Source organism: Acinetobacter sp. YH12116 (assembly GCF_013418895.1).
Taxonomy (GTDB): Bacteria; Pseudomonadota; Gammaproteobacteria; order Pseudomonadales; family Moraxellaceae; genus Acinetobacter; species Acinetobacter indicus.
In genome coordinates this window covers 1-115,343 of sequence record NZ_VPBE01000002.1, presented here as the reverse complement: position 1 = coordinate 115,343, position 115,343 = coordinate 1, and the positions used below count along the sequence as shown (strand labels likewise).

112 protein-coding genes and 1 riboswitch are annotated in these 115,343 nt (G+C 46.0%); of the genes, 31 read left to right on the top strand and 81 right to left on the bottom strand.

The features are described from left to right. Nucleotides 1-13: 13 nt before the first annotated feature. The 13 genes from FTU54_RS01915 to rimO all read right to left on the bottom strand — a co-directional run bounded on the left by FTU54_RS01915 (nt 14) and on the right by rimO (nt 13,956). Nucleotides 14-1,264, bottom strand: a complete 1,251-nt coding sequence (locus FTU54_RS01915) for a D-amino acid dehydrogenase (protein ID WP_180045878.1) — start codon at nt 1,262-1,264, stop codon at nt 14-16. Between the two features lie 132 nt (nt 1,265-1,396). Further along, nucleotides 1,397-1,483, bottom strand: a riboswitch (glycine riboswitch). A gap of 141 nt (nt 1,484-1,624) precedes the next feature. Next, nucleotides 1,625-2,413 carry an acyl-ACP--UDP-N-acetylglucosamine O-acyltransferase gene (lpxA, locus tag FTU54_RS01910; protein WP_016658197.1) on the bottom strand — a complete coding sequence of 263 codons (789 nt, stop codon included), beginning with the start codon at nt 2,411-2,413 and terminating at the stop codon, nt 1,625-1,627. Next, nucleotides 2,410-2,895 carry a 3-hydroxyacyl-ACP dehydratase FabZ gene (gene fabZ, locus FTU54_RS01905; RefSeq protein WP_087662207.1) on the bottom strand — a complete coding sequence of 162 codons (486 nt, stop codon included), beginning with the start codon at nt 2,893-2,895 and terminating at the stop codon, nt 2,410-2,412. Before fabZ ends, lpxA begins: the two co-directional genes overlap by 4 nt. 5 nt (nt 2,896-2,900) lie before the next feature. Then, nucleotides 2,901-3,971 carry a UDP-3-O-(3-hydroxymyristoyl)glucosamine N-acyltransferase gene (lpxD, locus tag FTU54_RS01900; protein ID WP_180045880.1) on the bottom strand — a complete coding sequence of 357 codons (1,071 nt, stop codon included), beginning with the start codon at nt 3,969-3,971 and terminating at the stop codon, nt 2,901-2,903. Nucleotides 3,972-3,974: 3 nt separating this feature from the next. Next, nucleotides 3,975-4,472, bottom strand: coding sequence for an OmpH family outer membrane protein (locus tag FTU54_RS01895; protein ID WP_180045882.1), 498 nt, complete (start codon nt 4,470-4,472; stop codon nt 3,975-3,977). A 42-nt stretch (nt 4,473-4,514) separates the two neighbouring features. Continuing rightward, nucleotides 4,515-7,016, bottom strand: a complete 2,502-nt coding sequence (gene bamA / locus FTU54_RS01890) for an outer membrane protein assembly factor BamA (protein ID WP_180045884.1) — start codon at nt 7,014-7,016, stop codon at nt 4,515-4,517. A 42-nt stretch (nt 7,017-7,058) separates the two neighbouring features. Beyond that, nucleotides 7,059-8,414 carry an RIP metalloprotease RseP gene (gene rseP / locus FTU54_RS01885; RefSeq protein ID WP_075168194.1) on the bottom strand — a complete coding sequence of 452 codons (1,356 nt, stop codon included), beginning with the start codon at nt 8,412-8,414 and terminating at the stop codon, nt 7,059-7,061. Nucleotides 8,415-8,417: 3 nt separating this feature from the next. Then, the gene (gene ispC / locus FTU54_RS01880; RefSeq protein WP_005177604.1) at nt 8,418-9,614 is read right to left on the bottom strand and encodes a 1-deoxy-D-xylulose-5-phosphate reductoisomerase; all 1,197 of its coding nucleotides are present in this window, start codon (nt 9,612-9,614) and stop codon (nt 8,418-8,420) included. Next, complete coding sequence (locus FTU54_RS01875; RefSeq protein WP_016658203.1) at nt 9,615-10,439, bottom strand: phosphatidate cytidylyltransferase; 825 nt, start codon at nt 10,437-10,439, stop codon at nt 9,615-9,617. Between the two features lie 3 nt (nt 10,440-10,442). After that, complete coding sequence (uppS, locus tag FTU54_RS01870) at nt 10,443-11,195, bottom strand: polyprenyl diphosphate synthase (RefSeq protein WP_005177599.1); 753 nt, start codon at nt 11,193-11,195, stop codon at nt 10,443-10,445. 6 nt (nt 11,196-11,201) lie between these two features. Continuing rightward, nucleotides 11,202-11,756: a ribosome recycling factor gene (gene frr / locus FTU54_RS01865; protein ID WP_005177597.1), complete on the bottom strand. Its 555-nt coding sequence runs from the start codon at nt 11,754-11,756 to the stop codon at nt 11,202-11,204. A gap of 79 nt (nt 11,757-11,835) precedes the next feature. Further along, complete coding sequence (gene pyrH / locus FTU54_RS01860) at nt 11,836-12,564, bottom strand: UMP kinase (RefSeq protein WP_005177594.1); 729 nt, start codon at nt 12,562-12,564, stop codon at nt 11,836-11,838. Nucleotides 12,565-12,612: 48 nt separating this feature from the next. Continuing rightward, nucleotides 12,613-13,956, bottom strand: a complete 1,344-nt coding sequence (rimO, locus tag FTU54_RS01855; protein ID WP_005177586.1) for a 30S ribosomal protein S12 methylthiotransferase RimO — start codon at nt 13,954-13,956, stop codon at nt 12,613-12,615. 350 nt (nt 13,957-14,306) lie between these two features. Here rimO and glnL point away from each other — a divergent pair, with 350 nt between their 5' ends. Both glnL and glnG read left to right on the top strand, forming a co-directional pair. Further along, nucleotides 14,307-15,416: a nitrogen regulation protein NR(II) gene (glnL, locus tag FTU54_RS01850; RefSeq protein WP_016658204.1), complete on the top strand. Its 1,110-nt coding sequence runs from the start codon at nt 14,307-14,309 to the stop codon at nt 15,414-15,416. Next, nucleotides 15,403-16,878 carry a nitrogen regulation protein NR(I) gene (gene glnG / locus FTU54_RS01845; protein ID WP_005177581.1) on the top strand — a complete coding sequence of 492 codons (1,476 nt, stop codon included), beginning with the start codon at nt 15,403-15,405 and terminating at the stop codon, nt 16,876-16,878. The genes glnL and glnG overlap by 14 nt, the downstream gene beginning before the upstream one ends. Before the next feature lie 53 nt (nt 16,879-16,931). Here glnG and FTU54_RS01840 read toward each other — a convergent pair whose 3' ends face one another. Next, entirely contained in the window at nt 16,932-17,267 is a 336-nt protein-coding gene (locus FTU54_RS01840) for a hypothetical protein (protein ID WP_005177579.1), read from the bottom strand. A gap of 176 nt (nt 17,268-17,443) precedes the next feature. On the opposite strand from FTU54_RS01840, the gene FTU54_RS01835 reads away from it, so the two are divergent. Next, the gene (locus FTU54_RS01835; RefSeq protein WP_016658206.1) at nt 17,444-18,343 is read left to right on the top strand and encodes a LysR family transcriptional regulator; all 900 of its coding nucleotides are present in this window, start codon (nt 17,444-17,446) and stop codon (nt 18,341-18,343) included. A 173-nt stretch (nt 18,344-18,516) separates the two neighbouring features. Here the strand turns inward: FTU54_RS01835 and map are convergent, their stop codons facing one another. Continuing rightward, the gene (gene map, locus FTU54_RS01830) at nt 18,517-19,311 is read right to left on the bottom strand and encodes a type I methionyl aminopeptidase (protein ID WP_168399636.1); all 795 of its coding nucleotides are present in this window, start codon (nt 19,309-19,311) and stop codon (nt 18,517-18,519) included. A 343-nt stretch (nt 19,312-19,654) separates the two neighbouring features. Between map and brnQ the strand changes: the two genes are divergently transcribed. Both brnQ and FTU54_RS01820 read left to right on the top strand, forming a co-directional pair. Beyond that, complete coding sequence (brnQ, locus tag FTU54_RS01825) at nt 19,655-20,947, top strand: branched-chain amino acid transport system II carrier protein (RefSeq protein ID WP_168399635.1); 1,293 nt, start codon at nt 19,655-19,657, stop codon at nt 20,945-20,947. A 489-nt stretch (nt 20,948-21,436) separates the two neighbouring features. After that, complete coding sequence (locus tag FTU54_RS01820; protein WP_168381365.1) at nt 21,437-21,682, top strand: hypothetical protein; 246 nt, start codon at nt 21,437-21,439, stop codon at nt 21,680-21,682. Between the two features lie 85 nt (nt 21,683-21,767). On the opposite strand, the gene FTU54_RS01815 is transcribed toward FTU54_RS01820, so the two are convergent. Continuing rightward, nucleotides 21,768-22,229 carry a hypothetical protein gene (locus tag FTU54_RS01815; protein ID WP_005177567.1) on the bottom strand — a complete coding sequence of 154 codons (462 nt, stop codon included), beginning with the start codon at nt 22,227-22,229 and terminating at the stop codon, nt 21,768-21,770. A gap of 117 nt (nt 22,230-22,346) precedes the next feature. Here FTU54_RS01815 and FTU54_RS01810 point away from each other — a divergent pair, with 117 nt between their 5' ends. Beyond that, nucleotides 22,347-23,204: an alpha/beta fold hydrolase gene (locus tag FTU54_RS01810; protein WP_104488976.1), complete on the top strand. Its 858-nt coding sequence runs from the start codon at nt 22,347-22,349 to the stop codon at nt 23,202-23,204. Nucleotides 23,205-23,302: 98 nt separating this feature from the next. On the opposite strand, the gene FTU54_RS01805 is transcribed toward FTU54_RS01810, so the two are convergent. After that, a complete protein-coding gene (locus FTU54_RS01805; protein WP_104488977.1) occupies nt 23,303-24,823 on the bottom strand; it encodes a transporter associated domain-containing protein in 1,521 nt (506 codons plus the stop codon). Between the two features lie 992 nt (nt 24,824-25,815). Here FTU54_RS01805 and FTU54_RS01800 point away from each other — a divergent pair. Beyond that, nucleotides 25,816-26,280 (top strand): MarR family winged helix-turn-helix transcriptional regulator, encoded by a 465-nt coding sequence (locus tag FTU54_RS01800; protein WP_005177561.1) that lies wholly within the window; start codon nt 25,816-25,818, stop codon nt 26,278-26,280. Nucleotides 26,281-26,303: 23 nt separating this feature from the next. Here FTU54_RS01800 and FTU54_RS01795 read toward each other — a convergent pair whose 3' ends face one another. The 5 genes from FTU54_RS01795 to FTU54_RS01775 all read right to left on the bottom strand — a co-directional run bounded on the left by FTU54_RS01795 (nt 26,304) and on the right by FTU54_RS01775 (nt 33,408). Then, a complete protein-coding gene (locus tag FTU54_RS01795; RefSeq protein WP_005177558.1) occupies nt 26,304-26,972 on the bottom strand; it encodes an SOS response-associated peptidase in 669 nt (222 codons plus the stop codon). 68 nt (nt 26,973-27,040) lie between these two features. After that, complete coding sequence (locus tag FTU54_RS01790) at nt 27,041-28,483, bottom strand: aldehyde dehydrogenase family protein (RefSeq protein ID WP_104488980.1); 1,443 nt, start codon at nt 28,481-28,483, stop codon at nt 27,041-27,043. A gap of 135 nt (nt 28,484-28,618) precedes the next feature. Next, nucleotides 28,619-30,784, bottom strand: a complete 2,166-nt coding sequence (locus tag FTU54_RS01785; protein ID WP_160241353.1) for a malate synthase G — start codon at nt 30,782-30,784, stop codon at nt 28,619-28,621. A 378-nt stretch (nt 30,785-31,162) separates the two neighbouring features. Continuing rightward, complete coding sequence (gene zapE, locus FTU54_RS01780; protein ID WP_180074351.1) at nt 31,163-32,317, bottom strand: cell division protein ZapE; 1,155 nt, start codon at nt 32,315-32,317, stop codon at nt 31,163-31,165. A gap of 83 nt (nt 32,318-32,400) precedes the next feature. Beyond that, nucleotides 32,401-33,408, bottom strand: coding sequence for an AraC family transcriptional regulator (locus FTU54_RS01775; RefSeq protein ID WP_168389801.1), 1,008 nt, complete (start codon nt 33,406-33,408; stop codon nt 32,401-32,403). A 157-nt stretch (nt 33,409-33,565) separates the two neighbouring features. Between FTU54_RS01775 and FTU54_RS01770 the strand changes: the two genes are divergently transcribed. Together FTU54_RS01770 and FTU54_RS01765 are read left to right on the top strand one after the other, a co-directional pair. Then, entirely contained in the window at nt 33,566-35,095 is a 1,530-nt protein-coding gene (locus tag FTU54_RS01770; RefSeq protein WP_180074349.1) for an NAD(P)/FAD-dependent oxidoreductase, read from the top strand. Between the two features lie 41 nt (nt 35,096-35,136). After that, complete coding sequence (locus tag FTU54_RS01765; RefSeq protein WP_180074347.1) at nt 35,137-36,045, top strand: lysine exporter LysO family protein; 909 nt, start codon at nt 35,137-35,139, stop codon at nt 36,043-36,045. 69 nt (nt 36,046-36,114) lie between these two features. Here FTU54_RS01765 and pyrF read toward each other — a convergent pair whose 3' ends face one another. The 28 genes from pyrF to FTU54_RS01625 all read right to left on the bottom strand — a co-directional run bounded on the left by pyrF (nt 36,115) and on the right by FTU54_RS01625 (nt 58,254). Continuing rightward, nucleotides 36,115-36,795, bottom strand: a complete 681-nt coding sequence (gene pyrF / locus FTU54_RS01760) for an orotidine-5'-phosphate decarboxylase (RefSeq protein WP_104488985.1) — start codon at nt 36,793-36,795, stop codon at nt 36,115-36,117. A 245-nt stretch (nt 36,796-37,040) separates the two neighbouring features. Next, complete coding sequence (locus FTU54_RS01755; protein WP_005177535.1) at nt 37,041-37,406, bottom strand: lipopolysaccharide assembly protein LapA domain-containing protein; 366 nt, start codon at nt 37,404-37,406, stop codon at nt 37,041-37,043. Nucleotides 37,407-37,431: 25 nt separating this feature from the next. Continuing rightward, on the bottom strand, nt 37,432-37,737 hold the full coding sequence (locus FTU54_RS01750) for an integration host factor subunit beta (RefSeq protein WP_005177533.1): 306 nt from the start codon (nt 37,735-37,737) through the stop codon (nt 37,432-37,434). A gap of 160 nt (nt 37,738-37,897) precedes the next feature. Then, nucleotides 37,898-39,574: a 30S ribosomal protein S1 gene (rpsA, locus tag FTU54_RS01745; RefSeq protein WP_005177527.1), complete on the bottom strand. Its 1,677-nt coding sequence runs from the start codon at nt 39,572-39,574 to the stop codon at nt 37,898-37,900. Nucleotides 39,575-39,680: 106 nt separating this feature from the next. Then, nucleotides 39,681-40,364, bottom strand: a complete 684-nt coding sequence (gene cmk / locus FTU54_RS01740) for a (d)CMP kinase (protein WP_016658215.1) — start codon at nt 40,362-40,364, stop codon at nt 39,681-39,683. A 27-nt stretch (nt 40,365-40,391) separates the two neighbouring features. Then, complete coding sequence (locus tag FTU54_RS01735; protein WP_104473640.1) at nt 40,392-40,823, bottom strand: SRPBCC family protein; 432 nt, start codon at nt 40,821-40,823, stop codon at nt 40,392-40,394. A 57-nt stretch (nt 40,824-40,880) separates the two neighbouring features. Next, nucleotides 40,881-41,402, bottom strand: a complete 522-nt coding sequence (gene tadA / locus FTU54_RS01730; protein ID WP_180074345.1) for a tRNA adenosine(34) deaminase TadA — start codon at nt 41,400-41,402, stop codon at nt 40,881-40,883. A 3-nt stretch (nt 41,403-41,405) separates the two neighbouring features. Further along, nucleotides 41,406-42,530, bottom strand: coding sequence for an enoyl-CoA hydratase/isomerase family protein (locus tag FTU54_RS01725; protein ID WP_005177517.1), 1,125 nt, complete (start codon nt 42,528-42,530; stop codon nt 41,406-41,408). Continuing rightward, on the bottom strand, nt 42,527-43,240 hold the full coding sequence (ung, locus tag FTU54_RS01720; RefSeq protein ID WP_075174517.1) for a uracil-DNA glycosylase: 714 nt from the start codon (nt 43,238-43,240) through the stop codon (nt 42,527-42,529). The genes FTU54_RS01725 and ung overlap by 4 nt, the downstream gene beginning before the upstream one ends. Before the next feature lie 41 nt (nt 43,241-43,281). Further along, a complete protein-coding gene (locus FTU54_RS01715; RefSeq protein WP_005177512.1) occupies nt 43,282-43,878 on the bottom strand; it encodes a 6-carboxytetrahydropterin synthase in 597 nt (198 codons plus the stop codon). Between the two features lie 147 nt (nt 43,879-44,025). Further along, nucleotides 44,026-44,973: a type II secretion system minor pseudopilin GspK gene (gene gspK / locus FTU54_RS01710; RefSeq protein WP_152342359.1), complete on the bottom strand. Its 948-nt coding sequence runs from the start codon at nt 44,971-44,973 to the stop codon at nt 44,026-44,028. 45 nt (nt 44,974-45,018) lie between these two features. Further along, nucleotides 45,019-45,654 (bottom strand): type II secretion system minor pseudopilin GspJ, encoded by a 636-nt coding sequence (gspJ, locus tag FTU54_RS01705; RefSeq protein ID WP_152342358.1) that lies wholly within the window; start codon nt 45,652-45,654, stop codon nt 45,019-45,021. Beyond that, nucleotides 45,651-46,022 carry a type II secretion system minor pseudopilin GspI gene (gene gspI / locus FTU54_RS01700; RefSeq protein ID WP_228288776.1) on the bottom strand — a complete coding sequence of 124 codons (372 nt, stop codon included), beginning with the start codon at nt 46,020-46,022 and terminating at the stop codon, nt 45,651-45,653. Before gspI ends, gspJ begins: the two co-directional genes overlap by 4 nt. Nucleotides 46,023-46,137: 115 nt before the next feature. Then, nucleotides 46,138-46,710 carry a prepilin-type N-terminal cleavage/methylation domain-containing protein gene (locus FTU54_RS01695; RefSeq protein ID WP_168389795.1) on the bottom strand — a complete coding sequence of 191 codons (573 nt, stop codon included), beginning with the start codon at nt 46,708-46,710 and terminating at the stop codon, nt 46,138-46,140. 5 nt (nt 46,711-46,715) lie between these two features. After that, nucleotides 46,716-47,330 carry a TetR/AcrR family transcriptional regulator gene (locus FTU54_RS01690; RefSeq protein ID WP_075166784.1) on the bottom strand — a complete coding sequence of 205 codons (615 nt, stop codon included), beginning with the start codon at nt 47,328-47,330 and terminating at the stop codon, nt 46,716-46,718. Between the two features lie 60 nt (nt 47,331-47,390). Continuing rightward, nucleotides 47,391-48,164 carry a TatD family hydrolase gene (locus FTU54_RS01685; RefSeq protein ID WP_180074343.1) on the bottom strand — a complete coding sequence of 258 codons (774 nt, stop codon included), beginning with the start codon at nt 48,162-48,164 and terminating at the stop codon, nt 47,391-47,393. 29 nt (nt 48,165-48,193) lie between these two features. Further along, the gene (locus FTU54_RS01680) at nt 48,194-48,535 is read right to left on the bottom strand and encodes a PilZ domain-containing protein (protein ID WP_005177501.1); all 342 of its coding nucleotides are present in this window, start codon (nt 48,533-48,535) and stop codon (nt 48,194-48,196) included. A gap of 11 nt (nt 48,536-48,546) precedes the next feature. Further along, the gene (locus FTU54_RS01675; RefSeq protein WP_075166783.1) at nt 48,547-49,530 is read right to left on the bottom strand and encodes a DNA polymerase III subunit delta'; all 984 of its coding nucleotides are present in this window, start codon (nt 49,528-49,530) and stop codon (nt 48,547-48,549) included. Nucleotides 49,531-49,538: 8 nt separating this feature from the next. Continuing rightward, the gene (kdsB, locus tag FTU54_RS01670) at nt 49,539-50,303 is read right to left on the bottom strand and encodes a 3-deoxy-manno-octulosonate cytidylyltransferase (protein WP_168389794.1); all 765 of its coding nucleotides are present in this window, start codon (nt 50,301-50,303) and stop codon (nt 49,539-49,541) included. Continuing rightward, a complete protein-coding gene (lpxK, locus tag FTU54_RS01665; protein WP_168381359.1) occupies nt 50,300-51,316 on the bottom strand; it encodes a tetraacyldisaccharide 4'-kinase in 1,017 nt (338 codons plus the stop codon). Before lpxK ends, kdsB begins: the two co-directional genes overlap by 4 nt. Nucleotides 51,317-51,322: 6 nt before the next feature. Next, nucleotides 51,323-53,047, bottom strand: coding sequence for a lipid A export permease/ATP-binding protein MsbA (gene msbA / locus FTU54_RS01660; RefSeq protein ID WP_168399630.1), 1,725 nt, complete (start codon nt 53,045-53,047; stop codon nt 51,323-51,325). After that, complete coding sequence (locus tag FTU54_RS01655; protein ID WP_005177483.1) at nt 53,047-53,469, bottom strand: biopolymer transporter ExbD; 423 nt, start codon at nt 53,467-53,469, stop codon at nt 53,047-53,049. The genes msbA and FTU54_RS01655 overlap by 1 nt, the downstream gene beginning before the upstream one ends. A gap of 8 nt (nt 53,470-53,477) precedes the next feature. Then, nucleotides 53,478-54,110 (bottom strand): MotA/TolQ/ExbB proton channel family protein, encoded by a 633-nt coding sequence (locus FTU54_RS01650; RefSeq protein WP_005177480.1) that lies wholly within the window; start codon nt 54,108-54,110, stop codon nt 53,478-53,480. Nucleotides 54,111-54,141: 31 nt separating this feature from the next. Continuing rightward, nucleotides 54,142-55,029, bottom strand: coding sequence for a ParB/RepB/Spo0J family partition protein (locus FTU54_RS01645; protein ID WP_005177477.1), 888 nt, complete (start codon nt 55,027-55,029; stop codon nt 54,142-54,144). Continuing rightward, nucleotides 55,026-55,808, bottom strand: coding sequence for a ParA family protein (locus FTU54_RS01640; RefSeq protein ID WP_005177476.1), 783 nt, complete (start codon nt 55,806-55,808; stop codon nt 55,026-55,028). Before FTU54_RS01640 ends, FTU54_RS01645 begins: the two co-directional genes overlap by 4 nt. 24 nt (nt 55,809-55,832) lie before the next feature. Next, complete coding sequence (gene rsmG / locus FTU54_RS01635; protein WP_016658229.1) at nt 55,833-56,465, bottom strand: 16S rRNA (guanine(527)-N(7))-methyltransferase RsmG; 633 nt, start codon at nt 56,463-56,465, stop codon at nt 55,833-55,835. 86 nt (nt 56,466-56,551) lie between these two features. Then, nucleotides 56,552-57,241: an N-acetylmuramate alpha-1-phosphate uridylyltransferase MurU gene (murU, locus tag FTU54_RS01630; protein ID WP_180074341.1), complete on the bottom strand. Its 690-nt coding sequence runs from the start codon at nt 57,239-57,241 to the stop codon at nt 56,552-56,554. Further along, nucleotides 57,241-58,254, bottom strand: coding sequence for an aminoglycoside phosphotransferase family protein (locus tag FTU54_RS01625; protein WP_005177470.1), 1,014 nt, complete (start codon nt 58,252-58,254; stop codon nt 57,241-57,243). Before FTU54_RS01625 ends, murU begins: the two co-directional genes overlap by 1 nt. A gap of 120 nt (nt 58,255-58,374) precedes the next feature. Here FTU54_RS01625 and FTU54_RS01620 point away from each other — a divergent pair, with 120 nt between their 5' ends. Next, the gene (locus FTU54_RS01620) at nt 58,375-60,840 is read left to right on the top strand and encodes an LPS-assembly protein LptD (protein ID WP_104505484.1); all 2,466 of its coding nucleotides are present in this window, start codon (nt 58,375-58,377) and stop codon (nt 60,838-60,840) included. Then, a complete protein-coding gene (locus FTU54_RS01615) occupies nt 60,840-62,138 on the top strand; it encodes a peptidylprolyl isomerase (protein WP_168399629.1) in 1,299 nt (432 codons plus the stop codon). The genes FTU54_RS01620 and FTU54_RS01615 overlap by 1 nt, the downstream gene beginning before the upstream one ends. 132 nt (nt 62,139-62,270) lie before the next feature. Here the strand turns inward: FTU54_RS01615 and hfq are convergent, their stop codons facing one another. The 4 genes from hfq to tsaE form a co-directional block, all read right to left on the bottom strand. Further along, nucleotides 62,271-62,789, bottom strand: coding sequence for an RNA chaperone Hfq (hfq, locus tag FTU54_RS01610; protein ID WP_005177462.1), 519 nt, complete (start codon nt 62,787-62,789; stop codon nt 62,271-62,273). 92 nt (nt 62,790-62,881) lie between these two features. Then, nucleotides 62,882-63,826: a tRNA (adenosine(37)-N6)-dimethylallyltransferase MiaA gene (miaA, locus tag FTU54_RS01605; RefSeq protein WP_005177459.1), complete on the bottom strand. Its 945-nt coding sequence runs from the start codon at nt 63,824-63,826 to the stop codon at nt 62,882-62,884. Between the two features lie 6 nt (nt 63,827-63,832). Then, nucleotides 63,833-65,815 carry a DNA mismatch repair endonuclease MutL gene (gene mutL, locus FTU54_RS01600; protein ID WP_168393937.1) on the bottom strand — a complete coding sequence of 661 codons (1,983 nt, stop codon included), beginning with the start codon at nt 65,813-65,815 and terminating at the stop codon, nt 63,833-63,835. Further along, on the bottom strand, nt 65,805-66,284 hold the full coding sequence (gene tsaE, locus FTU54_RS01595) for a tRNA (adenosine(37)-N6)-threonylcarbamoyltransferase complex ATPase subunit type 1 TsaE (protein WP_168395294.1): 480 nt from the start codon (nt 66,282-66,284) through the stop codon (nt 65,805-65,807). Before tsaE ends, mutL begins: the two co-directional genes overlap by 11 nt. Before the next feature lie 128 nt (nt 66,285-66,412). On the opposite strand from tsaE, the gene FTU54_RS01590 reads away from it, so the two are divergent. The 3 genes from FTU54_RS01590 to FTU54_RS01580 all read left to right on the top strand — a co-directional run bounded on the left by FTU54_RS01590 (nt 66,413) and on the right by FTU54_RS01580 (nt 68,299). Next, nucleotides 66,413-67,315: an RluA family pseudouridine synthase gene (locus FTU54_RS01590; protein ID WP_168399628.1), complete on the top strand. Its 903-nt coding sequence runs from the start codon at nt 66,413-66,415 to the stop codon at nt 67,313-67,315. A gap of 112 nt (nt 67,316-67,427) precedes the next feature. Continuing rightward, the gene (locus FTU54_RS01585; protein WP_005177448.1) at nt 67,428-67,763 is read left to right on the top strand and encodes a type II toxin-antitoxin system RelB/DinJ family antitoxin; all 336 of its coding nucleotides are present in this window, start codon (nt 67,428-67,430) and stop codon (nt 67,761-67,763) included. A gap of 92 nt (nt 67,764-67,855) precedes the next feature. After that, nucleotides 67,856-68,299: a GNAT family N-acetyltransferase gene (locus tag FTU54_RS01580; RefSeq protein ID WP_005177446.1), complete on the top strand. Its 444-nt coding sequence runs from the start codon at nt 67,856-67,858 to the stop codon at nt 68,297-68,299. 21 nt (nt 68,300-68,320) lie between these two features. On the opposite strand, the gene FTU54_RS01575 is transcribed toward FTU54_RS01580, so the two are convergent. Then, on the bottom strand, nt 68,321-69,031 hold the full coding sequence (locus tag FTU54_RS01575) for a pseudouridine synthase (RefSeq protein ID WP_005177444.1): 711 nt from the start codon (nt 69,029-69,031) through the stop codon (nt 68,321-68,323). Nucleotides 69,032-69,182: 151 nt separating this feature from the next. Between FTU54_RS01575 and FTU54_RS01570 the strand changes: the two genes are divergently transcribed. Then, on the top strand, nt 69,183-69,635 hold the full coding sequence (locus FTU54_RS01570; protein WP_034597660.1) for a DUF441 domain-containing protein: 453 nt from the start codon (nt 69,183-69,185) through the stop codon (nt 69,633-69,635). 43 nt (nt 69,636-69,678) lie between these two features. Here the strand turns inward: FTU54_RS01570 and FTU54_RS01565 are convergent, their stop codons facing one another. The 4 genes from FTU54_RS01565 to FTU54_RS01550 all read right to left on the bottom strand — a co-directional run bounded on the left by FTU54_RS01565 (nt 69,679) and on the right by FTU54_RS01550 (nt 76,028). Next, the gene (locus FTU54_RS01565; protein ID WP_228153082.1) at nt 69,679-70,860 is read right to left on the bottom strand and encodes a CynX/NimT family MFS transporter; all 1,182 of its coding nucleotides are present in this window, start codon (nt 70,858-70,860) and stop codon (nt 69,679-69,681) included. 173 nt (nt 70,861-71,033) lie between these two features. Beyond that, nucleotides 71,034-71,954, bottom strand: coding sequence for a LysR family transcriptional regulator (locus tag FTU54_RS01560; protein WP_005177438.1), 921 nt, complete (start codon nt 71,952-71,954; stop codon nt 71,034-71,036). A 252-nt stretch (nt 71,955-72,206) separates the two neighbouring features. Then, nucleotides 72,207-73,922: an AAA family ATPase gene (locus FTU54_RS01555; protein ID WP_168399626.1), complete on the bottom strand. Its 1,716-nt coding sequence runs from the start codon at nt 73,920-73,922 to the stop codon at nt 72,207-72,209. Between the two features lie 87 nt (nt 73,923-74,009). Further along, nucleotides 74,010-76,028: a hypothetical protein gene (locus FTU54_RS01550; protein ID WP_180074339.1), complete on the bottom strand. Its 2,019-nt coding sequence runs from the start codon at nt 76,026-76,028 to the stop codon at nt 74,010-74,012. 454 nt (nt 76,029-76,482) lie between these two features. Between FTU54_RS01550 and FTU54_RS01545 the strand changes: the two genes are divergently transcribed. Beyond that, nucleotides 76,483-77,655, top strand: a complete 1,173-nt coding sequence (locus FTU54_RS01545; RefSeq protein ID WP_005177432.1) for an iron-containing alcohol dehydrogenase — start codon at nt 76,483-76,485, stop codon at nt 77,653-77,655. A 246-nt stretch (nt 77,656-77,901) separates the two neighbouring features. Continuing rightward, entirely contained in the window at nt 77,902-78,897 is a 996-nt protein-coding gene (locus tag FTU54_RS01540) for an alpha/beta hydrolase (RefSeq protein WP_168399624.1), read from the top strand. Between the two features lie 57 nt (nt 78,898-78,954). Here the strand turns inward: FTU54_RS01540 and FTU54_RS01535 are convergent, their stop codons facing one another. Next, nucleotides 78,955-80,136 (bottom strand): transcriptional regulator, encoded by a 1,182-nt coding sequence (locus FTU54_RS01535; protein WP_168399623.1) that lies wholly within the window; start codon nt 80,134-80,136, stop codon nt 78,955-78,957. A gap of 245 nt (nt 80,137-80,381) precedes the next feature. Here FTU54_RS01535 and FTU54_RS01530 point away from each other — a divergent pair, with 245 nt between their 5' ends. Continuing rightward, on the top strand, nt 80,382-81,893 hold the full coding sequence (locus FTU54_RS01530; protein WP_016658247.1) for an aldehyde dehydrogenase family protein: 1,512 nt from the start codon (nt 80,382-80,384) through the stop codon (nt 81,891-81,893). A 237-nt stretch (nt 81,894-82,130) separates the two neighbouring features. Beyond that, a complete protein-coding gene (locus FTU54_RS01525; RefSeq protein ID WP_168399622.1) occupies nt 82,131-82,841 on the top strand; it encodes a glutamine amidotransferase in 711 nt (236 codons plus the stop codon). A gap of 85 nt (nt 82,842-82,926) precedes the next feature. Here FTU54_RS01525 and FTU54_RS01520 read toward each other — a convergent pair whose 3' ends face one another. From FTU54_RS01520 to tkt, 3 genes are all read right to left on the bottom strand, one after another. Next, on the bottom strand, nt 82,927-83,511 hold the full coding sequence (locus FTU54_RS01520; RefSeq protein WP_005177424.1) for a YceI family protein: 585 nt from the start codon (nt 83,509-83,511) through the stop codon (nt 82,927-82,929). Between the two features lie 112 nt (nt 83,512-83,623). Beyond that, nucleotides 83,624-84,073: a GNAT family N-acetyltransferase gene (locus tag FTU54_RS01515; protein WP_168399621.1), complete on the bottom strand. Its 450-nt coding sequence runs from the start codon at nt 84,071-84,073 to the stop codon at nt 83,624-83,626. A gap of 88 nt (nt 84,074-84,161) precedes the next feature. Further along, entirely contained in the window at nt 84,162-86,150 is a 1,989-nt protein-coding gene (gene tkt, locus FTU54_RS01510) for a transketolase (protein ID WP_180074337.1), read from the bottom strand. 642 nt (nt 86,151-86,792) lie between these two features. Between tkt and metK the strand changes: the two genes are divergently transcribed. Further along, nucleotides 86,793-87,959, top strand: coding sequence for a methionine adenosyltransferase (metK, locus tag FTU54_RS01505; protein WP_005177421.1), 1,167 nt, complete (start codon nt 86,793-86,795; stop codon nt 87,957-87,959). A gap of 139 nt (nt 87,960-88,098) precedes the next feature. Next, the gene (locus FTU54_RS01500; protein ID WP_168397600.1) at nt 88,099-88,416 is read left to right on the top strand and encodes a monooxygenase; all 318 of its coding nucleotides are present in this window, start codon (nt 88,099-88,101) and stop codon (nt 88,414-88,416) included. 40 nt (nt 88,417-88,456) lie between these two features. On the opposite strand, the gene FTU54_RS01495 is transcribed toward FTU54_RS01500, so the two are convergent. Then, nucleotides 88,457-88,693, bottom strand: a complete 237-nt coding sequence (locus FTU54_RS01495; protein ID WP_370459256.1) for a hypothetical protein — start codon at nt 88,691-88,693, stop codon at nt 88,457-88,459. 319 nt (nt 88,694-89,012) lie between these two features. Between FTU54_RS01495 and FTU54_RS01490 the strand changes: the two genes are divergently transcribed. Continuing rightward, nucleotides 89,013-89,243, top strand: a complete 231-nt coding sequence (locus FTU54_RS01490) for a hypothetical protein (RefSeq protein ID WP_005177416.1) — start codon at nt 89,013-89,015, stop codon at nt 89,241-89,243. Here the strand turns inward: FTU54_RS01490 and FTU54_RS01485 are convergent. Continuing rightward, nucleotides 89,190-89,825: a LysE family transporter gene (locus FTU54_RS01485; protein ID WP_005177415.1), complete on the bottom strand. Its 636-nt coding sequence runs from the start codon at nt 89,823-89,825 to the stop codon at nt 89,190-89,192. The two genes, FTU54_RS01490 and FTU54_RS01485, sit on opposite strands and share 54 nt — an antisense overlap. A 117-nt stretch (nt 89,826-89,942) precedes the next feature. Next, on the bottom strand, nt 89,943-90,518 hold the full coding sequence (locus FTU54_RS01480) for an FxsA family protein (protein ID WP_016658253.1): 576 nt from the start codon (nt 90,516-90,518) through the stop codon (nt 89,943-89,945). Between the two features lie 481 nt (nt 90,519-90,999). Here FTU54_RS01480 and ruvC point away from each other — a divergent pair, with 481 nt between their 5' ends. Beyond that, the gene (gene ruvC, locus FTU54_RS01475; protein ID WP_045795787.1) at nt 91,000-91,545 is read left to right on the top strand and encodes a crossover junction endodeoxyribonuclease RuvC; all 546 of its coding nucleotides are present in this window, start codon (nt 91,000-91,002) and stop codon (nt 91,543-91,545) included. A gap of 52 nt (nt 91,546-91,597) precedes the next feature. On the opposite strand, the gene FTU54_RS01470 is transcribed toward ruvC, so the two are convergent. Both FTU54_RS01470 and FTU54_RS01465 read right to left on the bottom strand, forming a co-directional pair. Further along, nucleotides 91,598-91,873 (bottom strand): acylphosphatase, encoded by a 276-nt coding sequence (locus FTU54_RS01470; protein WP_005177399.1) that lies wholly within the window; start codon nt 91,871-91,873, stop codon nt 91,598-91,600. Nucleotides 91,874-91,876: 3 nt separating this feature from the next. Further along, entirely contained in the window at nt 91,877-93,334 is a 1,458-nt protein-coding gene (locus FTU54_RS01465; RefSeq protein WP_180074335.1) for an NAD(P)H-hydrate dehydratase, read from the bottom strand. Nucleotides 93,335-93,375: 41 nt separating this feature from the next. On the opposite strand from FTU54_RS01465, the gene queG reads away from it, so the two are divergent. The 3 genes from queG (at nt 93,376) to bioB (ending at nt 95,933) form a co-directional block, all read left to right on the top strand. Beyond that, nucleotides 93,376-94,452: a tRNA epoxyqueuosine(34) reductase QueG gene (gene queG / locus FTU54_RS01460; RefSeq protein ID WP_180074392.1), complete on the top strand. Its 1,077-nt coding sequence runs from the start codon at nt 93,376-93,378 to the stop codon at nt 94,450-94,452. Nucleotides 94,453-94,572: 120 nt separating this feature from the next. Further along, nucleotides 94,573-94,788, top strand: a complete 216-nt coding sequence (locus FTU54_RS01455) for a hypothetical protein (protein WP_005177388.1) — start codon at nt 94,573-94,575, stop codon at nt 94,786-94,788. A 143-nt stretch (nt 94,789-94,931) separates the two neighbouring features. Next, on the top strand, nt 94,932-95,933 hold the full coding sequence (gene bioB, locus FTU54_RS01450; protein ID WP_168399617.1) for a biotin synthase BioB: 1,002 nt from the start codon (nt 94,932-94,934) through the stop codon (nt 95,931-95,933). A gap of 42 nt (nt 95,934-95,975) precedes the next feature. Here the strand turns inward: bioB and FTU54_RS01445 are convergent, their stop codons facing one another. Then, entirely contained in the window at nt 95,976-96,185 is a 210-nt protein-coding gene (locus FTU54_RS01445) for a hypothetical protein (protein ID WP_075166751.1), read from the bottom strand. A 661-nt stretch (nt 96,186-96,846) separates the two neighbouring features. Between FTU54_RS01445 and FTU54_RS01440 the strand changes: the two genes are divergently transcribed. After that, nucleotides 96,847-98,481 (top strand): long-chain-fatty-acid--CoA ligase, encoded by a 1,635-nt coding sequence (locus tag FTU54_RS01440; RefSeq protein ID WP_180074333.1) that lies wholly within the window; start codon nt 96,847-96,849, stop codon nt 98,479-98,481. A gap of 107 nt (nt 98,482-98,588) precedes the next feature. Here the strand turns inward: FTU54_RS01440 and FTU54_RS01435 are convergent, their stop codons facing one another. The 12 genes from FTU54_RS01435 to paaA all read right to left on the bottom strand — a co-directional run bounded on the left by FTU54_RS01435 (nt 98,589) and on the right by paaA (nt 109,651). After that, a complete protein-coding gene (locus FTU54_RS01435) occupies nt 98,589-99,188 on the bottom strand; it encodes a hypothetical protein (RefSeq protein ID WP_005177381.1) in 600 nt (199 codons plus the stop codon). A gap of 70 nt (nt 99,189-99,258) precedes the next feature. Continuing rightward, nucleotides 99,259-100,206, bottom strand: coding sequence for a phenylacetic acid degradation operon negative regulatory protein PaaX (gene paaX / locus FTU54_RS01430; protein WP_168393930.1), 948 nt, complete (start codon nt 100,204-100,206; stop codon nt 99,259-99,261). Nucleotides 100,207-100,266: 60 nt separating this feature from the next. Next, nucleotides 100,267-101,559 (bottom strand): phenylacetate--CoA ligase PaaK, encoded by a 1,293-nt coding sequence (paaK, locus tag FTU54_RS01425; RefSeq protein ID WP_005177377.1) that lies wholly within the window; start codon nt 101,557-101,559, stop codon nt 100,267-100,269. A gap of 43 nt (nt 101,560-101,602) precedes the next feature. Continuing rightward, on the bottom strand, nt 101,603-102,829 hold the full coding sequence (gene pcaF, locus FTU54_RS01420) for a 3-oxoadipyl-CoA thiolase (RefSeq protein WP_160243299.1): 1,227 nt from the start codon (nt 102,827-102,829) through the stop codon (nt 101,603-101,605). A gap of 14 nt (nt 102,830-102,843) precedes the next feature. Next, the gene (locus FTU54_RS01415) at nt 102,844-104,397 is read right to left on the bottom strand and encodes a 3-hydroxyacyl-CoA dehydrogenase (protein ID WP_180074331.1); all 1,554 of its coding nucleotides are present in this window, start codon (nt 104,395-104,397) and stop codon (nt 102,844-102,846) included. Nucleotides 104,398-104,399: 2 nt separating this feature from the next. Next, complete coding sequence (paaG, locus tag FTU54_RS01410) at nt 104,400-105,191, bottom strand: 2-(1,2-epoxy-1,2-dihydrophenyl)acetyl-CoA isomerase PaaG (RefSeq protein WP_016658265.1); 792 nt, start codon at nt 105,189-105,191, stop codon at nt 104,400-104,402. Then, nucleotides 105,191-105,961 (bottom strand): enoyl-CoA hydratase-related protein, encoded by a 771-nt coding sequence (locus FTU54_RS01405; RefSeq protein WP_171431973.1) that lies wholly within the window; start codon nt 105,959-105,961, stop codon nt 105,191-105,193. The genes paaG and FTU54_RS01405 overlap by 1 nt, the downstream gene beginning before the upstream one ends. A 24-nt stretch (nt 105,962-105,985) precedes the next feature. Continuing rightward, on the bottom strand, nt 105,986-107,044 hold the full coding sequence (paaE, locus tag FTU54_RS01400) for a 1,2-phenylacetyl-CoA epoxidase subunit PaaE (RefSeq protein WP_075174494.1): 1,059 nt from the start codon (nt 107,042-107,044) through the stop codon (nt 105,986-105,988). A gap of 39 nt (nt 107,045-107,083) precedes the next feature. Then, nucleotides 107,084-107,584, bottom strand: coding sequence for a 1,2-phenylacetyl-CoA epoxidase subunit PaaD (gene paaD, locus FTU54_RS01395; protein WP_016658268.1), 501 nt, complete (start codon nt 107,582-107,584; stop codon nt 107,084-107,086). A gap of 28 nt (nt 107,585-107,612) precedes the next feature. Beyond that, entirely contained in the window at nt 107,613-108,368 is a 756-nt protein-coding gene (gene paaC / locus FTU54_RS01390) for a 1,2-phenylacetyl-CoA epoxidase subunit PaaC (RefSeq protein ID WP_005177355.1), read from the bottom strand. An 11-nt stretch (nt 108,369-108,379) separates the two neighbouring features. Beyond that, nucleotides 108,380-108,670, bottom strand: a complete 291-nt coding sequence (gene paaB / locus FTU54_RS01385; RefSeq protein ID WP_180074329.1) for a 1,2-phenylacetyl-CoA epoxidase subunit PaaB — start codon at nt 108,668-108,670, stop codon at nt 108,380-108,382. A gap of 36 nt (nt 108,671-108,706) precedes the next feature. Next, nucleotides 108,707-109,651, bottom strand: a complete 945-nt coding sequence (gene paaA, locus FTU54_RS01380) for a 1,2-phenylacetyl-CoA epoxidase subunit PaaA (RefSeq protein WP_104498663.1) — start codon at nt 109,649-109,651, stop codon at nt 108,707-108,709. Between the two features lie 261 nt (nt 109,652-109,912). Here paaA and paaZ point away from each other — a divergent pair, with 261 nt between their 5' ends. The 4 genes from paaZ to FTU54_RS01360 all read left to right on the top strand — a co-directional run. After that, complete coding sequence (paaZ, locus tag FTU54_RS01375) at nt 109,913-112,030, top strand: phenylacetic acid degradation bifunctional protein PaaZ (protein WP_180074328.1); 2,118 nt, start codon at nt 109,913-109,915, stop codon at nt 112,028-112,030. Nucleotides 112,031-112,230: 200 nt separating this feature from the next. Beyond that, nucleotides 112,231-113,655, top strand: coding sequence for an MFS transporter (locus FTU54_RS01370; protein ID WP_160241383.1), 1,425 nt, complete (start codon nt 112,231-112,233; stop codon nt 113,653-113,655). A 267-nt stretch (nt 113,656-113,922) separates the two neighbouring features. After that, nucleotides 113,923-114,417, top strand: coding sequence for a Dps family protein (locus FTU54_RS01365; protein WP_005177343.1), 495 nt, complete (start codon nt 113,923-113,925; stop codon nt 114,415-114,417). A gap of 328 nt (nt 114,418-114,745) precedes the next feature. Next, nucleotides 114,746-115,343: IS5 family transposase (locus tag FTU54_RS01360; protein ID WP_180074390.1), on the top strand; the 598-nt coding region annotated here is incomplete at its 3' end.

Sequence of the window (115,343 nt, the reverse complement as noted above, 5' to 3'; positions counted from 1 at the left end):
CTGAATGTTCTCATTACCCGGTCACCGGATAATGCTGCGCAATTTCCTGACTAATCATCAGTGCTGTCGCCGCAGATAAGGTCCAGCCCAGATGCCCATGGCCGGTATTATAAAATACCCGTGGATGCTGGCCCTGCCGAATCACCGGCATCATATTTGGCATCATCGGGCGTAAACCTGCCCACGGCACCACGCTTTCAGTTGAAATATCAAAATTCCGCTGTACCCAGCGCACCAGTGGCTGAATCCGGTCATGGCGAATATCGCGGTTATAGCCATTAAATTCGGCTGTTCCGGCAATCCGCAGCCGATCTGCGCCTAAACGAGAGGTCACAATTTTGGCACTTTCATCTAGCAGACTGACCCAAGGCGCCTGCTTCTGGCTCTGCTCATCCTGTAAATTGACGGTAATGGAATAGCCTTTGACCGGATAAATATTGACCCGATCACCTACCTGTCGCGCCAATTGATAACTACTCACACCGCCGCAAATCAGCACGGCATCGGCATGTAAGGTTTCTACCATCGGCTGATCTGCCAGAGGATCTTCAATGGCTGGCCGATAACTCAGCTGTACCTGCTGGGCGTTTAGCTCAATATCCTGAACATCCCGGCCAAAAATATAACGTACACCCTGCTGCATGGTGACTTGAGCCAGCCCCACCGTGAATTTATGAATATCGCCGGTGGCATCTCCCGGGCAATAAAAACCCGCATAATACTGTCCGGTTAAACTTGGTTCAATCTGGCGGATTTCATCCAGACTGACCTGATAACGCTCCAGCCCGCCCTGACAGAGCAAATCATTGACCCGAATTGCAAAGTCAAAATCCGCTTTATTATGATAAAAATGCAAAATTCCACGTTTTTCCAAATTGAAATCAATCTGTTCCTGTTCTGCAATTTCAAATAAACGTTTGCGTGCCAGAAGTGCCAGGCGCACTGTTTCCTGGGTATTGTGTTCATAATGGCGAATATTGCTTAAGAACTCGATCAGCCAGCCATACTTATGCAGATCAAATGCAGGATTTAATAAGAGCGGCGCCGACTTTTGCGACATCCATTTCAGGCCTTTCAGTACAGTGGCTTTCTGATTCCAGACTTCTGCATTACTGGCTGATAACTGGCCACCATTGGCATACGATGTTTCCATCGCCGGGTATAAATGCCGGTCAATCACCGTGACTTGATAGCCCAAACGCATCAGCTCATAGGCTGAAGTGACCCCGGTAATTCCTGCACCAATGACAACAACATGCGGCATAAAACGCTCCTTGGAACAGCTGTTCCAGACGTGATGCCCCATCTGTCAGGGTACCTGAGAGCTTCGATTGAACTGATGTTCAGCCCAACCATCCCCTTCGGTGAGCACTGCGCGTGCTTCTCTCCAGATTTTTGAATTATTACGGTCCTTTTGCCTGAGAGTTTCCGGGGTCGTTGCTCCTTCGGCGAGCACCAAGTGCCGCTCTCCCGCAATAATTTTTATTGTATAGCTTGAATATGAGCAAAATCCGGGCCAAGCACGAGTAGAAATTTGTATCTGATGTTCAAGAAACCTCAAAATCTGGATATAAAAAAACTGCCCCAATTGGAGCAGTTTTTTGAATCAGCTTCAAACAGCGTGTTAGCGTACAATCCCGCGTTTAGACTGTTCTAGTGAATCAATTAAACGCTGTGCTTCTGGCACTTCTGGCAGAATCTCTGCACGGATTTTCTGAATGGCTTCTTCAGTGGTTAATCCTGATTTGTAAATCAGTTTAAAGGCGTCCCGTAATCCTTGAATCACATTTTTCGACCAGCCTTTACGACGCATACCTTCAATATTCATAGCAAAAGCATGCGCAGGATTACCCGAAACCATCACATAGGCCGGTACATCTTTCAGAATTAAAGATGCGCCGCCAATCATGCTGTAAGAGTCAATTTTACAGAACTGATGAATACCCGAGTTTCCACCCACCACCACATAATCACCGACATGCACGTGCCCTGCGACACCAACATTATTAGCAAAAATATTGTGATCACCCACGATACAATCATGTGCAATATGTGTATTGACCATCAACAGGTTGTGGCTACCAATTTTAGTGATGCCTTTGTCCTGAACCGTCCCGCGATGCAAGCTGGAATGTTCACGAATCAGGTTATAGTCACCAATTTCCAGCCAAGTTTCTTCACCCTGATATTTCAGGTCCTGACAGACTTCGCCGACACTTGCGAACTGGAAAATCTCATTATGCTCACCAATACGGGTATAGCCACCCACCACCACGTGTGAATGCAGCTTTGTACCCGCACCAATGCTGACATTCGGACCAATAATACTATAAGGTCCAATTTGCACATCAGGCGCAATGACTGCAGAGGAGTCAATTATAGCGGTGGGGTGAATGAGGGGGTTATTGCTCATGCTTGCTCTGTTTTCTGATGCGAAATCATAATTTCCGCGGTTGCTGCAACAATGCCATCGACCGTGGCGATACAATTATATTTGTAAATACCACGTTTCTGCATTACTAATTCTGATTTTAATACAAGTTGGTCGCCTGCAACCACTTGTTTTTTAAATCTAACTTTTTCGGCACCGGCAAATAGGAATAATGCACCCGCAGTCGGTTTCTGATTATTCATAATAAAGCCAAGCACGCCTGAAACCTGTGCCAGCGCTTCTACAATCAACACCCCTGGCATAATTGGATATTCAGGGAAATGTCCTTGTAAAAACTCTTCATTAATCGAAACGTTCTTATAACCCACAATCCCGTTGTCAGTTACATCAACGATTCGATCTACCAATAAGAATGGATAACGATGTGGCAAATATTCACGGATGGTTTGAATATGCATTGGCAATTCAGGTTTCGTAAATGTTGGGGTATTCGACTCAGTCATCATAATTATTTACGCAATTTTAAAGTTGATTCAAGGGACTCAATTTGAGTCTGCATATGATCGAGTCTTTTCTGCAATTGGGTCAATGGCACATCTGCTAATTGTCTGAAGCGAATCACCGCGCGTTTCCATTGCGCATTTGGTAATGCACCGGTGCCCGAAGAATAGGTTCCTGGTTCAGAAATACTCTTTGTGACCATTGACATTCCGGTTAAAGTCACATTGTCGGCAATAGAAAGATGACCAGAGACCCCACATGCGCCTGCCAGAATACAGTTTTTGCCAATGATGGTACTGCCGGCAATACCGCATTTTGCAGCGATAGCAGTATTGGCCCCCACTTTCACGTTATGCGCGATTTGCACAAGGTTATCAATTATGACACCATGTTCCAAAATGGTGTCATCCAGCGCACCACGGTCAATACTACAATTCGAACCAATTCGTACATCATTACCAATCTGTACTGAACCTAACTGTACAATGCGGTGCCATTTGCCCTGATACGGAGCAAAACCAAAGCCTTCACTCCCGATCACGGTATTGGCATGAATGCGGACCCGGTCAGCAATTTTGGCTTCACCAGTGATGGTGACATGCGAATCAATAAAACATTCTTTACCAATTTCAACAAAATCATCAATTTTGCTATGCGATTGGATAATGGTTTTATCACCCACCACACAATTTTCACCCACCACCACATAATGGCCAATATAAGCACTTTCGGAAATGATCGCTGAGGGATGAATTTGTGCGGTACTTTCAATACCGGTTTGAGTGTGCTTACGCTCAAAGACATGGGTTAAAATTGCAAACGCCAAATAGGGATTTGCCACCACAATAAAGTTCTGATGCGTATCAAGCTGCTGCTGTAACTCGGGCGTGACAATTAAAGCACCCGCTTTAGACACTTTTGCCTGCTCCACATACTTGTCAGCATTGACAAAAGCAATGTGCTGCGGTTCAGCAAGCTCCAAGCTCGCTAAACCCTGGAGACCTAAATCGGCCTGACCGACCAGCTCGCCCTGGACCAGACGAGCAAGTTCTTCTAAGCGATAATGTTGATAACTCATTGATTACTTGATTGCATTAACCTTTTGAATCATTTTATCAGTTAAATCATACTTAGGGTCATAGGCAAGTGCTGAGTTTTTGTTCAAAACCACATCTAAATTATTTTCTTTACGCAATTGTTCTGCTGCCTGCTTGATACGCTGCTCAAAATTGTCATTCATTTTTTGCAGATCAGCCTGCACTTTGGTCTGCAAACCTTGCTGTAAAGTATTAAATTCTTTTAACTTGGCCTGATACTGCGCCGATAATTTCTGTTTATCGGCTTCAGATAAATTTGCTGACTGCTGAGCACGTTGCTGTAATGTTTCCAGCTCTTTACCCAGCTGTTCAAGTTTAGTGGTTTGAGGTTTAAGCGATTGTTGCAATGCACTATTTTGCTGTTTTAAATAGCTGCTGCTTTCAACCACACGCTCTAAGCTGACCACACCATAACCTGCCGCCTGTGCCGCTGCGGCACAGGACAGTGTAAAACCTAAAACAGCCAGTTGTATCTTCTTCATCTTGATCTATCCCTATTTCAAGCATCCATGAACAGACCGTACTTAGAACGTACGGCCAATTTCAAACTGGATATTCTTGGTTTCATCACCTGGTTTTTCATTCAGCGGATATGCATAACTTAAGGACAATGGGCCAATCATGGTAATCCAGGTAAAGCCTACACCGACGCTATAACGCATATTGCCAAAGTCAAAGCCAAAGTTATCTTCACAGTACTGTTTACTACTTACTGAATCCCCATTTACGAAAATATCGTTATTAGAAACATTACATTGAGTATCGAATACTTGTGCACCTTCAGCAAAAATCACCGGACGAACCTGACGTGCCCAGTCCCCTTTAAATGGTACCGGCAAAGCCAGTTCAGTACCAAACTGTACTAAAGCATTACCACCCACTTCTTCTGGAGATGGATCAGTCTTTCCAATATCAGAGAAATAAACACCTGGATATTTTGGTCCTAAGGTACTGTTGTCATAACCACGTACCGAACCATAACCACCGGCATAGAAGTTCTTATAGAATGGTAAGTCATTACCATAACCCACCTTACCATAGCCACGCAGCACAAAATCTTTGCCCAGCGGATAATAGGCCTGTGCATCATAGGTAACTTTTTGATATTCCACATCACTGCCCGGTAAAGCAATTTCTGCATTCACCCGATGCGACATCCCCATTGTTGGGAAAATCGGACGGTTAAGGGTATTATATGACCAACCTAAATTTAGGTTATAAGTCAGGAAGTCACCCTTAAACTCTCGACCATATGGGATGGTTTGAACTAGAGTTCCATTTTCATCCACACACTCCCCATCTGCATTGATATTTGCTGGACAATGATCGCCTCTTTGTGTTTCTCGACCACCATGGCTTTCTAAATAATCTGCCACATAAGTCGATACATAAGGACCAGTTGTCACTTCAGTATTATCAATATTTAAGCCCGCACTAATGCTCTGGTTTTCATCAATTGGATAACCAAAGTTAATTCCGCCACCAAAACTGTCGGTCACATAGTTGTTAACGTTATAGTCATCATCCAGTTTGGTTTTACGGTAGTACATATTATAACCGCGACGCACACCATCAATGGTAAAGTACGGATCGGTTACGCTTAGGTTATAGTAGTCCTGTGTTTCAGAACGCGACAAGTCAATCGACACGGCATTACCGGTACCCAGGAAGTTGGTCTGGCTTAAACCGGCCTGGAAAGTTACACCGCCACTTTGCGAGAAACCCACCGCCAAGGTACTGGTACCTGAATGCTGTTCTTCCACCGCAACGTTAAGATCAACCTGATCCGGTACATTCGGAACACGCACCGGTTTAATATCCACGGTTTTAAAGAAACCAGTACGTTCTAAACGGACTTTAGACAGATCAATTTTTTCGTTACTGGCCAATGCACCTTCCATCTGGCGCATTTCACGACGTAGCACTTCATCGGCAGTTTTGGTGTTACCACTGAAGTTAATGCGGCGTACTGTGACTTGCTGACCCGGGTTGATGTAATAGTTCAGATCAACCTGTTTGGTTTCTTCATTAATTTGTGGCACCACATTCACTTCTGCATAGTAATAACCGGCATTACCATACTTGCGAAGCAGCAGCTGCTTAACCGCATTGACCTTTTCTTGCGAATAGGTTTCACCATCTTTATAGATTTGCAGCGCTTTTAATTCTTCTGGTGCATATAAAGCATCACCCAAGAATTTGGTTTGACCAAATTTGAACTGTTCGCCTTCATCAATCGACACTTCAATGAAGATGTGCTGCTTGTCTTCACTTAAGTTCAGGCTGGAGTTATTGATATTAAAGTTGATATAACCACGGTTTAAATACAGCGCACGTAAAGCTTCCAAGCTTGCTGCCATTTTCTCACGCGCATAACGGTCATTACGTGAAATCACAGAAGCCCAGCCACTTTCTTTGACTGCAAAGGCCTGTTTAATTTCGCTGTCTTTAAAGACGGTATTGCCAATGATATTAATATCAAAAACTTTGGCCGCTTTACCTTCAATAAACTCGATGGTCAGGTCGACGCGGTTATTCGGACGTGCTGTGGTAATGACTTTGACATCGGCATCATAACGGCCTTGCTGCATGTATTGCTGTTCAAGTTCCGATTCTAGTGTTTGCAAAGCAGACTTTTTCAGCACTTCACCTTCAGCCACGCCCATTTTCTTTAAGCCTTCTTCAAGGGCTTCTTTTGGAATTAATTTATTGCCTTTAAATTCGACTTTCGAAATGATCGGACGTTCCACCACCTGAAATACCAAGGTATCGCCTTGCTGGGCAGCTTTAATATCATCGAATAAACCTGTGGCATACAGGCTGCGAATTGCATTTGCAATGGTGGCATCGTTGACACGATCACCACTATTTACAGGAATCATTCCATAAACATTGGCTGGCGTTAAACGAACAAGTCCGTCAATTTGTATATCTCTTACGATAAATTCATCTGCTGCATATACTTGTTGTACTGCTGCCATAGCACTAACCAGTGCCAGAGGCATAAATAAATGTGTGTGCTGCATGCCAGTCTTTTCCAATGTTAAATTTATTGCCTATCCACGTTGTTATAAACGCATAAAATCATTAAATAATGCCAGAAGCATCATGCTACCGAGCAATACCATACCAATTTTTAAACCAACTAATTGTATTTGTTCAGAAACAGGTTTACCACGAATTAGTTCTATAAAATAATAAACCAAATGTCCACCATCCAGCATTGGAATTGGCAGTAAATTTAGAATACCCAAGCTTACACTCATTAGGGCCATAAACGAAATAAAAGTTTGCCAGCCCATTTCAGCGCTTTGTCCTGCCACCTTGGCAATGGTAATCGGGCCAGATAGGTTATCTAAACCAATCAGACCACGCACCATTTTGACGATGGAGTTCAAAATCATCGAGGAGATTTGACCGGTTTTATCGACCGCCATCATTAAGGCTTCTGTAGGACTATATTGAATGGTTTGTTTATATTCTTCAGGAATTGTTATTTTTCCAGGGTCACTTTGTACACCTAACATACCGGTGGTGTTGCCCATATTGTCGCGTTTGGCCTGCGGCATAATTTCCAGCTGTACCCGCTGATCTTGGCGCAACACATCAATCTTTAATAATTTCTCTGGCGATGCCTGTACCACTTGTACCACATCGTACCAGTCTTTCATGACAACACCGTCAATCGCCAAAATCTGGTCACCTTCTTTCATCCCTTGACGAATGGCCGCACCATCTTCACTCAGTTTGCTGACCACCGCTGGAATATTCGGACGATATGGCGTGAAACCCAGTACCTCAAGCGGTGACTGAGATTGATCTTTCAAGAAATCTTGAATCGGTAATTGAAAGTTTTGGAGCTGGCCATCACGGTTGGCCTGAATATGAATGGTGCCTGTTTCACCGGCACGATCGACCAAAGCAAAATTCAGTTTTTCCCAGGTGCTAACCTGGGTACCATCGACTGCGGTAATCCGGTCACCCGGCTGCATATTCACTTCAGCCGCAGGCGTTTGTGGCAAGACTTTCCCAACACGGGTATTCAGCTGTTCCTGAGACGGTAAAAACAGAATCCAGAACAGTACAATCGCAAAAACCAGATTAATTAAAGGACCTGCCGCGACAATCGCGATCCGTTTCCACGGATGCTGACGGTTAAAAGCAAAAGGCAGATCTTCTTCTGCCACATTGCCCTCACGTTCATCCAGCATTTTGACATAGCCGCCCAAAGGCAAAGCCGAGAGCTGATATTGAATACCGGATTTCTTCGAGGTCCATTTCAGCACTGTCGGGCCAAAACCAATAGAATAAACCAGGACTTTGACCCCCAGTTTGCGTGCAACAAAGTAGTGCCCAAATTCATGAATTGCAATTAACGGCCCCAACAAAAGAATGGCCGCAACAATAATAAATAAGGCACTCATGTCTTAGCTTCCTGTCTGAATCACACACTGCTGTGCAAAAGCACGGGCATTCTGGTCTGCCTGAAGAATGGTTTCAATTGAATCTGCGGCGCGATTGGCCAGATGATTCAGGGTCTGTTCAACAATTTCTGGAATCTGGGTAAACCCAAGCTGGTTTTGCAAGAAAGATGCCACTGCAATTTCATTGGCCGCATTTAGCAAGGTCGGTGCAATACCACCTGCCTGCATGGCCTGACGCGCCAGCTTTAAGGCCGGGAAACGCGTGGTGTCCGGTGCCTGAAAATTCAGCTGTGAATGGATAAATAAATCCAGCGGCGGAACATGCGTCTGCAGACGTTCCGGCCAAGCCAACGCATGCGCAATTGGCGTACACATATCCGGATTACCCATTTGCGCCAAAGTTGTTCCATCGACATATTGAACCATGGAGTGAATAATACTCTGTGGATGCACCACCACTGTAACAAATTGTTCTTTTACTGCGAACAAATGGCAGGCTTCAATCAGCTCCAGACCCTTGTTCATCAGGGTGGCGGAATCGACGGAAATTTTTTGACCCATAGACCAATTGGGATGTTTACAGGCTTGCGCCGGGGTCACACTGTGTAACTGTTCCAGACTATGATTTAAAAATGGCCCACCCGATGCGGTCAGCAGAATCTGCTGCACACCCAGTTTTGGTTGACCATTACGCTCGACCTCAAAATAGTTTTGCGGCAGGCACTGGAAAATTGCATTGTGTTCGGAATCGACCGGCAATAATAAAGCGCCATGATCACGCGCTGCCTGCATCATCAGGTCACCGGACATCACCAGAGCTTCTTTATTGGCCAGTAGCACGCGCTTACCGGCCTGCACTGCGGCCAACGTTGGCATTAAACCTGCGGCACCAACAATTGCCGCCATCACCACATCCACTTCAGGATGTGAAGCCACAGCTATTAAACCAGCTTCATCACAGAGGATTTCAATATCGGCAAGATTGGCCTGCTGTAACAGCTGTCTTAAGGAATCGACCTGTGCAGCAGGTACCACGGCCACTTTGGGATGAAACTGTTTGCATATTTCAACCAGCTCAGCAATACGACTGTGAGCCGTTACGGCATATACCGAATATTTTTCAGGATGTTGTTGCAGTATTTTTAAGGTGCTTTGACCAATTGAACCTGTAACACCCAATATACAAACAGCTTGTAACATCTATAAATCTACGCCAATAAGTTTCAGTACATACATGCTTGCAGCAAAGATTGGAGCCGCTGCGAGCAAGGAGTCAATGCGGTCCAGCACTCCACCATGTCCTGGCAGAATACGACCAGAGTCTTTAATTCCGGCACGGCGTTTGATCATGGATTCAAACAGATCGCCCAGTACCGAACTAAACACGGTTATCATGGACAGAATCAGGAATAAAATATGTTGGGTCAGGCTTAAGTCCAGATAGACAATTTCTACAAACAGCACAATCAGGATGGCGGTAAACACGCCACCATATAAACCTTCCACCGATTTGTTTGGACTGACATGTGGTGCCAGTTTCTTTTTACCAAACTTGCGTCCGACAAAATAAGCGCCAGAATCTGCACCCCAAACCAGCAGGAACAGATACATCAGCCACCACGGTGAATGGGTCCAGACCACATAAATGGCAGTCACGGCGGCAGAAATGAGCACAAAGCCAATAAAGTTCAGGCTTGGATTGTACCAGCCATCATATTCAGGATAGGATTTCACCCAATACAGGCTGAGCAGCCAGGTTAAAATCGAGGCTGACCACAGCAATAACGCAATATCACTAAAATATAAAGCAAGCGCGGAAAGAGCGGCGGTCACCAGACCATAACCCCAAGCCATGGGCTTGATGACATATTTTGTTGTTCTTGGCATGAGTTTGAACCACTCATAGCCCGCAACCCCTGCTGCAAAAATCATCAGCACAAACATTGGATAATGGGACTGAGTTGCAAACATACAGCTCAGCACCACAGCGACCAATACCAATGCGGTAATTATCCGCTCTAACATGTATTAATTCTCAAGTTTCTCTTGTTGGATTTGCTCTGAAGTTTTTCCAAAGCGACGTTCGCGTCCTGCAAACACATGAAACGCATCATCCAGCTCTTCCACACTAAACTCTGGCCACAAGGTCGGAGTAAAGTACAGTTCGGCATACGCGGCCTGCCAAAGCAAGAAATTGGACAGCCGATAATCACCACCCGTACGAATCAACAGGTCCACAGGCGGTAAATCGCCCAGGCACACATATTGACCGAACAGCGTGCTATCAATCTGTTCCAGCGCGACTTTATTGGCCAGCACATCAGCCGCAATCTGTTTGGCTGCTTCTGCCATATCCCACATGCCACCATAACTGATGGCAATGGTTAAAGTCATGCTACTGAACTTAGCAGTCCTTTGTTCAGCATGCAACATCAAGTCACGTAGATGTGGGGATAAACGGCTGCGATCACCAATAAAACGCAAGGCAATCTGGTATTTTTCCATGCGCGGCATTTGCTCATGAATCGTGTCTTCCAGCAATTGCATGAGTAAATCAACTTCATATTGCGGACGATTCCAGTTTTCACTTGAAAATGCAAAAACGGTGAGTGCCTGAATGTGTTTGCTGCGACAATAGTCAACAATCGGATCTAGAATATTTTTACCTTCACGGTGACCGTCGCCTTTTTGCAATTGATTTTTCTTGGCAAAACGGTTGTTGCCATCCATGATGATGGCAACATGTTTTGGAAGCGTCTGACAGTCTTCAGATGTGGTCATCGACAATTAGACCTTCATCAACTCAGCTTCTTTAGCAGCCAAACGCTTGTCGACTTCAGCAACATATTTGTCGGTGATTTTCTGGATATCATCACCTGCACGACGTTCATCATCTTCAGAAATTTCTTTTTCTTTCAACAATGCTTTGATATCGCCCAAGACGTCACGACGGATGTTACGAATCGCCACTTTGGCATTTTCCGCTTCAGAACGCGCAACTTTCTGCATGTCTTTACGGGTTTCTTCGGTTAAAGCTGGTAGCGGCACACGAATCGAATCAGCGGTAATCGGGTTCAGACCGAGGTCAGACTCACGAATCGCCTTGTCAATTGCAGACACCATGGTACGTTCAAATGGCTGTACGATTAGAGTACGTGAATCTTCAACACCCACGTTCGCCACCTGGTTTAACGGCACATCTGAGCCATAGTAAGGAACCATCACACCGTTTAAGATTGATGGATGGGCACGGCCGGTACGAACTTTGGCAAAACCTTGCTCCAAAGACTCCAAAGTCTTTTGCATACGCTGTTCGCTGTCTTTTTTAAGATCGTTAATCATATGATCTTCCTTACTTAATTCTTAAAGATGTAATTACTAAAATAGCGTGTAGTATAAAGAGCTTTCAGGCCCACGTACATTAGTTCGTAACGTGAGTTCCTTCTTTTTCACCCATAACCACTGAAAGTAAAGCACCGGCTTTATTCATATCGAATACCTGTAACGGTACATTGTGGTCACGGCATAAGCAGATTGCGGTTAAATCCATCACGCCGAGCTTTTCATCTAACACCTGATCGAACGTCAGGGTGTCATATTTCACCGCATCTTCGTATTTGCTAGGATCTTTGTTATAAACGCCATCTACCTTGGTGGCTTTCAGAATCAGATTGGCTTCAATTTCAATACCACGCAAGCAGGCTGCCGTATCTGTGGTAAAGAACGGGTTACCTGTACCGGCAACGAATACGCACACTTCACCTTGAGTTAAGTGGCGAATTGCATCACGGCTTGAATAAGATTCTACAACGGTACCAATTGGCAGTGCTGAAAGCAGACGTGTTTTAATGTTACGGCGTACTAAAGCATCACGCATGGCCAGACCGTTCATCACAGTCGCCAGCATACCCATCTGGTCACCAGTCACACGACCGACCAGACCGTCTTTTTGTAACTGGCTGCCACGGTACAGGTTACCGCCACCAACCACGATACCCACTTGCACACCCAGACCGACTAGGTGCGCAATTGCCAAAGACATCTGATCAAGGATTTGGGCATCAATCCCCATATCCTTGTTACCCGCCAGTGCCTCGCCTGAAAGCTTCAGCAAAATACGTTCATAACGTGGCTTTTTAGAATCCAACATCATCAAACTCCAAAGTATTTAATTTAAATTTTTTCTGTATATCAGTACTTAAGCAGATTTGATCGCAATCAGCTTGGCAAATAAATCGTATTCATCTGCATCGGTAATTTCGACTTCAAGCAAATCGCCTGCTTTAATTTTTGACTTGTCGATATCTTCAACAAACACGTTACCATCAATTTCAGGTGCATCTGCATAAGAACGCGCAACGGCAACCGGGAATTCTTCTTCCAGATCATCCACCAGCACAGTCATGGTCTGACCAATACGTTTTTGCAGTTTTGCGGCTGAAATTTCCTGCTGCACCTGCATGAAACGTTCATAACGTTCCTGCTTGATTTCTTCCGGCACATGGTCTGGCAGATCATTCGCGGTTGCACCTTCAACCGGTGAATAAGTGAAGCAACCGACACGATCCAGCTGCGCTTCTTTCAACCAGTCCAGCAACATCTGGAAGTCTTCTTCAGTTTCACCCGGGAAGCCAACCACGAAGGTGGAACGAATCACCAGATCCGGACATTTTTCACGCCATACATTTAAGCGCTCTAGTGTATTTTCACTGTGCGCCGGACGTTTCATCAGTTTCAGGATTTTCGGACTGGCATGCTGGAATGGAATATCCAGATACGGCAAGATTTTACCTTGCGCCATCAGGTCAATCACAGCATCGACGTGCGGATAAGGATAGACATAATGCAAACGGACCCAGATACCCAGCTGGCCCAGGGCTTCACACATGTCATAGAATTTGGTTTTAACCGGCTGGCCGTTCCAGAAATCTAGCTTGTATTTGGTATCCACACCATAAGCTGAAGTATCTTGAGAAATGACCAGAACTTCTTTTACACCAGCACGTTTCAGCGCTGCGGCTTCTTCCAGAACAGAACCGACCGGACGGGAAACTAAATCACCACGCATGCTCGGGATGATACAAAAAGTACAACGGTGGTTACAGCCTTCTGATATTTTCAGGTAAGCATAATGTTTCGGGGTTAAACGGATCCCCTGTTCTGGCACCAGATCAATAAACGGATTGTGCTTTGGTGGCTCCGGCACATACTGATGCACGGCATCCATAACTTCTTCATAGGCTGCTGCACCAGTCACTTTTAAGACATTCGGATGCATTTGACGAATCTTGTCTTCGTCTTTACCTAAACAGCCAGTCACAATGACGCGACCATTGGCATTCATGGCTTCGCCAATGGCGTCTAAAGACTCTTGTACTGCAGATTCAATAAAACCACAGGTGTTAACCACGACTAAATCAGCACCGTCATAATCCGATGCGACATCATAACCTTCAGTCTTTAACTGAGTTAAAATTCGTTCAGAATCTACCAATGCCTTAGGACAACCTAAAGAAACAAAACCGACTTTGGGGGACTTCATGAATCTGCGCTCCACTAGAATGCGCGTATTGTATGACTTTTCTGGCCATAAAAATAGAGAAATAGCCCACTCTTTGCATAATGCACCAAAATACAACCACTAAAGCCGGCTTATACACAATATTGCACCATTTTGATTCACTTTTGGTTTACAGCACTGGCGTTATCCGCTATACCTGAATCAACCCGTCCATTTCAGCGCATTTTTCTCATAAATTGGCTTGATTTACAGGAATTTGAACAAAGTTGGCGTGCATTTTGCTTAATTTGCATCATTAACGTTCTTAATTCAGAAACCTATTGCTTTATGAAGATGCCATTGCGCTATTTTAATACAGGATGCCACCGCTAATGGATCAAAGCCCGGCTATCGACTATCGCCTTTTAGTGGACAATTTGACCACTGCCATTTTACTGGTTGACAGCAACCTGAATATTTTTTACCTCAATTCCTCTTGTGAGGCGCTGTTTGATATCAGTTTATTGCGTGCTGCCGGACAGCCGGTAATGAATTTACTGCATCTCCCGACCGATGAATTTAATACCTACGAAGCGCTACAAAATACCTTAAGCACCGGACAGCCTTATACCCGCCGTGAAGCTACCATTAATGTCAACTTTAAAGACATTCATGTCGATTACACCGCTTCGCAGCTGAATGCCGGCAAAAGCTATCATCCTTTATTGCTGATTGAACTGAATCCGATTGACCGGATGCTGAAAATTTCCAAAGAAGAAAATCTGATTCAACAGCATCAGGTGGCGCGGCAGCTGGTGCGCGGCGTGGCGCATGAAATTAAAAACCCGCTGGCCGGCATTCGCGGTGCAACCCAGCTACTGGCGCGCAGTCTGAATGACTCTCAATATGCAGAGTTTACCGACATTATTATTAATGAAGTCGATCGGCTCAGAAATCTGGCCGATACCATGCTCGGTTCACGTCAGTTACCAAGCTATGAACTGGTCAATATTCATGAACCATTGGAACGCGTGCGCTCGCTAATTGCCAACCAGACCAAGAAAAAAGTCAAAATCATTCGAGATTATGACCTGTCGTTGCCGGAAGTCATGGCGGATCGTGACCAGCTGATTCAGGTCATGCTGAATATTAGCGTCAATGCGGTACAGGCCATGATGGAAAACAAGGAATTCTTTGCAGAACATCAGCCCGAACTGATTTTAAGAACCCGTATTCAGCGCCTGGTCACCATTAATGGCGTGATTCATCGCTCGGTGGTACGGATTGATATTGAAGACAACGGCCCCGGTGTGCCGGAAGAAATTATTGAATCGGTGTTCTATCCGCTGGTTACGGCGCGCGCCAAAGGCACCGGACTGGGCCTGAGCATCGCACAGAATATTATGCATCAACACAACGGAATGATTGAGTGCCAATCTGTTCCAGGAAAAACAATATTTAGCTTATATATACCTTGGGAGTCTAACCATGTCGCGAAATAAAATTTGGGTAATTGATGATGATCGTGCCATGCGCTGGGTACTGGAAAAAACCTTCAAGGAAGAAGGTTTTGACGTCACCAGTTTTGAAGAAGCCCAATCTGCCCTGGAGCAACTGGGTGTCGATGCACCGGATGTAATCCTGACCGATATCCGTATGCCGGGTATTGATGGCCTGACCTTCCTCGGTAAAGTCAAAGCCAGCTATCCAGATTTACCGGTGATTATCATGACTGCACATTCGGATCTGGAATCTGCAGTGTCGAGCTATCAAACTGGTGCCTTTGAATATTTGCCAAAACCGTTTGATATTGATGAAGCGCTAGCGCTGGTGAATCGTGCCATTTTGCATATCACCAAATTACAGCAACAGGAATCAGCCAAAACCGCACAGCCCATTCAGTCGACCGAAATTATTGGTGAATCACCGGCAATGCAGGAAGTATTCCGTGCCATTGGCCGTTTATCGCAATCGCATATTACCGTACTGATTAATGGTGAATCGGGTACCGGTAAAGAACTGGTGGCACATGCCCTGCATCGCCATTCACCGCGTAGCAGCAAACCGTTTATTGCGCTCAACATGGCCGCCATTCCGAAAGACCTGATTGAAACCGAATTATTTGGTCATGAAAAAGGTGCCTTTACCGGCGCCAACACCCAGCGTCAGGGCCGTTTTGAACAAGCCAATGGCGGCACCTTGTTCCTGGATGAAATTGGCGATATGCCATTTGAAACCCAGACCCGTTTATTACGTGTTTTAGCCGATGGTGAATTCTACCGTGTTGGTGGCCATATTCCGGTGAAGGTAGATGTGCGTATTGTTGCTGCAACGCACCAAGATCTGGAAAAGCTGGTACACGAAGGCCGTTTCCGTGAAGACTTGTATCACCGTCTGAACGTGATCCGGATTCATATTCCCAAACTGGCGCATCGTAGTGAAGATATTCCAATGCTGGCGCAGCACTTCCTGGCGCGTGCCGGTAAAGAGCTAGGCGTGAGTCCGAAAATCTTGCGTCCGGAAACCCAGGAGTATATGCAGCAACTGCCTTGGCAAGGCAACGTGCGCCAGCTGGAAAACACCTGCCGCTGGTTAACTGTCATGATTACCGGCCGTGAAGTCTATCCGGAAGATTTACCTTCGGAACTGAAACAGATTCCAATTGAAAAATCAGGCGATGTACCGTCCAATCTGCATTTAGACCGCGTCTCGATCCATCACTGGGATGAGCTGCTGGGTCAATGGGCCGTACAGAAACTGAAAAACGGCGAAATGAAAATTCTGGACATCGCCACACCGATGTTTGAACGCACCCTGATTAATGCCGCGCTGCAACAGACCCGTGGCCGCAAACGCCATGCCGCTGAACTGCTGGGCTGGGGACGTAATACCCTGACCCGCAAGCTGAAAGAACTGGGCATGGACAGTGCTGATGATGATGTCGAGGAAGAAATTGAAGGCTAAACCAGCCTGATCTTTATGATAAAAAATAAGCTCCTTATGAAGCTTATTTTTTTTTAATTGGATTCTGGTACAGCAATGCCGATATAACGCGATAAATCCTGCACACCCAAATCAGTGCGAATGATCAGATAATGCGGAAAGCTGGCTGTGGTCAGTTCCTGAAACATATTGAGCTGATCATCATGTGCGTGAATTTCATCGACACTACGCGCCATGGTTGCTTCAAATACATCGGCAATATATTCAAAACCCAAATCCAGCGCCACAAACAGCGTATGCTCACAGGGCTGAATATACTGCTCTTGTGACCAGTCAATAATCGCCTGCTGGCAGCAAGGACAAATCACGTTGGCATCGGCATCGGGCTGTTGAATCAGTTGATAAGACATGTATTGATCATCTCATGGACTTTATCCTTAGTGTAAAGGATTTGTAGCCATAACTTAAGCTTGCCACGCATCACAAAGGCGAAAAGAGACGCTGCAAAAACCGCACAAATCAAATTGACAGCCCAGAACAATCATAATTTAATCTGCTTATCGTTGCATAAATGGAATAACTACACATGCTTTCGGACCTCGATGATTTTTACTGCTTTGCCCAGGTGGTTGAGCATGGCGGTTTTAGCGCCGCAGAACGTGCAACCGATATCCCCAAATCCAAACTGAGCCGCCGTGTGCACAATCTGGAAGAACGTTTGGGCGTGCGCCTGATTCAGCGCAATTCCCGCCATTTTGCCGTAACCGATATTGGCATGAACGTGTATCGACATGCACAGGTGATGGCCAATGCAGCACAGGCAGCGCATGATCTGGTTGATCATCTGAGTATTCAGCCGCGCGGCCTGATTAAAGTTAGCCTGCCGGTCTCCATTGCCCAGAATGAAATGTCCAGAATTCTGCCGGAATTTTTAAAGACCTATCCGGAAATTAAAGTCCAGCTTCTGGTCAGTAACCGCCGGGTTGATCTGATTAATGAAGGGATTGATCTGGCCTTGCGTGTACGCAGCAATCTGGATGATGATCCGAATCTGGTGATTCGTACCTTTGAAACCATTGAACAGCATCTCTTTGCCAGTCAGGCCTATTTAAACCAGCACGGCGACCTGAAACAGCCGGAAGATCTGGCCAAGCATCATATTCTCAGTATGGCTGATGATCATGTCGATCAGCATATTGTGGTCTATGATGAACATCAGCGGCAGAAGAAAATTAAAGTCAACCCGACCGTAATGGGTTCGGATCTGATGCTACAGGCACAACTGGCCCGTCAGGACTGTGGGATTGCCCTGCTCCCGGACAATATTGTGGAACCCTATATTCAGTCAGGCGAACTGGTACGCGTGTTACCAAACTGGCGTGCGCCGCACGGGGTTTTTCATGCCGTGTATCCATCCCGTCGCGGCCTGTTACCGGCAGTACGGGTGTTTATTGATTTTCTGGTGGAAAAACTGTCACAGCGTTAAAGCCAACTCAAATTTCAGGCAAAAAAAAAAGCTTATCCAGGGATGGATAAGCTATAAAAACTAGAAACTACAGCAAGAATCTATAAATACATAATATGTACAAAAGACAGCATTAACAAATAGCTAATTTATATCACTTAATACTTTTAAAGTATAAATAAGCCGTTTTATAGCTAGATTTCCGGGTATTCTCCAGTACCTTCCGGCCACGGCGACAGCACTTCAAAGCCGGTTTCAGTCACGGCAATCATATGTTCCCACTGTGCAGAAAGTGATTTATCGGTGGTCACGACGGTCCAGCCATCATTGAGCTCTTTGACTCTGGAGCCGCCGGCATTGACCATCGGTTCAATCGTGAACACCATACCTGGCTTGAGTTGTAGCCCCTGACCCGGCTGGCCATAGTGCAGTACACTTGGCTGTTCATGATAAATTTTACCAATACCATGCCCGCAATATTCACGCACCACTTTATAGCCGGCCTGCTGCGCGACAGTTTGAATTGCATGACCAACATCGCCTAAAGTCGCACCCGGTTTCACCGCATGAATCCCTGCGACCATCGCCGCATAGGTGGTTTCGACCAGTCTTTTCGCTTCCGGCTTGATCGTGCCGACGTAATACATGCGACTGGTATCGCCGTAGTAGCCGTCTTTAATTACCGCCACATCAATATTGATAATATCGCCATCTTTAAGCACAACCGACGCAGATGGAATACCGTGACAAACCACTTCATTCGGTGAAATACAGGTGGTTTTGGTATAGCCGCAATAGCCGACATTGGCCGGAATCACCTGCAAGGTATTTACGATATAGTCGTGACACAGGTCATCTAAATATTCGGTGGTCACGCCCGGCTTGATATGCTCCCCGAGCATCGCCAAAACCTGAGCAGCCAAACGACCTGAAACACGTAATTTTTCTAAATCCTGCTCGGTTTTAATCGATACGGCAGACGCTCTCATGCTTAAAATCCCCTATGAAACATTTGCTTAGTATAGTCCTTTTCAGTGACTTTTGTTTGATCACAAGCGGTTCCATCTGCCACAAACCCACTACTGCTTAAATATTCAACAATTAAAAACCTTTATATTTATTGACTGTTTTTTCAAATTTATCTTTTGATATTTAACAGTTTTCATCTTTTAAAAATTAAATCAACAATATAGTTTCACTAATTTTTGACAACCCGATCAATTTCCCAAGCCAATATATAAAAATAATTCATAAGATTTATAAAATAAATTAGCCAAAGCAGTTGCCATGTTCTAGAATCGCTTTCTTTTGTTTAACCGATCTATCTCCCTTATGACGAGTTTACATACACGGGATATTATTGCCTTAGGTTTAATGACCTTTGCACTATTTATCGGTGCCGGCAATATTATCTTTCCGCCTATTGTTGCACAGCAGGCAGGTGAACACGTTTGGTTAGCAGCTTTCGGCTTTTTAATTACAGCCGTGGGCTTGCCGGTGTTGACCATTATTGCCCTGTCTCGTGTAGAAGGTTCGATCCAGCTTTTAAGTTCGCCACTGGGCAAAGCAGCCAGTCTGATTTTGACCGTGGTGTGTTATTTAGCGGTAGGCCCTTTATTTGCCATTCCCCGTACCGCAACCGTTTCTTATGAAATTGGTTTCTCCTCTTATTTTGGTGCAGCTCCGAGCAGCTTGCTGATTTACAGTCTGATCTACTTTATTGTGGTGACTATTGTTGCGCTGTATCCCAACAAGATTCTGGATACGGTGGGTTATTTCCTGTCGCCCCTGAAAATTTTATCGTTAATTATTCTGGGTGTTGCAGCAACGTTCATTCCCGCGGGTCATATTCCGCCAGCCATTAATAACTATATCAACAGTCCAGTCTCTGAAGGTTTCGTCAATGGTTATTTAACCATGGATACCCTGGGTGCCTTGGTATTTGGTATTGTGATTATTAATGCCATACGTTCGCGTGGGGTCAGCGATAAAAAGCTGATGACCAAATACGCCATGATTGCCGGACTGATCTCTGGTATCGGTTTAACCCTGGTGTATTTAAGCCTGTTCAAACTGGGCTTGGGCAGTCATGAAGTAGCACCGAATGCAGCCAATGGCGCAGTGATCCTACATGCCTATGTGCAACATGCTTTTGGTGACTTAGGTTCACTATTCTTAAGTGCCATGATTTTCATTGCCTGTATGGTAACCGCGATTGGCCTGACCTGTGCCTGTGCAGAATACTTCTCGCAAATTACCCGCATTAGGTATCGTACTTGGGTATTTGTCTTAGTCGGTTTCTCGCTGGTGATTTCCAACCTCGGTCTGACCAAACTGATTGCACTCTCAGTGCCGGTATTAAGTGCGATTTATCCGCCTGCGATTGTAGTGATCTTACTGGGCTTTTTCTGGAAAAACTTCCATTCTCCAGCGCGTGTAATTCGTCCGGTCACCGCAGTAGCCTTATTCTTTGGCGTGATTGATGGCTTAAAAGTGGCGGGGTTAGATGGCTTTTTACCAGAAGCTTTACTGAACTTACCGTTAAGCGCGCAAAACCTGGCCTGGCTGATTCCATCTACCATTGTCCTGCTGATTTGTATTGTGATCGACAAGGTTAAACACTAAGCCTTAACCCGAGTCGTTAAAGTCTGGTTTTACCCAAACCCGATTTTAAATTGCTCAATAATGGTCAAGTTTTACCCAAACTGACTCTTATTGTGTCACTTTCTTTCAGTCTGGTTTAGCTCAATCTTGCTCAACTTCCAGGTCAATTGAAGTAAGCTCATCCACTTTCGCTTCTCCTCATTCTCTGAAACCCTTCAATTCAGCGCAATGCTGCTCTTTACCCTCTTTTTGCATACCTTCTACCAAAGCCTAATAGCTGCCCTATTGTTAAGCTGGCATAAATAATGCTACATCTTTACTCACTTCTTTACAGTGATGCCCTAATATTCCGTAAATAAATGAACTGAATTCGAGCATTTATTTATACACACTATGTTCTTTCAAAATATTGCGATAGGCGCTTGAAATACACTGCAATTCGCAGTACAACTAAACAAACTAATCCGATCAAAATAGTCTGTTTTTGATCAAAATACAGGAGGGATGGAGATGTTATCATTACATTTCAATAAGCAAGTCTTCATTAACGCTCTGAAGGCAAATAACAATTTAGTGACTTTCCTCAGCACCACCTTTGCGCTGCTGCTGACGCTGGTCTTTCAAGGATTGATTCAGGGCAACCTGAAACCGGCATACTTTATGTACGCACTAATCGTCTGTATCACCTTCTATATTTGGGCTGTGGTCGATGAAAAATATCGACAGCCGGCTCCCATTGATCAGCACAACTCTTAATTTTTAACCGACCCAGATGGATGAGCATTCATCCATCTGCTCAGAATCAGAAAAATAGCTTTTTATACTGCTTGGCAACACACCCTTAAGCCCATAAATATAATCCCGCACCCACCACCAGTAGCAAGGTGGCCAGTACCTCACCCAGTACCAGCAGCAACATCGCCAGACTCATTAAACTTTTTGGCAGATGCCATTTGCCCAACTGATGCGGAGTTTTAAACTGATTGGTGGTGTCCTTTAAATAACCATGCAGTGCATAACTCAAGATTGAAAAAGCAAAGAAAAACAGGTTAATTGCCACCAGTAGCAAATTCAGTTCGGTGGACCATACCGAAAAATAAGCCATGGCTGCCAGAATCAGACTGGCCGGCGCATAGAGCAAACTGCTACGATGCGCAATATCGACATAATAATGAGCACGCGCCTGTGGTGAATGCCGAATCTGCCAGTATTTCCATACCCCGGTCAGCATGCCCACCCATAAAAATATACCGCTGGCCAGAATCGCCCCTTTCACCGCAACATCAAGATCCATTGCATTCATTTCGTTTTGTCCTTATTTGAATTGCCTTACTGCATGACCCCGAAGTCAGAGATTGCAACTGCATTCACAGCAAACTCCTTTACATTAGAGTCATTCACTTTTTTTAATGTTCATCCTATGACTTCGTTTGACCCCGTCCATATTACCTGCGCAGATGGCTATCAGCTGAGTGGGCGCTTCTACACCCATCAGGCTAAAAAGCAGCCTTACCCTGTCCTAATTTGTCCCGCGACTGGCATCACGCAAGGGTTTTATCATCCTTTTGCCGAGTGGTTAAGCCAGCAAGGTTATGACGTGCTCAGTTTTGATTTTCGCGGTATTGGCGGCTCTTTACAAGGGAAATTAAAGCACTCACAAGCCAGTATTGTCGATTGGGGCCAACTGGACATTGCAGCCGGTATCGAGCATGTATTGCAACTGAGCCAGGCCGAACAGGTGATTTTATTGGGACATAGTGCTGGCGGCCAGCTGCTGGGTATTTGCCCCAACCATGCCAAGGTGGCCAAAGTTGTAGCGGTATCGGGTTCGACCGGCCATGTCAAAGGCCTTAAAGGACGCACCAAACTACTGGCGCCACTAATGTTTCAGGTCATTTTCCCGATCGCCCGCATTACCCATGGATATGGCCCAACCCAGGCCATTGGTATGGGCGAAAATTTACCGAAAAATGTGGCCCGGCAATGGGCAGAGTTTTGTGGCAAACCCGGTTATGTAATCAATGCCATTGGCAAAAGCGTATTTGAAGATTTTCATGCTGACATCCGTAGCCCGATGAGCGTACTCTGGAGTTCCGATGATGAAATTGCCACCGAAGCCAACGTCAAAGATTTACTGCGCCTCTATCCTAATGCTGCTACCCGAATGATTGAGCTAAAACCGCAGCAGTATGGCCACAAAGCAATTGGTCATATGCTGATGTTTAAACGCTCTCACCAGAACCTGTGGCCGGTGATTGCAGCTGAACTGCGTATCTAAAACTGTAACGCTCTTGAGAAAAATGAACTTTAGATAAATACCAGACATGAAAAAGCCCCACATCAGTGAGGCTTTTTTGATTTACCAACTTTTGGCAATTAAGCGTAGGTAATCATCACGGTTTTAATGCGATTACCTTCCAGCTCGGTGACTTCAAAGTGTACGCCCTGATAGTCCAGATGCGTACCGACTTGTACATCGCCCTGGGTTTTATCCAAGATTAAGCCGGCAACACTAATATAGCCTGCATCTTCTTCCACCAGATCCAGCATACCCAGTTCCAGCTCAAGCTGATAAACGTCCAGCATACCGGTCGCTTTCCAGGTGGTCTCGTTAACACGGATTAAATCTGGCTGTTCATCGGCATCCGGGAACTCACCGGCAATCGCTTCAAACACATCCAGCGGCGAAATCAGACCTTGCACATTACCAAACTCGTCACTCACCAATACCAATGAACCTTTTGAAGTACGCAAAGTATTGATCGCATCAATGACTTTCATTTTTTCAAAAATGTAAATTGGACGGTGACGTTTCACCAGCGCCTTAAAGGCTTCTTCATCATCTAGCACATCCAGTAGCTCTTTGGCACGAACAATACTGATGACTTTGTCAAGGCTACCACGACACACCGGGAATAAACTGTGCGGTACCGACAATACCTGCTCACGAATCTGTTCTGGTGTATCTTCAATGTTCACCCAGGAAATCTGGTTACGCGGCGTCATAATCGACGCAACCGAACGTTCTGCCAGCGTTAATACGCCGCCAATCATATAACGCTCTTCATGCGCAAAGGTTTCTTGTGCTTCACTTGAATGCATGTCCGTAGTTTCAATACGGCCGCCCATTAACTTCAGAATCGAATCTGCAGTACGGTGACGCAGCGGAATTTTCGCTTCATGTTTTGCCGCATTACGCTGCCCAAACTGGTTAAAGGCTTCAATGGCAATGGCTACACCAATACCTGAATAGATATAACCTTTCGGAATGTGGAAACCAAAACCTTCTGCAATCAGGCTGATACCAATCAACAGCAGGAAGCTTAAACACAAGATTACCACGGTTGGATGACGGTTAACAAAGGCTGTTAGCGGTTTAGACGCCATTAACATGACCGCCATTGCTACAATCATGGCGGCCATCATCACATAGATGTTGTCGACCATACCAATTGCGGTAATAACAGAGTCTAAAGAGAATACGGCATCCAGGATTACGATCTGGGCAACCACTGCGGTGAAGCTGGCATAAACCACATTGGTGGTTACTTTAACTTCCGGCTTGCCTTCCATCTTCTCGTGCAATTCGGTCACGGCCTTATAGACCAAGAACAAACCACCGAACAGGAGAATCAGATCCCGCCCTGAGAATGTTAAATCAAATATCGAAATAAGCGGTTGAGTCAAGGTGACTAACCAAGAGATTGCGAATAATAACCCCAAACGCATGAGCAAAGCCAAAGACAAGCCAATCACACGGGCTTTATCACGCTGCTCAGGAGGTAATTTTTCTGCCAGAATGGCAATAAAGACTAGGTTATCAATACCTAGAACAATTTCTAAAATAATAAGTGTTATTAAACCAACCCAAATTCCCGGATCTAATAAAAACTCCATTAGTTCATCTCTCCGATAGGGTTAGCGTGTAATTCGAAATGTAGACCTGGGCCCGGCGACGGATCCATAAATTTAACCTTTTCAACTGTAGATAAAAATATTATGCATAATCTTCTATTTTTGTAATCATTTTTTCGGAATTTTTTTGGTAAATTCCTGTATTGGTTAAATTAAGCCAAGTTTTCTGCTTAAAAAAAGTACAAGTTTGTAATTAAATTTCAGGTTTTATTAAAACTTCCAAAGAGAGATAAATGACTGCAATCAGAGCAAAAATCGGGGCTAGATTTCACAACTTAAATATAAATATTTGATTTTTATTATTTTATTAAAAAATAAATTCCAAGATATTATTTTTCTATCTAAAAGACTCAAATTTCTAGTATTGAGATAAATGTAGCCCAGTTTTCAATTTGTTACTTTTACTTAAACGGTTTGAAAGTAAATCCTGAAGAAAGATAAGCAAGTCCCTAACCTCAATGCTTCACTCTTAACATCATCATCATGATCATTTTCATGCAAAAAATAACGAATAAAAATATATGACAATACAACAAATATACGTTTATCAAAGTACTGCGCGAGAGAGGTGTCACGCTCTATCAGTTGCTATTTCAAGCAGAAAAAAACAGCCAATTAAGATCAAGTGAAATTGGTTGTTTTTTAGGAGACAAGACCTTGGGGTGTTTTGGGCAGAATGATTGCTGGATAAAACCTTCATCCTCATTACTCATCTAAACCACTTTAAAAATACGCATCTTTAAGATGAAATACTGAAGTTTACACAGAAGATTATGACCATTTATCAGGACTAAAATAGGGATGATCTCTCCCTAACTATCCCGCCCCAAGCCGACTGATCTCCTGATAAAAACGCTTTGCCTCAGCCTTTTATTGACGAATACGATTAAAACAACTTGCTAAGCATATGACATTTCAAATAAAATGTGATGGGATTTCACACAAATACAATTAAAAATGCAAGGAATAACTAAATGACCAAGAAATATTCCAAATTTCTGCCTTCTACTGAAGACTTCAATATTGAGCAGTTTCCTTATTACTGGGTAACCCAAGTCCATGCTCAATATGTGTTAAATGTCGATCATGCACTCAAGAAATATGGTCTGGATAACTCACGCCGCCGCATTCTGATTGCGCTAAAAGCCAAACCGAATGCCAGCGTTTCCGACCTGTCAGACATGGTGGTATCAAAGATGTCGACCACCACCAAAATTGTCTATCGCCTGAAAGAAGAAGGCCTGGTGGAGACCTACTCCTGTGAAGATGATGCGCGCATCACCCGGGTTATTCTGACCGATCAGGGCCATGCCATGACCGAAAAAATCAATGATCTGACCGGTGTAGTACTGGAACAGTCCTTTGAAGGTTTAACCCCGCTACAGATTGAAAAAATGATGGACAGTTTGCGTCATATTTTTAATAACTTATCGCGTTAATCATCCAGCATTCTACACACTGCTTATGACAAAGAATCGAAAAAGTTCAGTTGGGGACTAACTTTTTCGATTTTTATTTTTGGCACATGCGAGCATTCAAACTCTTCAACCGGAAAACCTTCGACAAAACGCTGAATATCCGGCTGAGTTTGGCCAAGCCATTCCTGTAAACGTGCATGTGGAATCACAATCACCGAACGTTTGACATTGCCCGGCTCATGAAAGTCTTTCATCATTGGGTGGTCGATCGCGTCCATGGTAATCATGGTGCAGGAACGAATAATCTCATCCTGAATTTTGCAAATTTCATATAAAGCCGCAATATAAAACGCCTGCCCATCTTTACGGCGCACGCCCCAGCGCTGCGGTTTATTGTCAATATATTTGGATTCATAAAACTCCGTTACCGGAATGACCCCAAACTTGCGTTTCAGCACCGCTTCCTGAAAGCTGGGTTTCTGCAATAGGGTTTCATTACGGGCATTATAGGTTTTATGGGCAATGCTCTTATCTTCCGCCCACTTCGGCACCAAACCAAACATCACCTTACGCCATTCCAGCCCCTGTTCAGATTTGAACAGCAACGGTAAGTGATAACCCGGATAGACCTCATCTTCATATTCAAAAGGAATATCCGGGAGATTTAAATCCTGTCGCTGTTGTGGTGTAAGCGGTTTAAAGTTGGCACACATGGCAATATGGCTGCTCAGTTTAGACAGCTCTATTATACGCCTTCAGGCGGTTAAGTTGCGCCTACGCTTTAACTAGGTAGCGTTAACCAGTGGGTGCGACAAAACTCTTCTAAGACCCATTGACCATTAAAACGCCCCAGACCGGAATTTTTCTCACCGCCAAAAGGTGCATTCGGATAATCGGCTACGGTAATGGCATTGATATGCGTCATCCCGACGTCAATCTTTAAAGCAAAAGCTTTGGCACGTTCAATATTGGCGCTACAGACCGCGCTCGATAAGCCAAAACGTGTGGCATTGGCCAGCATCAGTGCTTCGGCCTCATTTTGTGCTTTAATCACGGGCAGTACCGGCCCAAAACTTTCTTCTTGCGCCAGACTCGACGCCGGGTCAACATCAATAAAAATATGCGGTGGAATCACATGACCGCGCGTGGCACCTTGCAGTACCAGTGTCGCACCGGCCTCTTGCCCTTGCTGGATAATACGCTGAATCTTCTGCACCTGATCGCGGTTAATAATTGGGCCAATCACCGTAGCCTCATCATTTGGATCACCAAAAGGAATGCTTTTACTGCGTTCAACCAATTTACCAACAAAACTGTCATGCACTTTTGCATCGACAATAATGCGATTGGTACTCATACAAATCTGACCCTGATGCAAAAAGCGCCCCATCACCGCCAGTTCTACCGCCAAGTCCAGATCGGCATCATCCAGCACCACCAAAGGTGCGTTTCCGCCCAGCTCCAGCGCCAGCCGTTTTAAATTCGGGCTACCCACTGCCAATTGCCCTACGCGCTTGCCCACTTCGGTAGAACCAGTAAAGGAAATCAGTTTCGGCACTTCATGTTCAACAAAATAATCACCAATTTCACTACCTGCACCTGCCAGCACACTAAGGCTGCCCATCGGTGCACCGGCTTCTTCAAACAGTTTCGCCAGTAGCAGGCCACCGGTAATTGGCGTATCACTGGCCGGTTTCAGCACCACAGTGTTGCCCAGCGCCAGTGCTGCAGCCACCGAACGCATACTTAAATGAAAAGGAAAATTCCATGGGCTAATTACCGCCACCACACCCAGCGGTTTACGTACCGCATAGCTTTGACGGGTCGGATCGGGAGATGGTAGTTCCTGAGTTAACATGCGCTCCGGGAAAGTCGAGCTTTCTTTTAAAATGCCTATTGCTGCATCGACTTCAATATTGGCTTTTAAACGGGTACTGCCCGATTCCTGAATCAGCCAGTCGATAATTTCCTCCCGACGCGCCTGAATAATCTCAATCACACGCAGCAGCAGGTTTTTTCGTGCTTCAGCTGAACTGTCTGCCCACCTTGCAGCATACTCCAAAGCCGCCGCATAGGCACTGTCGACATCGACAATACTGGCACCTTGTAATTTTAAAATGCTTTCTTGGGTATAAGGATTCAGATTGTCCAGGATTCGGGTTGAAGTGCCCTTGATCCATTCACCAGCAATAAACTGTTGATCAAGAAATTGATACGCGCCCATAACATCTTCCAGATTTTGATGATTTCCTTCACTCTAAAAGGTCTGCACAGAAAGTTCTAGTGCTATTCGGTGTGTAATTATTGCCATAAAAAAAGCCTTCCGAAGAAGGCTTTTTTAGATCAGGCAAATTCAGGATTAGTCACCTGTATAGCCTTTTAATTTTAAACGTGCTGCGTGCAATAGCGGCTCGGTATAACCTGCTGGCTGCTCACCACCTTTAAAGATTAAGTCAGACGCAGCTTGGAATGCGATGTTGTTCTCAAAGTCGTTAGACATTGGCGTATATAATGGATCGTTAGCGTTTTGCTGATCCACAATTTTAGCCATACGCTGCATTACTTCCTCAACTTGCTCACGTGTCACGATACCGTGACGTAACCAGTTGGCAACGTGTTGTGAAGAAATACGTAACGTTGCACGGTCTTCCATCAAGCCAACATCGTTGATGTCTGGAACTTTAGAACAACCTACACCTAAATCTACCCAACGTACAACGTAACCCAAGATACCTTGACAGTTGTTTTCAAGCTCTTTAGTTTTTTCTTCGTCAGACCAGTTAGTGTCTTTCGCCAATGGCGGAGTTAACAAGTCATCTAAAGATAAAGGCTCAGTTGCCAACAATTCTTGTTGACGGTCTGCTACGTTCACTTGGTGATAGTGGATAGCGTGAATCACAGCACCTGTAGGTGATGGAACCCATGCACAGCTTGCACCCGCTTCAGGATGTTCAGTTTTGGTTTTGTACATGTCTAAAAGCATGTCTGGTTTTGGCCACATGCCTTTACCAATTTGTGCTTTACCACGTAAACCTGCTTTCAAACCAATCATCACGTTACGGTTTTCATACGCTGGGAACCAAATTTGACCTTTTACTTCGCCTTTACGAACGAATGGACCTGCTTCCATGAAGGTATGGATTTCGTCACCTGTACGGTCCATGAAACCAGTGTTAATGAAGATAGTACGGTCTTTAGCTTGAGCAATACAGTTTTTCAAGTTTACAGAAGTACGACGTTCTTCATCCATGATACCGATTTTTAAAGTCTTCGCAGGCAAGCCAAGTACTTGTTCAGCACGTTCAAACAATTCAACTGCAAATGCAACTTCATCTGGACCATGCATTTTTGGCTTCACGATGTACATAGAACCTTGACGTGAGTTCTTGATCGTGTTTTCACCGCGAATGTCAGCAAAAGTCAATAATGGAGTGATCAATGCGTCCATGATCCCTTCATAGATTTCTTGACCATCAACCAAAATTGCAGGGTTAGTCATTAAGTGACCTACGTTACGTAGTAACATTAATGAACGACCATGAACTTTAGTTTCACCGCCTTCTAGGTTTTTGAAAGTACGGTCAGCGTTCAATGTACGAGTCATGGTTTTGCCATTTTTCTCGATTGACTCTGATAAAGTACCTTTCATTAGACCTAACCAGTTACGGTAGCCTTCAACTTTTTCTTCAGCATCTACAGCTGCAATTGAGTCTTCCAAGTCTTGGATTGTTGTTACTGCAGCTTCAAGAACTACGTCTTTAACACCAGCAGCATCAGTTTGGCCAATTGGGCTGTTGGCATCAATCTGGATGATGACATGCAGGCCGTTATTTTTCAGCACAACTTCAGTTGGTGCAGCCGCTTCGCCATTATAACCGACAAATTTAGCAGCATCTGCAACAGTCGTAGTTGAGCCATCTTTCAGGCTAACAACCAGTGCATTGCCTTCAACCGCATATTTTGTTGCATCTGCGTGTGAACCTTGCGCCAACGGGAAAGTTTCATCCAGGAAGTTTTTCGCGAATGCGATAACTTTCTCACCACGTTTCGGGTTATAGCCTTTGCCTTTTTCTGCGCCATCTTCTTCAGAGATTACGTCAAAGCCGTATAGTGCGTCGTATAGAGAACCCCAGCGTGCATTGGCTGCGTTCAGGCAGTAACGCGCATTACGTACAGGGACAACCAGCTGTGGGCCTGCCAGTAATGCAATTTCTTCATCTACATTTTCAGTCGTAATTTGAAAATCTTCTACTTCTGGTAATAAGTAGCCAATTTCAGACAAGAAAGCTTTGTAAGCTTCTAGTTCAAATGTGTTATTGCGATGCCATTCGTCAATCTTCGCTTGCAGATCATCACGTTTGGCAAGCAATGCCTTGTTCTTAGGCGTAAGGTCGACAACGACTTGCTCAAAGTTTTTCCAGTAGGTGTCACTGTCTAAACCAGAACCTGGTAATGCTTCATTTTCGATGAAATCGTAAAGTTCTTTAGCAATCGCTAACTTGCCTTTTTGAATACGTGCAGTCATTGTCTTTCCTGATATTGCTACTTTTTATACAAGAGATTCTAGTATACCGATTTATATTTGGCTGAATAGTATTATCACATTGCTAAATAGTGATCATTTTTTATTAAATAAATGTTGCTATTTAAAAATAAAATAATCTTAGGATGTGACATTATCATTAAGCGAAATATATAACCTACAGTGTATAAAGTTTTTGAAATGTCGGAATTAGACTTAAGTTCAGAATTGTAAAGAAAATTCGGCACTTCAGCCCTTCCGGGTTTTATTATTAGCCAAGATTAAGCCATGAATTGAACAAAATGTCGATAAAAGCAGCAAAGATTTTTTGCTACAAAAAAAGCGTCCGGTTGGACGCTTTTTAAATATGCTGAATGAGTATTAAGATACTTCAGTCGATGCACCTGCAGCTGAAATCTGACGATGCGCTGCATGTAAATAATCATCTGACTGCATTTCCAGCAAACGTGAACGCGTCCGTTCAATTTCAAAGGCCAGTTTTTCACCCTGGTAAAGTTCAATAATCGAATCTTCAGAGGTTAATAGCAGCTTTACGCCACGATCATAAAACTCATCGACCAGATAAATAAAACGGCGTGTACCATCGGCCAGATAATCGGTTAAATGCGGCACATTGCTGACCAGCACGGTATTGTACAGGTTAGCAATTTCAATATAGTCAGCCGGGCTACGCGGTTTCAGGCACATTTCCGAGAATTCACACCACAGCACATCTTCAGTATGCGCCACCGTTTCAATTAAACGGTTGTTGATGGTAATGGGCTCATCCGAATGGGTTTGGGTATGAGTCAGCGCATCAAAACGCTGCGCCATCCAGACATTATGGTCATGCGTCAGCGGTGATTTAAACAGTTGCGCCTGTTTTAACACGCGTAAACGGTAATCCACTCCTGCATCGACATTTAAAATGGCACAGTTCTTTTTCACCATTTCAATGGTTGGAATAAAGCGGTCACGGTGAATACCATTTTTATACAAGCCATCTGGCGCGATGTTTGAGGTGGCCACCAAAGTAATACCGCGATTAAACAGCTTCTGGAACAGGTCGCTGAGAATCATGGCATCAGTCACGTTAGATACAAAGAATTCATCAAAACAGATGATCACCGCATCTTTATAAATCTGGTCAGCCACTGTATCGAGCGGGTTACGCTGCCCTGACAGTTTGTTCAGTTCACGATGCACATGCTGCATAAAGTGATGGAAATGCATACGGATTTTGCGGCGAAACGGAATTGATTCATAGAACTGGTCCATCAGCCAGGTTTTACCGCGTCCAACCCCGCCCCACATATACACACCGCGCGGGGATGTCTGACGACGAAAACGGCGAAAGGCCTTTTTCGAGGCTTTATAACGCTGAATTAACTCTTGCCACACCCGGTCCAGCTCGTGTACCGCTTCGGCCTGTGCTTCATCTGGCATGAACTGCCCCGACGCCAACGCCTGTGCATAGCGTTCTGCCGGAGACAATGGAGTATATGCTGTGTTGTGGGATGAGTTGAAGTCAGACATATTATTCAGTACTTTTGGGGTTAATAAATGATAACGAAGATAACCGCCGCACAATATACCACTTTGGGTTTAAAATGCTTAGGCTATTTCCCATACTGGCGCGGACTTTGTCCAAACCAGCGTTTAAAGGCATGATTAAAAGCTGCAGGTTCTGAATAACCCAGTAACTCTGCAATCATTTCAATTGAATAAGCTTGATATTCAATTAATCTCAATGCCTTGTCTTTAATTAAATCTTCACGAATCTGTTTATAACTGGTGTTCAACTGCTGCAACTGATGCCGCAAGGTACGTTCTGGAATCTGTAAGGCCTGCGCGGTTTCTGCCATAGTCGGCATCACGCCCTGCTGCAATTCCAGATAATCTTTGACCCGCTGCACCAAGGTCGGTGCCTGATCTTCCAGTTTTAAGCGCTGCAGCTCTTCAATACACTTTTCTTCAAAGGTCTTAAAGGTAATTGAATCGGCGGATGGAATTTTCACTTCCAGCACCGACTGCTCGAACCAGAACGCTGCATGGTCATGGCCAAAACACAAGTCATGACCATAATAGTCATGATAAGCCACCAGGGCCTGTGCCTGATCTGGACGTGCAAATGGCAGTTCAATACGGATTTGCGGCACATTCAGGCTCATCATCTTGTAAAGATCCTGAATAAACTTGAAAGTCCCGGAAATTTCACATTGCGCCCGCAGCATACCCAAATCGCTATCCAGATCATTCGGCAGATATTGCAGCGCCACCCGATCTGCTTCATGTTTCAGCTTTAGCTGCCCGGTCAGATGAGTCAGCCCCTGATACTGAATGCCTTTTTCAATCGCGGTCGCAATAGTGTCAGAGGTCACCAGTAACATCAGCAAGGGACCATAACCGGCCAGTGCATAATGCTGGCCAATAAAAATACCCTGCTCAGGTCGCACCCCGGCGCCAATAATCTTCAGAATATCCAGTTCCAGCCGCGGATGAATCACCGAACTGGCATCCAGTGCATCTGCATGCAGCCCGATACTTTGCAAACGCTCATCCACATCAATTCCGGCATTTCGCATACCTTGAATTAAGTACATGAGACCGAGAATGGATCGTTTCATAGGGGCGCTTGAGTCACGTCTGTGTATCTGTTTTACTATATCATTCACTATTTTTAAATTGCCGAAAATATCAATTTTTTTGTCAGTGCTATCATGGCATCTGCACTGACCCGCTTATATGCTAATCATAGAAATAAAAAGAAAAGGATATACAACTATGCATGATGCATTGTCAAATCATGATTTTTCTACAAATCATGCCGTTCAAAAAACTAAAATTGCCATTATTGGTGCCGGTTTTGGTGGCTTGGCGATGGCCATTCGCCTGCTGCAGCAACAGATCACCGATTTTATTATTCTGGAAAAAGCCAATGAGGTTGGTGGTACCTGGCGGGAAAACCAGTATCCGGGTGCGGCCTGTGATGTGCAATCGCATATGTATTCCTTGTCATTTGCGCCCAAAACCGACTGGTCAAAACGCTATGCCGAAGCGCCAGAGATTTTTGCCTATATTCAGAACCTAGCCGATCAGTTCCAGCTCAGAGATTATTGCCAGTTTCAGACTGAAGTCCTGTCTGCGCATTATCAGGAACAGGACTGCGAATGGCATTTACAGCTCAATCAGCAGCGCAAGCTAATTGCCCAATACGTGGTATTTGCCTCCGGACCCTTGCATGTGCCGCAAATTCCACATATTCCGGGGATCGAAAAATTTAAAGGCAAGGTCTTTCATTCTTCGCAGTGGGATCATCAATACGACTTAAACGGTAAAAATGTCGCCTCAATTGGTACTGGCGGCAGTGCCATTCAATATATTCCGGAAATTGCCCCACAAACCAGACAGCTGTATGTGTTTCAGCGTACCGCCGCCTGGGTGATTCCACGCGATGAACGACTCTATAGCCAGCTTGAAAAAAAGCTGTTTAAAAAGTTTGACTGGTTTAGAAAACTGCACCGCGCCCGCCTGTACTGGTCCAATGAATCCCGCGTGGTGCCGATTGTAAAACCAGGGGTAATGAAATATACCCAGAAACTGGCCGAAGCCTTTTTAAAATATCAGGTCAAGGACAAACGCATCGCCGCCAAGCTGATTCCTGACTATATTATGGGTTGTAAACGTATTCTGGTCTCCAATAAATATTATCCGACCTTTAATCGCACCAATGTCGAACTGGTGACTGATGCCATTCAGGAGCTGACTGAACACAGCATCATCACCAAAGATGGCAAAAAACGCCCAATTGATTGTCTGATTTATGGCACCGGTTTTATTACCGATCCGCGCATTTATCTGAAATCGTTTGATTGTGTCGGTGAACATGGCGTGGAGCTGAAACAGGCCTGGAAAGATGGCGCCGAAAGTTATTATGGCATTTGCACCAAAGGCTTTCCCAACCTGTTCCAGCTGCTAGGCCCCAATACCGTGCTGGCGCATAATTCCGTAGTGTTTATGATTGAGGCACAGGTTGACTATATTTTGCAGATGATCAAGCTGGTCGAACGTACCCAGACCGATGCCATAGTCATTAAAGATCAGGTTCATGATGACTATAACCGTTATGTTCAGGAGATGCTGGCCGGGACCATCTGGCAATCCGGTTGTGTCAGCTGGTATCAGCAAGATGGCGGTAAAAACTTTGCCCTCTGGCCGACCTATACCTGGAAATACTGGTTAAAAACCCAGAAAGTGAATCCGGCTGATTATCGCTTACTGAATAAACGTGCAAAACAACAGCTGGCCAGCTAATTCAGGCATAATAAGCAGGAATTGATTTTAGGCGAGTATAGATGCAATCCTTTTGGCTTATTTTCCAGCTACTATTTTGTCTCTATCTCGGCTATGCCTTTGCAGTCCGGTTTCCCCGCTGGCTGCAACAGCTTATGCTGAAACTGTTACCTTATTTCAGCTATATTCTACTGATCGCCATTTCACTTGAATTTGCCCAGACTTTAAACCAAATCCCTCAACCGGAACGTATTTTAACCAGCGCAATGCTGATTTCATTTAGCACCAGTCTCGGCGCTTTCGCCTGCTGTTATGGCCTGTTTAAATGGGCCGGTTTTCAGCCCAGCCAAGGACGCGTATCCTTCAGTCTGGTACTACAATCCTTACTCAATATCAGTTATGCCTTCATTGCTTTAGCCGCTGGTTATCTGCTTTATCTGGGCAGTGAATATTGGCAGCTCAATTTACATATTAGTACCTGGCATTTATTACTGGTCTTTATGCTAATGATTGGTTTTGATCTCGCACGTGCGCCACTTGACCACTCCTGGTTAAACTGGAACATCCTGCTGGTGCCAGTGGGCTGTATTGTTGGCTCGATTTTAGGGGCGCTGTTCTGCTTATTCTGGCTATCACACATTTCCCTAAAAGATCTGATCATGCTGTCGCAAGGCTATGGCTTTTATTCCATGAGCGGGATTGTAATTAGTGAACTGCGTACAGCTGAACTGGGCAGTATTGCCCTGATGAATGATTTATTCCGCGAAATCTTTGCGATTGTGCTGATGTATCTGATTGGTTGGCGTTATCCACGTGCGGCCATTTCTTCTGCCGGCGCTACAGCGATGGATGTGACCTTACCAATGGTGAAACAGGCCTGTGGCAATGACTTTATTCCTCATGCCATGGTCAGTGGTTTTGTGTTGTCAGTATTGGCACCTATCGTGGTCAGTATTCTGGCAGTGATTTAGATTTAACCTCTTCCAACCTCCCTTTACAAAGGGAGGAGTCCCCCTTTGGAAAAGGGGGGGTTAGGGAGATTACAACGTCGCTAGAATATCTTTAAGCATTTGACGAGGATGTTCCGCCTTGGTAATTGGGCGACCAATCACCAGATGTGTAGAACCATCCAGCATCGCCTGTTTAGGCGTGACGATACGCTTCTGGTCATCTGCAGCTGAACCTTCAGGGCGAATCCCCGGCGTTACCAGAGCAAACTCCTGACCCAAGCTGTCACGCAGCATCTTGGCTTCTTGCGCTGAACAAACCACACCATCTAAACCACTGTCTTTGGTTAAGGCAGCTAAACGCTTCACCTGTTCAAATGGCTCAATATCTAAACCGATATCACGTAAATCTTCACGACCCATTGAGGTCAAAACAGTCACAGCAATAAGCTGGGTATTGTAATTCCCTGCTTTTAAGCGCTCTACACAGGTTTCCATCATTTTTCGGCCGCCAGAGGCATGCACATTCACCATCCACACCCCTAAGTCTGCTGCCGCACATACAGCCTGAGCCGTGGTATTAGGAATATCGTGGAATTTCAAATCCAGAAAAACTTCAAAGCCTTTATCTTGCAGTGCTTTGACCACTGCTGGCCCTTCATGGGTAAACAGCTCTTTACCGACCTTAACCCGACATAAGGCTGGGTCTAGCTGCTCGGCAATTGTCATTGCGTCGTAATGACTTTTTGCATCTAAAGCAACGATAATACTCATGAGAAGACCCTTAAAACTGACAAAATTAAAGCATTATACGAATTTCAAATCTGGCAACCAAGTGAATTTTATTGAATATAAGCAAAGCAGTTAAATTAAACTGCTTATTTATAAAACCTTATAGAACAAACTAAGCGTTTCAAAACATGGCTGCATAAAAAAACGCTTAGGAGATCAGCTCTTAAGCGTTAAATATTTCAAGTTGCAGACCTCAAAAAAGCCATTCAACTTTATTCAAGCGTCCACTATAAAGGTGTAGATGAACGATCATTCGGATGAATATCGACTACCGTTTTTTCATGGCGCGTATTTGCAGCTGCCTCAGCCGCTGCCAACTGTGCCGTATGAATTTGCTCTTTGCGCAGATGGTCAATATCTTTACGCAGTCGCTTGATTTCCCAGCTGGTCTGGAATACGCGGAAAATCTGCACACCCAGTAAAAGTCCAACAACAACACCCAATGCCAGGGTCAGTAATAACAACAACCCCAAACGCATGGCTGGAACTTGAGTGAACAAAAGGTCAACCGACAGCTCGGTCCCGTTTTGTAAAACCAGAGCCAATGAATAGCCAAACAGTACAATCAATAATGCGACTAAGACGTAACGCATAAACACACCTCAGGATATAAATTAATTATTTCTCTGCAGATGCGTTCACTGCATCGCGCAATGCTTTACCTGGTTTGAAATGAGGTACCGCTTTTGCCGCCACTTTAACTGACTTGCCCGTTTTCGGGTTACGACCTACACGTGGCTCACGATGATGTAATGCAAAGCTACCAAATCCACGAATTTCAATTCGGTTATCTGCAGACAGTGATTCAATCATTTGATCAATCATAATCTTAACAGCTTCTTCAACTAAAGGTTCCGCTAAATGTGGATTTTTTAGGGAAATTCGCTCTATTAAGTCAGACTTATTAAGTGCTTCAGTAGTCATCTGCGACCTCTTTAATTATCAAGCTACTTTAACTTAAAACCGATAATAACCTGTTTAAATACAAAACGGTAGCGCAATAAGTTAATACTACGCTACCGTTTACAGTATTTGTGTAAAAAGTAAGAGTTAAATTACATTAATCATACTTTTCCACGGCTACTTAGTGGTTCATCTGAGCTTTGATCAGATCACCAATAGTCTTAGGACCATTGTCTTGAGAAGCTGTTGCTTGACGTAAGTTAGCTACTGCTTCTTTCTCTTCAGCTTCGTCTTTCGCTTTGATAGACAAGTTGATAGAGCGAGACTTACGGTCAACGTTGATGATTTTCGCTTCAACTTCTTGACCAACTTCTAAGAACTTAGTTGCATCTTCAACGCGATCACGGTTGATTTCAGATGCTTTCAGAGTTGCTTCAACTTCGTCAGCTAACTTAACAGTCGCGCCTTTCGCGTCAACTGCAGTTACAGTACCTTTAACCAGCGCACCGCGTTCGTTAGCAGCTAAGAAATCGTTGAATGGATCGCTGTTCAATTGCTTGATACCAAGGCTGATACGGTTGCCTTCAGCGTCTACAGACAGGATAACCGCTTCAACAGTGTCACCTTTCTTGTAACGACGAATCGCTTCTTCGCCTTGTTCGTTCCAAGAGATGTCAGACAAGTGAACTAGACCATCGATACCGCCTGGTAAACCGATGAAGATACCGAAGTCAGTGATTGACTTGATTGTACCTGAAACTTTTTCACCTTTGTCGTGGTTCTTAGCAAACTCTTCCCATGGGTTAGCACGAGTTTGTTTGATACCAAGAGAAATACGACGACGCTCTTCATCAACTTCAAGAACCATAACGTCAACTTCGTCACCGATCTGAACAACTTTAGATGGGTGGATGTTTTTGTTTGTGTGGTCCATTTCTGAAACGTGTACTAAGCCTTCAACGCCTTCAGCGATTTCAGCGAAGCAACCGTAGTCAGTTAAGTTAGTTACGCGAGCTTTAACGATAGAACCTTTAGGATAACGGCTCATGATCGCTAACCATGGATCTTCGCCTAATTGTTTCAGGCCTAAAGATACGCGGTTACGTTCTTTGTCAAACTTAAGTACTTTAACAGTAACTTCTTGACCAACTTCAACAACTTCTGATGGGTGCTTGATACGTTTCCAAGCCATGTCAGTGATGTGAAGAAGACCATCGATACCACCAAGGTCAACGAACGCGCCGTAATCAGTAAGGTTCTTGATCGTACCTGTAACTGTTTGACCTTCTTCAAGCTGAGCAAGAAGCGCTTCACGGTCAGCTGAAGATTCAGCTTCCATAACAGCACGACGAGAAACAACAACGTTGTTACGTTTAGCGTCAAGCTTGATAACTTTGAATTCTAACTCTTTACCTTCAAGGTGAGTGGTGTCACGGATAGGACGAGTGTCTACCAAAGAACCTGGTAAGAACGCACGAACTGGACCGATGTCAACAGTGAAACCGCCTTTAACTTTACCAGAGATAACACCAGTAACGATTTCGCCGTCTTCAAAGATTTTTTCAAGTTTAGTCCAAGTTTCAGCACGTTTCGCTTTTTCACGTGATAAAACTGTTTGACCCATACCGTTGTCGAGAGCTTCAACAACAACATCAACAGTATCACCAACTTGAACTTCAAGTTCACGTTGTTCATTTAAGAATTCAGCACGGTCAACAATACCTTCAGATTTAAGGCCAGTGTCAACTGTTACCCAATCAGAGTCGATGCTTACTACAACGCCTTGGATGACAGCACCCTTTTCAACGTTGAGGTTTAATTCGCTTTCTTCAAAGAGGGCTGCAAAAGATTCGGTCATGATATTTCCGATAAAGTCAGCGGTCTTGGATCAGACAAGGCCGGTTTAGTTAAGCGTTTACATAGTCCGTATAAAACTGATCAAGCTATGCATTCGCTGAATAAATTTAGTTTGCTAATTGCTGATCGACATAACGTGTCATCAGTTGAAAGACTTCATCGATGTTCAAATCTGAACTGTCAATGATGTAAGCATCAACCGCTGGCTTGAGTGGAGCAACTTCGCGCTCCATATCCCGTTTGTCGCGAGCTTCGATATTAGCTAAAATGTCGTTTATTTTAGCATCCAGCCCCATACCCTGCAACTGTTTTACACGTCTTTGCGCGCGCGACTCTGCCGATGCAGTCAGATAAATTTTGGCTTGTGCTTCAGGAAAAATGGAGGTGGCCATGTCACGACCATCGGCTACCAGCCCCGGCGCCTGGGCAAAAGCACGCTGACGGGCCAACAATGCCGTTCTAAGTTCCGGAATTGCTGCTACTTTTGAAGCATATTCTCCGACACGTTCGGTACGGATGGTCTGGCTGACATCTTCGCCATCCAGCATGACCTGAGTGCCGGTTGCTGTGCTCTGAAATTTGATGTCTAAATTTGTTGCAATTTCGATGCATTTGCTCAGTTCGTTACTCAGACTTTCCAGCAAATCTGCCTTATGCAATGACAGCCCAAGCAGACGATACAGCGCGCCTGAATCCAGCAAGTGAAATTGATAATGTGCAGCCAGTTTGGCGGCAAGCGTACCTTTACCTGAGCCACTTGGCCCATCAATGGTAATAATTTGAACTGTCATTGCGTTTCCAGACATATTTACAGATTTTTATACAGATTTAGCCAGTTTACTTAAACCGATTTTAATTGCAGTTTTCAACTGGGCAAGAATGAGTTTACTAACAAAAGGCGCGCGTGCCTGTAGCTCAATCCGGTAGGTCACCAGGGTTTTATCTTCCGCCACAGGCTCAAATTCAATCACGCCCAAATGATGTTTCACCAACGGATTTTTAATAATTTTATATTCAATCCGCTGATTTGGCTCCAGCACCGTAATCTGCTCCTGCAAAGGCTTAACCGGGCCAAAACCCATCCGGCGCACCGAACCCACACCATCCGGGCGTTCAGGATCAGCGGAATCCTTGACACGCTTAACCTGTAAAGGTGCAAAAGCGGTGTTATAGGTGGCATGTTTCGACATTAATTCAAATACCTGTGCTACAGGCGCATTAAATTCTTTTTTAATTTGAATAGCGTTCATTTTATTGTTCCTAAAGGGATTCAATCACATACACGGCTTAGTGTAGAGGAAAATGCTTTAAAGATTCTGATCATTTAAGGACTTTTGTTGTAATTTTTGCTGTCTTTTCTGCTCACGACGCAGCTTGAAAAAATCTCTCAACTGGGCTGCACACTGGGTTTGTAAACAGCCCGATTCAAACTCAAACAGATGGTTATAATAGCCACTGTCCAGCAATTGGCGTGCACTAACCAGAGAACCGGCTTTCGGCTCGGTGGTACCAAATACTACCCGTTTTACCCGGGCATGAATCAGCGCACCCACACACATGGTACACGGCTCTAGCGTGACATAGAGCGTGGTATCTTCCGGCAAACGGTAATTTGCAATGTGGCTACAGGCCTGACGAATGGCCAGAATTTCAGCATGCGCGGTAGGATCATTCAGGGAAATGGGCGCATTATAGCCCGCCCCAATGATCTGGTTCTGACTAACTAAAATTGCCCCGACAGGAATTTCTCCCTGCGAGGCCGCTAATGCAGCCTGCTCAAAAGCATGCTGCATCCAGTATTCATCAGAATAAGCTTCTACATCAGACATAAATCAGCTGATAACACCATGACGTTTCAGTAGATCATTCCAGCTTTGAATTGACGTCACCGGTGGATCATCGGCCAGAATACCTTTTAGGCTGCGATCAGCGCCCTGCTTCCACTCTGGAGATAAATCCTTATCGACCAGGCGGGCACGCACACCCTCAACAAAGTCAGGGTGATTGATTTTCCAGGCCGAAATCTGGGTTTCCAGTTCAAACACTTCATTCCATGAATGCACCTGTTTGCCCCATTGCCATAATAACCAGCTTAGGGCTGCAGTTGTCAGTGAACCTTTTTGCAGGTTTTCACTGGCCTGACGCAGCCAGTCGCTACGCGCATCACTTAAACCGACAATTGCTTCATAGTCATGTTCAAAGTTGACACCACGACACACGCTATGAATTACATCCAATGAATTCTGTAATGGTCCTGGTCCAACCGGACGATGCATACTGTTCAAAGTGTCATCAATAGCACGGAAATCACCGGCCGGATAATGATCCCAGTCAATATTAATCATCCGGTCCAACACCACATCACGTGCGACATCACAGATATGTGTGGCCCAGCCAATTCCGTAAGCGCCGGCGGCAGTCATAATCGAACCGGTTAAACCAGTGAACAGACCAATAGCACCCCGATCTGCCAGAAAGCGCGATGCACCTACATCTGGATAAAGACCGATATTAATTTCCGGCATTGCCAGACGTGAATGCGGGGTTACCAGACGGAACGGCGCTGCCATAAACAGACCCAAACCACCGCCCATCACATAACCTTCACCCCAGACCAGAACCGGTTTGGCATAGTTATGCAGCAACAAATCCAGCGCATATTCCTGTTCAAAGAATTTATTGGCTGCCTCAACTTCGTCATTAATCACCAGTTGACGCAGTTTGCGCACATCGCCACCGGCACAGAAAGCTTTTGGTGTAGTGGAATCGAGCCAAATGGCTTTCACCTGCTCATCCGTATGAAAGTCCTGAAAGACTTCCAGTAAAGCAGTCACGATAGATTCATCCAGTGCATGCAACGACTTTGGACGGTTCAAACGAACAATACGCCAGCCATTTTGTGCTTCTTCAACAATTAAATCGGGATGATACTGTTTCAATACGGGAGTTTGTGTCATGCGTCCAGCTGCCAGTCTATAGGCTCAATGCCATGTTGTTTCAGGTAATTATTTGTTTTTGAAAACACTTTACATCCAAAAAAACCACCACGGTTTGCCGCCAGCGGCGACGGATGTGCGGCTTTCAAGATTAAGTGTTTATTCGGATCAATGCGTTGTCCCTTACGCTGTGCATAGGCACCCCATAAAATGAACACAATATGCTCACGCTGTTCATTTAGGACATCAATCACATGATCTGTAAATTCTTCCCAGCCCCGCTTCTGATGCGATGTTGGCTGTGCAGCCTCAACAGTCAGGACACTGTTTAACAGCAGCACACCCTGTTCCGCCCAACGGGTTAAATCGCCATGCTTGGGAATATCTAGCCCCAAGTCGGTATGTAACTCATGGAAAATATTACGTAAAGATGGCGGTAATGCAACCCCTCTCTGCACAGAAAAGCTCAGGCCATGTGCCTGATTCGGACCATGATAAGGATCTTGGCCCAGAATAACGACTTTGACCTGCTCTAGCGGCGTGGTATTTAGTGCATTAAAAATTAAGCCACTTGGTGGATAAATCACTTTATTGGCTTGTTTTTCTTCGAGTAGGAATGCTTTTAAGGCATCCATTTTCTCACCCAGCAAAAAATCGCTCAGGGCATATTTCCAGCTCGCATCTAACTGAACCTTCTCCAGTTGCGCGTGTTGCTGTTCAGTTAAAGACATACCTGTATTAAATCCTTTATATCCATGTCAGGATGTGTGTATTAGAGTTTAACCTGTAAATCTACGCTTGGGTTTTGGAATTTAATACCCTGTTTCAATTTTTCATACATCTCGGGATCTGACCATTCCGCGCGCACCTGCGCTGAAAACTCGATCTGATCCAGGGCAAGCCGTCCCATTTGTTCGTTTTCAATATCTTCTAAAAAGCTTTGCGCATAACCGGTATCGGTTTCATGCACAATTACCGAATAGACTTCAACATCACCTTCACCATTCTGGGTGATGGTTGAGGCCAGCACCTGCTGCGCCAGAAAGAAGAAAATACGGGAAAACTGCTCGGCAGATGGCGATACTGGTAAAGAGACCCAGCGTGCACTGAAGTTTTGGCAGGCCTGAATATAATCCGGATTGTCCTGTTGCCAGAAACAGATCGCATGATCGAAAGAATCAAAAATTTCTTTAATCACACCTTTTAGCAAGCCAAAATCATAGACCATTTGACCATGATCTAATTTCGTTGCCTTAAGTAACAGCTCAACTTTATAGCTATGGCCGTGTATTGAACGTTTACAGCGGTCTGAAGTGCAGTTACGCACAATATGAGCATTTTCAAACTTAAATAACTTACGAATTAACATGTGTCCCGATCAGGCCAGATTATTTGTGAATCGACTATTAATTATAAAGCAAAATTAAAGGAATAAGCATTAAATTTGCTGTTTAACTTGATAGCTAAAACCTATCTCGCTTTATGCACAGTGAAAATTGCGCTGAAAGGCTGTGTTTTAAAATGGTGCCATGCTGCGATAGGCCACATAAACCGTTTTTTTATCGCGCACCAGATCACTACTAAACTGGCGTTTGCGTTCACTCAGCATCACTTCAATTTTTGCCTTAAAGTAATTGGACTGTACCCCCAGTAAAGCACCGACCTGAGCTTTCAGGGCGGCATCCACCTGTTTAAAGGCATCCAGCTCCCACAGTTCCTGCGTATTGGCAAAATGCTCCAGATTGGCCTGACGCTGTTCCAGCACCTGCTGAATCTGGTTCACATCCAGCTTGTCATCAATACTGGCCAGCACCAAAGCCGGTGCCGTATTGATGTTGATACTGGTACTGCGGTTCGGTAAAGCACTGACATAAGGCAGCAACAGCTGATATCGGCCTTCTTCAAAGCCGCGTACCTGTTTCAGTTCTTCGACACTATAAAACAGGGAATTTGAAGGTAAATAACCATTAGGTAGGCCCTGATAATAGCTACTCTCGGCACCCATCGGCCCGATGGGTAAATCATCGGCATCTTGCCAGTCAATTACCGCTTCACTGATTTGGGCAGGCAAGCCAACACGCACCAGCAGCCGTTCAAAATACAGTTTGGCATTTTCATTAACATTGCCATTGTCATTCAGCAAGGCATTTAAATTGAACTTCCCCGATTCATCACTCAACACACCCGCCACAAAACCATCTTCGACAGGAAAGGCTGGCATCGGCTGGGCCCAGTTTTCTTGCAGATGATCGACCTCGGCAGCATTTTCAGCATCATCTTTGAGCAATTCAGCGAAGAAGGCTTCGGCACTTTTGGCATAGAGCAAGGATTGGTTCTGTCGCATTAAATAAGCAGTACTTTCTGCGGTATAGGCCTGACGTTTGGCAATGGTCGCCGCCAAAATGGTGGCCAATACCACCATCATTAAAATGGTGATTAGCGCAATACCCTGTTGCTGCTTCATGTTCTGTCCCATTGCCCCATTCACTGCCTATCTTTAGTGCCTGTTTTATGATGTGGTTTTATTGTCTGATTTCAGGAAGTCAGTATTTAACAGGCTAAAAATCCATTCATATTGTACATCTTGTACGGTTAAATTTATTTTAATGCCTTTTGGCAGTTTGCGTTTTTGTTGATTATCATTTAAGTCAATACTGCTGTCTGGCCAGTTACTCAGTTCCTGCGGATTCAGCACACTAACCTGAAACTGGCTAACATTGTCCAATAATACGCTGGAAACCGGCTGATCCTGCCCGGACTGATGCAAATTGGCATATTTCAGACGATACAGTTTTTGTTCGTCGGCCCGGTACTGATATTCAATCCGTTCAGTGGGGGCAATGCCCTGCTGCAAAGGATCGGTCACACCGGTCTTGCTAAAATTAAAACGGCCGTTTTGTAATACCAAAGCTGGCTGAATATCATTATTGATGTTGGCCGTCAGCGGTACAATCTGAATGCTGTCACGCAAGATTTGCTGATAGGCACCCTGCAATCCTTCTAACTGCTGTTCATGCCACTGGTTACGGTCTTTGACCTTGACCAGATAATCAAATACTTTCCAGCCTAAGGCAGACAGCACCGCAAAGATGGCAATGGCCACCAGCAGCTCGACCAGAGTAAATCCGCGTTTAGCCTTAATCATTGCGCCACCCGATGATTAAAAAACACCAAATGGGTGATGCCGGCTTCAACCTGACCGGTATCGGGGTTAAATAAGCTGACCTGCACTTCTACCCGCTGCACATTCGGGCTAATGGTCGGCTGTGCGCTTTTATCAATTTGCCAGCTTTCACCTTGCAGGGTGACCTGTTTTGATTGCGTACCCGTCAGCCAGTCCTGCTGGATTTCCATTAGAGCCTGTTCATTTAAGGCCACAAACTGTGCTTTGGTTCTTAAAATGGCATGAGAGGTGGACTGGGTATATTGCATGGCCACTTGAGTCAGCGCCATGGCAGCTGTAGCGAAAATCGCCAGTGCCACCATCACTTCTAATAAGGTAAAACCGGCAATACGCTTGAATCGGGTCTGATGCGGATATGCTCGTAATCGGTACGCGGATGTTGAACAGCTGGAAAAAAGCCGGCTCAGTTTTTGCAGATCAGGCGATAAGAAGGCTGAAAATAATCTATTCTTCATTCACGATCTTACCCAGATGATCAATTTCGATTTCAGCCCCAACCGGACGCTGCTCGAAATAAAACTGAATCCGTACCGGTTTAATTTCGCCATTACCGAGCCAGATCAGTTTCGGCGCATCGCCTTGCAGCAAGGCGGCATTCTGCGCATTCTCAAAGCCGTGTTGTAAGGGCTGAATCTGAAAGCTCACCCCATCGGGCAAACTTTGCATCTCAAATTCGGCATATTTTTGCCAGCGGGTCGCGGTTTGACTGAGCATGACGCTTGAACTGTCGGTAGCGGTGGTTGCTGGCAAATATTCCAGAACTTCATAACGAAATGGTGACACATCGCTGGCATTTTGAACATTTAGAGCCAGCACACGCGACTGATCGTCTGCTTCGCGTTGCAGCTTCTTCACATCCATCAAAAACACTTCACGTGCCTGCATGGCGCTGCGCTGGTCCACCCCGCCAATATTCATCAGCACCAGTGAGGCGGCAATGGCCATGACCACAATCACCACCATCAATTCAATGAGTGTAAAACCACGAACAGATGAGAAGTGATGCGATCTAGTCATGAGGTTTAAGCGATCTGTTCGAGATGTTGAACTTGTTTCGGCAAGGCCAGTGCCTGGTCAATATAGGCCACGCGCAAGGTGTCACGTGAACCCAGGTAACGCTGATAGAAACTGGAGTTTAGAATGGCCGCCGCGCCGTGCGTCAAGGACCAGATCGAAGCCAGATAGTCACGCACCGACATTTTGCTCTGAATTGATTCCAGATAATGCTCAGTCATGCGAATAATCAGACGCAGGCGCTGTTTACGTACCTGATACAGCTCGTTAAACAGATGGTTGATGCCCATACCAGTAGTCGACAGGCGCTCTTCAATCTGATGGAACAGTACCGTGCGCTCAGGATGATGCAAGTGATGCAGCATAAAGAAGGCCAAATGTTCAGGAAACTTTTTCTCAGCATCCTTGATCATTTCGAGCAGCATGTTCTCATTACGAATAATCAGCAACATGTACAGCTCGTCTTTACTCTGGAAATGTTTATAAAGCGTGCCTTTGGCCAGGTCTAATTCTGCGGCCAAGGCATCAAGCGTCATCCCTGCTTCGCCATTTTCTAATAGCAACTGCTCTGCCACTTGAAAAATTAAGGTTTCTCTTGCTCGAAATTGAGCCTGACGATCCATCTTCACCCTATAAACTCTCTCTTATGCACTTATCGGTCAGTTTTAAAAATTTCTAGATTTTTACTTTTGGTTCAAGAGGTTTTCAAAATTCTGCATGGTTATGAAAGCCATCTCTTCCAGTGACTTATCATATACATCACTCAGGGCTTTGGCTACATATGGGACATATTTTGGTTCATTTGATTTACCACGATATGGCATTGGTGCCAGATACGGTGAATCGGTTTCAATCAGAACGCGATCTAGTGGCACCTGCTTGGCCACATCCCGTAAATCCTGGGCATTTTTAAACGACACAATACCCGAGAAAGAGACATAGTAACCGCAGTCCAGCACCGCTTTGGCGGTTTCCCAATCTTCGGTAAAACAGTGCAAAATCCCATGGGTTGATTTTTCCGCGCGGATAATATCAACCGTATCATTCTTGGCTGAACGGGTATGCACCACCACCGGTTTTTTTACAATTTGCGAGGCATGGATATGGCGGGCAAAACAGTCTTTCTGCTCGGCAATAAAATCGGTACTGTGATAATAATCCAGCCCGGTTTCCCCCAGCGCCCAGACTTTTTCCGGTTGTGCCAGCTCGACCAGATAGTCAGTGGTGGCACGCGCCATGGTGGCAGCATCCTCACAAGGATGCACACCCACGGTATAACCGACATCTGCATGACGTGCGGCAATTTTTGCCAGTTCGATATGGTCGTCCAGATCGACCGAAATACTCATAAATTTAGATACGCCGGCTTCTCGCGCCTGCGCCAATGCCAGATCCAGATTTCCATCATACGGAGTTAAATCGAGCATGGTTAAATGACAATGCGTATCTACAAACACAGGCGTTTCCTACAACAACTTAGAACAGACTACATAGTGTAACTGTTTCGATTTGAAGACTTAAGTCCTGCCAGTAGTCTTTCTGCTTCTGCTTTGTAATACAGACCCTTTTCACCACTGAGTTGAATACCAAAGCCCTGTAATTTCACCCCATTCTGTTTTTGTGAAATCCAGATTACTTTACCGGTCAGTGGAATTTTTTGTGATTGTTCCGGCAAGGTCGCCAGTACAAAGATTTCTTCGCCCATCTGCACCGGTTGCTTGGAAGGAATAAACAGTCCGCCATCGACCACATAGGGCATATAACTTAAATAGAGCGTTTCTAGATCTGGAATATTGGCCTGGATAATTCCGCCCATACGTGGCTGCATACTGTTTCCCCTTAAAGATTCATCAATTTTATACACAGCTGATCAAGAATCAGATTGCTTTGAACATTCTGCTCTGTCATCTGTTTTGATTGTTGTATATCACTATAAATATCAAATAATGCTTCCAGCGAATACTGCTCGGCCAGCGCGCTTAGTGTCAGGTCGATGTTTTTCACCGGTTGATTTAGCTTGACACAAATCAAATCTGACAACAAGTATTCAAACATCTGACCAAATTCACTAAAACTCAGCTCTTTATTCCACTTGGTCGCAATTGCCATCGGCATATTTTTTTGACTGACCAATTTTTGCCAGTCTTGCACAAAGTCAGCGCGCTTAAAGAACCAGTCCTGCTCGGCCACCTGAATGGCTTGCAGCGGCATCTGATTGGACAGGTTCATCAGCAGCTGTTTTTGCTGCTCGCTGCTTTCCGGCAAGTGCTGGCTTAAAAAATCATGGGCCAGTTCCGGGGCAATCCGGTCGAGGGCAAAATGCTGTAAACGACTGCGAATAGTCGCGGGCAGCTTTAGGTAATGATCGGCCAGCAGGATAATCACCACCCGCTCGCCCGGCTCTTCCAGTGTTTTCAGCAAGGCATTGGCAGAAGCAATATTCAAGGCCTCTGCCGGCTCAATCACAATAACCCGCCAGCCATCTACGGTTTGTTGCACAAATGGTAATAAATCACGGATCTTCTCGATCTTAATTTTCGCGTTTTGTTTTTTATTCTCTTCATCGATCGTGATATAAACATAATTCGGATGCGTATCTGATTTTAACCATTGACAACTGCCGCACTCGCCACAGGGCAGATTGCGCTCATGACGATGCTGGCACAAAATCCAGGCCAGAAACTGCTGCGCAAAAGCTTCTTTGCCACAGCCTTTTTTACCATAAAACAGCAGTCCATGGCCCAACTGGGGAAATCTGCCCGTTAGTGTATCCCAAACTGTTTGCTGCCAGGGATAAATCTGCGCAGTCACTTCATTCTGCATGGCCAGCTCTACGATTCAAAATGCGCAAGATCAAGCGTATTCAAACGATCCAGATCTTCCTGGGTATCGACACCCGGTGGTAAATTGGCTTCAGCCACGGCAATCGCAATCCGATGTCCATTTTCCAGCACCCGCAGCTGCTCCAGACTTTCCAGACGCTCCAGCAGACCCATCTCCCAAGTCACATATTCCTGTAACAGTTTTACCCGATAGGCATACAGGCCCAAATGACGATAAGCCTGATCATGCAATTGCGGCACGGCATTTTTCGCCCCGTCACGATCATAAGGAATGGTCGCGCGGCTAAAATACAAAGCCTGATTGTGCTTGGACATCACCACTTTGACAATGCTGTCACGCTGGAACTCATCCAGTGCATGAATCGGTTCACACAGTGTCGACATCGAACAGCCGGGCTGATCAACCAAGAGCTGCGCCACCTGTTTCACCAGCTGCGCGGGCAACAAAGGTTCATCACCTTGCACATTGACAATAATGTCATCACTGGCCCAGCCTTTAATCCGCGCTACTTCACTTAAACGGTCAGTCCCAGAAGGATGATCTGCTGAAGTCAAGACCACATCCACCCCTTCAGCGCGGCAGACATCGGCAATACGTACATCATCTGTCGCCACACATAAGTCATCAAAACCTTCGACTTTTTTGGCCTGATCCACCACCCGTAAAATCATGGGACGGCCATGAATTTCAAGTAAGGGCTTACCCGGTAAGCGTGAACTGGCAAAACGTGCAGGAATAACGATGTGTTTCATAACTGTCCTTCATTCAGGGTCAAACCCAGCTGCGCTAACTGTTGATGCAAAACCTGATAACAAGCAGGTGACAATACCGCTTCAACCGGCACCACCCAGATTTCCCGGTTAAAATCAGGATACTGTTTCAGCAAGGGCAAAATTTTCACCGCATCTTTTTCGGTGGTAATAATCGGTTGATGATCTTCAAACTGCAAGTCATCAATTTCATAATCATGATGATCTGGAAATTCGTGGCACTGGAATTGCTGGATGCCCATCGACTCTAAGGTGCGATAAAAACGCTGCGGAAAACCAATCCCAACCACGGCATAAAAAGCATCTTGCGGATTAAACACCTTACCCTCTATGGCATTAAGTAAATAAGGCTCGGCCACTTCCAGATGCATATTCAGCGCTGAACCTGGCTGTGCTGCATGTTCAATCACGGTTGCCGTATCAAGGCGGCTTTTCGGCTCTCGCAAATAACCTTCAGGCAGAATTTTTTCATTGCCCAGACCGCGGTTATTGTCCAGCACAATCCATTCCAACTGGCGATTGAGCGCCAGATGTTGTAAACCATCATCACTAATAATCAGGTCCAGTTCATGTCTGGACAGCAGCAATTCAATACTCTGCTGACGATTGGCACCGACCGCCATTGGCGCACCGGTAGATTGTACAATCAGACAGGGTTCATCGCCGACCATGTCCGGCGTCGATTCAAAATCAACATAGGCCGGGAATGGGCCTTTGCCGCCATAGCCGCGGCTAATTACGCCAACACGCACATTCAGGCTATGCAGATAATTAACCAGATGAATCAGCAGCGGCGTTTTGCCGCTACCGCCTACGGTAATGTTGCCAATCACCATCACCGGCACTGGTGCGGTATAGGCTGCTTTCATCCCCGAAGCATACAGCTTCTGATTCAGCACACTGCCACCACGATATAACAGCGCCAACGGCCGTAGCACAACCAACCATTTGGCTTGCTTGTTCCAAGCGTCCTGAATGAATTGTGCAAATGACATGGCTGATTATTCCTCGAAATTGCGCTGATGCAACTGATAATAAGCACCCTGCTGGTTTAACAGTTCCTGATGGGTACCCTGTTCAATAATACGCCCTTGATCCATCACAACAATACGGTCGGCATTTTCGATGGTAGATAAACGGTGTGCAATGACAATGGTGGTACGATTCTGCATCGCTGCATCAAAGGCACGTTGAATAAAGTATTCAGATTCATTGTCTAATGCACTGGTCGCTTCATCCAGAATCAGGATCGGTGCATTTTTCAAAATAGCACGGGCAATCGCGATACGCTGACGCTGACCACCGGACAGGTTTAAACCCTGCGCACCGAGTGGTGTGTCATAGCCTTGTGGTAAGGCCATAATAAAATCATGCGCATACGCCGCTTTAGCCGCCGCGATAATCTCTTCATCCGAGGCACCTTCCAGCTGACCATACGCAATATTTTCACGCACGGTACGATTAAATAGCACCACCTGCTGATTGACCATGGCAATTTGGGTACGCAGGCTATTCAGTTCAATCTGATGAATATCCAGCCCATCCAGTTTGATCCCGCCTGAAGATAATTCCTGAAAACGCACCAGCAAATTGACCAGTGAGCTTTTGCCCGCCCCTGAACGTCCGACCAGTGCCACGGTTTCACCGGCTTTAACATTCAGGCTAAAGTCATGAATGGCATGATGGCCATCGGCATAGACCAGATTGGCCTGATCAAATTCAATATTGCCTTTTAAGGCTGGAGTTAAGGTACCAGTATTTTTTTCTTCCGGCATATCCAGCAGTTCAAATACAGAATGCGCCGCCGCCATACCGCGTTGCAGTTTTTCGTTGATATCGGTTAGCGCTTTAATTGGTTTGCTCAGCATCCCGGCAGCAGTAATATAAGCCACAAATTCACCAGCTGAGGTATCGCGTAAAATTTCCGGGCGCAGTGCAATCCAGATCACAATGGAAAGTGCAATCGACATGATCAGCTGTACCACCGGACTGTTGAGCTGCTGCACAGCTACCATTTTCAGGCCGCGGCGCAAGTTTTCCAGTGAGTTCTGTTTAAAGCGTTCCTGCTCGTATTGATGACCGGCAAAACCTTTCACCACCAGATTGCCGTTTACAGTTTCCTGCACCACGTGGTTCACATCACCCATGGTATCCTGCACCTGAATTGACAGCTTACGCATACGCTTGGCGGCTTTCCGGATTAACAGGCCAATCAGCGGGGCAAAAATCAGGATACAGATGGTCAAACGCCAGTTGCTATAAAACAGGTAACTAAGCAAGGCGATGGTAATTAAACCCTGTTGCAGCAAGGTACGCAAAGATTCGGTGGAAGCCGCTGTCAGCTGCTCCACGTTATACATGATTTTGGCAGTAATGTGGCCACTGGTATTGTCCAGATAATACTGCGACGGTAAGCGCAGCAATTTGGCAAATACTTCCTGGCGCACATTAAACACCAGATTACGTGAAATGACCGCGGTATAGTAGCCGCCCAGAAACAGGCCGACACCACGGAAAAACATCAGCAACACCACCAGAAAAGGAAACAGGTGGGTGAAGGTGTAGTCTTTTTCCTGAATTGCCGTAATAATTTTTTCCAGCAACTTGGCCACTGAAACTTCAGTCGCCGCATTGATGGCAAAACCCACCACAACCAGAATCGCGATTCCCCAGAAAGGTTTTAAATAACCGAGTAGACGCAGGTAGACTTTATAATCCGGATTCACTAATAGCCTCGAGTTGGTACTTTCGTACTGATGTTAATGTTGACGAAACCCAGTTGTCCCGCAACATCCATGACACGAATCACATCCTGATGAGAAGCTTTCGCGTCTGCCGCAATGATAAACATTAAATCACGTCGATCATTGGAAATTTGTTTAATTGCTGTATTTAAATCAGCAACTTCCTTGCTGGAAAGCGCCTGCCCGTTGACCGAATAATGCCCGGAAGCATCGACCACCACCTCGACTTTCTGGTCATAGGCTTTCGGTGGCACCCCTTGCGCTTCCGGCAAGGTCAGGTTCATCCGGCTAAACTGGTTAAAACTGGTGGACAGTAACAGGAACACCAGAATAAACAGCAAACAGTCAATCATCGGTGTCAGGTTAATATGAATATCTTCCACTTGCGAGCGTTTGAATTTCATAGGTCACCTTAGCCTGCTTTTTTAATGTCTTCATCAACAATCTGGGTTTGATGAAACAGCGCAGCATGAAACAATGTCGCCTGCTGTTCCAGCTCGGCCACATATTCCTGTACCAGACGCTGGAAATAACGGTAAGCAAATAAAGCCGGCACTGCAATCAGCATACCCGCTGCGGTGGTAATCAGTGCTTTGGAAATCCCCGGAATCATTAAAGTCGGATTGCTTGAACTGATATCAATCATCAGGAAAGATTCAATAATCCCCAGAACGGTCCCCAATAAGCCCAGCAACGGCGCCACAGCACTTAAAGTCCCGAGGAAATTAATATTTTTTTCCAGATAGCCAATTTCCTGAGAGGCTGTCGCTTCCATCTGCGCACGCGCAAACTGTTCAGACTGGTGTTTATTTTGCGCACCAGCCATAAAGATTCGGCCCAAAGTACTGTGCTGTAAATTTTCCGATTGCTGCAACTGCTGTAACACGCCTTGCACCGGCTGTCCGGTTTGTAATTGCAAGGCTTTCGGCACCACACCGGCACGCTTAAGACGTAAAAAACGCTCAATACTGATGGCCAGCGTAAACACAGAGCACAACAGTAACGGCAGCATCAGCCAGCCGCCTGCTTTTACCAATTCCCACATTCGATTTTCCCCAATAAATCTACAATAAAAATTAATCAGCCAAGCAGATATTTAAAATACCATCTAGTTCTTCTAAGGAGTGATAGCTGATCACCAGCTTCCCCTTACCCTGCTTGTTATGATCAATTTTGACATTGGCACTGAAACGCTCTGACAGACGTTGTGTCAGTTGCTGAATATCCGGTGCCGGTTCTGCTTTTGGTTTTTCTGTTTTTGGTGCGCTCCAGTCACGCACCAGCTGTTCGGTCTGACGGACCGACAAACTCTTTTCAATCACCAGTTCAGCCACTTTCAGCTGATCTTTGGCTTTTAAGGTCAAAATGGCGCGCGCATGGCCCATATCCAGCAGCCCTTGCTGCATCAGGTCTTTAACTTCTTCAGTTAAAGTCAACAAACGCAACAGGTTACTGACCGTAGTTCGTGCCTTACCGACGGTGTCGGCAATTTCCTGATGGCTCAGACCAAACTCGTCATGGAAGCGCTGCAAGGCCATGGCCTGATCAATCGGATTCAGATCCTGACGCTGAATATTTTCAATTAAAGCCAGTGCAATCGCCACCTGATCGGTCAGGTCACGGACAATTGCCGGAACTTCGGTGAGTCCCGCCAGCTGTGCGGCACGCCAGCGACGTTCACCAGCAATAATTTCATACGGATGCTGTTCGTCATCAATCGGACGAATCACAATCGGTTGCATGACCCCGTGTTTTTCAATCGAGGCGGCAAGTTCCTGTAAGTCCTGTTCATGGATAAAACGGCGTGGCTGATATTCACCCCGTTTTAATAAATGCACATCAATCTGTTTTAGCTGACCATGATCCAAAGACTGGGCTTCAAGTTGTAATTTTTCTTTCTGGATCGACCCAAGTAAGGCATCCAAACCACGACCTTTGGCGAGTCCGCGTTTTTTTATGGTCATGCTTTACTTCCTTTTTTCACTTTGCTTTTCTTTAACATTTCAGCTGCCAGATTCAGGTAAGCAACTGCACCCTTTGAACTTTTCTCAAAATAAATTACAGGCAAACCATGCGCCGGTGCTTCGGCCAGACGCACATTACGTGGAATCACGGTGTCATACAGCTTTTTGCCAAAATACTGTTGCAGCTCTTCAGACACATCACGGGTTAATGCATTACGCGCATCGTACATGGTTCGCAGCACACCAATAATTTCCAGCTCTGGATTTAAAGCCTGCTGAATCCGGTCGATGGTCTGGGTTAAATCGGCCAGACCTTCCAGCGCATAGTATTCACATTGCATTGGAATCATCACGCCCTGTACCGCAGCCAGCGCATTCACGGTAATTAAGCTTAAGCTTGGCGCACAATCGACAATAATGTAGTCAAAACTTTTTTCAATTTCGCCCAGTGCATCACGCAGAATAAACTCGCGCCCTTCCTGCTCGGCAATAGCCAGTTCCACACCGGACAAATCACGGTTTGCACCTAAAACCTTATAACCCACTTCCGATTTGGTAATGGCCGTTTCAATTGGCACTTCGCCCAGCAACACATCGGTAATGGAATATAGAAGGTCGTTTTTTTGGATACCAGAACCCATCGTGGCATTTCCCTGTGAATCCATATCCACAAGTAAAACGCGCTTTTTCAAAACAGCTAACGATGCTGCCAAATTTACTGCGGTTGTAGTTTTACCGACACCACCTTTCTGGTTCGCAATCGCAATAATTTGTGCCATGGTAACCCCAATCCTTAGAATGAATTAAATATGTTTTAATAAAAGTAGATGACGCTGTTCGTCCAGACGTGGAACTTTTAGCTCGATAATTTCACAGCTGAACTCATCTTTCAATGCTTCAACCTCATCGGCCGGAATCAGACCTTTCATGGAAGCAATAATACTCTGTCCATGCATAAACGGTTTTGATGCCGCCACAAAATCGGTCAGAGATGCAAAGGCACGGCTGGTGATGACATCAAACTGGCCTAACTCACGGATACTGTCTTCATTTTCGACTCGGGTTTGGACCGCCACCACGTTTTGCAGTTTCAGATCGGCAATAAACTGCTTCAAGAAACGGATTTTTTTGCCATTCGAGTCCAGCAACACGCACTGACGTTCCGGCTGACATAAGGCAATGATCATGCCCGGCATACCGCCACCGGTACCAATGTCCAGCAAACGGCCGGCAGGTAAATCGTTGAGAATACTCAGGCTATCGAGCAAATGCTTGACCAGCATTTCTTTCGGATCACGAATTGCGGTCAAGTTATACGCTTTGTTCCATAGCACCAAAGCATCTTGATATTGGAGTAATAAATTTAAAGTCTCATCGCTGAGCTCTAAACCCAAGGCCTGACTACCCTGCTTAAGTTCCTGAAAAAACGTATGCATAAACAATGAACGTCTCGAAAAAGTTAGCTGAAAGTATACCGATTTATCTGCCAAGTCACAGCAGCGAGTGCTTAGTGAATATGCACTTAAGCGTACACACCTTGCTGAATTTGTTGATCCAGTGCATTTAATCGCTCAGGAGTGCCAACATCTACCCAGACACCCTGCAATTTGCTGGCGGCAATTTTTTCATCCTGCATGGCCTGTTTCAGTAACGGTGCCAGTGGACGCTTACCGCCTTCCAGGCCCTGGAACATCTGCGGATCAATTACAGCAATACCACTATAGGTCAGATTTTCACCAGATTTTTCCTGATCAAAGGTATAGGCTTTTTGTTCCGAGAGGGTGAAATCGCCTTGCGGATGCTGCGCCGGATTCTCTACCAGCACCAGATGCGCCAGCTGATTCTCTAGCTGTACCGACAATAATGGCGCAAAATCCATGCTGGTCCAGACATCGCCATTGACCAGAATAAAGGGCTCATTACCGAGCAGCGGCAGCGCGTTAATAATCCCGCCTGCGGTTTCCAGACCTTCGCCTTCATGCGACCAGAGAATATTAACGCCAAACTGGCTGCCATCCCCCAAAGCCTGAGCCAGTTTTTCACCCAGCCAGGCGGTATTGATCACAATTTCGGTTACGCCAATACGCTGCAGTTTTTCGATATGCCAAACAATCAGCGGCTTACCGCCCACTTCCAGCAAGGGTTTAGGCGTATGCAAGGTTAAAGGACGCATCCGGTTACCTAAACCGGCAGCAAGAATCATGGCTTTCATCAGGCAGCCACCTCATAACGGCCATATTTGGCTTCAAATGCTGGCATAACTTTTTCACGAATAAACTGCATAAAAGGCTGCAATTCGGCATAAGGCTGCGATTCTTCCAGTAGATACCACATCACGCGCGGCAAATCTTTTAAGTAACCCGATTTGCCATCACGCTCGAACAGGCGCACAAAAATACCCAGAATCTTGATATGACGCTGAATCGCCATCAGGTCGGCGTCTTTCTTGAACTGCTCAAAATCACGCTCCTGCTTGGCGCTTTCCGGCAGCAAATCATAAAAGGTTTTAAACCAGCGATAGACACGATCTGCATTCCACTGCACGTAGGCATCACGGGTAATTGAAATCAGATCATAGGTATCGGCGCCAATTACCGCATCCTGAAAATCAATCACCCCAAGTTCGGTTTCACCTGCAATTTTCATCAGGTTCCGGCTGTGAAAATCACGATGTACAATCACTTGTGGCTGGGCCAAAGCCGCATTGGCCAGAATAGCAAAGGTACGCTTGATTAACGCGCTCTCTTCTGCGGTTGGCTGAATCTGTAATGAGGGCAACATCCAGTCGGTGAGCAGCTCCATTTCACTGATCAGTTTTTCATAGGAATAGTCCGGGAAATGGCCTTCGCCAGCAATGGACTGCAATTGGATCAGCTGCTTAAAGCTTTGTGCATAGTAGTCATCGACAGTCTGTTCATTTAACAGGGTCGAGAGCAATACATCACCAAAATCTTCCAGTAGCAAAAAGCCCTGCTGCAGATCTTTGGCGATGATATGCGGCACGCGTACACCATGCGCATCAAAAAATTCATCAATCGTCACAAAAGGACCACAATCTTCTTTTTCTGGTGGTGCATCCATCAGCATAAATGTTTTATTATTCAATTTGATTCGTGCATAACGACGGAAGCTTGCATCGCCTGCTAAAAAATGAGTTTCAAATTGATCTGAACCGAGTACAGATGTAATCCATGTTTGTATCAATTGTTCACGTTGTGTATTCATTTGCAATAAATTCTAATACAGGCTGAGTTTTTAAAGTGCTAAGTGTAGCTACTTCTGCGCTTTTTCTCTATGATGCGACAATAATTAATTGCGATTAAGCACTCTTGGTTAATGAGACAAATGAAGCATCAGTTTAAATTTAATCCTTTAGCGACTGCGATCTTGACCCTGTTATGTGGACACGCGATGAGCAGTCATGCAGAGACCACAGAGCCCGCTTCATCCATCACCAATCAACAACTCAAACAGAGCATTCAGGATGCTTATCCGGGCCAGTCGTTTTTTGAACAGTATTATGTCGATAAAACCGCGCCGGAAGCCCAGCAGCGTTTTGGCCAAGAGCTGAGTTCAGCCTATTGTCAAGGTGCCTGGGTCACGCCAATTAGCCCGGACACCGTGGCCGTTGCTGCTGAAGAAGCCACCTCGACCGTTACCGCTGATTATGGTCACTATAATCCTAATGGGGATTCGGTTTTAGAAGGCAATGTGGTAATTGACCAGCAAGGCCGCCAGATTCGTGCCGATAAAATTACCATTGACCAGACCCAGACCTATGCCAGTGCCGAAGGCCGGGTACAAATGGCGCAAGCCGGTTTACTGGCGCAAAGCGACCAGATCAATTACAACCTGAAAACCCAGCAAGGCGATTTACACAACAGCTTCTATATTGCAGAAGAACAGCACGCACATGGCATGGCGGAAAAGATTGCCCGCACTTCAACCAATACCTTGGTATTGAACAATGCCACCTATAGCACCTGCCCGCCTGAACAGGCACCGACTTGGAAAATTCAGGCCGATGAAATCAAGCTAAATCAGGAAACCGGTCGCGGTGAAACCCGTGGCACCAAACTGTATGTAAAAGATGTGCCGGTGCTGGCAGTGCCATATTTTAACTTCCCGATTGATGACCGTCGTACTACCGGTATTTTGACCCCGAGTTTTGGCTTTACCAATGATGGTGGAGTTGAACTGGCGGTACCGGTCTACCTGAACCTGGCTCCAAACTATGATGCCACCGTGACACCACGCTATATTGGTGACCGTGGCCCGATGCTGGAAGGTGAATTCCGCTATCTGACCGAGAATTTTGGTCAGGGTCAGATCTGGGGCGGCTACTTGGCCTCTGACAATAAATACAATGATGAAGATCGTAAGGATTTTCACTTTCTGCATAACTGGCAGATTAACGAGCAGTTCAATACCAATCTGGAATATAACTACGCTTCAGATAAAGACTATTTTGCTGACTTAAACAACAACCCGAACTCCAGAACCGACCTGAACTTACGCCGCGCCTGGGAACTAAATTATCGCAATGGCATTCCGGGTTTAAGAGCGCAGCTAAAAGTTGAAGATTTCCAGACGCTGGACCCAACTATTCCAGATGAAGACCGTCCGTATGCGCGTTTACCACAGTTCTTATTGAACTATAAAACCGGGAATCCTCAAGGTTTCCAGATCGAGTTTAACCACGACACGGCTTACTTCAAGAAAGATATTAACAATCTGGAAGCCAGTACCACCGACCTGAACAGCTATGAGCCAAGTGGTACCCGTATCTATAACGATTTTAAAGTACGTTATAACTACCGCAACCCATGGTCTTTTGTGATTCCAGAAGTATCACTTCGCAACGTCAACACCTTCTTTGACAAAGACACCCAAAACGCGCTGAATCAGTTTGATTCATCTAGCGAAACCAAATCGGTGACGGTACCGCAGTTTACCCTGGACGCCGGTCTGACCTTTGAAAAAGAAGGTCGCTTCCTGCAAACCATTACCCCGCGTGCCTTCTATGCCTACGCGCCGTATCAGAAGCAGGATGGCCATCCAAATTTTGATTCAGCCACTGCTTCCATTAATTATGACCAGCTGTTTAGCCCATACCGTTTCTACGGCCATGACCGCCTGGAAGACAACAACTTCCTGTCACTCGGTTTAAGCTACAGCCTGTTTGATGAAGTAGGTTTAGAGCGGATTCGTGCCAGCCTGGGTCAAAGCTTCTTCTTTGAAGATCGCCGTGTGACCCTGGAAAATACTGCAGACAGCTTTGATACCGAAAGCCGCACCGGCCCGGTAGTGAGTCTGGCCAGCCAGTTAACCGAAAACCTGAATATTGGTGCCAATGCCGCCTGGATGTCAAACGGTGACAATGCCCAGCGCGATCTGCACCTGTTCTATACCGGTGAACAAGGCAATTTATACAATGTCGGCTATATTAACCGTCGTCATATTCCAAACCGTCAGGATCATTATGATCAGGTGGTGGCCTCGTTCATTCAACCGGTCTACAACAACTGGCGTATTCTGGGTCATGCCCAATACGATTTGGACAATAGCGTCGCCCGTGAATATTTACTCGGTGTGAACTATGAATCCTGCTGCTGGGGCATCTCGGTATACGGCCGCTCTTATTATAATGATCTGGATGATGTCTCCGATCACAACGTCAAGCCGAAACGCGCCATCATGGCCGAATTAAACCTGAAAGGCCTCGGCAGTTTCAACAATAAACTTGCATCTTTACTTGAAAACCGTATTTTAGGGTTTAATAGAACTAATCAAACTTGGACACAACGTTAATGAAGACACCACAGTTAAAACAATTTTTTAAAGCCACAGCCTTAGCTTTATGTATTTCTTCAGCTGCACCTGCTTTTGCACAAACTGTAGATCAGGTCGTGGCCGTGGTGGATAACAGTGTCATCCTACAAAGTGATTTAGCGCAAACCGCTGCCGAAATGCAGCAACAATTACAGGCACAAAACAAAACCGTGCCACCGGCCCAATATTTACAACAACAAGCCTTAGAACAACTGATCGTGCGTCAGGCACAGCTGGAACAGGTCAAACGTTACAACATCAAACCTGATGAAAAAGCCTTAAATGAAGCGGTGATGCGTGTGGCCCAGCAAAATAGCAGCAAAAGTCTGGAAGATTTCCAGCAGAAAGTCGACCGTATTGCACCAGGAACCTACGCCTCGTTACGCAACCGTATTGCTGAAGATTTGGCAATTAACCGTCTGCGCCAGCAAGTGGTGATGTCACGGATTAAAATTAGCGATCAGGATGTCGACAACTTCCTGAAAACCCCGCAAGGTCAGGCCGCTTTAGGCAGTCAGGCGCATGTGTTGCATGTGCGCGTATCCGGTGAAAATGCACAGGCCACCGCGGAACAGGTTAAAACTGCACTGAATAACAGCAATGACCTCAATGCCATTAACAAGCAGTTCAGCACAGCTGCCACCAAAGTTGAATCGGCTGATATGGGTTTCCGCAGCCTTTCTGAAATTCCGGCTGAACTGGCTGCACGTGTAAGTGCACTTGACGTCGGTCAGACCACTGAGCTGATTGCAGTCAATGATGGTATTCATGTGCTGAAACTGGTCGATCGTAAAGCTGGTGAACAGCGCGCGCTGGTCCCACAATATCAAACCCGTCATATTCTGATTCAGCCAACAGAAGTGGTGAGCCCAGAAAATGCCAAGCACATGATTGACAGTTTGTATAACCGCCTCAAAGCCGGTGAAGATTTTGCAGTGTTGGCCGGTACTTTCTCAACCGATACCGGTTCTGCCCGTGATGGCGGTAGCCTGGGCTGGGTTAGCCCTGGAGTGATGGTGCCTGAATTTGAACAGCAAATGAAAAGCACCCCGGTAGGTGAAATCAGCCAGCCATTTCAAACCCAGTTTGGCTGGCATATTCTACAGGTGACAGATACCCGCCAGCAGGACATGACCCGCGAATACCAGGAACGTATGGCACGCCAGATTCTAGGTGAACGTCAGTTTGATACCGAACTGGACAGCTGGTTACGTGAAATTCGCAGTAATGCCTTTGTCGATATTAAAGATCCAAACCTGGACCGTAAAAATAACTAGGTCTTAAAAAATGAAAAACCAGTGCCTGCACTGGTTTTTTTAATTCTGGCTTTTCACCTCGCCATCAATAGCAATAAAAAAACCGCTGAATTCAGCGGTTTTTTATAAGAGGACTTAAGCCATTAATATTGATTAACGGTTGTTGTCATCTTCTTGAGAATCTTCAAATTTAGAGTCGTTGTCAAAACCAGAAGCTTGACCACCGAAGCCAGCGCCTTGACCACCGAAGCCACCTTGACCGCCGAAGCCGCCGCCTTGACCACCGAAGCCGCCTTGACCACCGAAGCCGCCTTGACCACCGAAGCCACCTTGACCACCGAAGCCGCCGCCTTGACCACCGAAGCCGCCTTGACCACCAAAGCCACCACCTTGTCCGCCGCCGAAGCCACCACCTTGACCACCGAAGCCACCAGCACCTTGAGCACCAGCAGGTGCACCAGCAGGACGTGGATTACGTGCAGGTACAACTGTAGAAATCGCGTGTTTGTAAACCATTTGGCTTACTGTATTTTTTAATAGCACCACATACTGGTCAAAAGATTCGATATGACCCTGTAATTTAATACCGTTTACAAGGAAAATAGAAACTGGAATACGTTCTTTACGGAGAGAATTCAAGAACGGATCTTGTAAAGTTTGACCTTTAGACATGTTATAACTCCAAAAATAATTAAAAATCAGCGCAAAAACTATCTTTATTTTTCAATTAAAATTTATAAAAAAGACAGTTCATAAATTTTGCTTTATCCGTAACAGTTTCGCAAGTCTTCTTGAGCCTGCTTTATCGTAAAATATGTTTGAATTTTATGCGATTCCTGCAACGATCTGAGCCAAGTATATTGACGTTTTGCAAGTTGTCGTGTTGCAAATAGGGCCTTATCCTCCATTTCCTGCTTTTTATTGAGACTTTTATCACTTTTCTTTAGAAATTCTAAAGCTTGTCGGTATCCAACAGAGCGCATAGAGGGTAAATTCTCATCTAAATCGTATTTTTCAATAAGCCTTTCTACTTCATTCAAAAAACCCATTGACCACATTATTTCTAATCGTTTTTCTATACGTTGATGTAATTCTACCCGATCTGGCAGCAAGGCGTGATTATGAAAAGTGTAACGATATGGTACATTTTTGGGCTGTTCTGCTTGTAGTTTGGTAATAGGTTGACCGGTTAACTTGAACACTTCCAAGGCCCGGATAATCCGTTGCTTATCGCTGACTTTAAATTTCTGTCCGGCTAAAGCATCTACCGTGCACAATTCGGCATACACCGCTTCCCAGCCTTCACGTGCAGCCTTATCTTCAATTTCAGCGCGCACCGCATAATCTGCACTTGGCAAATTACTGGACAACCCTTCCAGCAAGGCCTTGAAATACAGCATAGTTCCGCCCACCAGAATCGGGGTTTTGCCACGCGCATGCATATCATCAATTAAAGCACAGGCATCTTCTACAAACTGCGCAGCAGAATACACCTCTAAAGGGGTAATAATATCAATCAGATGATGCGGATAACGCGCCTGCTCGGCTTTGCTTGGTTTGGCGGTGCCAATGTCCATATCCTGATACACCAAAGCGGAATCGACTGAAATCAGCTCAAAATGCCCCAGTTCATAGAGTTCACACGCCAAAGCAGTTTTACCGCTTGCAGTAGGTCCCATTAAATTGATGACCGGCAATTGATTTGACATGTACCACTACTCTCCTCGAGCAAAAAGTTTATCTAATTGAGCCAATGGAAAGGCACGCCAGGTCGGGCGGCCATGATTACATTGGCTGGCAAATTCGGTTTGTTCCATCTGGCGCAGCAAGGCGTTCATTTCAGACAGGCTCAGCATACGATGCGCACGCACGGCACCATGACAGGCCATGCCAGCCAGAATCTGGTCACGTTTTTGCAGCAGTGCTTGTGCTTCATCAGCCGGGTCCAGATCATTCAGTAGTTCAGGAATCAGCGCATCAAAATTGGCCTTATGCAAAATCGCCGGCACCCCACGCACAATCACCTGCTCATCACCATATTGATCCAGATCCAGCCCTAAACGCGCCAGCTGCGGTTTCAGCTCTTCAATCCGCATCGCCTGCATCCGGCTAATGCTAATCACTTTAGGAATTAGCAGCTGCTGCGAGGTCCAGAATTCCGGCTTATCCCAGGCCGATTTCATTTGCTGTAATAAAATCCGCTCATGCGCCGCGTGCATATCGACAATAATCAAGCCTTCGGTATTTTGCGCCAGAATATAAATTCCGTGTAACTGGGCAATGGCAATCCCAAGCGGATGTTCATCTACCGGAGCTGGCTGCGTATCACCTGCGGCCGACTGTGGGCTGGATAATGCAGATTCATCCAGCTCACGTAACGGTGCCAGATAGCTTTTCAGCGCATTGTTCAGCTGCTGTGAACCGGTATAGGCATTGCTATAACCGGTATTCTGGCCACTGGCCATTTTCTGGCCTTGTGGTAGTGCATAATCCACACTTTGCGGGCGGGCATCGCTAAAATCTGTCAGTAATTCTGGTGCCGCCTGATTAGATACTGGCACGATGGCTTCGGCTGCTTTATGCAGCTGGAACTGTTCCTGATAACGTGGCTGCGCCGCAAACACCGGCTCCGGGGTTTCAGTTTTCATGGCCGTGGCCAAGTCGGCACTGGCGGTTTGGAACTGTGCTAGGGTTTCTTTGCCATAATGACGCACAAACTCATGCACTTCACGCTGGTTTAAAAAGCGGATTTCATGCTTGGTTGGATGCACATTGACATCAATATTTTCAGGTTCAACTTCCAGAAACAGCAAATACGCCGCATGCTGATGACCATGCAAAATACCATCATAGGCCATGCGTAGCGCATGTGAGATGGTCTTGTCTTTGACAATCCGGCCATTTACATAGACATATTGTAAATCGGCCTGTGCCCGCGCATCGGAAGGATGGCCCAACCAGCCCGACAGACGCATGCTGATACTATCGGCATCAATCCAGTAAGCATTTTCGGTAAACTGTCGTCCCAGCAATTGCTGTACACGCTGAAAACGCAGCTCGCCGCTGTCAGCAACCGGCAGGTTCAGCTTGATGCTGTTATTATGTTCCAGCACAAAACGGATATCAAAATGCGTCAGTGCCAGACGGCGCACAATTTCTTCAATATGGCCAAATTCGGTACCCGGCTTTTTTAAAAATTTACGGCGTGCCGGCACATTAAAAAACAGATCCTGCACCCGAATATGGGTTCCTTTCGACGCAGCCACCGGCACAATCTCCTGATGATCAAAAGCCGTGCCATTCACTTCAACCTGATAGCCCACCCCTTCATCTGTCTGGCTGCTGATCAGGCTTAAACGCGATACTGCGGCAATGGACGCCAGCGCTTCACCGCGAAAACCGAGGCTGACAATGGCATGCAAGTCATCGGCAGTTTGAATTTTACTGGTGGCATGACGCATCACTGCCAAGGGCAGATCTTCAGGATGAATGCCGCGCCCATTGTCAATAATTTCAATCAGGGTACTGCCGCCCTGTTCCACCCGGATAATCAGTTCGGTCGCACCGGCATCAATCGCATTTTCTAATAATTCTTTGACCACAGAAGCCGGACGCTCAATAACTTCTCCGGCGGCAATCTGGTTGGCCAGTGCCGGATCAAGCGCGCGGATACGACGTGTACTTAAATCAGCCGACATGGGTAAAACTCTGCTCCAGAGCGTGTTGCAAAGCGGCAGAAGACGAGTTGAGAGTTGCGGTGCGGCTCAGTTCATCTTCAGACTTTAGAATATTAATAATCAGGTCCGGTGCTGGAATTTCATCCCCACCTTTTGATGGCCATTCAAATAAAAATAAGGCGTTTGCTGTATCCAGATAATCGCGGATGCCCATCAGCTCCAGTTCATACGGGTCATTCAGGCGATACAGGTCAAAGTGGAAAATATCCTGACCATTGACCTGATACGGCTCCACCAGGGTATAGGTGGGACTTTTTACCGATCCCTGATGACCTAAGCTTTGTAACAGATAACGGGTCAGCGTGGTTTTCCCTGCGCCCAAATCCCCAATCAGATAAATCACCCCGCGCGGGAAATGCGCCGCCAAAACCTGAGCCAGATTTTGGGTCTCTTGTTCATTGTTCAGGTTCAGACAAAATGAATACTGCATAATACTCGCGACATGATTCAAAACAGCAATTATGATAGCATCGCAGCCGTTTAAAAGCCTATTCGACTGCGTCAGAATCTGTATTTTTTCACAGCATTTGTTACCTAATTTGAGATGTGCACCCGTTCATGAGCTCCACTGCCGATTTTATTCCCCCGATGATTAATGGTGTTAGCGCCAGCAAAGTTTACTTGCAGCCATCATCGGCAAGTACAGTGTATGCCTACCTGTGCCAGCAGTTTCCGCATATTTCCGCTGCTGAATGGCAGTCGCGCTTTCAGGATGGTCTGGTCTATGATGCACATGGTCAGCGTCTAAACACAGACAGTCCCTTTCAGGCACATACACACTGTTTTTACTATCGTTTTTTAGCCCATGAAGTAACAGTACCGTTTCAACACCAGATTTTATTTGAAAATGAAGATTTGCTGGTGGTAGATAAACCGCATTTTCTGACCATGAGCCCAACCGGACAATATGTGCAGCAAACCTTACTGGTGCGTTTGAAACAGCAAACTGGCAATGAACAGCTGACCCCGATTCACCGTTTAGACCGGGAAACTGCCGGCGTGGTGCTATTTTCCAAACAGCCGGCCAGTCGTGGTCTTTATCAGCAAATGTTTGCCGAACGTCAGGTCCGCAAGACCTATCATGCGATTGCACCTTTTCGTGCCGATTTAAGTTTTCCTTGCACCACCCGTTACCGCATGGAAAAAGGTCAGCCGTTTTATACCATGCAGGTGGTGGATGGAGTACCCAACAGCGAAACCGATATTGAGCTGTTAGCGCATAACGGTCATTTGGCAAAGTATTTGCTTAAACCTGTCACCGGTAAGCAGCATCAATTGCGGGTGCATTTAAATCAGCTTGGAATTGCCATTTTAAACGATCCATTTTATCCGCAGGTGCAGCATAAAACGGAAGATGATTTTTCTGCGCCTTTACAGCTTCTGGCCAAAGATATTTGCTTTCAGGACCCAATCAGCAAAGCAGCAATGGCGTTTAGCTCCCAATTTGACCTGACACTGTAATCTAATTGTCATTACATTTATTTCAATTTTTCCTGTGTATGAATATTGAAATTACAAATGGTTAGATTAAAATGTGTCTACACAGTTAAGTGCACTTAAATTAATTAAAATCATGAGAAAAACTGAAGTTTATCAAATTCGCCTGGATTCTCAGGAAAAGAAACAGGCTTTTGCCGTGTTTAAACAGTTGGGGATTACACCGGCACAAGCGGTTCGTCTGTTCTTTAAACAGGTCGTTCTGACCAAATCTATTCCTTTTTCTATCGAAAACCAGAATATTAATCTGGAGCAGCTGATCAAGTTAAGAAAGCTCAAGCAAGAACAGCAAAATACTCAGGCCACACCAACACCTGCGCCCGTCAGCACCGACACTTCCCCACTGGACGATGAAGATCTGGACCTGTTTGCCGAATTAAATGCCCTCTTGGGTGAAACTGACAAAAGTTAACAGTGTTGTATTTATAAACAATATTTTAATTTAATCTGCTAAAAACTTGGTTATGCTGCATAGACAACAATAAGATATGCAGGGAGTCATGGATGATTGTCAGACGCGCAACCGTAGCAGATCTCGAGCAGCTGGCCGTATTATTTGATGAATATCGTCAATTTTATGGTGCATCTTCTAACCTGAAGCTTTCACACCAGTTTTTACAACAGCGTTTTGAAAATCATGAAAGCGTGATTTTTATTCATGTGAAAGATGAGGTGATTACCGGTTTTATCCTGCTGTATTTAGGCTTTTCTTCGGTGGCCTGTACCACCTATTATATTCTGGATGATGTCTATGTGACGCCGGTCTATCGTCGTCAAGGCTCGGCCAAACAGCTGATTGATACCGCAATTCATTTTGCCCGTCATAACAATGCACTACGGATTAGTCTGCAAACCCAGAACAACAACTATCAATCGCATCAACTGTATGAACAGATGGGCTTTATTAAAGACAATGAGTTTCAGACCTACCACTGTTTCTTAAAATAGCCCAATCTATTAAAAGCCGGTTTAATCCTGCATCCGGGTACGCGCCTGCTGTACCTGGGCGTCATCTAAATAGATCCACTGCCCCAACTCGAGTTCTGGCAGGTTTAAAGCGCCAATTTGCTGACGATGCAGCTTTTCCACCTTATTGCCAACTGCTGCCAGCATCCGCTTTACCTGATGATAGACACCCTGATGAATGGTCATTTCCAGCTCGTGCTCGGCCAGACGGCAAATATCGGTGGCAGCAAAAATGCCGCTTTCATTGCGCAGTTCGACTCCATCTGCCAGTTGCTGGATTTGCGCATCTGTGACCGGATCTGCGGTGTACATGCGATAGACTTTGGCCACATGCTTTTTCGGATGGGTCAGCGCCTGTAAAAACTGGCCATCATCAGTTAGCAATAACAAACCGGTGGTGTCCTGATCTAAACGTCCCACACATTGCAGGCCACGGTTCAGCAAAATATCGTCAAACAGATCAAACACACTAAAATGATGGGTGGCCTGATGTGAACACTCATAACCTTGCGGTTTGTTTAACGCGATATAGACCTTCTCCCGATAGGTATAGTCCTGCCCATAGACCGAAAATTTTAAACCCTGCAACTGCAGTTTCTGTTTGGGTTGGGTGATGACTTCACCCTCAATGGCAATCGCACCATTTTGAATCAGCTGCTGGCAGTGTTTGCGTGAACCAAAGCCTTGCGATTGCAACATTTTTTCTAAAGTCATCGAATTACCTGTGGAGTGAAAGCTGTATCAATATGGAAGATGGCGTATTTTATACTGAAACCGCGCTGGAGTTGGAATCTATCAGCAGGCCCCGCTGAAAAAGGCTACAATAATGGCCTCTTTTTCTCCCATGCCACCGTGTTCAGCCTGTATGTCACACCTCGATTTAAACCTGATTGTTCTGCTTATTTTATTGGCCTGCGGTATTTTTAGTCACAATACTGCCGTCACCATTGCCGCCGCGGTGTTAATCGTGTTTCGCATCACACCACTGGAAGTATATTTTCCGCTCTTGCAACAGCATGGTTTAAATATTGGCATTATCATTTTGACCATTGGCGTACTAACGCCCATTGCCAGCGGTAAAATCCCCGGTGATGAAATCCTGAAATCATTTATGCACTGGAAATCCATACTCGCGATTGGCATAGGCCTGTTTGTGGCCTGGCTCGGTGCACGTGGGGTACAGCTGATGAGCCATCAACCGAATATTGTCGCTGGCCTGCTGATTGGTACGGTTGCCGGTGTGGCCTTGCTGCGCGGTGTGCCGGTCGGACCATTAATTGCCGCCGGCATTTTATCGTTATTGATTGGTTCTAAATAGCCGCTTCATACAGACACGGCTTTAAAGAGATACGGATACACGATTAGGCACGTACATCGGCCTGAAACAGCTTTTGGCATAATAGCCAGCCCATTGCCGAGAACGCAGCCATCACAATACCGACCCAGAACCAGTCTCCGGTGGCAGAAACAATCGCAGCAATTGCTGGTGGCAACAGAAACTGCGATGTCGCTGAGCACTGTAAAATCATGCCAATGGTCGCACTAATGGCCACCGGACTAGGCGCAAAACGCAAGGCTTGAGCAAAGACCACCGCGGCGACCAGACCACCAAATAACGAAAAGCTAAACACGCAGGCAAACTGCAGTAAAAATGGTAACTGGGCCTGAAAGATATAGAAACTTAAGGCACACAGCATCAAGATGATAAAACCGGTTTGGACTAAAGTTTTAGGCAGCAAACCGCGCTGCAACATGATGCCGCAGGCAAAGGTCCCGACTGCATTGGCAATCGCCACCGAGGCAGTTAATGCGCCTGCCAGCGTCAAGGAAATCTCGTTTTGCTGATAAATCGTCGGTAAGAAACCGACCAGACTAAACCATTGTCCGGCATAGGTGCCGAACATCAATGCCAGCATCCACGCTGGTGGATGTTTGAGCGTGGTTTTGATCAGCTGAAACACTTCAATTTTCTGGGTTGATTGTTGCGGTTTCGGCACTCGGGTGGCGACCAGCGCAAACAGGTTTAAGGTCAGTAGTGTTAGCGTCAGCCATACCCCTTGCCAGCCCATCATGGTGATTAGCCACGGCGTCAGTAATAAGGAAATCCCCATGCCGCCGCCCATATAGGCACTCCACAAGCCCATTTTGGCGGAAATTTCTTCTGCCGGCACCAGCTGGCGAATATAGGCCGGACCACTTAAGGTCACCAGTAAAAAGCCAAATCCTTCCACTACCCGCAGCAGCAGCAAACTGCTGACGCTTTGGCTAAACCCACCGAGCAAACTGGCTGCGCTTAGTAAGCCCAGTCCAAGCAAGACACAGCGTTTCAGTCCAATTTTTTCGACATAACTGCCCAAGGTCAGTGCAAACAGCATACCAGCCCCTTGCACCAGCGACAGCAACAAACCAGCTTGTACCAGCCCGATCCCCAGTTCCTGCTGTAATACCGGCACCGCTGGCGGTAATTTACCGACATGCATCGCCGCGACAAAACCTGCACAAATAATCCAAATATCCCTGCTGAACCATTGTACTTTGGACATATCCTTACTCACTTCAATCTTGTGACTTGAGCTTATCAAGTTCAGTAACTGCCATTTATTAAAAAAACATCTCATCTTATGTTTTTCCTGAATAAATGGCGTAGCTGGCAGATGATTCAACGACCTGAATCCTCACCATTATTTACTCAAAAATTACGCTATTTGTGCGGATGTTATTGTGCATAGTAATGACTACGCTTTTGCGAAAATTTTTCCAGCTGTTTCAGGAAGCCTTCAAAATAGCTTTTTTCTTTTTCTTCACTGCGATAACCAGCATACAGCGTGCGGCGTAGTCCTTCTGCCGAAACACAATGCAGACGGCGTGAAGTGACCCAACCTTTTTGTTCATATTCATTTACCACCCAGTCCGGTAAGGCCGCCACACCCCGACCGCTGGCCACCAGCTGGATTAACATCTGGGTTAAATCTGTGGTGCGAATGGCTTTCGGATAGATATTGGCCGGAATAAACAGCTTGGCCATAATATCCAGGCGGTGTTTATCCACCGGATAGGTAATTAAAGTTTCTTCGGCCAGGTCCTGCACCGAAATGTCCGCAGCACGTACCAATGGATGGGTATTGGACAGCACCAGACGCGACTCATATTCAAAAATCGGGAAATACTCGATGCCTTTTAAGGCAATCGGGTCGGCGGTAATCAGCAAATCAAATTCGGCATGTTGTAATAATTCATGCGGATTGGCTTCAAAGCCGGAAGCAAAATCCAAATCAACATCGGGATATTGCTGGCGGTACTGATTTAACAGCGGCATCAGCCAGTCAAAACAGCTATGACATTCCGAAGAAAAAATAATCCGGCCGGTTTGCCCATGCACAATCCGGGTAATATCGGTTTGGGCAATCTGGATCTGCGGCAAAATATCATCTGCCAGTTTCAGCAAACGCTGCCCCACATTGGAAAACGTCACCGGACGCGAGCGACGATTGACCACTTCCACCCCATACCAGTGATCCAGCTCTTTCAACTGATGGGAAATGGCAGATGGGGTCAGGCATAAATCATTGGCCGCGGCCACCAGTGAACCATGTTCGCGTAAGGCCAATAAGGTTTTTAAATGACGAATTTCAAGCATGGGAAATGAAGTATCTCAAAATCAGGAGATGCACTGCGCTGAATGCAATGTCGCCTTAAAAATAAAAATATGAATTAAATTCATCTTAGCATAAATTCCATGAGTTGGTTTCATTATTCTAAATAAGGCAGCTGTTAAGAGATGGCGCTGTTTTTAAGCAAGATGAAGATGAGTTGAAATACGTCTAAATAACGAATAAGCATAAAAAAGAGCATCTTTAAGATGCTCTTTTATTACGGAAGGATGAAAAGTTTATTCTACATATAGCAAGGCCAGACGCACCTGATCATAGCCCATGCGCGGACTGGTCAGCTCGACAATCGGGCGCAGCTTGATCGTGCCATCATCATTAAAATGATCACTTTGCTGACGTTTTTGCAGGCGTTTATAAATTTTGCGGATTTGCTCCACCACTTCCTCACCCGGATGCGCCACCGAAATATCCAGTCCCTGTTCCTTATGCAAACGCGCCAGATGATTAATAATCGTCGCTGGAGTCAGGCCACGTTCATGGGCAATATCTTCAATCTCATAACCTTCTTCAAACAAGGCCCGGGTTTCATCTAGCGTTGCTGAGGCATAATTCTGCTTGCCGCCACTGCGTACGATTTTCCGTTCATTGCGTTCAATTTCAACCTCATTCAAGGTACCGCCACAATGCCGGATAAAGGCTTTATGCTGTGCGGTCAGGTCAATCTCGGCGAAATTCTGTTCTGCTTCATCTGACAGTTCCTGAAAACGGCGATCGGCTTTAATTGCCAGACTGTCCAGCTCCAGTGCCTGCTCGTTAAAGCCCAATAAACGCAGGCCATCTAGAGTTTTTAAACGTGACAGTGCCACATAGCCCTGACCTTTTTCAAAGGTATGGCTCAGGTTAATTTCTGCCGCTTCTAAAGTCATGCCTTGTGATTTATGAATGGTAATTGCCCAGGCCAGACGCAACGGAATTTGCTGGAAACTGGCAATGGTTTTTCCGGCTTCATTGTCAATCGACCAGGTTTCCGGTTCGACCAGCAGCACCGTGCCATCGGTTAATTTGACTTTCGGCAGGCAGCCATATTCATCATCTTCTTCAAAGCCAATCACCTCGCCCAGACTGCCGTTGATATAACCCATATCAAAGTTGTTTTTAACAAACATCACTTTGGCATGTTTTTTCAGGGTCAAGGTTTCAGGCGCACGTACCGAAGATTTTAAGGTTTCTATCAGTTTGTCATTCCCATCACAACTGGCATCAAACTGGCGACTTTCAGCATCAATTTCATTTAAATGCTTAAAGTTAATGGTATCGACATCCATATTGTGGGTATACAAACGGGTAAAGGTGTCGCCAATATCCTGCTGGCGGGTATTTTGCAGCGCCTGCAGATGCTGCGGGCCAATATTCTGACGACGAATCGCATTGAGAATATCATTTAAAAAGTCATTGCCCTGACGATGCTGCTCGGTCAAATAGCAGACCCGGAATTTGGCCTCGACCCAGGCCTCCGACATAAAGCAGAATTTATCGCGATTACGTTCATCATTTCTGCCCACTGGCGGCAACTGGAAGAAATCACCAGCGACAATCACCTGAATACCACCAAAGGCTTCATCGCTTTCCTTAAAATATTTCAGCACCTGATTGACCAGATTCAACTGCTTGGCATGCAGCATCGAAATTTCGTCAATAATCAAGACCTGCGCATTTTCCAGATGTTCTTTCAGGTATTTGCGCTCTTTCATATTTTTCAGGTCGGCATCAGACAAGACATCTTTAATACCAATGCCGGCCCAGGTGTGAATGGTCATACCATTCATATGTGTGGCGGCAATTCCGGTCGAGGCCGTAATCGCCACCGGCACTTTACGTGCTTTTAAATAGTTGATGTACTGATTGAGCGTATAGGTTTTCCCTGCACCGGCCGAGCCTGTTAAAAATACATTTTCGCCCGCTTTTAAGAGTTTGAGTGCAGTTTCCTGTTTCATAAGACCTATACCGTAGATGAACGGCTATAGCCTACCCATTTTTCAGCAAAAAGTTAAGGCAAAAACCACATCTGGCGACATCACTTGTCATAAAGTTCCGGCAGATGGGTCCGGTTTTAAGCGGCTGTTCAGCCATTGAATAAACTGTTCCGCAATATTGACCAGCAACTGTTCGGCTTTATGATTGTTCGGATATTCCAGCTGATCAAAGCGCAGCTGTCCATCGAGCAGATGACAACCCAGCGTTAAGGACTGGCGATAACACGGCGATGACATATGAAAAGCCACATATTCGCCTTCAATAATTTTCTGGCTATAACTCACCGCCAGACAATGATGAAAACTGCGCGACTCCTGAATAATCCGGTCCAGACTGTTCAGTTCCTCAAAGCACCAGCCCAGATACTGGGTTCTGCCTTGTAGCGATACGGGCGGCCAGTGGCGGACGTTTAACTGTTTTTTCAGCTTAGCCAGAATTTCGGCTTTATGCACCTCATGATGCCAGCGCACCGCACGCTGAAAAATACTGCTCCAGCTGACATTTTTCGGGGTGTAATTTTTTTCATTAAAATAATCGACCAGATAATCGCGCACATAGGCATCAAATACCGATTCACGCACCGGCCCGGCCTTTAAATAAAACAGCTGCCGGAATTGCTCCAGCGTCAACTGATGACGGCGTAAACAGTGCATAAAGTCACGCGATTGCTGACTCTCCGGATGAATAAACTGCATTAATTCAGCCGGCAGTTCTGCCGTGACCTTATGCAGATGCAGCATATAGGCCTGCATCACCCGGCTTAAACGTGCATAAACCTGTTTCACCTGCAGTTCATCCTGTGCCGCAACAATCGCCAGCAAATTCATCCATTCATCTAAATACAAAATAGACGGGCTGATGCTAATTCGCGGGTCTTCCAGTGACTGGCGCTGGCCTTTTTGCACCACCCGGGAATTATGCTGATGTTCAAACCATTGATGTTGCAGCGCAAAATGATCACAGCTCTGAATAAACAGCCGCGCCGAGGCATACTGGAAATACTGCAAGGTGGCCAGAATAATCCGTGGATGAATCTGGCTGCAATCGACAAAACTTAGCGCCACCACCGCCACGCGGACACTGGAATGATGAATATTGTCACTGAGCCAGTCCAGCACCAGTTTCGATTGCCGAAACAGCCAGTTGACTGCACGTGGATAATCAAACAGTGGCAAGCGCGCAACTTTGGTCTGCCAGATGCGGGTATTTTTTTCCAGAAAATGCCGTTTGGCCAGAATATTATCTTCGGCCCAGACCGCGCGGTTCATAATCCGGACAAAGCCTAATAAATGACTCTGCTCTACCGCGTGTCGATACAACAGCCGAATATCGTCCTGATGATCGATTAAATCCTGTAAATTAAATCGCTCTGGAAATGAGATACTTAAAATACGATACATGGCTTTAGGTAGAAATTCTGCTGCACTAAAACAAAAATCATCATAACTTAGCATCAGTGCTTGCACTGGCAAAAAGGTTTCACCCTCTACAAATTCCAAAGCGCATAGTGTCGATAAAGCAGTTAAAACATCTTCAGGAATCGGCTGCCCTTGCTGCACAAATTTGGTCAATACTGGCTGATACTGATCGTCTGCCTGCATTAATGCCTGATCTAAAATTTGCGCCTGCATGGCATCTAAATGCAGTAGCAATTGTTGAACACGTGCAGCACCATCCACCCATATATAGGCTTGCTGCATAATCAGATGTCGTAATTGCTGCGCCTGATTACGCAAAAATAAGGAGTGTTGTGGCTTTAAATCGCCCGTATGAAACTGTAAATCATGCAGAAAAAAATCTTCAAACGCTTCTTGATGCTGCCCCGCAAACTCAAACTGCGCCTGAATTAAACTGGTGTTAGATTTAGGCGGATAAAATTCGAGGCTAAATAGACCGTTTAGCAATTCAACCCGATGCTGCAAAGGATCAATACGGAACATATTTTGCGCAGTGAGATGCCCAACTAGCTCCATTTGATCTTGATATATTTCTGCGGCCACACTGGAAATACGTACCAATTGCTGTGCAACGGCATGCAACTGGCTATGCTGGCGACTTGGCTGCATATACGCTCCTCATGCTTAAGTGCGGTCTATCTAAGTGTCATCTTATTTTTATTTGATTACACCGAATAGACCCATCACGTGATACATCCCTATTTTTTGTTTTTTATTTCCCATCCACAAAAAGTGGACAATTCTTCAATCTAGCTTAAGCCACTTATTAATTGAATTACACTTTAAATATGTGTGTGCTGTATTCACACCTTAAAATTAGAGATACAAAAAATACTATAAACAAGATTTGTGCTCTTGCCTATAGACTGCGCACTACTTCAGATAATAAAACAAATTAAAAATCCATAATTTTCAAGTGATTATTTTACACTCTTTGATCAGCAACTAGGGTTGGTATTTGGTAGGTAGGATTTCACAACAAAGCAATGGATACTCAAATTACGGTTCAACACCGCGATAACAACACATTATTCCAATATCCAATGCAAGAAGGAATCTGAGCATGGCTTTTAAAAATATTGCAGATCAAACCAACGGTTTTTATATTCCTTGTGTGTCACTCTTCGGCCCTGGTTGTGCCAAAGAAATTGGCGTAAGAGCACAAAATTTAGGCGCCAAAAAAGCCCTAATTGTGACTGATGAAGGACTGTTTAAATTTGGCGTTGCCGATACCATTGCAGGCTACCTCACCGAAGCAGGCGTTGCCAGCCATATCTTTGCTGGTGCAGAGCCAAATCCGACCGATATTAACGTGCATAACGGTGTTGATGCCTACAATGCCAATCACTGCGACTTCATTGTGTCCTTAGGTGGTGGTTCTTCCCACGACTGTGCCAAAGGCATTGGCTTAGTGACCGCAGGTGGTGGGCATATTCGTGATTATGAAGGCATTGATAAAAGTACTGTGCCAATGACCCCACTGATTGCCATTAACACCACTGCAGGTACAGCTTCGGAAATGACCCGTTTCTGTATTATTACCAATACAGACACGCACGTTAAAATGGCAATTGTCGATTGGCGCTGTACACCACTCATCGCCATTGATGATCCAAAACTCATGATTGCCAAACCTGCAGGTTTAACCGCAGCAACGGGCATGGATGCCTTAACCCATGCTGTAGAAGCCTACGTTTCAACTGCAGCCAATCCTATTACCGATGCCTGTGCAGAAAAAGCCATTCGTATGATTAGCCAGTGGCTTAGCCCTGCTGTGGCAAATGGTGAAAATATTGAAGCACGTGATGCCATGAGCTATGCGCAATATTTGGCAGGTATGGCATTCAACAATGCCTCTCTAGGCTATGTGCATGCCATGGCGCATCAACTTGGCGGTTTCTACAACTTGCCGCACGGCGTTTGTAATGCAATTTTATTGCCGCATGTTTGCGAGTTTAACCTGATTGCCTGCCCTGAGCGTTATGCCGATATTGCAGAATTGATGGGAGTCAATACTGATGGATTAACCATCACAGAAGCTGCCTATGCCGCAATTGATGCAATTCGTGAATTATCTAGCTCGATTGGTATCCCAACAGGTTTAGCTGAGTTAGGCGTTAAAGAAGATGACTTGGCGATTATGGCTGAAAATGCACAAAAAGATGCCTGCATGCTCACCAACCCACGTAAAGCCAATCATGCACAAGTGGTCGAAATTTTTAAAGCCGCGATGTAATTTGAATCTCCTGCTGAGTGAATCACGATTTGCTCAGCATCTCCCATTTTTTTTCAATTTTCCTCTTTTGCTGTTTTATTTTTATCCTTCCCTTTGGCAGAACCATCTCAGATGCGTTCTGCTTTTTTTTGCTGTTTAGAACAAAATGAACTCGCAGCATAAAACTAAAGCGATGTAGATGCAGAGGGTTTGCATAATTCAATTTGACAAATGCGCACAGCTCATCAAGGATATAGTCAAAATAAAATGGATGACGAACACCTTATGCTGTTAAGCAAAAAACAAAAAACAACACCAAGCTATCAACCCGATATTTTGGGTGCCGATTACCAACAAATGACGCTGGATTTTCCTTCGGATTATGAAGGCAAAGTCATTTCTACCTTGGTACGCAAAAAAGCCGAACAGGAAACCCGTAAAGCCGTACTTTATATTCATGGTTTTATTGACTATTTTTTTCAAACAGAAATGGCAGACCAGTTTAATCAGCACGGTTATGACTTTTATGCCCTAGATTTACGTAAATATGGGCGTTCGCATTTGTCACATCAACATTGGTACAATGTGCGCAGCTTGTCTGAATATGATGCAGAAATTTCCGCTGCACTTGAGCAAATTGCCACAGAAGAACATGACTCGGTAATTTTGGCGGGACATTCAACAGGTGGATTAATCACCACGTTATATGTGGCACATCATCCCAATCATCCACTGATTCGTGGTTTATGGTGCAACAGCCCTTTTTATGATTTCAATATGAGCGAGATTGAGAAAAAATTCGGCATTCCTCGTTTGAGCCAATTGGGCAAATTGCTGCCAGAAATGAAATTTCCAAGCCGCCTTAACCCATTTTATGTACCAAGTCTACACAAACAATATCATGGTGAATGGTTATTTAATTTGGAATGGAAGAAACCGCGTTATCCAAAAGTGCGATTAAGTTTTGTACGTGCAATTCATGAAGCGCAAAAAGAAATTCATGCCAGTGTGCATTTAGGTGTACCCACCTTAATTATGCATGCGAGTCAAAGTAGTTATCCACGCCAATGGAATGAGATTGCGCAACGCACTGACGTAATTTTAAATGTTGCAGATATGCAAAAATATGGGCATCACATGCATGGCGATATTCAGCTTTGCCAAATTGAAAATGGCGTGCATGATTTGGTACTTTCTGCGCCCGAAGTCCGTGCGGAAGTGTATCAGTCCTTGTTTGACTGGTTAAACCGCAAGGGGCTATAAAACTAAAAACTAGAACTAAAGGAAGTGAATTAACGGCTAAATGACTTGATGCATCCCTTAAGCTGTGTATTTTAATAAAATTTGATGTGCAGGATGCCCCTTTGGCATCAATTCAATTAAACGCTCCACTGCGTCAATCGCTTCAGGGCTGCGTGCCAAATGTTTTAGCAATACATCAGTATCTTGTGCATTAAAAATGGCATCACTCAGGCGAGATTCTAAGCAATCTCGCCATGCACATAAAAATGGACTTTCAGTTTTCGCCAAAAATACTCCTGCACACGTTTGTAAGGCAGACTGCACATAACCAGCATCTAAAGCCTGCTCAGCTTGTAAAAAATCGGCTTCTATATGCGCCAAAATTCGGTAAGGACGCGAACCAAGCATCCCGCCTAGAATATCACGTAATTGAGACATCTCAGCTTTAAGCGTGCCCATACTGACTTTACGCTCACCATATAGAGCTTGGTGTAAAGTATCTAAACTCATGCCTTGTGGACAAAGTGCTAAAATCACCAATATTTCAATTTGACGCGGTGTCATCACCACCACTTTGCCATTAAATAACACCTGTGGCACGCGAAACGCGCGAATATAAAGCTGCTGTTTTTGCTGATCAAGCAGTGCATTTTGAATCAAAGAAGCACAGCGTTCTGCTGCCAACATCCCCAAACTGTTATGGTTTTTCCAAGTAGTCGATAAATCAATTACACCCAATACTTGTTTGGAATAAGGGTCTAAAATAGGCGCTGCATAACAAACCCAGTCATGTAACGATGACATAAAGTGTTCACTGGAAAACACACAACTTGCTTGCTGAGTTTTAAGTGACAAAGCCAAAGCATTGGTACCCACCAACTCTTCACGCCACTGCCCGCCTTCTACAAAATGCACCTGTTCCGCCACATTACGCATTTGCGCGCTCGCTGCCGTCCAAATAATTGTACTGCCCACATCGCCCACGGCTGCCACCATGTCGGACTGCTGTGCGATATGTCTTAAATCTTCTGCACAGTTTTGCACAGCACGTTGTAAGGCCGAACCACCATGTGTATGCGTTAGACTATAATTTAACGGGGCTGCCAACCGATCAAAAGGAATTTCAGCAATTTGAGAGCGTTGCCAAGATTTTAAAATACTCTGCTGAATTTGCTGCGCATGCAGCGGCGATAAACTGCTGCTTTGTCTAAACTGTTCAATATGCTGCCTTTTTTCCAATAGGTCTTGTTTTTTCATCATTATTGATTCTCACAATCCTGTGGGCATTACATCCATTGTACCGCTTACTTTTGTAAGGATTTGTTCGCTGCTTGTAAACCTGCAACTTTCCAACCTTTTTCCAACCTTATATTGGTATGCTAAACAAATAACGTACTAAAGTACCTTATACCTTAGCCGTAAATTTAACCTGATTTTAGACACAGGATTGTGCTAAACGGTAAAGATGACGGCAGATTATAAAAAACCATCAAAGGAAGAGAATTATGCGTTACGTAGATCCCAATCAACCCGGTTCAAAAGTTCAATTTAAAGCACAATACGAAAACTTTATTGGTGGCGAGTGGGTCGCCCCTGTAAAAGGCGAATACTTTGAAAATATCTCTCCTGTAGATGGCAAAGTATTTACCAAAGTCCCACGCTCATCGGCAGAAGACATTGAACTGGCTTTAGACGCAGCCCATAAAGCCAAAGCACAATGGAACAGCTCATCTCCTACAACACGTTCTAACATTTTGTTAAAAATTGCAGATCGTTTAGAACAAAATCTAGAATTATTGGCAGTGGCAGAAACATGGGATAATGGTAAGCCTGTTCGGGAAACATTGGCTGCCGACATTCCATTGGCGATTGACCATTTCCGTTATTTTGCAGGCTGTATTCGTGCCCAAGAAGGCGGAATTTCTGAAATTGATGAAGATACCATTGCCTATCACTTTCACGAGCCGTTGGGCGTTGTGGGGCAAATTATTCCATGGAACTTCCCAATTTTAATGGCAACATGGAAACTTGCACCTGCTTTGGCTGCGGGTAACTGTATTGTACTTAAACCTGCAGAACAAACCCCTGCCAGCATTTTAGTTTTGGTCGAACTGATTCAAGATTTATTGCCAGCAGGCGTATTAAACGTAGTCAATGGTTACGGTGTAGAAGTGGGTCGCCCATTGGCAACCAATCCACGTATTGCCAAAATTGCATTCACAGGTTCGACCCAGGTCGGTCAATTGATCATGCAATACGCCACTGAAAACATCATTCCAGTGACTTTAGAGCTTGGTGGTAAATCTCCAAATATTTTCTTTGAAGATATTATGGCGCAAGATGACGACTACTTAGACAAAGCACTCGAAGGCTTTGCTATGTTTGCGCTGAATCAGGGTGAAATTTGTACTTGTCCATCACGTGCGCTCGTACAGGAAAGTATTGCTGACCGTTTCCTTGAAAAAGCCATCGAACGTGTTAAACGTATTAAAACAGGTCACCCGCTTGATACTGAAACCATGATTGGTGCGCAGGCGTCACAAGAACAACAAGACAAAATCTTGGGTTGTATTGCGACAGGTCGTGCCGAAGGCGCGCAAGTTTTAACAGGTGGCGGTGAACGTCATGAAGTGGGTAGCGGTTTCTATATTGAGCCGACAATTTTCAAAGGCACCAATGACATGAAAATTTTCCAAGAAGAAATTTTCGGCCCAGTGCTTTCTGTGACTACATTTAAAGACTTTGATGAAGCCATTAAAATTGCCAATGACACCATTTACGGTTTAGGTGCAGGTGTTTGGTCACGTTCTGCGCACACTTCTTACCGTGCAGGTCGTGCTATTCAAGCGGGTCGCGTTTGGACGAACTGTTACCACATCTACCCTGCACATGCCGCTTTCGGTGGTTATAAAAAATCAGGTATTGGCCGTGAAAACCACAAGATGATGTTAGAACATTATCAACAAACCAAAAACTTGTTGGTGAGCTACTCAACTAAACCTGCTGGCTTCTTCTAAAGACTCATCTTTAGGATTCCAACAGCGTTGAAGTTACCGTTTCAAGCTGCGCCCGATGTATTTGCATCGGGCGTTTTTATTGCAACATGGAATACTATGACTTTCGCAGCACGCTCTTTCAGCGTTGTATAAACCGGAAGATCAAGTTAAAAGTCTATCCTTTATTCATACGCTACGCTTTAGTTCGAGTGTATTTCACGTTACATTAAATCTCCCTTTCAGCCTGAAGTATCTGCCATGTTCGATTTACCCGACACTATCTATGCCATTCAACATCTTGCGTTTGAAGACCTCGGCGCGTGGGAAGATGTCCTGTATGAACAAGGTTTACGGGTACGGTATTTTGAAGCCGGTGTGGAAAATCTAGAAAAGGCGTTTGCGCATGAAGGATTGGTGATTATTTTGGGTGGCCCAATTGGCGTTTATGAAACCACAGACTATCCTTTCTTACAAAAAGAAATAGACTTACTAAAAGTACGTCTAGAAAAGAAATTACCCACTATTGGTATTTGTTTGGGTGCACAGCTCATTGCTCATGCCTTGGGTGCCAAAGTCTATGCCGGCCATGCCAAAGAAATTGGCTGGAGTACGCTCAGTCTGGCTAATGCCGCCCATCATCCACTGGCGGCATTAGCCAACACACCGGTTTTACATTGGCACGGCGATACTTTTGATTTACCAGCACAGGCTGAATTACTGGCCAGCTCCGACCTGTATCCGAATCAGGCATTCCGGGTCGGACCACATATTCTGGCACTACAGTTTCATGCTGAAGTTGCAGCAGACAGTTTAGAAAAATGGCTGATTGGCCATACCTGTGAATTACGTCAGGCCCAGATTAATATTCCCGCCTTACGCGCCGCTCATCAGCAATACGCGCCGCAACTGCAACAGGTCAGCGCGACGGTTTTGAGCCAGTTTCTAACCAGCTTAAAATCTCAAAGCTGACCGGAAAGCTTTAAATTGTCCTTACATTTATCATCGTCATAAAAAAAGCACCCTGAAGCGGGTGCTTTTTGTGCTGTTCTTGCGATTATTTTTTCGCAGCAACAGAAGCTTCAGTGGTGATGTTTACAGTAATTTTATCACCTACATTTGGTACAAAACCGGCGATACCAAATGCTGAACGGTCAAATGACGTGGTGGCATTAAAACCAACAGTTGCCGCTTTGGTCATTGGATGTGGACCTTGTTTGTTCAGTACCGCATCCAGAACTACAGGTTTCGTTACACCTTTCACAGTTAAATCACCTGTGATTTTAAAGTTCTTTTTGTCCTGAGTTTCAACTTTGGTACTTTTGAAAGTAATAGTTGGATATTTTGCTGCATCAAACCAGTCTGCTGCCATTAAGTGCTCATCCAGCGCTTTGACGTTGGTGTTCAGGCTGTTTAATGGAATAGTCACGTTGACAGATGATTTTTCTGGCTGTTTCTCATCAACATTAATGGTACCTTGAATGTTAGAGAAGTTACCTGATGGCGTAGAGAAACCGAAGTGATCCCAGCTAAATACAGTTGCCGTATGGGTCGGGTCAATTTGATACGCCACTGGTTTTGCCAACGCAGCTGTTGCTACTGAAGTGACCGCCAAACCAAGTACAAGTGCTTTAAAGTTCATGCTTTTATCTCGCTTTTTGAATGCTTATTAGTGTATAGATTTCTTGTTAGAGTTCATTGCTACAGATAAAACGTTCTGTTGCAGCAATGAAACGATTAACGCATGGATGCCGTTACAGACTTTGTTTATATTGAATAAATCCGGTCTTGTGTGCCACTTTATCATACAATATTTGTGCAGTTTGATTGGCTTCTTGTGTCAGCCAGTAAACCCGGTCGCACTGGCGTTTTTTGGCTTCCATATAGACCTGTTCAATCAGTAATCTGGCCACACCCTGCCCGCGATAATCGGGGTGGGTAAATAAATCCTGCAAATAGGCATAAGGCCTGAATGTCCAGCAGCTGTCATGTTCAATCACATGAACAAAGCCGACCATCTGCTGTTCAAACAGTGCCGCAAAACCATACATATGCGCAGACTCGGCTGATGTCAGACGCTGCCAGGTATGGGCACTCAGTTTATCTGATAACTTGGTTTGATAAAAGGCCTGATAACCGGCCCAAAGTGCGTGCCATTGCGGCTGACTGGTCTGTGCCAAAGGCACAATGCTAATTGCTGTCATGTGGATCTTCTTTTATATCATTCAGCTTTTTAAACTAGCATAAAAAAACGCCCCTTTCGGAGCGTCTTTTTTTGAAATTTCTGAGCGATTAAGCCGTCAGTTCTTTCACTGCAGCAACCACTGCTTCCGTGGTAATACCGAAGTGCTGGAACAAGTCTTTGGCTGGTGCAGATTCACCGTAAGTGGTCATACCAATCACGCGACCGTCCAGACCCACAAATTTCCACCAGTAATCGACATGCGCTGCTTCAACTGCAACACGGGCACGGATATTCGATGGCAGAACCGCTTCACGATACGCCGCATCTTGCTGCATGAATTCTTCAGCACATGGCATAGACACCACACGTACACCTTCAAGCTGTGCATGTGCTTCCATCGCCAAGGCCACTTCAGAACCGGTCGCAATGATGATTGCTTTCAATTCACCTTTTTCTTCAGCCAGCACATAACCACCTTTGGCCGCGTTTTCAATTTGTGCTTGAGTACGCGCCTGGAATGGCAGGTTTTGACGAGAGAAGATTAACGCAGATGGACCTTCCGCACGGCTTAAAGCAGATTTCCAGGAAATCGCTGCTTCAACCGTATCACATGGACGCCATGTGTTCAGGTTTGGCGTACCACGTAACGATGCAATCTGCTCAATTGGCTGGTGCGTAGGACCATCTTCACCCAGACCGATCGAATCATGGGTATAAACATGAATTACGCGTTGCTTCATTAACGCAGACATACGCACGGCATTACGCGCATATTCCATGAACATTAAGAATGTTGCTACATAAGGAATGAAACCGCCGTGCAGCGCCACACCGTTGGCAATCGCGGTCATACCAAATTCACGTACGCCGTAGTGCACATAGTTACCTGCGGCATTGTCTTGTACGCCCTGGCAACCTTTCCAAAGCGTCAGGTTTGAACCAGCCAGGTCCGCAGAACCACCCAATAATTCAGGTAATAATGGACCAAAAGCCTGTAGCGTATTCTGGCTGGCTTTACGGGTCGCAATAGTTTCTGCTTTCACGTTCACTTCAGCAATATAGGCATCGGCCTGTGCCAGGAATTCTGCTGGTAATTCACCGCTTAAACGGCGTTTTAATTCAGCCGCTTCTGCAGGATATTTTGCTGCATAGGCAGCAAAAGTAGCATTCCAGGCAGCTTCAGTTTCAGCACCTTTGGTTTTCGCATCCCAAGCAGCATACACATCTTCAGGAATTACAAACGCTTCATCGGTCCAGCCCAGCGCTTCGCGGGTTAACACGATTTCATCATTACCCAGCGGTGCACCGTGGCAATCTTCTTTACCCTGTTTGTTTGGTGAACCTAAACCGATAATGGTTTTACAGATAATAATGGTTGGTTTAGCGGTTTCAGCTTTGGCAGCCACAGTTGCTTCGCGAATAGCATCTGCATCATGACCATCAACTTTCAGCACTTGCCAGCCATAAGACAGGAAGCGCTGTTCAGTGTCATCAGAGAACCAGCCTTCAACTTCACCATCAATTGAAATACCGTTGTCATCATAGTAAACCACCAGTTTACCCAGACCTAAAGTACCGGCCAGTGAACATACTTCGTGAGAAATACCTTCCATCAGGCAGCCATCACCCAGGAAACAGTAGGTGTAATGGTCAACCACTTGCATATCATCTTTATTGAACTGCGCTGCCAGCGTCTTTTCAGCCAGAGCAAAACCAACCGCATTGGCAATACCCTGACCAAGTGGACCAGTGGTGGTTTCAACCCCTGGTGCATAGCCGTATTCCGGGTGACCTGGTGTTTTAGAGTGTAGTTGACGGAATGCTTTTAAATCTTCAATTGAAAGATCATAACCGGTTAAATGTAACAGTGCATAATGCAGCATAGAGCCATGACCATTGGATAAAACAAAACGGTCGCGGTTAGCCCATTGCGGGTTCGTCGGGTTATGATTTAAAAATTCACGCCACACCACGTCAGCGATGTCTGCCATCCCCATCGGCGCACCTGGATGTCCGGAATTTGCTTTTTGCACGGCATCCATAGCCAATACACGAATTGCGTTTGCAATACGACGTTCATTAAGCGGGGTCGTCATAGGTCAGAGTCCAAATAAATCGTTTAATAAAGGAAGATGAATAGGAATTCAAAACACGTCTATTGTCTTAAAAAAAGCGTATGGGGTAAAGCCTCAGCGGTAATTTTTCGGTATTTATTCGTTTGCCTGCGCATTTTCGTACAATTCCTGGCTAGAGGCATGAGAAAATTGAAGTTCTGGCGAATAACCGGGTGGCTTATCCAGATTTTCATGTTACACAACTGGCCTATTTGGATGGTTTTTTATACAAAAAAGCGCTCATTGTGAAATTCATTCAATTTAATTCAAAACTGCACAATCCTGCTCAACAGCAACAGACTTCATTTTAGAGCATGATGACGACCAAAAGATGACAGGTAGAATGCACCCCACACGTTTAAAATAAGATAATTAATTGATTTTTAATATAAATTATAAAAATACAACCGCTTTTAAAATAGTGATTTATTGAATTAAAACTCAAGTTTATCCGGATGATGAATCTATACCGTTTTGGATTTTATATCAGTTTTTTAAATGCCTATATCAGATAAAAAGTCATTGAATTGAAATAAATTCAGCCAATTTGGTCGTATTGAACTAGTCCTAAAGTCTAACTCGATGTAACATATTGCGTCTTTTGAAATAACTGTGATAGGACTTATGCGCGAGTACGCTGTATTTACCTCGGAATCTGTAAGCGAAGGCCATCCAGATAAAATGGCTGACCAAATCAGTGATGCCATTTTGGATGCAATCTTAAAAGAAGACCCATATGCGCGGGTTGCTTGTGAAACGCTTGTAAAAACCGGTGCGGTCGTACTTGCGGGTGAAATCACAACCACAGCCAATGTGGACTTTGAAGCGATTGTACGTCAAACCGTAAATGGTATTGGCTATCATCATTCTGACCTCGGCTTTGATGGTTCAACCTGTGCCGTAATTAACATGATTGGTAAGCAGTCACCAGAAATTGCCCAAGGTGTAGACCGTCAAAAACCTGAAGATCAGGGTGCCGGCGACCAGGGCTTGATGTTTGGTTATGCCAGCCGTGAAACGGATGTGCTGATGCCTGCGCCAATTTCTTATGCGCATCGCTTAATGGAAAAACAGGCTGAACTGCGTCGTAGCGGTGCCCTGCCTTGGTTACGTCCAGATGCGAAAAGCCAGGTGACTTTTGCCTATGAAAATGGCAAACCGGTACGTTTAGATGCGGTGGTGCTGTCAACCCAGCATGATCCTGAAATTAGTCAAGCACAGCTGAAAGAAGCTGTGATTGAAGAAATCGTGAAAAAGATCATCCCTGCGGACATGTTCCATGCTGACACCAAATTCCACATCAACCCGACCGGAATGTTTGTGATTGGTGGCCCAGTGGGTGACTGTGGTCTGACTGGCCGTAAAATTATTGTAGATACCTACGGTGGTATGGCGCGTCATGGTGGTGGTGCCTTCTCTGGTAAAGACCCATCGAAAGTAGACCGCTCTGCTGCTTATGCGGGTCGTTATGTGGCGAAAAATATTGTCGCTGCTGGCCTGGCAGACAAATGTGAAATTCAGGTGTCTTATGCAATTGGTGTGGCGGAGCCAACTTCAATTTCAATTAACACCTTTAACACCGGTAAAGTGGCTGATGAACTGATTGTTCAGCTAGTTCGTGAACACTTTGACCTGCGTCCATACGGCATTACCCGTATGCTGGACCTGTTACAACCAATGTACAAACAGACTGCTGCCTACGGTCACTTTGGCCGCGAAGGTTCAGACACTGCCTTTACCTGGGAAAAAACCGACAAAGTCGATATCTTAAAAGCCGCTGCTGGCCTTTAAGCTCTGAAGATATTAAAAGACCCATCTACGTGATGGGTCTTTTATTGTCTGCTTTATCGCAATTCTGGGCAGAAATATCATTTTATAAAAACATAAACTGTTTACAATAAGATGGAACATTTAAAACAGGATGAACATGATGGCGGTAATTCTTCAGGTTGATTTCCCTTCAAATGGCCCTTTTGGCGCAGAAATGGCCACGGCCTATCGCGAGCTGGCAGCCAGTATTAACCAGGAACCAGGTCTCATCTGGAAAATCTGGACCGAAAATAGCGATACCCAGCAAGCTGGCGGGATTTACCTGTTTGATACAAAGCATCATGCAGAACAATATTTACAGATGCACACGGCGCGTCTGCAAAGTTTTGGCATCGACAAGATTCACGGGAAAATTTTTGACATTAATACTGAACTGTCGGTGCTGAATCAGGCCACTTTTCTGGCGTCATCCCGCTAAACAAAAGTTGAGCTAAGCTCATCAGATTCAAGGAATCCAGTTAGCTGGATTCCTGTTTTAAGACTTCCAATAAAGTCGGCTGTGTCGGGGTTTCCTGATGATCCTGCAAATAGACATGCACGACTTTAAAAATAACCGCAAAGGCCAGACAACTTAAAATACAGAACATCCAGAAACCATAAGGACTACGAATATTGTGTGAACCGCAATTTGGACATTCTTTTTCTGTTGACGCCACCACTTGATTGCAACATGAGCAATGGTATTGATGGTACAGCATAGGCAGTTCTCCTAATTTACTGTAATTCTTGTTTTTATTTTTACATCATGCGAAAAACGCTTTTTGTAATATTGTTTTATCTTATGTGAGCCTGTGTAGCATAGCAAGCTCTATTACTGGTGAGTCTATGTAAGCTTAAGTAAACCCTGCCTGCTTTTGTTGACTTTATTTATCTTTTTATGCACGCTTTCAGACACTTAAGCTGCTGCTTTAACACCGTATTCTCTGCCAATAATTTTATCGGACTACTCTTAAGTCAGATGCATCCGGCTGCCCTTTTGTTTAAACTAGCGGACTGAAATACAGGAGGATGAAGATGGTACAACTGATCAAAAAAGGCGGATTACGCGAACGCGCCAACCGCAGCCGCCGTTTTCATGGCTCTGAAAATACCGAAACCACTCTGGCACCAAACCGTTATTCATCTGCCCATAAAAAAGCAGAAACGGCTGTTTCTGCTTTGGTTAGTGAACAGGATCAACCAGATTCTGAATCAGAACATACCGATGGCGTCATAGCCCAGCCACAGGGCAAAAATCAGGAATAAGGCGCCCGATAAAATATCAATATAACTGCCTGAACGCTGGTACACCGCCTTAATTTTCGGCTGTGACAATAACAGCATCAGCAACACAAAGGTCAGGAAGGTTTGCAGCGGAATAATCACTGCCAGCTGTGCTTTTAAATAATCACTGGCCGATGAACTGAGCGCCAATGAAAATACACTGCTAAAATAAATCAGGGTTTTAGGATTAGATAAATTGGTGAACAGGCCCAGTAAAAAATAGTTTTTCTGTGCAGAGCTCTGTGCCTGCACATCCTCCAGTGCACTAGACTGTTTTAAACTGCGTAGTCCACCACTGAGCATGGCCCAGCCCATTTTCGCCAGAAACAAACCGCCTATCAGCATCAATACCTGCTGAATCCATGGAAACTGCTCGACCAGAACGGTAAAGCCCAGCAGGGTTAAAACCACCCACAGCACAATGCCCAATGAAATTCCGGCAATAATATGAATGGTATTGCGACGTGTGGTCGATGCCGAGCTTTTGGCAATCAGAATAATATCGGGGCCGGGACTAAGCTGTGCCACAAAATGTAAGGCACAAATGGTCAACAGTAAGGACATAACACAGGGAGAAGCTTAAAAAGTCATTTATTATATCGCCCGTTCAAAAATATACGAGCACTGCAAGCATAAAAAAAACCGAATCCTTGCAGATCCGGTTTTTCAAATAAAGATGGCTTAGTGTTTATTCACATCTTTCATTTCAATTTTTTTTGCTTCTGGCGTCACTTCGCGCGCTTCACCATCAATAATAGTCGAGTCGCGGCCCGCCTGCTGGTTTTGCATGTCCTGCATCTGACGCATCAGATCGGCGAACGGATTCTGGCCTTGTGCACCACCACCCATGCCATTCATATCGCCCATCATGCCCCCCATCATCTGGTTCATCATGGCTTGCTGACGTTTCATCATCGCTTTCATCATGGCCGCTTTAAAGGCATTTTGTACGCCCGGAATCATAATCAGCACAGCCAGCACATCGGTGATCAGACCTGGAATCAACAGCAGGAAACCTGCAAAGATTTTAGGCAAGTTATTGCTTAATGCCGGATCTGCACTCATTTGTCCCATCTGCATCTGCTGCATTTGTGGCATGATGCCCGCAGAATACTTACGGATCAGATTCATACCAATAAAGAAGGCGGCAATAAACCAGAAGAACACGTACCACATGCTACCGACCAGGTCACCCACGCCGATCCAGACGAATACTTCCAGAATTAAACCAGCCAGAATAATAAGAAATAATTTCATGAAAATTAATCTAATCTCAACAAAATAAATAGAGTGCAGGCATCAACTGCTTAATCAGCATCAAGCTTTTTTTGACACGCTTATGTAACAATATGGGCATTATTCTATTTTTAAAGTGCAGGCCTGTCATTAATATTTTCAATGACAGACCTGAGCTTTATGCTGTAGCACGATAAAAATAAACATAAGCCGCATACACGAGCAGCAGCCACAGCCCGATAAACACTGCCGCGGCCACTGTACTGCACGGCTTTTGACTGTAGATGTACAGTATAAACCCCGAAACTTAAGCCAAAATGAAGATGCAGCTTTTTTACCAAGATAACCTATATATTGTCCCTGCTATTTTTAATAGCAGCTCCAGCGAGTTTGAAGCATTGTTGATAGTCTTGAGTATCCGCACCGGTTGCTGCAAATTCCCTCACACAATACCGCTGTAAAATCATATAATTCATTTTGATGTAATTTTTTAAGGCTTGGCATGTCACTGATTATTGGTATCGATCCCGGTTCCCGGCTTACCGGTTACGGCATTATTGAGCGTGATGGCTCAAAATTGCGTTTTGTAGATGCCGGCACCATTCGGACCGAAACCACGGAAATGCCTGAACGCCTGAAACGTATTTTTGGTGGTATTGACCGGATTGTAAAATTTCATGGCCCGACTGAGGCCGCAGTTGAACAGGTTTTTATGGCGCAAAACCCGGACTCGGCACTGAAACTGGGTCAAGCGCGTGGTGCTGCTATTGCCGCACTGACCAATCTGGATTTACAGGTGGCGGAATATACCGCCCGCCAAATCAAGCAGTCTGTGGTCGGCTATGGGGCAGCCGATAAAGAACAGGTGCAGATGATGGTGATGAAGCTGTTAAATTTAAGCATTAAACCGCAAGCTGATGCAGCTGATGCGCTGGCTGCTGCCATCTGCCATGCCCACGCCTCCGGCAGTATGAGCAAAATGGCGGTACTGAATGCCCTGGGTGGTATGGCGCGCGGCCGTAGCCGTTCTAGCAGCAGACGGCGCTAACTGGAAGCCATCTTGATCCCGGTGAGGGGATGTCCAAATCGGGAGTTTCTACTTAACGGATCATCTGGAAATGGGTGTATTCACGTTCTGCCGGATCAAACGGGATGCGCTCAATTTTAGTGACCTGTGCCCGCAATGGTCCAACCAGACTGCGTTTCAGAATTTCCTGAATCTGCATTTCCTCGCCAATAATTTCTGCTTCGACATCACCATTGTCCAGATTTTTGACATAGCCGGTTAGCTGCAGTTCTTGCGCCTGCTGTTCAAACCAGCGGCGATACCCCACGCCCTGCACATTTCCCTGAATAATAATTTTAAGTGCTTGCATCTCTCACCTGTTCACGACCTGATAAATGGCCTGATTCATCTGCTGTGCCTGAAGTCCGCGCATACCGGATTCCGCCAGTACATCTCCAGCTTGCGCATGTAAAGTGACAATCTCATGTAAACTGAGTTCAGTATGATATTGTGCTTTTAAACTGGCGATCATGCCGGACAGAACATCACCCATGCCACCCGTGCCCATCCCGGCATTGCCGGCAGTACATAGCCAGAGCTGATCTTCCAGAATCAAGCTGCCCGCGCCTTTAAGCACCCACTGGCCGCCATAACGGGCCTGTAATTCATGAATAGCCTGTAAGCGGTTCTGCTCAACCTCCATTGTCGTTAGGCCTAAAAGTTTCGCCGCCTCACCCGGATGTGGCGTTAAATAACTACCTTCAGGTAACTGCTGCGGATGTGCGGCCAGAAACCATAAGGCATCGGCATCGAGTACCCGTTCCAGTTCAGCCTGTAACAGTTTCGGCAACCACATCGCATATTGACAAGCCGCCCAGTCATCACGTCCAAGTCCCATACCAAAACAGATGGCATCGACCTGCTGTAGCAGCTGTTCAATGGCATCATCCTTCAAGCTGTTAATATCACGCAGCATGATATTCGGAGCGCGACTTAAAATGGCGGTATGATGTTTGGCATCACAGACCACGGTTACTTTGCCACAGCCAGCCGCAAACGCCGCTTCCGCCGCCATTATTACCGCGCCGCCCATATCGGCATGACCGCCGACCACCAGCACATGCCCATAACTGCCTTTATGACCAAAAGCCTGACGTGGCGGCAACTGAATCTGGGTGGGTGCCAGCTGGGCGATGGCGTGTAATTCGGCATCGGGAGGAATGGCGGCAATCAGCTCCACCTGTCCAGCGTAGGCTTTGCCCTTACCGGTAAAGAGTCCAGCTTTTAAACCCAATACGCTATAGGTCAAATCGGCCTGAATCGCACAGGGTAAAGGCTGACCGCAATTGGCATCCAGGCCACTTGGAATATCAATCGCCACTTTCAAGCCGCGCTGCTGATTCATCTGATGAATAATCTGTTGCCACTCAACGCTCAGTTCACGATTCAGGCCAATCCCAAACAGCGCATCAACATAGACCTCATAAGCCTGTTGAAACTGAAAGCCAGATTGAATATCCAGGCCAGCCGCTCGAGCCTCGTGTTCAGCCTGCTGCAAATCAGGTGAAGAACCCAATTCAGCCGCATAAATATGCACCTGAAAACCGGCCTGCTGTAAATATTTGGCCAGCAGATAGCCATCTCCGGCATTATTGCCCTGCCCGCAACAAACCGCCACTGTCTGATATTTATGTTGCTGTAAAACGGGAATGACGCGCTGGGCAATCGACCAGGCCACCTGCTGCATCAGACCATAAGACGAGTTTTGCCGAGCAAACCAGCGCTGCTCCCATGCTTGAATATCACGGCTATGATAAACTTGTGGATGCATTGTTTTTCCCTTGTTTTGTCATTATGAACTCATCGCCTGCCATGCAAAATATTCCGGTCAGTCAACTTGATCCCGTCCAGTTAAAAGCATGGATTAAAGCGCAGGCTTTAGCACTGGGCTTTGCTGATTGTGTCATTGCCCGGCCCGATGCTCAAGCAGAATTACCCCGTTTGGAAGCCTATTTAGCACAAGGTTATCAGGCAGATATGCATTTTCTGGGCGAAAATCTGGAGAAACGTGCCAGCCCGGCCTTACTGGTGCCGGGCACCAAAAGCATTATTTGTGTGCGCATGAATTATCTGGTCGATCGGCCTACACCACGACAGGTGCCAGATGCACCCAATAGCGCCATTATTGCGCGTTATGCCCGCGGCCGCGATTATCATAAAGTCATGCGCGGTCGTCTTAAAACTCTGGCCAGCCTGATTCGGGACAAAGTTGGTGATTTTGAATCGCGCCCTTTTGCCGATTCAGCCCCCATCTTTGAAAAATCGCTGGCCGAAAGTGCCGGCATGGGCTGGACCGGTAAACATACCCTGCTGATTCATAAAAAATCCGGCTCATTCTTTGTATTAGGTGAGCTGTTTAGCTCGCTTGAGTTGCCGTTTGATGAACCGGCCACGGCGCACTGCGGTTCCTGTAGCGCCTGTATCGACATCTGCCCGACCAAAGCCATTGTCGAGCCCTACGTGCTGGATGCTGGTAAATGTATTGCCTATTTAACCATTGAATATAAGGGAATTATTCCTGAAGATTTGCGCCGGCCGATTGGCAACCGGGTTTTTGGCTGTGATGACTGCCAGTTAATTTGCCCCTGGAACAGTTTTGCCCAGCTGACTCCGCTGGATGATTTTTCCCCGCGTCATGGGCTAGACCGGATGAGCCTGCTGGAACTCTGGCAATGGGATGAAGCCACCTTCCTGGCCTGCACCGAAGGCAGTCCACTCAGACGGACCGGTTATCAGAGTTTTAAACGCAATATTGCGATTGGTCTGGGCAATGCGCCTTATTCCGCAGATATTATTGCCCAGCTGCAACAGGCCAAAACGCTGCATGATGAGGTGGTGAATGTGCATATCGACTGGGCCATTCAGGAGCAGTTGACCAAATCTGCATAATTTTTCATTTCTTTACCTGAGCTCACAGATCCCCACACAAGCCCTACAGCGCGTGGTACTGAATTGTGGCTCAATAGAGGAATCCAACAGAAAAGATGTTGTCATCAGGAGGAATTTATTATGCAAACGCATCATAAAAACCAACAGCAGCAGAAACAACAGCAAAAGCAGGAACTTGAACAGCAGACTGAACATTTAAAACAGCAACAGCAGCAACCCCAAGGGCCTATTGATAGCCCTAAAAACAACCAGCATGAACAGGATGACCGGATGCTGAATAAACAGCATCGCGCCGATCTGCAAAACCAGAACATGCACGGCAATCATCGTGAATAATGCTGAAGTTCATGTTCCCTCGCTCAACAAAGTCCACTTCAGGTGGACTTTGTTTTTGGATTACGTCATATTTTGCTAATGAAGCGCCTGCCGCTTTTGCTTAATATGCAGTATGCAAAATATGGATAATTAGGGACAGACTTATGAGCAGTATGCGTCCGGTACGTAATGATTGGTCTCGTGAAGAAATTGAGGCACTTTATCAGCAACCGTTTTTAGATTTGGTTTTTGAGGCGCAGCGTGTACATCGTGAGCATTTTGCTGCCAATACCATTCAGGTGAGTACCTTACTCTCGATTAAAACCGGTAAATGCCCGGAAGACTGCAAATACTGCTCTCAATCGGCTCATTATGATTCACAGCTGGAAGCTGAAAAACGTATTGCCGTTGAAAAAGTGATTCAGGAAGCCAAGGAAGCGCTGGAATCAGGTTCTTCACGTTTTTGTATGGGCGCAGCGTGGCGCAATCCGCATGAACGCGATATGCCTTATGTGCTGGAAATGGTGCGTGAAGTAAAAGCGCTGGGTCTGGAAACCTGTATGACGCTGGGTATGCTGAACCAGTCTCAGGCAGAACGTCTGAAAGATGCCGGCCTGGATTATTACAACCATAACCTCGATACTTCACGCGAATACTATGCCAACATTATTAGTACCCGCAGCTTCGATGACCGTTTAAATACCCTAGAGCATGTGCGTAATGCCGGCATGAAAGTCTGTAGCGGCGGCATTGTCGGTTTAGGTGAAGATACCCAGGACCGGATTGGCCTGTTACATGAACTGGCTACCTTGCCGATTCATCCGGAATCTGTACCGATTAACATGCTGGTGCCAATTGAAGGTACACCACTGGCCGATATAGAAAAACTCGATGTCACCGAATGGATTCGTACTATTGCCGTGGCACGCATTATCATGCCAACCAGTTATATCCGCCTGTCTGCCGGTCGTGAATCTTTATCTGATTCAGATCAGGCCCTGGCCTTTATGGCCGGTGCCAACTCGCTGTTCTCGGGTGAAAAGCTGCTGACCACCCCGAATGCCGGTGAAGGTAAAGACCGTCAACTGTTCCAGAAACTGGGACTGGTGGCGGAAAAAGCCAAACCGACCGTTCAGGAACTGTCGGTAGATGCGATGGCGGTTTAATCCTCATCACACGAAAAAGCCCATCTTCTGGATGGGCTTTTTTTATGAGGTAATTAACAGGCCATAATTGGCATTCAGATACATGCCCGGTTTAATCAGATCGGCACCATTGGCATGATACACCGTGAGCTCCTGCTTGATGACATCAAAATGGAAGGCATCAAAACAGTCCTGATGCTGACACAGCCAGGCCAAGGTATCGCTGAGCTGATCATCTACAATATAGGTCGGGGCATTAAAATCTTTGGCCATGTGCACATTCAGTTATAGAGAGATGACAGGATTTTAGCCTGAAACGGCAGTAAATAAAGCAGCTTGGAATGAGATTTAAATATTTAAAGGCGGAGATGAGCCTGCGCGAATGTTGATGCAGTGTATAAACAAAAAGAAGTGAGTCTAGCCCACTTCTTTGTTGAATCTGGTTTGATCCCCTCTATGATTTATTGGCCCCACACTTACGACACTCAATATGCGCACCAATTTCCTCCATTTGCTCATATTCATAAATATGTAAGCAGAAAAAGTTTTTTAATAATTGAAGCATCCTAACACTCCTATTTTTGATTATTTTTTCATTCAGCTTCTTGCCGCTTATTTCATCCTGAAACAAGCATAACCAAAATTGGTTATACTCATTTTTTAACACATTTTTTAAAAAGATCAAGTGTTATTTCAAGGACTTCTTTTGAACGTCATTCATCATAATTATTGAAGCTTTTACTCTATATTCAAATAGCTAGCGCATTTTTCGGTTTAAGTCTGCACAAAACAGATTTTTTGTAATCCCCTCTTGATTTCATCACGCAAGTGTTTAGGATGAAAAAACAGCCTTTTTCGGCAATGATGCCTCGGAAAAGTAGTCAAGAAACAAGACATTATTTAAACAACAAAAAAATGGAATAAGGATATCAACATGCTTGGACGTATGATGTATCAACCGTTATTGATTAGCTCGCTGATTGAACATGCAGCACGCTATCATGGCGATACACCCATCATTTCAAAAAATACCGATGGCAGCATGAGCAGCACTGACTGGGCCGCTGTGGCAGAGAATGCCAAACGCTTTGCCAATGCCCTGCAAGCCTTAGGGCTAGAGCAGAGTGACCGTGTGGCGACCATTGCCTGGAACAATCATCGTCACCTGGAAAGCTGGTATGCGATTTCCGGGAGTGGTCTGGTCTGCCACACCATTAACCCGCGTCTGTTTCCTGAACAGCTGATTTTTATTATTAATGATGCTCAAGACCGGGTGGTGATTTTTGATAAAACCTTCCTGCCGCTAATTGTCGGGGTAAAACAGCATTTGCCGCAGGTGGAGCATTTTATCTGTCTGGATGCACCGGATGATGCGGTCCGGGAAAAATTGCCTGAAGTTCAGTTTTATGATGATTTGATTGCCGCCCAGTCCAAGACATTTGACTGGCCAGAACTGGATGAAAATATGGCCAGTTCCCTGTGCTACACCTCAGGCACCACCGGTAATCCAAAAGGCGTGCTCTACAGCCACCGTTCCACCTTGCTGCACAGTTATGGCATCAGCCTGCCCGACTCCCTGAATTTATCGGCCAAAGATGTAATGCTGCCGGTGGTTCCAATGTTCCATGTCAATGCTTGGGGCACACCGTATGCTGCGGCGATGGTTGGCTCGACCCTGGTGTTACCGGGACCAGGGCTGGACGGTGCCAGTCTGGTACAGCTCATTGATAATTATAAAGTCACCGTGGCCTTGGGGGTACCAACCATCTGGCAAGGTCTACTGGCCGCAGCCAAACAGTCTGGCAGCACGCTGGAAAGCATGAACCGCAATGTGGTTGGTGGCTCAGCCTGCCCGCCGGCGATGCTGAAAACCTTTAAAGAGCAGTATAACTGCGACACCATTCATGCCTGGGGCATGACTGAAACCAGTCCGCTGGGTTCTGCCAACCAGCTCAAAGCCAAGCATGAACTACTCAGTCCGGAGGAGAAAACCCAGTTACGACTGTCTCAAGGTCGTCCACCATTTGGGGTAGATTTACGTCTGGCTTCGGCAGAAAAAGGCACCGACTTGCTGCCACGTGATGGCCAGACCACCGGCAATTTACAGATTAAAGGCCACTGGATTATTGAGCGTTACTTTGGCAAAGAGGAATCTGCCCTGACCAGTGATGGCTGGTTCGATACCGGCGATATTGCCAGTCTGAACAGTGATGGTTTCCTGCACATTAGTGACCGTTCTAAAGACCTGATTAAATCGGGTGGTGAATGGATTTCATCGGTAGAACTGGAAAATCTGGCCATGTGCCATCCGGAAATTGCCATGGCCGCAGTGATTGCCGCCAGCCATCCAAAATGGGATGAACGTCCGGTAGTGATTGCCATGAAAGTGCCGGACAGCCAGATTACCGAAAACGAACTGCTGGATTATTATGCCGATAAGGTGGCCAAATGGCAGATTCCCGATAAGGTTATTTTTGTTGACAGTATTCCACTCAGTGGGACCGGCAAAATGCTGAAAAAAGATTTACGCGAACAATATGGTCAGGTGCTGATGGAAGCGCCCGTGTAAATATTGGTCTATGTAGAGATAAGATAGAAAAAGCGCTGATAGATTCAGCGCTTTTTTATGGGATCAACAATGCGATATACCTAAAGATCACAGGTTTTTATATTCACTTAAGCCTGTTTTTTAATCACATGCTCGGCGGAAAAATCGCGATAGGTACGGCGTGAGGCAGTTTGTTCAGGCAATGGCTCAACCTCGTGCATGCTCTGCAGACAGCGTGCAGTCAGTTCAATATATTGCTGGGTGCCATGACGTTTCCAGGCAATTTCCTTGTCTTCCAGTGGCCGCACCACCTTAGCCGGACTGCCGAGTGCCAGGACATTGGCCGGAATCTGGGCTTTGGCTTTCACGGTACTGTTGGCGCCAATAATGGTATTTTCACCAATTTCCGCTTCATCCAAAATCACGCTATTCATGCCAACCAGTACGTTTTTACGAATGATGCAGCCATGCAAAATTGCCCCATGTCCGATATGGCCATATTCTTCTACCAGCGTCACGCTGTCTGGAAAACCATGCACGGTACAGGAATCCTGCACATTGGCATTCTGCTGAATATGGATTCGGCCAAAGTCGGCACGTAAGGCAGCAAATGGGCCAATATAAGCCCCGGCTTCAATAATCACATCACCAATAAGTACAGCAGTTGGATGCACATAAGCCTGCGGATGCACCACAGGAATCACACCATCAATGGAGTAACACGGCATATTTTATTCCTTTAAAATAAGCGGAGTAGATGCTTCCCCACCACGAGGCAAGGAAGCTCTATGAATAAGCTCAAGCCAATGAGCTGGGTTCTTCTATTTTAATACCGCCAAAACGCTTCAAGAATTGCGGATGCGCCGGTGGCATTGAACCTTCCGACGTGCGCGCCAGTTCCATAAAGAATTCTTCTCCGGCACTGACCACACGCTGATACAGGTTGCTACTTAAGTTGCGTGCATTCAGCGATAACCAGTCCGATGGCAGCAGCTCAAACGGCAGGTTCGGATCTTTCAGCAAAATCCGGCGATACTGATGAATCAGCAAAATCCGGATCTGGAAGGCCTGTACCGGGTCCAGTTCATCTTCGGCATCAACCAGATTCAGAAATTCACGGAAATCACCCATGAATTTTTCATAACGCTGATGCAGTTCAGGCACCGGCCAGTTGGTTGCCACCATGCGTTTAATGGTTGGATACGACTCCTGCCATAACTGCAAGGTTTCAGCTTTAAAGATCACCACCTGATCGGTCATTTGCAGATTCAGTAGCAGATTTTGCAGTTTCAGATGATCACAACCCGGATAAGCCATCACGTTGGTGGCAATATTGGCAAAACCGAGCCATTCCAGTTCTTTCTTTAAAATGGCTTTATTTTCCAGCTCGACCGAACTGAGCAGTACCAGATCCCATTTCTGGTCCCATTCCTTGTGCTGGAAGCTGTAAATTTTCTGGTCCGCCATAATAAAACGCTGGCGGCTGTTTTCGGTAATACGGTAATAACTGGTGCGGCCAATTTTTTCCGATACCAGCCAGCCGTTTTGTACCAGACGAAACACAGCGGTACGCACCGAACGTTCGTTCAGGCCAAACACATCCATCAGCTGGATCAGGCTAGCCAGACTGATAATCCCACCGCGATGAAAAATACAGTCACCAAATACGGTCATAATCAGCGATGTGCCACTTAAGGCTTCATGCTGAATAAAATCATCAATACTTTGTTTTAGTTTTGGATTCATTGCGATGTATTCACACCCTGTTTGTGAGGGCAATTGACCGCAGTCAATCGCCCACTGAACCTATGCAGACTTTCGGATATCAAATACCCGCTGCGCCTTACCTTCTGAGCGTGGCAGACTACCTTCCGGCAACACATCCACCGTCACGCTAATGCCCACCATGGTTTTAATCTGGGCTTTTAACTGCCCGGCCAACTGGTGCGCCATAACATCATTGGTATCTTTACGCATTTCTGCCTGAATATGCAATGTGTCGAGGTGTCCCTGTTTACAAATATGAATCTGATAATTCGGAATCAGCTGCGGAATATGTAAAATCTGCTCTTCAATTTGTGACGGGAACACGTTCACACCGCGGATAATCATCATATCATCGCTGCGTCCAACGATTTTGTCCATACGACGCATGGTGCGTGCCGTGCCAGGTAACAGACGGGTCAGGTCACGGGTACGGTAACGGATCACCGGCATGCCTTCTTTGGTGATGGTGGTAAAGACCAGCTCGCCCAGCTCACCATCTGGCAGGACTTCACCGGTTTCCGGATTGATAATTTCTGGATAGAAATGATCTTCCCAGATGGTTGGGCCGTCTTTGCTTTCCAGACATTCCATTGCCACACCTGGTCCCATTACTTCGGACAGGCCATAAATATCCAGTGCATCAATGCCCAAGCGCTCTTCAATTTCCTTGCGCATTTCATTGGTCCACGGCTCGGCACCAAAAATACCGGTACGGATAGAACAGTCTTTGGCTGTGCCAAATTTCTTTTCCAGCGCTTCAATAATATTCAGGCAGTAAGATGGCGTAACCATTAAAGCGGTGGGCTTAAAGTCATGAATCAGCTGCGCCTGACGCTCGGTTTGGCCACCCGACATTGGAATAACCGTGGCACCTAAGCGCTCTACGCCATAATGCGCCCCCAAACCGCCAGTAAACAGACCATAACCATAGGACACCTGAATGGTATCTTTGGCACTTAAACCGGCTGCACGTAAGGAACGTGCTACCACATCTGACCAGGTCTGAATATCCTGCTGGGTATACCCGACCACGGTCGGCTGGCCGGTGGTGCCTGATGAGGCATGCACACGCACAATCTGTTCCTGTGGCACGGCAAACATGCCAAACGGATAGTTGTCACGTAAATCTTGTTTGGTGGTAAACGGGAATTTGGCCAGATCTTCCAAAGTATTGAAATCATCAGGATGGACCCCTGCTTCATCAAACTTCTTTTGATACACCGGGCTGTTCTGGTAGGCATGCTGCAGCGTTTTTTTCATGCGTTGCAGCTGGATGCTACGTAACTCATCGATTGAAACAGTTTCGATTTTTTCCATTGCATTGTTATTCATCTTATTACTCCTTTTCAATCATCCTGATTGAGTGCTGTATTTTTTACTTGGATGTGTCCTCATCCACATTTTCGATAATCATGGCCACGCCCTGGCCCACACCGACACACATGGTGCACAGTGCATATTTCCCTTGACGACGTTTTAATTCTTTCATGGCGGTAATCACCAGACGCGTTCCACTCATCCCGAGTGGATGTCCCAAGGCAATCGCGCCGCCATTTGGATTGACCCGGGCATCATCATCCTGCAAGCCCAGTTCACGGGTCACCGCCAGTGCCTGTGCGGCGAAGGCCTCGTTCAACTCAATGATATCCATCTGATCTAGGGTTAGCCCGGTCAGCGCCAGCACTTTACGTACCGCCGGCACCGGCCCGATGCCCATATATCTGGCTTCAACACCGGCACTGGCCGAGGCCACGACTTTGGCTAAAGGTTTTAGCTGATGTTGATTCACAAAAGCCTGATTGGCCAGCATGACACAGGCAGCGCCATCATTCACCCCGGAAGCATTACCGGCGGTGACTGAACCGCCTTCTTTACGAAACGGGGTTTTCAGGCTGCCTAAAGCCTCCAGCGTGGTGTCAGCACGTGGATGCTCATCGGTCTGGAAGATGATGCTGTTTTTCTTACGGTCTTTAATTTCAACCGGCATAATTTCTTCGGCCAGAATCCCGTTTTGCTGGGCCACTGCGGTTTTCTGCTGGCTACGATAGGCAAACAGGTCCTGATCGGCACGATGAATCTGGTATTTTTCTGCAACGTTTTCGGCGGTTTCCGGCATGCTGTCGACGCCAAACTGCGCTTTAAATTTCGGGTTAATAAAGCGCCAGCCGATGGTGGTATCAAAAATTTCCGGGGTGCGGCTAAAAGCGGTTTCCGGTTTGGACTGGACAAAAGGTGCACGGCTCATGGACTCAACCCCACCGGCCAGTACAAACCGCGCTTCACCGGCCTTGATCATACGCGCGCCTGTGGCAACCGCATCTAAACCTGAGGCACAAAGACGGTTTAGGGTGATGCCCGCGACATTGTCCGGCATGCCGGCCAGCAAGGCAGCCATACGCGCCACATTACGGTTATCTTCACCAGCCTGATTGGCACAGCCTAAAATCACCTCATCCAGTTCCTGCCAAGGCAGTTCAGGATGCTGGGCTTTTAAATACTGTATTGGCAAGGCAGCCAGGTCATCTGCACGGATGCTGCTGAGTGCACCGGCATAACGGCCAATTGGGGTGCGAATTCCATCGCAAATAAATACCTGTTCCATGTCCTGTGGTTTCCTTAGCCTGCTTGGCGAAATTCTAATTCTTGCTCTGACTGCGTACGTTCCTGTGCAGCCTTCTTGCTTAAATATATACTACAACGGTAGCGTTCTTCAGCATAAATACGATACATATTTTCCAAAATTTGTAAAATAGTGTTATATCCAATTTTTTCTGCCCACTGGAATGGACCCTGCGGATAATTCACACCATATTTCATTGCTGAATCAATATCTTGTTCGGTTGCTATAGCATGCATTACTGCTTCGCTGGCTTCATTGACCAGCATGGAAATGGTACGCAGCACATACAGACCTGCATGATCTTTAGTCCAGATTGGTATCAGATCAATCGCAGCAAAAAACTGCTCGACTTTGGCAATATCGGCTGCGTTACAGGCCGGTGATGCCACGATTGGTAACGCCTGTGCCACATTCCAGTCAGCATGCCAGTCCATCAGCACCACTTTGTCCTTGCTATAGTCCAGCTCGACCGACTCACCGCGGCTTAAACGCAGGCGTACATCACCCAGCACAATCTCTTCATCTGCCTGCGGCTGACGCTGCACCTTCAGCTGTGAGGCAGCCTGAATCCGCGAGATCAAGCCGCTAGAATGTGACCAGCTTCCATTGACTGCAAGCTCAAGTTCACCCGGTGCAACGCTCGGCATAGCCGGTAAACGATAGGCCGGTGAACGTTCAGCCTGACGATAATCATAAAAACCCTGCCCACTTTTACGGCCGAAACAGCCGGCATCCACCAGCTCTTTCTGGATTAAAGACGGACGATAGCGCGGCTCATAAAAGAATTCCTGATACACGCTTTGGGTCACGGAAAAATTGATATCCTGCCCGATTAAGTCGGTCAGTTCACACGGCCCCATAGCAAAGCGGCCACATTCACGCATGATAAAATCCAATTGTTCAGGCGTGGTGACATTTTCCTGCAAGGCACGAAAAGCTTCGGCATAATAAGGACGCGCCACCCGGTTGACAATGAAACCCGGCGTTGATTTGGCCGTCACTGGCACTTTATTCCAACTTTGCATCAGGCTGAACAATGCCTGTGCAATCTGGGCTGAGGTTTTCAGGCCACGAATAATTTCTACCAGTTTCATTACCGGTGCCGGATTAAAAAAGTGCAGTCCGACCACACGCTCAGGCTGTGGAATTGCCGCGGCAATGGCGGTAATGGAAATGGATGAGGTGTTAGAGGCAAAAATCGTTTCTTCTGGACACAGTGCCGCCAGTTGCTGAAACAGCGCTTGTTTGACCTCTTTCTTTTCCACAATGGCTTCAACCACCAGTTGTGCATTCGCCAGTGCCTGAAGATCGCTGGCAATTGTTAAATTGGCCAGCGTTTGCTCTAACAGCTGCGCTGTCATTTTCCCGGCCGTAACACGTTTTTCCAGCTGTGTTTTCAATTGCGCCAAAGCAGCCTCAGATTTTTGCACATCCACATCAAACAGCTGGGTTGGATGGCCATGCATCGCCGCCAATTGTGCAATACCAATGCCCATGGTGCCGGCGCCAATCACCGCGACACGGGCCTGCTGTAAACAAAGTTGTTCCATGATTAGCATCCTGTATATTGCGGTGTGCGTTTTTGCATAAAGGCTTGGACGCCTTCTTTATAATCACTTGAACGGCCGGCCAGACGCTGCAGGTCACGTTCCAGAATGAGCTGTTCATCCAGATTATTGTCGGCTGCAGCATGAATGGCTTTTTTAATTAAGGACAGGCCATAGGTCGGCTGTTTGGCTAAATGCTCGGCCATTTTCTCGGCTTCGGCTTTCAGCTGATCATCTTCTACCACCTGCCAGATCATGCCCAGTTGCAGCGCCTGTTCTGCGCTGACTTTATCGCCCAGCATGGCCAGACCCATGGCTTGGGCACGGCCAACCAGACGCGGCAGGAACCAGGTGCCACCTGAATCCGGAACCAGACCTAAACGGCAGAAAGCCTGAATAAAGGATGCCGATTTCGCAGCCAGCACAATGTCACAGGCCAAGGCAATATTGGCACCAGCACCGGCCGCAACCCCGTTAACCGCGCACAGCACCGGTTTTGGCATGTCGGTAATCAGCTTGATTAAAGGGTTGTAATATTTCTCAATTGACAGGCCTAAATCTGGCGCATCGGCATTCGGATCGACCACGCGGTCATTCAAATCCTGTCCGGCACAGAAACCACGACCTTCGGCAGAAATGACCACCGCGCGAATCTTGCTGTCTTTGGCCCAGGCCTTCATAACCTTGGACACTTCCTGATGCATGGTTTCATTAAAACTGTTGAGCTGCTTCGGACGGTTAAAGGTCAAATAGCCCACTGCATTTTTTTCTTCGACAATAATTGTTTGGTAATCCATTACACACCTCTAAATTCCGGTTTTCTTTTTTCTAAAAATGCCTGAATGCCTTCCTGACGGTCTTGGGTCGCGGCCAGCCAGACAAAATGTTGACGTTCCAGTTTGAGGCCCTGACTCAAGGTCACTTCATGAATCGACTTTAAGGACTGTTTGATGGCGCGGATGGCCAGTGGCGCCTGCGCTGCAATTTTTGTTGCCAGTTCCAGTGCATATTGCACCGTAAGGCCGCTTGGACAGACCTGACTGCTAATGCCGTGTTGCAAGGCGGTATTGGCGGAGACCATCTCCCCGGTCATGGCCCAGCGCATCGCCAGTTGCTGTCCGACCAGACGCGCCAAACGCTGGGTCCCACCGGCGCCTGGTAACATGCCCAAACCAATTTCAGGGAGTGCAAACTGGGCATTTTCACCGGTGATGATCATGTCGCCATGCAAGGCCAGTTCAAAACCTGCCCCCAGCGCATAACCATTGACCGCCATAATCAGTGGCTTGGAAAATTCATCAATACCTTTCCACAGCAATGGACGCTGATCCTGCTGGATGCTCACCACATCCAGTTGTGCCAGTTCATTTAAATCTGCCCCGGCAGCAAAACACTGCGGATTGCCGGTAATCACCACGGCTTTTACACTGGAATCTGCATCCAGCTGCTGCAGATGACCAGCCAGTTCTTTTAAGGTGGCATTGTTCAAGGCATTACGCTTTTCCGGGCGGTTCAGTTCAATTAACACCACACCCGGCGCAGCCAGACTGCTTTTTAAATAATCCATGGCTTGTGACTCCCTGTCCGCTGCTTATTCGTCAAAACTCAAGCGTACATTGGCACTGGTCGGGCGTGCCTGACAGCTCAGCACATAGCCTTTGGCCACTTCATCTTCTTCCAGGCTGTAGTTGATGGCCATTTCGACCTCACCTTCCAGCACCTTGCATTTACAGGTCGCACAGACCCCGCCTTTACAGGCATAAGGCAAGTCAGCACCGGCGCGTAAGGCGGCATCGAGAATGCTGTCATCCTGTTTGGAAACGTCGACAATCAGTTCACGGCCATCGAGAATAATATTGACCTTCTCTTCGCTACGGCTTTCAATTTGCGCAGCGCTGGCTTTCGGCACAGTACCGGTATTAAAACGCTCGGTGTGAATTTTGCTGCGCTCGATGCCCAGTTCTGGTAACACTGTTTCCACCGCATTCATCATCTCTTCCGGGCCACAGGCAAAGCAGTGATCGAACTGGGAATGAATTAAACCCGCCTGAAACAGCTGTTGCAGTTTTTCCGCATCAATCCGGCCATTGAGCAACTGGCTGTCATTCAGTTCACGCGAGAAAACATTGACCAGTTGCAGACGCTCTTTATAACGGTCTTTTAAATCCATGATCTGTTCCGAGAACATGGTCTGTTTCCAGGAACGGTTACCATAAACCAAGGTAAAATGCGCACCCGGCTGATGGTTCAGCACCGATTTTACAATCGACAAAATTGGGGTAATGCCGCTGCCGGCAGCAAAGCCGAGATAATTCTGGCCGCCAGTTTTGGCTGCTTTTTGAAAAAATACGCCTTGTGGTGGCATCACTTCCAGTACATCACCGGCCTTAAGATGTTCATTGGCCCAAGTCGAAAACTGGCCCTGATCAATTTTCTTAATAGCAATGCTCATGTCTTCAGCACGATCACTGCAAATTGAATAACAACGACGGATTTCACCCTGCTCGGTCAAATGACGGATGGTAAGATGCTGGCCCGGCTGATACTGGAATAAATCGGCCTGTTCAGGTGCCAGATCAAAGGCAATACAGATGGCCTGTTCGGTTTGTGGCTGAATTGATTTAATGGTTAAAGGTATAAATTGGCTCATGTAAAAATCCCTCTTGCATGCCGACGGTGCTTGTCATGCTTATATACATTTGAAATAGTCGAACGGTTCAAGACAGTCCTGACACTTGTATAAGGCTTTGCAGGCTGTGGAACTGAATTCGCTTAATAATTTGGTCTGCTGGCTATGACAGTGTGGACAGCGAATGCCATCACTGAGCGCCACATGCGTACCACATTGATGTGACTGGCCTTGTGGCGGTGCAATACCGTACTGCTGCAGCTTCTGCTTGCCGCTTTCGCTCATCCAGTCGGTGGTCCAGGCTTCAGATAAATCTACCACCACCTGAACCGGGGTTAGACCTTTACTTTGAAACGCCGCGGTAATTTCATCTTTAAGCAGATCTGTGGCCGGACAGCCGCTATAGGTCGGGGTCAGTCGCACCACAATTTCATCTTGCGCGTTGAGTTCAACGCCGCGAATCATGCCCAGATCCAGCACCGACAGCACTGGAATTTCCGGATCAGACACCTGCGCCAGCGCATCCCAGCATTCATCTAGACAATGTCGAATTAAATTCATGCGACTCACTCCCTGTGATCAAGCTGAATTACCAGGCCATATTTGGATAGGAACGTTGCATATATTGCAGTTCGGCCAGAATAAAGCCCAGGTGTTCGGTATGCAGACCCTGTTTGGCGCCACTACGATACGCACCCGTGTCTGGCAGGCTCAGGCCAAAACGTTGCAGTTCGGTCTGTACCTGTGCCGTCCAGGCGGCTTTTAAAGGTGCAAAGTCTGGTAAAATGCCCTGTGCGACCAGCTGCTGCTCATCTGCGGTCTGTTCAAACAGCTCTGCAGTAAAACGCCATAACTGGTTCAAACCCTGCTGGGTTTTCTCATGCGCTTCGGCAGTGCCCAGACTTAAGCGCTCCATCCAGGTGGTAGAAAAACGCAGATGATATTTGACTTCTTTTAAAGATTTCACCGCAAAAGCAGCGACATCGGCCTGCTGGCTCTGGCTTAAGGCTGTAAACAGTTCCAGGTGATACAGATCCATCAACCATTGGCGTACCATGGTCTGGGCAAAGTCACCATTCGGCTGTTCACATAACAACAGGTTGCGGTATTCACGTTCGGTGCGGAAATAAGCCAGTTTGTCTTCATCACGGCCCAAACCTTCGATCTCACCAGCCAGACTTAAAGCGGTACGTGCTTGACCGAGCAGGTCCAGACCGATATTGGCCAGTGCAATGTCCAGCTCCAGTTCCGGCGCATGGCCACACCACTCGGCCAGACGGTGCGATAAAATCAGCTGGCTGTCGCCCACATGCAGGAGAAATTGCGCTAATACAGTTTGATTCATTGTACTGCTCCTTACATGTGCTCAATGCCATCTGGAATATTGTAAAACGTCGGGTGACGATAGACTTTGTCCAGTGAAGGATCAAAAAATTCTGGTTTTTCATCTGGTTGAGATGAAGTAATCAGTTCCGATTTCACCACCCAGATGCTCCCCCCTTCATTGCGGCGGGTATAAACATCACGTGCATTTTGCAGTGCCACTTCATCATCAGATGCACGCAGGCTGCCAACATGACGATGGCTTAAACCCTGTTTGCTGCGTACAAACACTTCATATAAAGACCAGTGATTTTTATTGTCCATGAGCGTATTCCTTCTTCATTTCCGTATGTGAGCTGTTTAAGCAACTTTCTGTTGTTGTTGCTGGGTCTGTTGTTTCTGGGCATAAACGGCTGCGGTATCACGCACCCATTTGCCGCCTTCCCAGGCTTTACGACGTGCTTCAATGCGTTCGTGGTTACATGGGCCTTTGCCGGCAATCACATCAAAGAATTCGGTCCAGTTAATTTCACCAAACTCGTAATGGCCAGTGTCTTGATTAAAACGTAAATCTGGATCTGGCACGCTCAGACCAAGCTGCAACACTTGTGGTACGGTGTTATCGACAAACTTCTGACGCAGTTCATCATTACTGAAACGTTTGATTTTCCAGGCCATGCTTTGCGCGCTGTTCGGCGAGTTGTCATCGCTTGGACCAAACATCATCAGCGCCGGCCACCAGAAACGGTTAACCGCATCTTGCGCCATCTGTTTTTGTTCTGACGTACCGTTGGCCAGTTGCATCATGGCTTCAAAGCCCTGACGCTGATGGAAACTTTCTTCTTTACAGATGCGCACCATGGCACGGGCATACGGACCATAAGAGGTACGGCAAAGCGCGACCTGATTCACAATCGCTGCGCCATCGACCAGCCAGCCAATCGCGGCTACATCGGCCCAGCTCAGGGTTGGATAGTTAAAGATGGATGAATATTTCATGCGACCGGCAATCAGCTTGTCCATCATGTCGTCACGATCGGCGCCCAGAGTTTCTGCCGCGCTGTACAGATACAGCGCATGACCGGCTTCATCCTGCACTTTGGCCAGCAATACGGCCTTACGTTTTAGGCTAGGTGCACGGGTAATCCAGTTGCCTTCTGGCAACATGCCGACCACTTCGGAATGTGCATGCTGGCCAATCTGGCGAATCAGGGTTTTACGGTAAGCCTCTGGCATCCAGTTTTTAGGTTCAATTGAAATGTCCTTTTCAATTGCCTGCTCAAAGCTGTGAAGTTGATTTGTCATTTTATCCTCACTTATCCCAAGTGTTCTGGTATTAAAATTAAAACGATACATTTTAAAAATCAATATTAATTTTTAAGTATCAAATAAAATAATTCACAAAATTAACTCAATTTATTGTTTTTTAATATTTTTATTTTTTAAAAAATTTTTTATTGCAAAATTTGAGCAGAAATATGATTGACAAAAGCGCGTTAAAGTCAGAAATTATGAAACATCAAAACTAAAATATTACTCAAAACGTATCATAAAAGGAGTTATATCATGCTTGAGTTAGACACCCAGACAGCGCAGACGGAATCGCAAGCGACTGATTATTCAAGCGTTCGCCCGGCACTGAAGACCTTAAGCTCACTGGTATGCGGTCAGGAATTTGTTGCGAGTCAGGATTTCCGTCCGGTACAGCATACCATTACCGGTGAAACCATTTATCAGGTCAGCAGCTTTGGCCTCGACACCCGTGCGGTGGTCGACTATGCCAAACAGCATGGCGCGGCGATTGCCTCCTGGACTTTTCATCAGCGTGCCAATGCACTTAAACAGGTGGCGCAATATCTACTGGAACGTAAAGAAGATTTTTATGAACTGGCCAAAGCCACCGGCTGTACCCGTAAAGATGCCTGGATTGATGTCGAAGGTGGTATTGGTACCCTGTTTGCCTATTCCAGTCTGGTGCGCCGCGAACTGAGCGATGAAACCGCCTGGGTGGAAGACAGCTGGATTCCGCTGTCCAAGCATGGCGCTTTTGGCGCCAAACACGTCTTAAGCCCGAAAGCAGGCGTGGCGGTGCATATTAATGCCTTTAACTTCCCGATCTGGGGCATGCTGGAAAAAATCGCGCCAACCTTATTGGCCGGTGTACCGTGTATTGTTAAACCGGCGACCGAAGGTGCCGAGCTGACCCATGCCGTAGTTAAAGCTATTCATGCCAGCGGGTATTTACCGGAAGGTGCATTACAGCTGATTTGCGGCCAGACTTATGACCTGTTTGAGCAGCTGAATCCACAAGATACCGTGACTTTCACCGGTTCTGCTGCAACCGGCCAGAAATTACGTGCGCATCCGCACCTGAATCAGTACTCGATTCCATTTAGCATGGAAGCCGATTCTGTCAACAGCGCCATTCTGACGGAACAGGCCAGCGATACGGCGATTGACCTGTTTGTGCGTGAAGTCTTCCGTGAAATGACCAGCAAAGCCGGACAGAAATGTACTGCAATTCGTCGCGCTTTTGTGCCACGTGAACTTTTAGCGACCGTGCAGGAACGTTTGATTGCCAAGCTGCAAAAAGTGGTAGTCGGTAATCCGGAGCTGGATCAGGTCACCATGGGTGCACTGGCCAGCCTCAAACAGAAACAGGACGTGGCGGCCAAGGTGGAACAGTTAAGCCAGGAAGCCCAAATTGTCTTTGGTAGCCATTTACGTCAGGACTTTAGTATTCAGGCCGATCAACCCGAACTCGGCGCATTCTATCCGCCAACTGTACTGGTCTGTGAACAGCCTGAACAGGCCAGCAGCCTGCATCAGATTGAAGCCTTTGGTCCGGTGGTAACGCTGATGGCCTATGATAATCTGGCACAACTGGCCGGTCTGGTGGCACGCGGTGAAGGTAGTCTGGTGGCCTCGGTGGTACGTGATTGCGAGCAGAATATTGAACAGCTGATTGCCAAGATTGCCCCGTGGCATGGCCGTGTGCATGTGCTGGATGAGGAAAGCGCCAAAGAAAGTACCGGTCATGGTTCGCCATTGCCGCATCTGGTGCATGGTGGTCCGGGTCGTGCTGGTGGAGGTGAGGAACTGGGCGGCTTGCGCGCGGTAAAACATTATATGCAACGCACCGCAATTCAAGGTTCACCGAATGCCATGACCCAGATTGGGCATAGCTGGACCGCCGGTGCTCAGGTGTTTGAAGATCGGGTTCATCCATTTAAAAAATCGTTTGATGAATTACGTGTTGGTGAACGTCTGCTCACCGCACGCCGTACCGTAACCGAGGCCGATCTGGTGAACTTCGCCTGCTTAAGCGGTGATTATTTCTATGCACATATGGACAAAATTGCCGCGGCAGAATCGCTGTTTGAAGAGCGTGTCGCACACGGCTACTTTGTAGTGTCTGCCGCAGCCGGTCTGTTTGTTGATGCTGCGCCTGGCCCGGTGATTGCCAACTACGGCATGGACAACCTGCGCTTTGTCGAGCCGGTGAAAATTGGCGATACCATTCAGGTCGAGCTGACCTGTAAACAGAAAACCCCGAAACAGCAACGCGACCCAAGCCAGAAGCCACACGGCGTGGTGGTGTGGGATATTAAAGTGAAAAACCAGCGTAATGAACTGGTCGCCACCTACGATATTCTGACACTGGTAGAACGTGGCGAAGCTTAAGCCGAACTATATTGAACCAAGAAAAGGAATCTTTATGATTCCTTTTTTTATTTATACTTAAAAATATGTATCTTTTTATTCAGAACAGATTGACCCGCTGTGCAGAAAGGAATAAATTGAAGATAGACGATACAAAACAAAAATAACAAGGTTTAAAACGTATCATATTATCTTATACGTTCAGCACAGGAAGTTGCACAATGAATGATAAAACTCTAGAGATAGATGCGGTTGAAAGGAATATTCAACCCGAAAGTAAACAGTTTGAAGCGGCTCATCCCATTGACCTGCCGGCCACGCCTAGTTCGCAGGAAAGCAGCAGTACCTATCAGTGGTATGTGGTGATTATCTGTATGGTGGCCTATATCCTGTCTTTTGTAGACCGCCAGATTCTGTCCTTAATGATTGAGCCAATTAAGGCTGATTTAATGCTCAGTGATACCCAGTTCAGCTTATTGCAAGGCCTGGCCTTCTCGCTGTTCTATGCCTTTATGGGCGTACCCATTGCCGCACTGGCCGATAAAAAATCCCGGATTAAAATTATTTCCATCGGCATTGCCTTCTGGAGTCTGGCCACAGCGGCTTGTGGTTTAAGTAAAAACTTCATCCAGATGTTTTTAGCACGTTTAAGTGTCGGTGCCGGTGAAGCGGCCCTGTCACCTGCCTTCTACTCGATTGTGGCTGACCTGTTCCCGAAAGAAAAACTTGGCCGTGCTTTAGGTGTTTATGCGATTGGTGCCTTTATTGGTTCTGGTCTGGCCTTCCTGATTGGCGGCTACGTGATTGGCTTATTAAAAGAAGTCGATTTTGTGGTATTGCCAATAATTGGTGAATTAAAAACCTGGCAACTGACTTTCTTTATTGTCGGTTTACCAGGTGTTTTATTGGCCCTGGTGATGATTCTGACCGTACGTGAACCCAGCCGTAAAGGTGTGAAAGTCGGTCAGGATGGTGAAGTCGTTAAAGCCTCATTTAAGAACTCGGTGGCTTTTATTAAATTGCACAAGAAAACCTTCTTCTGTCATTTTATTGGCTTCTCTTTCTACACCATGATGCTGTATTCGTTATTAGGCTGGGCACCGGCCTATTACATGCGTCATTTTGGTCTCGATGCCAGTCAGACCGGTTATGTCCTGGGCTGTATTATTCTGGTGGCGAATACGGCGGGGGCGCTGTTCTGCGGCTGGCTCATCGACTTTTTCTCCAAACGTGGCTATAGCGATGCTGCCATTCGTGCCGGTGCTTTGGGCTGTGCAGCGCTGATTATTCCAAGTGTGCTGTTTACCCAGGTAGATAATCTGTACTTATCGTTTGCACTGATTTTTGTGGCGATGTTCTTCTCGACCTTCCCGATTCCAGCCTCGGCTGCCGCGACACAAATGCTGACCCCCAACCAGCTCCGTGCTCAGGTTTCTGCCAAATTCCTACTAATCTCCAACCTGATTGCCCTGGGTGTGGGTACTACGGCTGTGGCTTTAATTACCGATAACTATTTTGAAAACACACTGATGGTCGGCAACTCAATTTCAATTGTCAATGCAGTAGCCGGTGTGATTGGCGTATTCCTGCTGTATAAAGGTTGTCGATATTATCGTGACAGTATCCAGCATGAAAAACTGAACTAAGTACTTCATCCATAATGAAGAATGAGCCGGTCTCATTCTTCATTTATTTCTGGCAGATCATCCATCCTATCTCATCTTCCCTGTTCAAATTGACTTTTCTATCTCCTGATCTGCGCGTTCTCAGCATCTTCAAAATTCCTCTGATTTCTGGTGATGATGCTTATACAGTATTACTACCATCTGCAATCTTTTTGCAGCCGCAACTGTGCTACATTCATGTATGTTGATCATCTGATTCCTTATAACGACAAGCTTTGGGAGCGACTCATGGCGAAAATGAAAAAAGCATCGATGCATATTGATATTGGTATTTCTGAAGATAACCGGGCCAAAATTGTCGAAGGGCTTTCCCGACTTCTGGCCGACAGTTATACCCTGTATTTAATGACTCATAATTTCCACTGGAACGTGACCGGGCCGCAGTTTAACAGTCTGCACACCATGTTTATGACGCAATATACCGAGCAATGGAATGCGCTGGATGTTATTGCCGAGCGGATTCGGGCACTAGGTTTTCCGGCACCGGGAACCTATAAAGAATTTGTAAAACTGGCATCGATTGAAGAAGTCGAAGGTGTGCCAAAAGCCAATGAAATGGTGGAGTTATTGGTTCGTGCCCATGAAACAGTTGCACGGACCGCACGCAGTATTTTTGATGTGGTGGAAGAAGCCAATGACCAGCCAACTGCGGATGTACTGACCCAACGATTGGAAGTCCATGAAAAAACTGCCTGGATGTTAAGAAGCCTGTTAGAAGAATAAATAGATGAAGAATAAAACCGGGGCGATGCTCCGGTTTTATTTTGGGTGATTTTAAGCTGCCTACATGGCAGTGAACGTGGTGAAGAGGCGCTGATTGCTTTGGCGAATTTTCTAAGCTGCCTATATGGCAGTGAACTAGACAGGTATTTCCAGCCAGCAGAGCGGAATTTTCTAAGCTGCCTGTATGGGGTCGTATCCATACTCGCACGCATGTCCATGGGCTGGGTAGACAACCAGATTTCATCGATACGGATCATTTGATCAAGCCCTGAAGGGCTTTGTTGCACAAAGCTGTTCTTAAGGACTTCTTCGGCAATATAATTTCCAAATTAAGAAGCCTACACACAAAATCTACCGCACAACCAATTGGCCCGCATATAACCGAGCTCTCATTAATCGTGGGAATATTGCCATTTGGTTCGATCCAAAAACACAATGGTATGCAGAACCTCAAGGCAAACAAGGTCGAAGTCAAACCTACTCCGACATAGCGATTCAATGCTGTTTGATGATCAAATCTCTATTTAGACTCACTTTACGCATGGTCACTGGCTTTGTTCAGAGCCTCATTAAACTTTGTAGATTAGATTGGACAGCGGCAGATTATTCGACTATTTGTAGAAGACAAAAGCATATTGATATTGCGATAAGCTATCAGAAAAGTCGTGATGGTCTCCACCTACTCGTCGACTCTACTGGCTTGAAGTTTTTAGGTGAAGGTGAATGGAAACGTAAGAAACATCAGCCTGAATATCGTCGCCAATGGCGTAAACTTCACATTGGTATAGATGCTGAAACTCTGCAAATACGGGCCGTTCAGCTCACGACAAACAATGTCAGTGATTCACAAGTACTCGAAGATTTACTTGATCAAATTCCACTTGATGAGCAGATTGATTCTGTCTATACAGATGGTGCTTATGACA

What these genes read in the sequence shown, in the direction of transcription:
- cmk (WP_016658215.1), bottom strand. Translation starts at nt 40,364, where the DNA reads ATGACAGTTCAAATTATTACCATTGATGGGCCAAGTGGCTCAGGTAAA.
- FTU54_RS01715 (WP_005177512.1), bottom strand. Translation starts at nt 43,878, where the DNA reads ATGTTAATTCGTAAGTTATTTAAGTTTGAAAATGCTCATATTGTGCGT.
- metK (WP_005177421.1), top strand. Translation starts at nt 86,793, where the DNA reads ATGCGCGAGTACGCTGTATTTACCTCGGAATCTGTAAGCGAAGGCCAT.
- FTU54_RS01525 (WP_168399622.1), top strand. Translation starts at nt 82,131, where the DNA reads ATGTTCGATTTACCCGACACTATCTATGCCATTCAACATCTTGCGTTT.
- tkt (WP_180074337.1), bottom strand. Translation starts at nt 86,150, where the DNA reads ATGACGACCCCGCTTAATGAACGTCGTATTGCAAACGCAATTCGTGTA.
- FTU54_RS01535 (WP_168399623.1), bottom strand. Translation starts at nt 80,136, where the DNA reads ATGATGAAAAAACAAGACCTATTGGAAAAAAGGCAGCATATTGAACAG.
- glnG (WP_005177581.1), top strand. Translation starts at nt 15,403, where the DNA reads ATGTCGCGAAATAAAATTTGGGTAATTGATGATGATCGTGCCATGCGC.
- FTU54_RS01835 (WP_016658206.1), top strand. Translation starts at nt 17,444, where the DNA reads ATGCTTTCGGACCTCGATGATTTTTACTGCTTTGCCCAGGTGGTTGAG.
- FTU54_RS01915 (WP_180045878.1), bottom strand. Translation starts at nt 1,264, where the DNA reads ATGCCGCATGTTGTTGTCATTGGTGCAGGAATTACCGGGGTCACTTCA.
- paaK (WP_005177377.1), bottom strand. Translation starts at nt 101,559, where the DNA reads ATGAATAACAATGCAATGGAAAAAATCGAAACTGTTTCAATCGATGAG.
- lpxA (WP_016658197.1), bottom strand. Translation starts at nt 2,413, where the DNA reads ATGAGCAATAACCCCCTCATTCACCCCACCGCTATAATTGACTCCTCT.
- FTU54_RS01365 (WP_005177343.1), top strand. Translation starts at nt 113,923, where the DNA reads ATGGCGAAAATGAAAAAAGCATCGATGCATATTGATATTGGTATTTCT.
- FTU54_RS01645 (WP_005177477.1), bottom strand. Translation starts at nt 55,029, where the DNA reads ATGACCATAAAAAAACGCGGACTCGCCAAAGGTCGTGGTTTGGATGCC.
- frr (WP_005177597.1), bottom strand. Translation starts at nt 11,756, where the DNA reads ATGATTAACGATCTTAAAAAAGACAGCGAACAGCGTATGCAAAAGACT.
- FTU54_RS01785 (WP_160241353.1), bottom strand. Translation starts at nt 30,784, where the DNA reads ATGACTGCACGTATTCAAAAAGGCAAGTTAGCGATTGCTAAAGAACTT.
- FTU54_RS01520 (WP_005177424.1), bottom strand. Translation starts at nt 83,511, where the DNA reads ATGAACTTTAAAGCACTTGTACTTGGTTTGGCGGTCACTTCAGTAGCA.
- gspK (WP_152342359.1), bottom strand. Translation starts at nt 44,973, where the DNA reads ATGAAGCAGCAACAGGGTATTGCGCTAATCACCATTTTAATGATGGTG.
- ispC (WP_005177604.1), bottom strand. Translation starts at nt 9,614, where the DNA reads ATGTTACAAGCTGTTTGTATATTGGGTGTTACAGGTTCAATTGGTCAA.
- bioB (WP_168399617.1), top strand. Translation starts at nt 94,932, where the DNA reads ATGAGCAGTATGCGTCCGGTACGTAATGATTGGTCTCGTGAAGAAATT.
- paaG (WP_016658265.1), bottom strand. Translation starts at nt 105,191, where the DNA reads ATGGATTACCAAACAATTATTGTCGAAGAAAAAAATGCAGTGGGCTAT.
- tsaE (WP_168395294.1), bottom strand. Translation starts at nt 66,284, where the DNA reads ATGCAGTATTCATTTTGTCTGAACCTGAACAATGAACAAGAGACCCAA.
- FTU54_RS01415 (WP_180074331.1), bottom strand. Translation starts at nt 104,397, where the DNA reads ATGGAACAACTTTGTTTACAGCAGGCCCGTGTCGCGGTGATTGGCGCC.
- FTU54_RS01640 (WP_005177476.1), bottom strand. Translation starts at nt 55,808, where the DNA reads ATGGCACAAATTATTGCGATTGCGAACCAGAAAGGTGGTGTCGGTAAA.
- brnQ (WP_168399635.1), top strand. Translation starts at nt 19,655, where the DNA reads ATGACGAGTTTACATACACGGGATATTATTGCCTTAGGTTTAATGACC.
- FTU54_RS01405 (WP_171431973.1), bottom strand. Translation starts at nt 105,961, where the DNA reads ATGGATTATTTAAAAAGCAGTCTGGCTGCGCCGGGTGTGGTGTTAATT.
- FTU54_RS01680 (WP_005177501.1), bottom strand. Translation starts at nt 48,535, where the DNA reads ATGCAGCCACGTATGGGCGGAATTATCCAGGCCAATATTCCAGATCTA.
- FTU54_RS01790 (WP_104488980.1), bottom strand. Translation starts at nt 28,483, where the DNA reads ATGGGCGCGTATCAATTTCTTGATCAACAGTTTATTGCTGGTGAATGG.
- FTU54_RS01485 (WP_005177415.1), bottom strand. Translation starts at nt 89,825, where the DNA reads ATGTCCTTACTGTTGACCATTTGTGCCTTACATTTTGTGGCACAGCTT.
- paaB (WP_180074329.1), bottom strand. Translation starts at nt 108,670, where the DNA reads ATGGACAATAAAAATCACTGGTCTTTATATGAAGTGTTTGTACGCAGC.
- map (WP_168399636.1), bottom strand. Translation starts at nt 19,311, where the DNA reads ATGAGAGCGTCTGCCGTATCGATTAAAACCGAGCAGGATTTAGAAAAA.
- FTU54_RS01675 (WP_075166783.1), bottom strand. Translation starts at nt 49,530, where the DNA reads ATGCAGAATGAAGTGACTGCGCAGATTTATCCCTGGCAGCAAACAGTT.
- FTU54_RS01545 (WP_005177432.1), top strand. Translation starts at nt 76,483, where the DNA reads ATGGCTTTTAAAAATATTGCAGATCAAACCAACGGTTTTTATATTCCT.
- FTU54_RS01490 (WP_005177416.1), top strand. Translation starts at nt 89,013, where the DNA reads ATGGTACAACTGATCAAAAAAGGCGGATTACGCGAACGCGCCAACCGC.
- mutL (WP_168393937.1), bottom strand. Translation starts at nt 65,815, where the DNA reads ATGTCGGCTGATTTAAGTACACGTCGTATCCGCGCGCTTGATCCGGCA.
- FTU54_RS01470 (WP_005177399.1), bottom strand. Translation starts at nt 91,873, where the DNA reads ATGCAAGCACTTAAAATTATTATTCAGGGAAATGTGCAGGGCGTGGGG.
- FTU54_RS01455 (WP_005177388.1), top strand. Translation starts at nt 94,573, where the DNA reads ATGCAAACGCATCATAAAAACCAACAGCAGCAGAAACAACAGCAAAAG.
- FTU54_RS01800 (WP_005177561.1), top strand. Translation starts at nt 25,816, where the DNA reads ATGACCAAGAAATATTCCAAATTTCTGCCTTCTACTGAAGACTTCAAT.
- uppS (WP_005177599.1), bottom strand. Translation starts at nt 11,195, where the DNA reads ATGACCACATCTGAAGACTGTCAGACGCTTCCAAAACATGTTGCCATC.
- FTU54_RS01570 (WP_034597660.1), top strand. Translation starts at nt 69,183, where the DNA reads ATGTCACACCTCGATTTAAACCTGATTGTTCTGCTTATTTTATTGGCC.
- FTU54_RS01690 (WP_075166784.1), bottom strand. Translation starts at nt 47,330, where the DNA reads ATGGATCGTCAGGCTCAATTTCGAGCAAGAGAAACCTTAATTTTTCAA.
- FTU54_RS01895 (WP_180045882.1), bottom strand. Translation starts at nt 4,472, where the DNA reads ATGAAGAAGATACAACTGGCTGTTTTAGGTTTTACACTGTCCTGTGCC.
- ruvC (WP_045795787.1), top strand. Translation starts at nt 91,000, where the DNA reads ATGTCACTGATTATTGGTATCGATCCCGGTTCCCGGCTTACCGGTTAC.
- FTU54_RS01585 (WP_005177448.1), top strand. Translation starts at nt 67,428, where the DNA reads ATGAGAAAAACTGAAGTTTATCAAATTCGCCTGGATTCTCAGGAAAAG.
- FTU54_RS01625 (WP_005177470.1), bottom strand. Translation starts at nt 58,254, where the DNA reads ATGAATACACAACGTGAACAATTGATACAAACATGGATTACATCTGTA.
- pyrH (WP_005177594.1), bottom strand. Translation starts at nt 12,564, where the DNA reads ATGTTGGATTCTAAAAAGCCACGTTATGAACGTATTTTGCTGAAGCTT.
- FTU54_RS01815 (WP_005177567.1), bottom strand. Translation starts at nt 22,229, where the DNA reads ATGAATGCAATGGATCTTGATGTTGCGGTGAAAGGGGCGATTCTGGCC.
- FTU54_RS01725 (WP_005177517.1), bottom strand. Translation starts at nt 42,530, where the DNA reads ATGACACAAACTCCCGTATTGAAACAGTATCATCCCGATTTAATTGTT.
- paaE (WP_075174494.1), bottom strand. Translation starts at nt 107,044, where the DNA reads ATGAGCCAATTTATACCTTTAACCATTAAATCAATTCAGCCACAAACC.
- kdsB (WP_168389794.1), bottom strand. Translation starts at nt 50,303, where the DNA reads ATGAAACACATCGTTATTCCTGCACGTTTTGCCAGTTCACGCTTACCG.
- FTU54_RS01445 (WP_075166751.1), bottom strand. Translation starts at nt 96,185, where the DNA reads ATGGCCAAAGATTTTAATGCCCCGACCTATATTGTAGATGATCAGCTC.
- fabZ (WP_087662207.1), bottom strand. Translation starts at nt 2,895, where the DNA reads ATGACTGAGTCGAATACCCCAACATTTACGAAACCTGAATTGCCAATG.
- FTU54_RS01750 (WP_005177533.1), bottom strand. Translation starts at nt 37,737, where the DNA reads ATGACTACTGAAGCACTTAATAAGTCTGACTTAATAGAGCGAATTTCC.
- hfq (WP_005177462.1), bottom strand. Translation starts at nt 62,789, where the DNA reads ATGTCTAAAGGTCAAACTTTACAAGATCCGTTCTTGAATTCTCTCCGT.
- rimO (WP_005177586.1), bottom strand. Translation starts at nt 13,956, where the DNA reads ATGAAGTCCCCCAAAGTCGGTTTTGTTTCTTTAGGTTGTCCTAAGGCA.
- FTU54_RS01550 (WP_180074339.1), bottom strand. Translation starts at nt 76,028, where the DNA reads ATGCAGCCAAGTCGCCAGCATAGCCAGTTGCATGCCGTTGCACAGCAA.
- gspJ (WP_152342358.1), bottom strand. Translation starts at nt 45,654, where the DNA reads ATGATTAAGGCTAAACGCGGATTTACTCTGGTCGAGCTGCTGGTGGCC.
- ung (WP_075174517.1), bottom strand. Translation starts at nt 43,240, where the DNA reads ATGTCTTTAACTGAACAGCAACACGCGCAACTGGAGAAGGTTCAGTTA.
- lpxD (WP_180045880.1), bottom strand. Translation starts at nt 3,971, where the DNA reads ATGAGTTATCAACATTATCGCTTAGAAGAACTTGCTCGTCTGGTCCAG.
- FTU54_RS01555 (WP_168399626.1), bottom strand. Translation starts at nt 73,922, where the DNA reads ATGAAACAGGAAACTGCACTCAAACTCTTAAAAGCGGGCGAAAATGTA.
- FTU54_RS01565 (WP_228153082.1), bottom strand. Translation starts at nt 70,860, where the DNA reads ATGTCCAAAGTACAATGGTTCAGCAGGGATATTTGGATTATTTGTGCA.
- miaA (WP_005177459.1), bottom strand. Translation starts at nt 63,826, where the DNA reads ATGTCAAATCAATTGCCGGTCATCAATTTAATGGGACCTACTGCAAGC.
- FTU54_RS01465 (WP_180074335.1), bottom strand. Translation starts at nt 93,334, where the DNA reads ATGCATCCACAAGTTTATCATAGCCGTGATATTCAAGCATGGGAGCAG.
- FTU54_RS01695 (WP_168389795.1), bottom strand. Translation starts at nt 46,710, where the DNA reads ATGACTAGATCGCATCACTTCTCATCTGTTCGTGGTTTTACACTCATT.
- FTU54_RS01560 (WP_005177438.1), bottom strand. Translation starts at nt 71,954, where the DNA reads ATGCTTGAAATTCGTCATTTAAAAACCTTATTGGCCTTACGCGAACAT.
- FTU54_RS01590 (WP_168399628.1), top strand. Translation starts at nt 66,413, where the DNA reads ATGAGCTCCACTGCCGATTTTATTCCCCCGATGATTAATGGTGTTAGC.
- FTU54_RS01765 (WP_180074347.1), top strand. Translation starts at nt 35,137, where the DNA reads ATGCAATCCTTTTGGCTTATTTTCCAGCTACTATTTTGTCTCTATCTC.
- paaD (WP_016658268.1), bottom strand. Translation starts at nt 107,584, where the DNA reads ATGAATTTAATTCGACATTGTCTAGATGAATGCTGGGATGCGCTGGCG.
- FTU54_RS01650 (WP_005177480.1), bottom strand. Translation starts at nt 54,110, where the DNA reads ATGTGGGAATTGGTAAAAGCAGGCGGCTGGCTGATGCTGCCGTTACTG.
- FTU54_RS01770 (WP_180074349.1), top strand. Translation starts at nt 33,566, where the DNA reads ATGCATGATGCATTGTCAAATCATGATTTTTCTACAAATCATGCCGTT.
- FTU54_RS01440 (WP_180074333.1), top strand. Translation starts at nt 96,847, where the DNA reads ATGCTTGGACGTATGATGTATCAACCGTTATTGATTAGCTCGCTGATT.
- FTU54_RS01615 (WP_168399629.1), top strand. Translation starts at nt 60,840, where the DNA reads ATGAAGACACCACAGTTAAAACAATTTTTTAAAGCCACAGCCTTAGCT.
- FTU54_RS01805 (WP_104488977.1), bottom strand. Translation starts at nt 24,823, where the DNA reads ATGGAGTTTTTATTAGATCCGGGAATTTGGGTTGGTTTAATAACACTT.
- paaA (WP_104498663.1), bottom strand. Translation starts at nt 109,651, where the DNA reads ATGACAAATCAACTTCACAGCTTTGAGCAGGCAATTGAAAAGGACATT.
- FTU54_RS01735 (WP_104473640.1), bottom strand. Translation starts at nt 40,823, where the DNA reads ATGAACGCTATTCAAATTAAAAAAGAATTTAATGCGCCTGTAGCACAG.
- FTU54_RS01515 (WP_168399621.1), bottom strand. Translation starts at nt 84,073, where the DNA reads ATGACAGCAATTAGCATTGTGCCTTTGGCACAGACCAGTCAGCCGCAA.
- FTU54_RS01370 (WP_160241383.1), top strand. Translation starts at nt 112,231, where the DNA reads ATGAATGATAAAACTCTAGAGATAGATGCGGTTGAAAGGAATATTCAA.
- FTU54_RS01810 (WP_104488976.1), top strand. Translation starts at nt 22,347, where the DNA reads ATGACTTCGTTTGACCCCGTCCATATTACCTGCGCAGATGGCTATCAG.
- paaZ (WP_180074328.1), top strand. Translation starts at nt 109,913, where the DNA reads ATGCTTGAGTTAGACACCCAGACAGCGCAGACGGAATCGCAAGCGACT.
- FTU54_RS01875 (WP_016658203.1), bottom strand. Translation starts at nt 10,439, where the DNA reads ATGTTAGAGCGGATAATTACCGCATTGGTATTGGTCGCTGTGGTGCTG.
- paaC (WP_005177355.1), bottom strand. Translation starts at nt 108,368, where the DNA reads ATGAATCAAACTGTATTAGCGCAATTTCTCCTGCATGTGGGCGACAGC.
- pyrF (WP_104488985.1), bottom strand. Translation starts at nt 36,795, where the DNA reads ATGAGTATTATCGTTGCTTTAGATGCAAAAAGTCATTACGACGCAATG.
- tadA (WP_180074345.1), bottom strand. Translation starts at nt 41,402, where the DNA reads ATGTCTGATGTAGAAGCTTATTCTGATGAATACTGGATGCAGCATGCT.
- glnL (WP_016658204.1), top strand. Translation starts at nt 14,307, where the DNA reads ATGGATCAAAGCCCGGCTATCGACTATCGCCTTTTAGTGGACAATTTG.
- FTU54_RS01500 (WP_168397600.1), top strand. Translation starts at nt 88,099, where the DNA reads ATGGCGGTAATTCTTCAGGTTGATTTCCCTTCAAATGGCCCTTTTGGC.
- FTU54_RS01480 (WP_016658253.1), bottom strand. Translation starts at nt 90,518, where the DNA reads ATGAAATTATTTCTTATTATTCTGGCTGGTTTAATTCTGGAAGTATTC.
- FTU54_RS01575 (WP_005177444.1), bottom strand. Translation starts at nt 69,031, where the DNA reads ATGACTTTAGAAAAAATGTTGCAATCGCAAGGCTTTGGTTCACGCAAA.
- FTU54_RS01795 (WP_005177558.1), bottom strand. Translation starts at nt 26,972, where the DNA reads ATGTGTGCCAACTTTAAACCGCTTACACCACAACAGCGACAGGATTTA.
- FTU54_RS01540 (WP_168399624.1), top strand. Translation starts at nt 77,902, where the DNA reads ATGGATGACGAACACCTTATGCTGTTAAGCAAAAAACAAAAAACAACA.
- FTU54_RS01435 (WP_005177381.1), bottom strand. Translation starts at nt 99,188, where the DNA reads ATGCCGTGTTACTCCATTGATGGTGTGATTCCTGTGGTGCATCCGCAG.
- FTU54_RS01820 (WP_168381365.1), top strand. Translation starts at nt 21,437, where the DNA reads ATGTTATCATTACATTTCAATAAGCAAGTCTTCATTAACGCTCTGAAG.
- paaX (WP_168393930.1), bottom strand. Translation starts at nt 100,206, where the DNA reads ATGAATCCAAAACTAAAACAAAGTATTGATGATTTTATTCAGCATGAA.
- FTU54_RS01620 (WP_104505484.1), top strand. Translation starts at nt 58,375, where the DNA reads ATGAAGCATCAGTTTAAATTTAATCCTTTAGCGACTGCGATCTTGACC.
- FTU54_RS01840 (WP_005177579.1), bottom strand. Translation starts at nt 17,267, where the DNA reads ATGTCTTATCAACTGATTCAACAGCCCGATGCCGATGCCAACGTGATT.
- FTU54_RS01580 (WP_005177446.1), top strand. Translation starts at nt 67,856, where the DNA reads ATGATTGTCAGACGCGCAACCGTAGCAGATCTCGAGCAGCTGGCCGTA.
- queG (WP_180074392.1), top strand. Translation starts at nt 93,376, where the DNA reads ATGCAAAATATTCCGGTCAGTCAACTTGATCCCGTCCAGTTAAAAGCA.
- rpsA (WP_005177527.1), bottom strand. Translation starts at nt 39,574, where the DNA reads ATGACCGAATCTTTTGCAGCCCTCTTTGAAGAAAGCGAATTAAACCTC.
- bamA (WP_180045884.1), bottom strand. Translation starts at nt 7,016, where the DNA reads ATGCAGCACACACATTTATTTATGCCTCTGGCACTGGTTAGTGCTATG.
- rseP (WP_075168194.1), bottom strand. Translation starts at nt 8,414, where the DNA reads ATGAGTGCCTTATTTATTATTGTTGCGGCCATTCTTTTGTTGGGGCCG.
- FTU54_RS01655 (WP_005177483.1), bottom strand. Translation starts at nt 53,469, where the DNA reads ATGAAATTCAAACGCTCGCAAGTGGAAGATATTCATATTAACCTGACA.
- FTU54_RS01775 (WP_168389801.1), bottom strand. Translation starts at nt 33,408, where the DNA reads ATGAAACGATCCATTCTCGGTCTCATGTACTTAATTCAAGGTATGCGA.
- rsmG (WP_016658229.1), bottom strand. Translation starts at nt 56,465, where the DNA reads ATGCATACGTTTTTTCAGGAACTTAAGCAGGGTAGTCAGGCCTTGGGT.
- pcaF (WP_160243299.1), bottom strand. Translation starts at nt 102,829, where the DNA reads ATGGAACAGGTATTTATTTGCGATGGAATTCGCACCCCAATTGGCCGT.
- FTU54_RS01755 (WP_005177535.1), bottom strand. Translation starts at nt 37,406, where the DNA reads ATGCGTTACGTCTTAGTCGCATTATTGATTGTACTGTTTGGCTATTCA.
- zapE (WP_180074351.1), bottom strand. Translation starts at nt 32,317, where the DNA reads ATGTCTGACTTCAACTCATCCCACAACACAGCATATACTCCATTGTCT.
- murU (WP_180074341.1), bottom strand. Translation starts at nt 57,241, where the DNA reads ATGAAAGCCATGATTCTTGCTGCCGGTTTAGGTAACCGGATGCGTCCT.
- FTU54_RS01530 (WP_016658247.1), top strand. Translation starts at nt 80,382, where the DNA reads ATGCGTTACGTAGATCCCAATCAACCCGGTTCAAAAGTTCAATTTAAA.
- lpxK (WP_168381359.1), bottom strand. Translation starts at nt 51,316, where the DNA reads ATGTCATTTGCACAATTCATTCAGGACGCTTGGAACAAGCAAGCCAAA.